This is a genomic window from Polynucleobacter yangtzensis, assembly GCF_001595965.1.
GTDB classification, from domain to species: Bacteria; Pseudomonadota; Gammaproteobacteria; order Burkholderiales; family Burkholderiaceae; genus Polynucleobacter; species Polynucleobacter yangtzensis.
Map to the genome: position 1 here is coordinate 1 of NZ_LOJI01000003.1, position 115,343 is coordinate 115,343.

A 115,343-nucleotide genomic window follows, 5' to 3' on the forward strand; every position below is an offset into this window, starting at 1 on the left:
CTTTGGTTTTGAAAACCAAAGGATTTTTATAGCAACCATTTCACACTTCGTTGTTCCAAAGTACTTTTTGAGGGATTAATAAGCGTTACTTTAAGTAACGCTTATTAGACTCAATTAAGAAAACTTTAAGCTTGGCTCAGTCCCAGTCTTTAGGGTTTGCTCTCCGTACTGAATAACATCACCGATCATTTCAGCGGTACACGCAGACAAGGTCCAACCCAAATGGCCATGGCCGGTGTTGTAATACACATTAGGCTTACTACCCCTACCAACTTTTGGCATCATAGTTGGCATCATCGGACGTAAGCCTGCCCATGGAACAACCGAGCGTGTACTGACTTCTGGGAAGCACTGATTAACCCAATCCACCAAGGGCTTGATACGATCAGAACGGATATCACGATTGATGCCATTGAACTCTGCCGTACCAGCAACGCGGAATCGATCTACACCAAGACGACTGGTAACTAGCTTGGTTTCATCATCTAAAAGGCTGACATTAGGAGCGCCCTCTTGGCTCGCTTTGTCGTTCAAATTGACAGTAATTGAATAGCCTTTAACTGGGTAGACATTAACGCGATCACCCAACTGAGAAGCAAGGTCACGACTACCAACACCAGCACAAACTACGACATTATCAAAAACGAGCTGGCTAGCTTGCCCATCCTTGCTTAGCGTTAAGTTCACACGATTTCCATCAGACTGAACAGAAAGAACTTCATGCTCATAAATGGTTTTAACACCCAAATTAGCTGCAGCTTCAGATAAGCCAAAAGTAAATTTATGAATATCTCCAGTCGAATCACTCTCTGTGTAGTAACCGCCGTAATATTTACCGGCTAGAGTAGGCTCGATTTCTTTCATCTCTTGAGGTGTAACGGCAGTACGCCCTAGCCCGCCTTCAGCAAGCATCTTAGAGACTTTGCCTGCATGCTCAAAGCCCGCCTGATCACGATAGATATGCAAGATACCTTCACGCTTTAAATCAAAATCAATACCCTCTTGCTTTGCCCAAGCAAATAGATGCTTTCTGGCTTCAATTGCCATATGCGAAGTTTTAACGGTATTACTCTTGTAATTCGGAATGGATGCAATGAACTCTGCAAACCATGAAAGCTTATGCCAGTCAGGCTTTAAGTTAATCAATAAAGGAGCATCCTTTTTAAATACCCACTTCATGCCCTTCATGATTGTTGACCAATGATTCCAGACCTCTGCATTTGATGCAGAAAGCTGACCACCATTGGCAAAGGATGTTTCCATTCCAGCATAACGATGACGCTCAATGAGAGTGACATCATAGCCACGCTTAGCCAAAACATAAGCAGTAGTCACACCAGTGATGCCGCCACCAATAATTACAAATGATTTCATATTGAGATCCAAAAAAACGTCAAGGGTTTCCCATTGCAAATGCACAAGGGGCCCCCTCTGTTCTGGACCTGAGAGATTCGTAGGCAGGACATGCTTACTTGCTCCTTCGGTGTTATTGGATGACGAATACCCAATATCTCTTCAGAGTTTAAAAAATCATTTCGGTTCTTTTGCCTGAGAGTTTCCGGGGCGGTTGCTCCTTCGGCGTTGCTGTAAAAGCAATCTCTCCCGAGAATGATTTAAATACTAGTACTACTATAACCCAAAAATAAAACCGCCAAAATATTCAAATAATTCATGCTAAAAAATGTATTTAGTTTCAATACTTGCACTGCTAAAGTCATAAACAACATTCAGAGAGTTTGTAGAATAGTGTCATGAAACCAAACATCAAAATTGACTTCGTATCGGATATTGCCTGCCCTTGGTGTGCTGTTGGACTAGGAAATCTACAAAAAGGACTGGACCAACTGAAAGAAAAGGCGAATTTTGAGCTCCACTTTCGTCCCTTTGAACTCAATCCCAATATGCCAAAAGGTGGTCAAGATACTATCGAGCACTTGACTCAAAAATATGGCATGAGTGAGGAGCAAGTTAAAGCTAATCAGGCGCAGATAAGAGCTAGAGCAATCGAGGCTGGCTTTAATTTTCATCCAGAAGGTCGCAAGCGAGTCTATAACACCTTTGACTGTCATCGACTTCTCGCCTGGGCTGCCAAGGAGTGTGGATTACCTAGTCAATTGGCGCTGAAGAGGGAATTACTTAAAACCTACTTTTGCCTAGCCGTTGATTTAGATGATCAAGACAACCTGATAGATGCGGTGATGCGTGCCGGACTAGACAAATATCGAGCTCAAGAGATACTCAAGGGAAAAGAGTTTGCTGACGAAGTGCGTGAAGAAGAATCTACCTATACGGCCGCTGGAATCAGTTCTGTTCCTTCGATCATTCTCAATAACCAATATCTTGTGCAGGGCGCACAACCCCCAGAGACTTTTGTTAGCAGCCTTGAACAGCTAATTCAGAAAAGCTAAACCTTCACTATTTCTGATGAGGGTCTGCTTTTCTGGTGAGGCCACTAGGACTTGAACCTGGAACCTGGAACCAAAGGATTCTGGTTTGTGTAGCTTTCACTACTCCTTGGACTATGCCTTCATCATATCGATCACTCGACTTAGATGGGTGCCGTTGGTTTTAGGAAGAAATCCATTGCCAACGCAACCACTGGCGGCTCGATGTGGTGCGGGCCTCTGAATTCCAAGGAGGTTACGTCATAACCTGCGGCCTTAAGTTTGGCTACGTGAGGACGCGCACTAGTTTCAATTGGCAGTTGCTCGTCTTCCAAACCGTGGGCGATGAAGATGCGGGGTGTACCATTTTGCTGAAGGACTGACATGAAACCTGCAGAAAATGCAATCACGTGGCTAACGACATCGCCATTGGTCACGCCTGCTGACAGCGCATAGCTGCCTCCGTCTGAAAACCCAGCAAATCCCAAGTGGGATGGATTGATAGAAAAACGCGACGCCACTTCGCGTAATGCTTTATCCAGCCGCTCTAGGTCTGGGCCGTTACCACCCACGACCAAGTCCCAAGTCGGAAACTGAGACTGCGGCAGCAGAAGCAAAAAGCCATGCTGACACGCATGATCGATCAAGAATGGCAGCACCTTGTCCGCGCTGCCACCAGCGCCATGAAACATCACGAGCAGAGGGGCTGGAACTCCAGACTGCAGGCCATCCGGCACGATCAATACAGCGTCGCGCTCGCTAGCAATACCCAGGTCGTGACGACCAGCGGGTAAGGCTTGCTTGTCGGGTATAGTGCCGGATCGAAAACTGAGCCGGCCCAGCAGCGAATCTCCCAGGAAAGACGTGTCAAACATTGCCATCCTCAAGGGGTTTACCGATGCTGCGGAAAGCCGCACACTGAGCAAAGGCTTCCTCGCTAAGCAACAAATTCCTACCCTTGCAAAACTTGAGCGTCAGCTTGAGTAACTCCTTGATATCGCGGCCGCTGGCAGCTGCGTAGCTTATTACCAAGCGCTCAACTAGGTCGTCGGGTAGTTCGGTGTTGAACTGCTGCGCTAGCGATTTCCATAGTTGTTTCGCCCGCTCTTGTGTCGGTGTCTCAAACTGGATGATGGCGATGCAGCGCGACAAGACAGCGTCATCAATGTCGGCTACGCGGTTGGTGGTCATAAACAGTAAGCCGTTGAAGTACTCGAGGGTACGCAGGAACTCAGCCACGATGGCGTTGTGCTGCAGATCGTTGTCGCGGCGGCGAATATAGACGTCGGCCTCGTCGAGCAAGAGCACCGAGTCCCAGCGCGCAGCGCGCCGCAGGATTTTCGAAAGGTTGGCTTCCACTGAGCTTGCCGTCACGCCGAGTTGACCAGAATGTACGCGGTATAGTGGTTTCTGGACGACCTCGGCATAGACCTCTGCTGTCAACGTCTTGCCTAGGCCAGGTGCGCCTTTGCACAGGATGGTTGTGCCGCCCGACTTACCCTCGACAATGTCCTCCATTAGGAAGTTACGATCAGCTGTCAAGATATCAATCAACTCGCGATGAGCATGCGGCAGAACCAGCTTGTCACGCAATTCTGGTTTGTAACGATACGACTCAACATTTTGCACATGTACCCATACGCTGCGGTGGTAATCCAAGTGGAATAGGTGTAGATAGCAATGCTGGGGAATCCGTTCAAAACCCTCGCTGATACCGCTTCCGCGCCAGAAGCTTGCATCGGCGGTCGTATCAAAGTGGCGTTCTAGCAGCTCTTCGTCATTGACGCAGCGGGCCGTTGTGCCTGCCTGCAGCCGCATGCATTCGAGTTGTGGACGAGGCCCTTCGCTGGACACCCAGACAGCGCCAGAAACAGTAAACTGCGCACCAAACTTCGGCTGCATCTGCATAAAACGCTTTAAGTGTGTCTCGTATTCGCTTTTGAATTCCGCACATTCTTTGAAGTAACCATAACCCGTCATCAATTCGGGAATCGTGCAATCCAGAATATCTTCGGCATAAAAGGTGATGCTGTAGGTCATGCCAGTACGCCTTAGCCTCGGATCGGTAACCGGCCCGCGTTCTGCAGCCTGCAAGGTATTAGCCAGAAGGCCGATGATGACGTAAGCTGCACTATCGACAGGCTGCACATAACGCATGGAATGGACCAGCCAGGGCAGCAACACACCATCCTTGCCGAGCTTATAGAGCCAGCCATCGATCATGTCACGCGACAACCAAGCGATCAGACCGGGGATCAGATGCTCCAAGCTGGGGATTTTTCGGGCAGCCGGTGCGGCGTGGATATTGTCCAGCGCCAACATTTGGAACATCAGCTCACGCTCGTTGGCCGTACGGCACAGGTCGTAAAGTGTGTTAAGTGAGGTGGCGTCGAAAAGGTGGCTGGGCACCACACGTTTGCCTCGGGAAAGGCCGTACTCGCTCAGCCGCTTAGCAAGCAGTGAATCTTCATTGATCATTCCAAGTAGCGCATTGGCCAGGGTTTCTGGTATTTCGAATTCCATGAGTTCCTTTTACTCTTTTACTCTTTTACTCTTTTACTCTTTTAATAAATCATAGAAACCTAGGTCTGAAACATGCTTGACTACAGTCAATGCGAGCCATAATAGGGTCCATTTTGGGCGTGGTGTGCGCCCAAAGATGGCTTACGGCGGCAACTCCGGCTAAAGTGCCATCCCGTTTTTGACCTTTTCTTTGGTGAGTTGACTTCCCTGCATACGTTTGAACTTACACAGCGTCATCTAGCAGCTCATATCGCTTCTCAACTCCGCTTGGCCCATGTTCGCTCTTCAAACTCCCTCTTATTAATGATGATCCTTTCATGACTCCCTTTGGATACTAATTCCGCGTCATCATAGGCTTCAACAGAGAAGATGAGCTTCTTGCCACGCACCTCAGTTAACTCAACCTTCGCCGTAACTTCTATACCGGGAGGAGTAGCTGCTTCATGCGTGACGCTAATAAAAGTACCAACTGCCTGCTCTTCGGGCCAATCTAGATGAGAAGCAATCGCCTTGACACAAGCCAACTCCAAAAACCCAACCAAAAAACCTGTGGCAAAAACTTTAGGCCTCACTGCTGCTTCTTTGGAACCTGGATACATAGCAGGAACAGTTTGCGCATCAGTCACCATGAACTTGTATTCGTATTTAATGCCAGGTTTTAGGGAAGTCTTCATTGCAAACCTAACTCTAACAATTTAATTCGATTCAATATCTTCATTTGAGGAGCGAAAATGCTCTCTATACTCCAGCGGAGTAATGCCCAACCTTCGGACAAATATTCTGCGAAGAGCCTCGGCGCTCTCTAAGCCACAACGCTGAGCTATATCCTTATATCCCATATCTGTTGACTCAAGATATCGCCGTGCAAAATCGATACGAGCATCATTTACATAGTTCATCGGAGTCATGCCGCATTCTTTCTTAAAAATACGAGTTAAATTTCTTGGACTCATATTTAAATGCTCGGAGATTGACTCTAAAGTATGACGAGCCTCGGGATTGCCAAGAATATAACTGTGGACAGATGCGACTACGGAATTTTCAGCAGCTTGAGATTCAAGCAATGGGCTAAATTGACTTTGCCCTCCAGATCTTCGCAAATACACAATCAAATATTTGGCTACATCAAGCGCCATCTTCTTATCAATATCTTCCTCAATAAAAAGGAGCGATAAATCTATACCAGCAGTTACCCCAGCAGTCGTATAGATATGGCCATCTTTTACGAAAATACGATCTGGCTCGATAAGAGCACGTTTAAACATACTGGCTAATCGCGGGACATCCATCCAGTGAGTGGTGACTGTCTTGCCATTAATCATTCCTGCGGCACCTAATGCGAAGACCCCATTGCAAATGGCGCTGATTCTTCTGCACTCATACCCTTGTTTGACAATCCAATCAATCACAGTAGAATCTTCAAGAAGATTAAAGATTCCAAGACCTCCAGGGATAATCAAAGTGTCAAAATGAGGGCATGGATCAAAAATCGTGCGATCAGGCGTTAAGGTAATTCCACTTGAAGACTGTACTGGACCCCTAGTTGTGCCAACAGTGAAAATTTCATACTCTGATTCTCCATTGCTCAGAACCTTAACCTCTCCAAAGGCATCGCAAGGACCAGCCAAATCAAGCAGTTGAAAGCGCGGAAATACGAGGATGCCAATAGTAATCTTACGCATAGGAATAACACTCTACACAGCAAGCTAATTAAGCGCCATGACGGAATTAAATGATGTCCACATATGAAAATATTGTGCCTTATTTACACTCTAATATGGCTTAAATTGTCTGAACGGTAAAAAATAGACATAAATGGTTGGCTCATAAGACAACCATTACTTAAAGTAACGCTCAAAAGACAAAACCCCCACCATTGCTGATGAGGGTTTGCTTTTCTGGTGGGCCCACCAGGACTTGAACCTGGGACCAAAGGATTCCGGTTTGTGTTAGTTTCCTAACTCCCTGGACTATGCCTTCATCATATCGATTGCTCGACTTAGATGGGTGCCGTCTAGTCTCTACACGTTCAAAGTATTTCTACTAAGCTTCGCTCGGCGTTAGCTTGTGCAGCTTTTGGCTACCTTTAGCTTTCTCCGAATTTGACACCATCCCATATACAGTTTCCACGTATATGGCACAACTTACGCCATGAGTCCTCTGCTCTAACCAACTGAGCTATGGGCCCTAAAACTACTCTTTTTAACCTGATAAAACTGGGCTAAAACTACTGCTTTACAACTTGCCTCGGTGTGTAAGCGGTGTGTAAGCAAACTTATCCACCCTTACCACGCTAAGACCCTTATGTTTACTAGGTTCTTAGCAAAATACAACGAGGTTATCTCTCTTATGAGTCCTCTGCTCTAACCAACTGAGCTATGGGCCCGTTAGTCTTGGATCAATCTTCTTCGAGGAAGGTCTTGAGTTTGTCGCTACGGCTTGGATGACGCATCTTTCTCAGAGCCTTAGCTTCAATCTGACGAATACGCTCACGAGTAACGTCAAACTGTTTGCCCACTTCTTCGAGAGTGTGGTCTGTGCTCATCTCAACACCAAAGCGCATACGCAATACTTTTGCTTCTCGAGGTGTTAATGAATCGAGAACGTCTTTCACAACATCGCGCATAGAGTCATGCAATGCAGCTTCAGCTGGAGCCAAAGTATTACCGTCTTCAATGAAGTCGCCTAAATGAGAATCTTCATCGTCACCAATTGGTGTCTCCATGGAGATAGGCTCTTTAGCAATCTTCATGATCTTGCGGATCTTGTCTTCAGGAATCTCCATCTTGAGCGCCAAGGTTGCAGCATCTGGCTCATGACCAGTTTCTTGCAAAATTTGACGGCTGATACGGTTCATCTTATTGATCGTCTCAATCATGTGAACTGGGATACGGATCGTACGTGCCTGGTCAGCAATCGAACGGGTAATCGCCTGACGAATCCACCATGTTGCATAAGTCGAGAACTTATAACCACGACGGTATTCAAACTTATCTACCGCCTTCATCAAGCCAATATTACCTTCTTGAATCAAATCCAAGAACTGCAAGCCACGGTTGGTGTATTTCTTAGCAATCGAGATTACCAAACGTAAGTTAGCTACAGTCATCTCACGTTTTGCTTCGCGGGCACGCTTCTCGCCAGCGATCATCTGCTTGTTAACTTCTTTTAATTCTGGCAACGGAATAACGACATTCTTCTGAATATCGATCAACTTCTGTTGTAGTTCTTGAATAGCTGGAACGTTACGTTGCAAGAGTGCGCTGTATGGCTTGTTCTCTTTGAGCAACTTCTCAGTCCAAGTCAAATTCATAGACATCTTAGGGAAGTCTTTTAATACTTCACCACGATTAACCCCCACTTTGTCTACCAACAGGCTCACAATACCGCGCTCAAGCTTCCATACTTGGTCTACTTGTGAACGCATGGTGTCGCATAACTTCTCAACACTCTTCGCTGTTAAGCGGAAACCAAGTAATTCAGCACGAATTGCATCTTGTGCCTTCACATATGCTGGACAGTTGTAACCATCTTTATCAAATGCACGGCGCATTTTGTCAGCTTGTGTACGAACGATTGCAAACTTCTCTAAAGAGATTTGCTTTAATTCTTCTAATTGCTTAGCGTTTGCTGTTGCAGCACCACCGCCGCCACCGCCAGCATCATCTTCTTCACCCTCTTCGCCTTCTTCGGCATCCGGATCAACTTCTGGCTCTTCAGGTCCGAGCTTAATATCTTCTGCATTTGGATCAACCAAACCATCCACAAACTGGTCGATCTCCATCTCGCCACTAGCGATCTTATCAACGTTGCTCAGAATCTCAGCAATCGTTACAGGGCAAGCAGCCAAAGCCATCACCATGTCTTTGAGACCAGCTTCGATCTTCTTCGCAATCACGATCTCGCCTTCGCGAGTCAACAAGTCAACCGTACCCATTTCACGCATATACATACGTACTGGATCGGTAGTGCGTCCGAATTCTGAATCAACAGTAGATAAAGCAGCTTCAGCTTCTTCTTCAGCCTCTTCTTCAGAAGCTGCAGCAGCTGTATTGTCAGAAAGGATTAATGTTTCTGCATCAGGGGCTTGTTCGTAAACAGAAATGCCGATGTCATTGAGCAAGCTGATCAAAGTTTCCAATGCATCCGCATCGGACAACTCATCAGACATCACGTCATTCATCTCGCCATGGGTTAAGTAACCCTTGGACATACCCATCTTGATCAAAGTCTTCAAGCGAGCACGGCGTAACTCTTGTTGTTCTTCAGTTCCTAACTGTTGTGCTGCAAATTCTTTTAAGAGTGCCTTCTCTTTCGCCTTACGCTCACGCGCTTTTTGACGATCCGTTAATACTGGTTCCACAGCTTCAGCAGGTGCATCCGCTTTCGCTTTGCGACCGCGCTTCTTCTCTTCTTCAACAACTACAGGCGCCTCTAGTTCTGCGGTCTTGGCTTTTTTGCCTTTGACTTCTTTTGCATCTTTAGTTTCTTTTGCTGCTTTTGTTTCTTTAACTGGCTCAACCTTAGGTGCTGCTACTGCTTTACCTTTTTTCGCTGGCTCAACCTTGACTTCTGCTTTGGCAGATTTCGCGGGAGCTTTTACAACTGGTTTTGCTGCAGCCTTTACTGGTTTTGCTGGTGCTTTTGCAACAGCCTTCACTGGTTTAGCAGGCGCCTTAGAAACTGCTTTTACTGGCTTAGCAGGAGCTTTTGCTTTTGGAGCTGGTTTAGCAGCAGCCCTTACTGGCTTAGCAGGTGTTTTTGCTTTTGGGGCCGGCTTAGCTGGTGCCTTTGCTTTGGCCACAGGTTTAGCCGCTGGTTTAGCAGCAGCCTTTACTGGCTTAGCAGGTGTTTTTGCTTTTGGAGCTGGCTTAGCTGGCGCCTTTGCTTTAGCAGCTGGTTTTGCGGCAGCCTTTACTGGCTTAGCTGGAGCTTTCGCTTTTGGAGCTGGTTTTTTGGTCTTGGTATTCGGCATTTATTAGCACTTACTCACATTACTGTTGTTGATATCGACTGATGAAACACAGCCCCCGTAGTAATTCATTTACTCACTTACCCACTTACCCCAAATTTCATCAAAATAAAGCGCAAGTGGCTGAATTAAATCGGTTTTTTCTTGGGAACAGAGGATTATAGTCGATTGCGACTTTTTGACCCCCTTCTTACCTAAAAATATGGGGTAATTTCAGGGGATTTCTAGGGGTGTTTTCAGAAATTCTTAGGAGAATTTCAGCTTTTCGCCCAATTCTCGATATCGGGCCCGATCTTGCTCGGTAGCAGTACTTCCGGCGATCTTTTGGGCAATTTCCGTCATTTCTTGCTTGAGGTGGGTTAATTCAAGTTTTTTGAATGCCCCATCCAGGTCGGCGGCAGCACCATCAAGCTCCAAATCAGAGCCCATCACACGATTCCTGAGAACTTCATACAAAGGAGCTAGCTCGCTTCGAGAAAGTTGATCTTGGAACATTGCGAATGCTCCAGCACCTGCGGTAGCCGGCTTATTACCTTCGCCTGGAATCAACTCAACCAAATCACACTGCGCTAAAAGATCTTTCATCAAAGCATGGGCTTTTTCAGATCTTTGTTCCGCAGCTTTCAATGCAAGCGCTCGCTTATTCTCATCTAGTGCTTTTCCTAAATGCGGAAACTGAATAATCACACGCAACATCTGTTCCGCCAAATCGGTTGGCGCTTTAGGTGGTTCAATGTTTTGACTCGCAACGCGTTTTGCAGAACCTTTAGATGCTTGCCAAGGTGCGCCTTGACGATTGCCATTACCTGAAAACGAATTCTGATTATTTTGATTGCCTTGAGTGCCTGGAGTTCTAGCTTGCATCGGCTGATAGGTGGTTTGACGCACAGGTGCAGGCGCCACTGTTAAACCACAAAATGCCTCAAGCTCGGCTGGAGTGGTATTTGTGCGAATAGCTAACTCACGCAAGATTTGTGTGCGTAGTGCTATTGGCGGCATGGAAAGCAGAAGGGGTTTAGCAGCATGATGCGTATGGGCTCTGCCTTCAGGGGTAGTTTGCTCATGCCCCTCACTAACAACCTTGAAGAAGAAGCTAGAGATAGACATAGCCTCTTTGATGACTTTTTCAAATGCCGGTGCGCCATAAGCACGTACATAACTATCTGGGTCATGCTCTGTCGGCAAAAATAAGAAACGAATTTCTTTATCGTCCGACATGAGAGGCAAACATGCTTCCAGCGCGCGCTGTGCAGCACGCTGTCCAGCAGAGTCGCCATCAAATGAGAACACCACCTTATCGGTTTGACGGAGCAGCATACGAACGTGGTTAGCAGTGCAGGCGGTACCTAAAGTAGCAACCGCATTTGGAAATCCCAATTGCGCTAATGCCACGACATCCATATAACCTTCGCAGACAAGAACATATTCTTGCGAACGAATCGCCTGCCTTGCTTCAAACAAACCGTAGAGCGTATTGCCCTTAGAAAAGAGTGGCGTCTCTGGAGAATTTAAATATTTAGGCTCGCCCTGATCCAAGATGCGCCCACCAAAGCCAATCGTTTGGCCTTTAGGATTGCGAATTGGGAACATGATGCGATCGCGGAAACGGTCATAGCGCTTTACATTTGCGCCTTCAGACTGCTCGCCCTGAATGAGTAGACCGCCCTCCAACAATGTCTTGGCAACCTCATCATTCGAATAAGTACCAAATACAGCCTCTAGACCTTGCCAACCATCAGGTGCATAGCCTAAGGCATAGCGCTTAGCGATCTCACCAGTAAGACCACGACCTTTGAGGTATTCGACAGCTCGGGTGCTGCCTTTGAGTTGCTGCCGATACCAATCTGCAGCAGAACTCATTACCTCACTCAGTGCCATAGCTTGCTGCTGACGCGCGACATCATTTGCTGTGCGCTCTTCACGAGGGACATCCAAACCAGCAGAGCGCGCTAAGTCTTCAATAGCATCAACATAACCAAGACCGGAATACTCCATTAAGAAGCTAATAGCAGATCCGTGCGCGCCACAACCAAAGCAGTGATAAAACTGTTTGGTGGGTGATACTGAAAACGAAGGAGACTTCTCCGAATGAAAGGGACACAAACCCTGAAAGTTCGCGCCCGCTTTTTTTAACTTTACGTGCTGCCCAACCACATCAACGATGTCTACCCGATTTAACAGATCGGCAATAAAGGATTGTGGGATGAGTGCCATAAGGCGAGTATGAAACTGTTTTGCTTATTTGAATACTTACTTGGCGAGTGCGGCTTTTACCAAACCAGAAACTTTGCCCATATCTGCTTTACCAGCCAATTGGCCTTTAAGAACGCCAATCACCTTACCCATATCCTGTGGGCCAGCAGCGCCAGTAGAAGCAACGGCAGCCGCTACAGCAGCCTCCACTTCAGCATCAGATAGCTGCACTGGCAAGTACGTTTGCAAGATCGCCATCTCGGCTGCTTCAATCGCAACCAAATCATCGCGCCCAGCTTTTTCAAATTGAGAGATGGAATCTTTGCGTTGCTTAATCATTTTTTCAACAGTAGCAATCACACCGGCATCATCGACTACGATGCGCTCATCAACTTCGCGTTGCTTAATCGCCGCCAACAAGAGACGAATAGTTCCTAAGCGCTCAGTTTCTTTTGCGCGCATAGCGTTTTTCATATCTTCAGTAATTTGATCTTTTAGACTCATGGCTTTATTCCTGATGTTGAATGTATCTAGCGATTAAAAAGCAAAAACCCGCTGCGTTTCACCGTCAGCGGGTTTCAAAGCTTCTCGGTGAAGAGAGCTTTTAAATTCTATTAGTAAAGCTTCTTAGGCAACATTTGGCTGCGAATGCGCTTGTAATGGCGCTTAGCAGCTGCAGCCTTCTTACGCTTACGCTCAGCCGTTGGCTTCTCGTAGAACTCGCGCGCACGCAAGTCTGTCAAAAGGCCATTCTTTTCAATGGTGCGCTTGAAACGGCGCAATGCCACTTCAAATGGTTCGTTTTCGCGGAGGCGGACTGTAGTCATACTTATTTAACTCGTATATGCTCGATAAATATCGAAAAATTAACTGAATTGCGATTCTAGCACGACCAAGCGAAAAAATGATTGTTTTAGGAATAGAAACTTCTTGTGACGAGACTGGGGTGGCTTTATACAACACCACTCCATGGGAAGAGGGTAAACCGGCCTTCCAGGGCATACTGGGCCAGGGTTTGCACTCTCAGATCGCCATGCACCGGGACTATGGGGGCGTTGTCCCGGAATTAGCCTCCCGAGACCATATTCGCCGTGTTTTACCCCTTTTAGACCAATCTTTAGCCCAATCTGGGCTCAAATTGACCGATATTGATGCCGTGGCCTTCACCCAAGGCCCAGGACTGGCTGGCGCCCTCCTGGTGGGCAGTGCTTTTGCCAAATCCCTTGCTCAAGGGCTTAATTTGCCCTCAATTGGGGTTCATCACCTAGAGGGACACCTACTTTCCCCGCTTTTGGGTCAAACAGCCCCCCAATTTCCGTTTATTGCCCTTCTGGTATCTGGCGGCCATACCCAACTGATGAAAGTCTCCGGCATTGGGCAATATGAGCTTCTGGGTGAAACCTTAGATGACGCAGCAGGCGAAGCTTTTGATAAGACCGCCAAATTACTTGGACTCGATTACCCAGGTGGCGCTGCAATTTCTAAATTAGCCGAGCAAGGACGCTCCGGTATTTTTGACTTACCAAAACCGATGCTGCATTCAGGTGATTTAGATTTTTCTTTTTCAGGATTAAAAACTGCCGTTCTCAATCAAGTTAAAAAGTTTGAGGATAAAAAAATTGTCGATACATCTGAAGTGGCGCAGTTTCATGCGGACCTCGCCAGATCGTTTGTCGATGCAATTGTTGCAGTGTTGGTGAGTAAATCTGAAAAAACACTCAAGCAAACAGGTTGCAAACATCTAGTGCTTGCTGGTGGGGTCGGCGCCAATTTGCAACTACGTAGCGCTTTAAATGAAAAGGCTGCACGAAATGGTTTTGAAGTGCACTACCCACCACTAGAACTATGCACCGATAACGGCGTGATGATTGCATTTGCTGGAGCACTACGAATGCTAGCCAAAAATAATGGCTCCACAACATCTGGAGCCTTTGATATCAAACCCCGCTGGGATTTGCAAAGCAATAACTTAATTTAAGAACTGCATTTAAGTATTTAACTTACTAGTTGGCCAATTATTTCTGATGGCTGATACGAGCAAATGCACTGTGGTTGTGAATAGACTCAAAGTTCTCCGCCTCAACTACAAACGACTGGATACGCTGATCCGCCTTGAGGTTGCCAGCCACATCACGCACTAAGTCTTCTACGAATTTAGGGTTGCTGTAAGAGCGCTCTGTTACCCACTTCTCGTCAGGGCGCTTGAGAAGACCCCACAACTCACTGGATGCTTCACTCTCTGCTGCGGTGACTAAATCCTCTACTGTCATTTTTGTTTCAGTGTCGAGTACTACAGACATCGTCACATGTGAGCGCTGATTATGGGCACCAAAATCAGAAATCTCTTTTGAACAAGGGCACAAACTCATAACTGGAACTTGCGCACGTAAACCTAATTCCACATCAGCATTGCCATTGGCATTTTGTTTAGCTGTAGCCATCCAGGTCACTTCGTAATCCATCAAGCTTTCCACACCAGACACTGGCGCTGCTTTTTTTACAAAGTGAGTGTATGTAAATTGCACATGGCCTTCTTTGGCATCAAGCAATGGCAACATCTCACGAACCATCGCCACTACAGAAGTGCTATCAACTGCGATATCTTGTTTTTGTAACAAAGCCATGAAGCGCGACATATGCGTGCCCTTCACATGCGCAGGCAGAGCAACATCCATTTCAAAAGTACCAACAGATGGAAAGTTACCAGTCTTGCTACGAATCGTCAGCGGGTGACGTACGCCACGAATTCCCACCTGCTCAATTGGCAAAGCGCGCTCATCCAAAGTGGATTGCACGTCAGGCATTGCGCTAGGCTTCAAAAAAGCGGGGTTCATGTCATTCATGGCTCTATTTTCAGGCAAAACAGGCTTATTTGCCTACAAGCACAGAATTTTGGGTCAATATCGCTGGAAAACGTTGTTTGATGGAGTTGGCAATACCCTCTACATCTAGGCCGCACTTGGTCATTAGCAAGCTGTAGTCGCCATGCTCAATAAATTCATCAGGAAGACCCAATTGCAAGAGGGGCTTATTTATTCCGAGATTTGATAGTGCTTCCAAACAAGCGCTACCAGCACCACCAGCAATTGCCCCATCTTCAATGGTCACAAAATAATCATGATCAGCTGCCAAGGATTGAATCAAATCCACGTCCAGCGGTTTCACAAAACGCATACTGGCAACAGTGGCATTAATACCCTCAGCAACTTCAAGCGCAGAGTAAAGCAAGGTGCCAAACGCCAAGATCGCTACACGCTGACCGGATGGAGCAGTCGATTTGCGACGAATCTCACCCTTACCTAATGGCAAGGTGCGCAATTCTTTTGAAGGCACTGTGCCAACACCTGCGCCACGCGGGTAGCGAACTGCACTTGGATGTGGCTGATGGAATGCAGTGGTTAATAAATCACGGCATTCAGCTTCATCTGCTGGAGTCAGAACCAGCATATTAGGAATGCAACGTAAGAATGGAATGTCGTATGCACCAGCATGGGTGGCGCCATCAGCACCTACCAAGCCTGCGCGATCAAGTGCGAATAGTACTGGTAAATCTTGCAATGCGACATCGTGAATGAGTTGATCGTAGGCGCGCTGCAGGAAAGTGGAATAAATTGCCACCACCGGCTTCATGCCTTCGCAAGCCATTCCGGCCGCAAAAGTCACCGCATGCTGCTCAGCAATACCAACGTCGTAGTAACGCTTGGGAAAATTCTTTTCAAATTCAACTAAGCCAGAGCCTTCGCGCATCGCTGGAGTAATACCAACCAGTAATGGGTCAGCATGCGCCATATCGCACAACCACTCACCGAATACTTGAGTAAAGGTTTTTTTGCTAGCGGCAGGTTTTTTAACACCCTCCTCAGGATTGAATTTGCTTGGGCCGTGATACAGCACTGGGTCCGCTTCAGCTAACTCGTAACCCTGACCTTTTTTAGTCACTACATGCAGGAACTGTGGGCCACGCCCTTCAAGCGCCAAACGACGTACGTTCTGCAGCATTGGAATCAAGGCATCTAAATCATGACCGTCAATCGGACCAAAGTAATTGAAGCCAAACTCTTGAAAGATGGTAGATGGAGACACCATGCCTTTGGCATGATCCTCAAGACGTTTAGCGAACTCACGCAAAGGTGGCGCAATAGATAAAACACTATCAATGCCTTTTTTAGTTGCCGAATAAATATTGCCACTCAGTAATCTAGCAAGATGGCGATTGAGCGCGCCCACTGCTGGAGAGATCGACATATCGTTGTCGTTCAAAATCACCACAAGCGGCAAGTCGTCATACACACCCGCATTGTTCATCGCTTCGAATGCCATGCCGCCAGTCATCGCGCTATCGCCAATTACAGCTACAGCAACATGTCGCTCGCCTTTAGTTTGAAATGCACGAGCCATACCCATTGCTGCTGAGATACTGGTGGATGAGTGACCAGTACCAAATGCATCAAACTCACTTTCAGCACGATGCGGGAATCCAGAAAGGCCTTTGTACTGACGCAAGGTATTCATGCGCTCACGACGGCCCGTCAAAATCTTGTGTGGATAACTTTGATGACCTACATCCCAAACAATGCGATCTGCAGGTGTATCGAAGACGTAATGCAAAGCGATCGATAACTCTACTGTTCCCAAATTGGAGGATAGATGCCCACCCGTTTTAGAAACAGAATCCAACACAAACTCACGCAACTCATCCGCCAAAGCAGGAAGCTCTTCGCGTGAGAGTTTTTTGAGATCGTCAGGTGAGTTAATGGAATGTAAAGTCATTGAATCTAAATAATCCGTACCAATGTATTTCTTTTGTTGCTCTCTTATTTACCGCGATTGACAACCAAGAGGGCTAAATCTTTTAATGCCTGCGCTGATGCGCCAAAACTATCTAAGCTAGCGATCGCTACCTCTTGTAGCTCTTTAGCCTGCTTCTGCGCATAGTCTAAACCCATCAAGGTCACATAGGTGGGCTTATTGGCAGCAGCGTCCTTGCCGGCAGTCTTGCCCAATGTTTGACTATCTGCGGTGGCATCCAACACATCATCCACAATCTGAAATGCCAATCCGAGGGCTTTTGCATAGCTTGCGAGATGAGCCATTTGCGCGGGGCTTAGGTATGCACAAATACCCCCCAATTCCACTGCACATGACAACAAAGCACCTGTCTTCATGGCATGCATTTGCTTTAAACCTAGAAGATCTAACTTTTTACCAACGCTCTCCAAATCAATTGCCTGGCCGCCAGCCATGCCGCGCGATCCTGAGGCAGCAGCCAAAGCAGCAATCATTTTTAGACGTACCTGCGCATCGCAGTTGGCATTAGCCAGAATTTCAAAAGCGCGGGTTTGTAATGCATCTCCAACTAATAGGGCGGTTGCCTCATCAAAAGCTTTGTGAACTGTTGGACGACCGCGACGCAAATCATCATCATCCATACAAGGCAAATCATCATGCACCAAGGAGTAAGCATGAATACATTCAATCGCAACAGCAGCCGCATCCAAAGACTCGGCCTGCGCTACATCCAACTGATTGCCCAGTTGACCTGCCGCATAAACCAGCAGTGGTCGTATACGCTTACCACCGCCCTGTGCTGCATAACGCATCGCCTCATGCAAACGATGAGGAATGGTTTGAGCAGAATCAAGCAAGCGATTTAAGGCCAACTCAGTTCGCTTAGATTGCGAACTAACCCACTCTTGAAATTGAAAAACAGTATTCATTAAGACTCGAATACACGAACCTGCTGCTCAACTTGAGCCAACATGCCCTGACAGTGTTTTAACAAAGCTGCCCCACGTTGATAGGCCAGCAGAGTTTCTTCTAAAGAAAATTTTCCAGATTCCATGTCAGAAATGAGCTTTTCCAGCTCTTTAACAGCTTGTTCGTAGCGCAAATCTGGGTCAATTTGAACCTCTAGACCGGATTTTGAACTCTCAGACTTCTTGGTTGCCATAAGCTAATTTCCTTCGTATTTCCCACACGGACAGCCCTACATATTAAAGCGAGAAGCCCTTTGGATGGGTATAATCCACCCCTTCCTTTCCAATATCGATCCGTCGATGGTTGGATTGGTTATTCCGCTTAGCTTCGGCTGACGTTTTCGGGGGTGGGGAGAATGACTAATCTGGCTACCGCGCAGCAGCTTGCGCCGTCCAATCTACAACTGCCGGTTTCGGCATATTTTGACGCTGACTTGTATCAGCGGGAAATTGAACTGCTTTTTAAGCAGGGTCCTGGCTATGTTGGCCACGAACTCATGGTGCCTGAAGTTGGCTCCTATCAAACTTTAAGCGCAGAAAACGAGGGTCGCATCCTCGTTCGCAATGAATCTGGTGTTGAGCTACTTTCCAATGTTTGTCGTCATCGCCAAGCACTCATGCTCAATGGTCGCGGCAAAGCAGACAATATTGTGTGTCCATTGCATCGCTGGACCTATGATTTAGGTGGCAATCTATTAGGTGCCCCACACTTTGAAGATAAGCCTTGTTTAAATCTTGGCAAATCTCCTTTAAAAAATTGGCAAGGCTTGCTGTTTGAAGGCCCACGTGATGTGCGTACTGATCTCGCTAAACTTGGTGTGGCTGATGATCTAAAGTTTGATGGTTATGTTTTAGATCATGTTGAAGTACATGAGTGCAATTACAACTGGAAAACATTCATCGAGGTGTATCTCGAGGACTATCACGTTGTGCCATTTCATCCAGGCTTAGGCAAGTTTGTTTCTTGTGAAGATCTGCATTGGGAATTTGGCGATTGGCATAGCATACAAACAGTTGGTATTCATAAAGATCTACAGACACCAGGCTCCCCAACCTATCGCAAATGGCATGAAGCAGTTCTGCGTCAATTTGACGGCAAAGCCCCGCGCCACGGTGCTATCTGGCTAACCTACTACCCTAATGTGATGGTTGAGTGGTATCCAGGAGTCCTCTGCGTGTCGACACTCCATCCAATGGGACCAGGTAAAACTCGCAACATTGTTGAGTTTTACTATCCCGAAGAAATTGCTCTTTTTGAGCGCGAGTTTGTTGAAGCAGAACGTGCCGCCTACATGGAAACATGCATCGAAGATGATGAAATCGCAGAGCGCATGGACCAAGGACGCGCAGCTCTTTTAGCTCGCGGTATTAATGAGGTAGGCCCATATCAAAGTCCAATGGAAGATGGCATGCAACATTTTCATGAATGGTATCGCCGTGTCATGAACTTTGAAGGCGCATAATCAAATAAGGTTTTATCGTTTTACCCAACAATCTCGTCACTAAATATAGGAAGCATCATGACTCCTCTGATCTCAGCTAACCAGTTAGAAGAAATCATTAACAGTGGCGAGAATGTCTTGCTCTGTGATTGCCGTTTTGATTTAGTCGATCCTTTGATGGGCAGAAAATCTTACGAAGAAAGTCACATTCCGGGCGCAATCTACGTCGACCTGGATAAAGATTTATCTGGCGCTAAAAATGGCGCCAACGGTCGCCACCCTCTTCCAAGCCCTGAAGCTTGGGCCAAAACAAAAGCTCGTCTGGGCATCAGTCCAAACACCCTGGTGGTTGCCTATGACAAACAAGGCTCCGTATACGCAAGCCGCCTATGGTGGATGCTTAAAGCAACCGGTCATGCCAATGTTCGCGTCTTAGATGGTGGCTTAGATGCCTGGAATGGCCCTATGGGGTCGATACCCAGAGCACCAACCCCTTGCAATCAACCTATTGCACCCATGCCCTATGCAGGGCTCGTTTTAGTCGATGAGGTTGTTGCCAATCTGGAGACTAAGAAAAACAAAATTATTGACGCAAGAGGTGAAGATCGCTTCCGCGGTCAGAACGAAACGCTAGATCCTGTAGGCGGACATATTCCAGGGGCGATGAATCGCTTCTTTAAAAACAACCTCAACGCTACTGCTTTTAAAACTCCAGAACAATTATTTAAGGAGTTTTCAGAAAGTCTTGGTACAACAAAGCCCTCTGAAGTGATTCACCAATGTGGATCCGGTGTGACTGCTTGCCATAATCTTCTGGCTATGGAGCTAGCTGGATTTAAAGGTTCACGCCTTTACGCAGGCAGCTGGAGTGAATGGTGTGCTGACCCCAAGAGGCCAGTTGAACTCTAGGCGTATTTTTCGTTAATGCAGTAGAGAGAGTAAGACGACAAACCCTACGCCGCAAGCAATCAAAATGGTTTGACGTAATGACTCAACCCAATGTGGGCGACGGTGCATTTGCGGAATCAGATCACTCACTGCAATATAAATAAAGCTGCTAGAAGCAATGACCAGTAAATACGGCATCGCGGCATGCGCTCGCTCCAAAAAGAAATATGCCAAAACCCCGCCAACAACCGCTGCTAAGCCGCAGATGAAGTTATAGAGCAAGGCGCGTGCGCGTGAGAATCCCGCATTGAGCAACACAATGAAATCGCCGATCTCTTGAGGAATCTCATGGGCAATGATCGCAATAGCAGTGAAGATGCCCACTTGATAATCCGCCATAAAAGCTGCAGCTATCAAGATGCCATCTACAAAGTTATGAATACCATCGCCAACCAAAATCATCCAGCCACTACGCCCAGCATTTTCTGCATCATGCCCATGGTGATGATGGTGACCATCACCTTCATGATGATGGTCATGACGAAGCAAGGCTATTTTTTCGAGTAGGAAGAAGCCCAATAATCCTGCAAGCAAGGTAGCAAAGAGAAGCTGAGGATTTACACCCTCCATGCTGAATGCCTCTGGCAACGAGTGCAGCAAAGCAGTCGCCAGCAAGATTCCGACCGACAAGCTCACCATATTGTTTACCATCTTTGAAAGCACGGCCAACGAGCAGCTTGCAGCAACCAGGGCGCTTGCAGTACCCGCTAGCGCGGTCACCAGAAGAATGGTTTGTAAAACTGACATACTAATTAAGCTACTCCGTTTTTCTTAAACCAAGCCAGGCACTTTTCCCAACCATCTTTTGCAGGACCCTCACGATAAGTGGCGCGGTAATCTGCATGGAAGGCATGCGGAGCATCTGGATACACCTCAATGATCGACGCTTTGGCAGCGGGATTTTTTGGGGCTGCTTGTGCCAATGCGGAGCGCATTTGCTCCACACTCTCCAAGGAGATTCCGGTATCTGCTGCGCCATATAAGCCAAGCACTGGCGCCTTTAAGTCGGCAGCAATATCTACGGGATGGCGCGGGTTACCCTCCGTCTTCTCACCAATGACGCGACCATACCAGGCTACGCCAGCGCGAACTTGCGGCAAGGTTGCAGATAACCAGGTGATACGGCCACCCCAACAGAAACCAGTCACGCCAACTTTTTTCAGATCGCCACCATTTTTGCCAGCCCAAACTAATGCAGCCTGCAAATCATTCAAAACCTGTGAGTCCGGAGTTTTTGCAACAATATTTTGCTGAATTTCAGCTACCGTTCCATAGGTATTAGGATCGCCAGCACGAGTAAAAAATTCTGGGGCTATTGCAAGGTAACCCAGTTTTGCAAAACGTCTTGTGACGTCAGCAATATATTCATGCACGCCAAAAATCTCACTCACCACGATCACGATAGGTAGAGCACCCTTTGCTTTTTCAGGACGAGATACATAGGCAGGCATTTGAAAGCTACCTACTGGAATCATCTGCTCGCCTACTTTAAGACCCTTGAAATCAGTTTCAATAGCTGCAGCCATAACTGGCTCAGATGCCGCTACAAATCCTACGCCAAGAGCGGTAGCGCCAATGGCTGATGTCTTCATAAAATTGCGTCGACTATTTTGAATTTCTTTACTCATTTTTTGTCTCCTCGCTTGAATGTTTATTACGATTCTTAATGCGCTTCTTCCCAATTATCGCCAATCCCGATACTAACCACCAAAGGCACCTTCAATTGAGCCACATGACACATTAAATCGGGTAACTTAGTCTGTAGCAGGTCAATCTCATCCAAAGGCACGTCAAATACCAATTCATCATGTACCTGAAGCAGCATTTTCGTTTTTAACTGCTCTTTTTCAAGCCAATCCTCTACAGCAATCATGGCTAACTTGATGAGGTCTGCAGCAGTGCCTTGCATTGGGGCATTAATAGCTGCGCGTTCAGCACCCTGGCGACGGGGTCCATTGGAGCCCTTAATCTCGGGCAGCCAAAGGCGGCGCCCAAAAACCGTTTCGACATAACCATTCTCTCTAGCTTCAAGACGGGTGCGCTCCATATATTGAGCAACCCCTGGATAGCGATCAAAGTATTTAGCAATGTAATTTTGCGCGGCTGATCGTTCAATACCCAAGTTACCCGCCAAACCAAATGCACTCATACCATAGATCAAACCAAAGTTAATCACCTTGGCGTATCGGCGTTGCTCAGAATTCACATCATCCAAAGGAACACCAAAGATCTCTGCAGCGGTGGCTTGGTGAACATCCTTGCCGTCTCTAAATGCAGCTAAGAGATTTTCATCCTCAGCAATGTGCGCCATGATGCGTAACTCAATTTGAGAATAATCGGCTGACAATAATTTACAACCTTCTGCCGGAATAAATGCCTCCCGTATACGCCTGCCCTCTTCGGTACGCACAGGAATGTTTTGTAAGTTTGGATCGCTCGAAGCTAGGCGGCCAGTAACGGCAGTAGCTTGAGAAAAATTAGTGTGCACACGACCCGTTTTAGGATCAGCCATGCGAGGCAGCTTCTCAATATAGGTCGACATCAGCTTTGCCAAACTCCGATAGTCCAAGATGCGTGCTGGCAGTGGGTAATCTTCTGCGAGCTTTTGCAAAACCTCTTCATCGGTAGATGGTGCGCCAGATGGGGTCTTTTTTATCACTGGCAACTCAAGCTGCCCAAACAAAATTTCAGCAATTTGCTTGGGCGACTGAATATTAAAAGGTTGGCCTGCGAGCTTGTGGATTTCTCCTTCAAGCTCCAAAAGACGTTTGCCGACCTGCTGACCTTGTTTTGCGAGTAATGCAGAATCAATTCGAATGCCATTGCGCTCCATGATGCCAAGTACACGCATGGCAGGCATTTCCACCTTCTCATAAATGTAGAGCAAGCCTTGGCTCTCCTGAATTTGAGGCCAGAGCTCTAGGTGGAGACGCAATGTAATGTCCGCATCTTCAGCCGCGTAATCGGTTGCAATCTTCAGATCCACCTGATCAAAGCCAATCTGATGAACGCCTTTGCCGCATACCTCTTCATAGCGAATAGTTTTCATACCCAGATGACGCTCAGCCAAGCTATCCATATTGTGTGGCAGATGGGACTCGAGTACATACGATTCGAGCAAGGTATCGAATGCAACACCTTTTAATGTGATGCCGTAATTAGCAAAGATATGAGCGTCGTACTTGAGGTTTTGCCCGACCTTTAAATGAGTCTCACTTTCTAACCAAGACTTCATACGCGCCAACACCAAATCACGATCTAGTTGTACCTCGCCATTGCGATGAGCAACCGGAATATAGCAAGCCTCCCCTGGCTTTACTGATAAAGAAATACCCACAAGCTCTGCTGCAAGCGCATCGAGACTAGTAGTTTCTGTATCCACTGCAGTCAATGCGGAAGACTCAATCTTTTTTAACCACTTCTCTAATCCAGCCTCATCGACCACACACTCATAGTTACGCTCTATAGCATCTTGAGAGTCACGAGTTTCTTGTGATAAATCTTTAGTTGGCGCGCTCGCAATCACACGAGTCTTTTTTTCTTCACCTGAAGCATTTTCGGAAGCGGTAATTGGGCTTCCCGCCAAATCAAATGCAGGTGCCTCACCCTTATCTGTTGGGCCTGTAAGCTGTTTTTCTACATCACGCAACCAAGTCTTAAATGCATAGCGCTCAAATAACTCCCGCAGCAAAGGGGCATCTTCTGACTTCGCATGCAAATCATCTAGCCCAGGCAGGTGAGGAGATAAATCGCAATCTGTTTTTACAGTAATCAGTTGACGAGCTTGCGGCAACCAATCGAGTGAGGCGCGAAGATTTTCGCCAACCACACCCTTAACTTGATCGGCATTAGCTATTAAGTTATCGAGATTGCCAAATTCTGCTAGCCATTTATTTGCTGTCTTCGGTCCTGCTTTAGGAACACCCGGTACGTTATCAACGGTATCGCCGATGATGGATAAATAATCGACAATCAATTCAGGAGGCACGCCAAACTTTTCTTTAACGCCAGCAATATCCAACTTTTCATTTGTCATCGTATTAATCAGAGTGACAGAAGGATTTACTAGTTGCGCTAAATCTTTATCTCCAGTGGAAATTATGGTTTCCCATCCAGCTTGAGTGGCTTGGCAAGCCAAAGTACCAATCACATCATCCGCCTCGACGCCGCTCACCATCAGTACAGGCCAACCTAATGCTTTGACCATGGCATGAATAGGTTCAATCTGCTTGACTAAGTCTTCCGGCATGGGGGAGCGATGAGCCTTGTACTCAGAGTACATTTCATCACGAAAGGTTTTGCCCTTGGCATCAAAAACACAGGCAATATGGTCGGCTTTGAGCTCAGAGCGGGCCCTGCGCATCATATTGACCATGCCGTAGATAGCCCCAGTAGGCTCTCCAGCCCCATTTCTGAGGTCTGGCATGGCGTGGAAGGCACGATAGAGGTAGCTAGAGCCGTCTACCAACAAGAGTCTATGTTTAGTCATACCGCAATCGTACAATCTAGTTGTGAATTGCCCGCAGGCCTGGTTAAGGAACCGACCGAGAGTGGGCTTAAAAAGGTGAAAAAATGCATTATTTAATGAACTTAATTAGTCACTCCATGAGCCAAACCCTGGCTATTGCTAGCTTTTTGGTGGTTTTTGGACTTTTGAGTGCAACTTCAGCTCACGCTCAGAATAACAGCCAGGCATTAAGCCCATCGGAATTAAACCGCATCAACAATCAACCGCTTGCCCCAACCGTAAGTCCGGCAGGCGCTATGAATACCCCTGAACAACGCAAACCCAACTTTCAGTACAAGGATAAAAACGGAACTACCGTTACCGAATACAAAGACGTAAATGCTCCAACACAGGTAGATGTCAAAACGCCTTACACCAGCTATGAAATGGCTCCACCTACATCAGTGATGCCAGGGCCTCCAAAAGAAACTGATCTGATTAGCGTTCCAAGCATCAGCATCCCTCTTAGATAAAAATCGTTTAATTCATTTAGTCAATTTAGTTTATGGCCGTATTTACTCCGATCGAACTTGAGGATATTGCTCAATGGATTGATCAAGACTTTAATATTGGTCATGCTAGTGAAATACGCGGTATTCATGGCGGTATTGAGAACTCGAATTTTTTCTTGGACACAGTCAAGGATGACAAGAAGCAGGAATATGTTTTAACCATCTTTGAAAGACTGACTGCACAGCAACTTCCTTTTTATTTGGAGCTGATGCGCCACCTTGCAAACAAAGGCGTTCCAGTTCCCAAGCCAATTGAAAATAAACAGGGTGACATTCTCTTCACCCTTAAGGGCAAGCCTGCAGCCATTGTTACCAAGCTTCCGGGTCTTTCTAGGTTACAACCTGAATCTAATCACTGCGCACTAGTTGGCGAGATGCTAGCAAAGATGCATTTAGCTGGAAAAGATTTTTCAAAGCACCAAGAGAATCTTCGCAGCCTTGATTGGTGGCAAAAAACGATTCCCTCAGTATTGCCGCACTTAAATACTTCGCAAAAAGAACTCATTACTCATGAGCTTAAAACTCAAGAAGAATTCTTTTCATCAGGCACGTATGATGGTTTGCCACAAGGCGCGAGCCATTGCGATTTATTTCGTGACAATGTCTTATTTGATCCAAAGGGTTCGGATGTATCTCAAGACCAATTGGGTGGCTTCTTTGACTTTTACTTTGCAGGCACCGATAAATGGTTGTTCGATATTGCTGTAACCGCTAACGATTGGTGTCTTGCCGACAACAAACAAGATCTAGATCCCGCACGCTTGGATGCATTTATGAAGGCTTACCAATCGGTTCGGCCGCTCACCAAAGAAGAGCAAGCTAGCTGGCCTTTAATGTTGCGTGCGGCTGCTTTGCGCTTCTGGGTTTCTAGATTATGGGATTTCTATTTACCCCGTGATGCACAAATGCTGACACCCCATGATCCCACGCACTTTGAACGCATACTCTTAAGCCGACGATCCCTATGAAACTCAATTACGTAGCTCCAAAAGAAGGCTATACCTGGATAAGACAGGGTATTTGGCTATTCAAACAGAATCCTTTGGGATTCTTAATGCTGGTCTTTATGTACGTATTTGCGGCCCAACTGGCAGTCATCATCCCAGTCATCGGTGTTTTTGCAGTACTACTCTTGACGCCTACCCTATCGGTAGGATTTATGACGGCTTGTCGTCAAGCAATTCAAAAAGAGCGCATTAAACCTTCAGTCTACATAGCAGCATTAAAGTCTAGCCCGATTGTTCGCAAAAGAATTTTGCAATTAGGCTTGGTATATGCCGCAATGATTGTATTGCTAAGCTTTATCTTAAGCCTCTTGGTTGACTTTGAGTTGCTCCTCCCCCTAATGACGAGTGACAAACCCATCACTCCGGAGGCTCTTCGCCAAGTTTATCTAGTGCTTTTCTTTGGCGCGATATTGTATGTGCCTGTGGCGATGTTGATGTGGTTTTCACCAGTGCTGGTTGCCTGGGAAGATATGTCAGTGCCTCAAGCCCTATTCTCAAGCGCCTTAGCGTGCTGGTCCAATAAAGCAGCATTCTTTTTGTATCTGTCCATTTGGAGTGCAATTCTGATTGCGATCCCCCTAACTATCGGCATGATCTTTGATGCCATTAATTTGGGGCAAGTAGCCTCTTACATCATTGCGCCCATCTCTATGGCTGGACTCACTGTGATGCACTGCTCTTTTTATGCGACCTGGAAAGCTTGCTTCACTGACAATGAAGTTGTGATGCCTGTCTAACTCAATTCTTCAGTCAATCGCAGCAAGCTTCGCAATACTCAACTGTAGCCATTTAATACCGTGACGCTTGAAATTTACTTGCGCTCTAGCGTCTGCATCAACACCCTCTAAACCAGTCACGCGCCCCTCACCAAACTTGGTGTGGAAAACATTTTGTCCGATAGTGAATGGGTAATTTCCACGTGGGGGTGAAGCCAGCCTCTTCACTTCCATAGAAGCAGAGCCAACTCGCTTAGCAGGCCTTTGACGATCAGAGCCTGAATCAAAAAAATCATTCGACTCGTATTCACGTTGACGGGTATAGCCGTCTTGCCAGGTAGATCCAGATCTTGTATTACCCCCACCCCAACGTGCATCTCTTGCTTTAGGCGTAAGCCACTTCAATGAATCAGAGGGCAGCTCTTCCAAGAAGCGGGAAGGCATGTTGTAGCGTACCTGACCATGCAACATACGTGATTGGGTATGCGATAAATAGAGTCGCTCTTTGGCGCGAGTAATCGCCACATACATTAAGCGACGTTCTTCCTCTAGCCCATTCTGTTCGTTCACACTGTTCTCATGAGGAAATAAACCCTCCTCAAGACCGGTAATAAAGACAGAGGTGAACTCTAAGCCCTTAGCTGAGTGGACGGTCATCAGCTGCACGGCATCTTGGCCAGCCTGAGCCTGGTTATCGCCAGCCTCTAGGGAAGCGTGTGACAGGAATGCAGCTAGAGGAGAAACTTCTACAACGCCGGGGGCATTCTCACCTGGCAACATAGCAGCCGCGGCATCTTGGCCATAACCCTCTTCGGCAATGAATGCGGTTGCTGCGTTAATCAATTCTTGCAAGTTCTCTACGCGATCTTGCCCCTCACGCTCAGAAAGATAGTGCTGGATCAAGCCGCTATGCTGAATTACAAACTCAACCGTTTCTGGCAACGTGTTATGACGAGTTGCCTCACGCATATGATCCACTAAGCGAACAAACCCACTCAAAGCTGCGCCCGCCTTACCTTCTAATGTGGAAGCTGCCAAATATAAAGAACATTGCTGTGCTCTTGCTGCATCTTGCAACGCTTCGATTGAGCGCGCCCCAATTCCGCGAGTTGGGAAATTCACCACTCGAGAAAAAGAAGTATCGTCATTTGGATTCTCAAGCAAACGTAAATACGCTAGCGCATGTTTGATTTCAGCACGCTCAAAGAAGCGTAAACCACCATACACACGATACGGAATGCCCGCAGAAAATAAAGCGTGCTCAATGATGCGTGACTGAGCGTTACTGCGATAGAGCAAAGCCACTTCAGTACGTTTAATGCCGCTATTTACTAAAGCTTTGATCTCATCTACCAACCAAGCAGCCTCTGCATGATCACTAGGAGCCTCATAAATTCGGACAGGCTCGCCATGACCAGCATCGGTGCGTAGGTTTTTACCAAGACGCTCTGAGTTGTTAGCAATCAGATGATTTGCGGTATCCAGAATATGGCCATGGGAACGATAGTTCTGCTCTAGCTTCACCATGAGCGGGTGATATTGCTTTTCGTAGAGGCGCATGTTTTCTACATCAGCACCACGGAATGCATAAATACTTTGGTCATCATCACCAACAGCAAAAACGGAACTGCTACCCATGCCACTCACATTGATGCGACTTGCATCATGGCCCGACAATAATTTGAGCCATGCATATTGCAAGGCATTCGTATCTTGAAACTCATCAATCAAAATATGACGGAAGCGCTCTTGGTAATGTGTACGAATTGCTTCGCTGTGTTTGAGCAATTCATAACTACGCAATAAGAGCTCAGCAAAATCTACTACGCCTTCACGTTGGCATTGCTCATCATAAGCAGCGTAGAGTTGTGCCATCTTGGCCTGAAAGTCATCGCCCACCGATAAATCTTTTGCACGCTGACCGCGCTCTTTGGCATGAGCAATAAAATATTGGAGCTGCTTAGCGGGATATTTCTCATCATCGACTTTTAATCCCTTTAAAAGACGCTTAATCGCAGAGAGTTGATCCTGGGTATCCAAAATCTGGAAAGTTGATGGCAAGCCCGCTTCTTTGTGGTGAGCCCTCAATAATCGGTTACATAAGCCGTGAAAGGTGCCAATCCACATGCCACGGGTATTAATCGGCAACATGGCGCTTAAGCGCAACATCATCTCTTTGGCAGCCTTATTGGTAAAGGTCACCGCTAGGACGCCAATAGGGGATACCTGGCCGGTCTGAATCAACCACGCTATACGGGTGGTGAGGACGCGGGTCTTGCCGCTCCCTGCCCCAGCCAAAATCAAGGCTGATTGGGCTTGGCCATTTTCATTTACGGGCGGGAGGGTCACTGCCTCGCGCTGTTCTGGATTGAGGTTCGCGAGCAAGTCTGAGTACATCAGCCCAATTATAATTTGCCTCTTATGCCAAATGCCTCAAATACCCCTAATTCACCAGCGGCCAGCTCTGCAGACGAGCTCGCCAAATCTTATGAACCTGCCCCGATAGAGGCCTACTGGGGTCCAGAGTGGGAGCGTCGTGGTATTGCCGATGCCACCATGGATGAGGGCAAGGGTGATTTTTCGATTCAGTTACCCCCGCCAAACGTTACCGGCACCCTGCACATGGGTCACGCTTTTAATCAAACCATCATGGATGGCTTGGTGCGCCACGCACGAATGTCTGGCAAAAACACCTTATGGGTACCGGGTACTGATCATGCAGGTATTGCTACTCAAATTGTTGTTGAACGCCAACTTGATGCACAAAAAGTATCTCGTCATGATTTAGGTCGTGAGAAGTTTTTAGAAAAGGTGTGGGAGTGGAAGGAAACTTCTGGCAATACGATTACTAGACAAATTCGTCGCTTAGGCGCATCGATTGATTGGGGCAAAGAATATTTCACAATGGACAGCAAGATGTCCAAAGCAGTAGTGGAAGTATTTGTGCGCTTACATGAACAAGGCTTGATCTATCGCGGCAAACGTTTAGTGAACTGGGATCCCGTTTTAGGTACCGCAGTCTCTGACTTAGAAGTAGTGAGTGAAGAAGAAGATGGCTCGATGTGGCACATTCGCTATCCATTGACTGACGGCTCTGGTCACCTCACAGTCGCGACTACCCGCCCTGAAACCTTACTGGGCGACGTTGCCGTGATGGTGAACCCAGAAGACGAACGTTATAAACACCTCATTGGCAAGTCCGTTAACTTGCCTTTGTGTGATCGTGAAATTCCGATCATTGCAGATGACTACGTTGATTTGAACTTTGGTACTGGCGTTGTAAAGGTGACTCCTGCACATGACTTTAATGACTATGCAGTAGGCCAACGTCATCAATTACCAATGATCAACATCCTCACTCTGGATGCAAAGATTAATGAGAACGCTCCTGCTGCCTATCAAGGCATGGAACGTTTTGCCGCACGCAAACAAGTTGTTGCTGATTTAGAGTCTGCTGGCTTATTAGAAAAAGTTCAGCCGCATAAGTTAATGGTGCCACGTGGTGATCGCACCCAAACCATCATTGAGCCAATGTTGACTGACCAGTGGTTTGTGGCAATGTCTAAATCAAGTCCGGACAACAAATATCAACCCGGCTCATCTATTGCTGGCGCTGCCTTAGATGCTGTCACTAAGGGTGACATCAAACTTGTTCCAGAAAATTGGATCAACACTTATACCCAGTGGTTAGAAAATATTCAGGACTGGTGTATCTCCCGCCAACTCTGGTGGGGCCATCAAATTCCTGCCTGGTATGGTGATGATGGGCAGATATTTGTAGGGCGCTCTGAAGAAGAGGCTAAAGCCAAAGCAGCAGCAGCGGGCTATACCGGCAAACTCAATCGCGATCCTGATGTTCTGGATACCTGGTTTAGCTCGGCTCTGGTGCCATTTAGCTCTTTAGGCTGGCCAGATGAAACGCCCGCTTTAAATCACTTCCTACCTTCGTCTGTTCTGGTTACTGGCTTTGACATCATCTTCTTCTGGGTTGCGCGTATGGTCATGATGACTTGCCACTTCACTGGAAAAGTGCCATTTCATACCGTCTACGTCCATGGACTAGTACGCGATGCCGAAGGTCAGAAAATGAGCAAGTCCAAAGGCAATACTTTGGATCCAATCGATTTGATTGACGGCATTCAGATTGAAGAGCTAGTCGGTAAGAGAACTACTGGTCTCATGAACCCCAAGCAAGCTGAGAGCATTAGCAAGAAAACCAAAAAAGAATTTCCGGATGGCATCCCAGCATTTGGTACAGATGCACTGCGTTTTACCTTTGCCTCTTTGGCGTCACTTGGTCGCAACATTAATTTTGATCAAAAGCGTTGCGAAGGCTATCGCAATTTCTGCAACAAACTTTGGAATGCCACACGCTTTGTACTAATGAACTGCTCTGGCAGCGATGAAGACAATGGTTTAGCGCCATGCGACAACCAATGTGGTCCTGACGGCTATTTAGACTTTTCGCCCGCTGACAAATGGATCGTCTCTCAACTTCAAAGAACTGAAGCTGATGTAGCGAAAGGTTTTGAGAACTATCGCTTTGACAACATTGCGAACAGTATCTACCAATTTGTTTGGGATGAGTACTGCGATTGGTATTTGGAGCTTGCTAAGGTACAGCTTCAAACTGGCACTCCTGCACAGCAACGCGCTACCCGTCGCACCCTGTTGCGCGTTCTAGAAACCATCTTGCGCATGGCGCATCCATTGATTCCATTCATTACCGAAACACTTTGGCAAACAGTTGGTCCGAAGTCCGGCAAAGAATTGGCCAAACAAACTAAGCAAACGATTGCACTCCAACCTTATCCCGTTGCTCAGCCCGAGAAGATCGATGAGCAAAGCGAAGCTTGGGTTGCGCAAATTAAAGCGATTGTTGATGCTTGCAGAAATTTACGTGGCGAGATGCAGGTTCCCCCGGGTCAAAAAGTACCGCTTTGGATTTATGGTCCAGAAGAATTCCTTGCAAAAGCCACACCTTATTTGATGGCACTTGCCAAACTCACCGAGGTTAAGATTTACAGCGATGAATCTGCCTTGGAAAAAGATGCTCCCGGCGCCCCTATTGCCCTAGTAGGAGACATCAAGCTGCTACTCAAGATTGAAGTGGATGTTGCTGCTGAACGCATTCGTCTTGGCAAAGAGATCGAGCGCTTGGCGAATGAAATCAACAAAGCTAAGGGAAAGCTAACCAACGAAAGCTTTGTGGCTCGCGCCCCAGCAGAAGTGGTTGCCCAAGAAAAACAGCGTCTTGCTGGTTTTGAGCAAAACCATGAGAAGCTTGTTGCACAATTAGAGCGTCTTAAATAATCTGCAGCCAAATAAAGCGATTGGAAGCCATATGCCGTTAAACACTAAAGCCGTCACCAAAGCAGTATTTCCTGTTGCAGGCTTGGGTACACGCTTTTTACCAGCAACGAAAGCTAGCCCAAAGGAAATGTTGAATGTGGTGGATAAGCCGCTCATTCAATATGCTGTTGAAGAAGCAATCGCCGCCGGCATTACTGAAATGATTTTTGTTACCGGTCGCAGTAAACGCGCTATTGAAGATCACTTTGACAAAGCATATGAGCTCGAGGCTGAATTAGAGGCCAAAAATAAACAGGCTCTTCTTGAAATTGTTCGCAGTGTTAAGCCTAGCCACGTAGATTGCGTATATGTACGCCAACCTGAAGCGCTTGGATTGGGTCATGCGGTTTTGTGCGCAGAGAAGTTGGTGCGTGATGAGCCATTTGCCATTATCTTGGCTGACGACTTATTGGATGGCCAGCCTCCGGTTCTCAAGCAAATGCTAAAAGTTTTTGATGAGCAAAATGGATCTGTAGTTGCGGTTGAAAAGATTGATCCTGCCAAGAGCAGCTCTTACGGAATTGTTTCTGGTGCCGAAGTCGCCAAAGGCATCTATCGCCTCAACGGCATTGTAGAAAAGCCACAACCAAAAGATGCGCCCTCTAATTTGGCGGTAGTAGGACGCTATGTTCTCTCATCCGATATCTTTACCCATATTCGCAATCTCAAGCCTGGTGCGGGTGGCGAGATTCAGTTGACTGATGCCATTGCCTCTTTACTCAAAGAAGAGCCTGTATTTGCTTATGAGTACGATGGTGTGCGTTATGACTGTGGCAGTAAGTTGGGCTACCTCAAGGCTTCAGTCGAGTTTGCCCTGCGCCACCCCGAAGTCTCTGCTGACTTTGCTGCTTACCTCAAGAGCCGCTCATTGACTTAATCATCCTCCACTAAAGCAAAAAAGGCAGAGAGATCTCTGCCTTTTTTATTGGGATTGAGAGCTACTACCTGCGCTTCATAAAAAACACCAGCACATCACCTTCAGTAGCACTGGCAATTAGCTCGTTTCCGGTTTGCTTAGCAAAAGCCGGAAAGTCATGAGCAGCACCAGCATCAGTAGCCTTAATCTTTAAGACCTCGCCTGACTGCATCGTTGCCAAAGCTTTTTTGGCGCGCAAAATTGGTAATGGGCAGTTCATACCAATGGCATCAACCTCTGCATTGAAGGGGATATTTAGAGCATCACTCATTTACTTGCCACCCAGTCTTTAACGCCTGCCAAAGCAGCCCCTAACATACTTGGATCTGTGCCGCCAGCCATCGCCATCTCAGGCTTGCCACCACCTTTGCCGCCCACTTGCTGGGCCACAAAATTCACGAGGTCGCCTGCTTTAACTTTGCCAATCGAATCAGCTGTTACACCGGCAATCAAGCTAACTTTATCGCCCTGAACTGATGCCAACACAATAGCTGCAGTTTTGAGCTTAGCTTTAAGGGCATCCATCGTTTCACGGAGGACACCAGCATCAGCACCATCCAAACGAGCAGCCAAAACCTTGATGCCATTGACATCAATTGCTTGACCAGCCAGTTCATCGCCTTGGCTCGCAGCCAATTTGGAATTCACTTTTTCTAAATCACGCTCTGCTTGACGCAGACTTTCTTGAAGTTGCGCAACGCGATTCACCAAATCACCAGGATGAGTTTTCAGAATTGCTGCAGCTTCATTAATCTTGTCTTCCAAGCCTTGCAAGAATTGCAAGGCGTTATTACCGGTCACGGCTTCAACACGGCGAATGCCAGCAGCAACGCCGCCTTCAGAAATAATCTTTAAGCTGCCAATGTCACCAGTGCGGGTTACGTGCGTGCCACCACAGAGCTCTTTAGAACTACCAATTTCGAGCACGCGTACTTCATCACCGTACTTCTCACCAAAGAGCATCATGGCGCCAGTCTTTTGCGCATCATCTAAAGACATCACCTTGCCCGAAGTCGCTGTATTTTCCAAAATCTCTTGGTTAACAATATCTTCGATGCGACGAATCTGTTCTGCGGTAATCGGTGCATTGTGTGTAAAGTCAAAGCGGGTCTTAGTAGCGTCTACCAAAGAACCTTTTTGCTGCACATGATCGCCCAGCACTTCACGCAATGCTTTATGCAGAATATGCGTTGCGCTATGGTTGCGCATTGTGTCAGCTCTTTGCTGGGTATCAACTAATGCATTAATTGAGTCGCCCACCTTGAGTTCGCCCTCAAGCACTTCTCCTTGATGCCCAAATACATCCGCTTGAATCTTGAAGGTATCTTCAACCGCAAAACGGATGCTCTCATTGCGCAGCTCACCTTTATCGCCAACCTGGCCACCGGATTCGGCATAAAACGGAGTGTTATCCAAAACAATCACGGCTGCATCACCCGCTTTCACGGATGGCACTGCTGAACCATCCACATAAAGAGCGGTTACTTTTGCGCCCTCATGCTTTAAGGTGTCATAGCCATGAAACTGGGTAGGCGCGCCCTTGTAGTCCAAGCCTTGAGCAACCTTGAACTTACCAGCCGCCCTAGCTTGATCGCGTTGCTTTTGCATCGCTACTTCAAAGCCCTCACCATCCACTGTCACACCACGCTCACGACAAACGTCGGCCGTTAAATCCAATGGGAAGCCAAAAGTGTCGTGCAGGCGGAAAGCAGTTTCACCATCAACCACTTTTGCACCACCTGCTAAAGCACCATCCAGAATTTCCATGCCGTTAGCAATAGTTTGGAAGAAGCGCTCTTCTTCTTGCTTAATAACTTCACTCACCTTATCTTGCGCAGCGCGCAACTCTGGATAGGCATCGCCCATCTCTTTAACAAGCGCAGGAACTAATTGATAGAAGAATGGTTTGCGTGCACCTAATTTATAGCCGTGACGGATTGCACGACGCGCAATACGACGTAAGACATAGCCGCGCCCCGCATTACCTGGAATCACACCGTCCACTACGATGAAACTACATGCACGAATATGATCGGCAATCACTTTGAGTGAAGGGCTATCTGCATCGCAATTTTCACCGCCAGCAGCATCTACCGCTTCCTTCGAAGCCTTGAGGAGATTGACGAAGAGGTCAATTTCATAATTGGAGTGAACATGCTGTAACACTGCAGCAATGCGCTCAAGACCCATACCGGTATCAACGCTCGGCTTAGGCAGTGGATGCATCACACCTGCTTCATCTCGGTTGAACTGCATGAAAACGTTATTCCAAATTTCGATATAACGATCGCCATCTTCATCCGGGCTTCCAGGAGGGCCGCCAGCAATGTGGTCACCGTGATCATAAAAAATCTCAGTGCATGGTCCGCATGGGCCTGTGTCACCCATCATCCAAAAGTTGTCTGATGCGTAGCGTGCGCCCTTGTTATCACCAATGCGAATGATTCGATCGGCTGGCACACCTATTTGTTTATTCCAAATCTCAAAAGCCTCATCATCTTCGGCATACACCGTTACCAAGAGCTTTTCTTTGGGCAACTTAAATGTCTGGGTCAATAAGTCCCAGGCAAACTGAATGGCATCTTTCTTGAAATAGTCCCCAAACGAGAAATTTCCCAGCATTTCAAAAAAGGTGTGGTGGCGGGCGGTATAGCCCACGTTATCCAAGTCATTATGTTTGCCGCCTGCCCGGATGCACTTTTGAGCAGTCGTAGCACGGTTATAAGGGCGCTTATCGAACCCTAGAAACACGTCCTTAAACTGGTTCATACCCGCATTGGTAAATAGCAAGGTTGGGTCATCCCCAGGAACCACAGGGCTGGACGGGACTATTTGGTGGCCTTTTTGGGCGAAGAAATCCAGGTAAGCCTGGCGAATTTGGGAGACTTTCATGCCGATAATTATCGCATTGGCACTAGCATAGGGCAAACGCTAGGCTATAAGCCCTAAACCTGCCTTACAATCCCACAACATCAATAAAAATCGGCAGTTAAGTCGACAACAAGGAGAGCAACTTGAAAATTCGCAATCAACGGGATTTTGGGGCCGGGATCATGTATATGGTCATTGGCCTCTTCTTCGCCATCATGGCCACAAATTATCCAATGGGAACTGCCGCCAAAATGGGTCCTGGCTATTTCCCGTTCTATTTGGGCATTTTAATGTTCCTATTGGGCGTTCTAGTAGCAGTTAAGGCCTTTGGTGCCAAAGCTGCAATTGAATCCATTCCTAAATTTAATTGGCGCATCATGGCGCAAATTACCGGCGCGGTGGTGCTCTACGGCTTGTTGCTTCCACGTCTTGGATTCTTGATTGCCGTAGTGGTTTTGGTTTTTGTTGCCGCTAGCGCCAGCAGAGAATTTACTTGGAAAGGTACTGCGATTAATGCAGCCTTCTTAGTGACATTTACTTATTCAGTGTTTGTAGTCGGTCTGAAACTTCAGTTCCCGCTCCTGCCTGCATTCCTACAACAATAACGAACCGGGACTCTGAAAAATGGATTTATTTACAAACCTAGCTCTCGGTTTCGATACCGCGTTCACATTACAAAACCTAATGTACTGCCTGATCGGCTGTATCTTGGGAACATTGATTGGCGTACTGCCAGGTCTTGGCCCTATCGCAACGATTGCGATGTTGTTGCCTGCTACCTATGCTCTGCCTCCAATTGCCGCTTTGATTATGTTGGCTGGTATTTATTACGGCTCACAGTACGGCGGATCTACCACAGCGATTTTGCTCAACATTCCGGGGGAGACGTCGTCGGTGGTGACCGCGATCGATGGCTACCAAATGGCTAGAAATGGTCGAGCTGGTGTTGCCTTGTTTACTGCTGGTATGGGTTCATTCTTCGCAGGTTGCGTTGCTACTTTGGTTTTAGCTGCATTTGCTGCACCACTTTCTCAACTCGCATTTAAGTTTGGCCCTGCTGAATACTTCTCATTAATGGTCTTAGGTTTGATCGGTGCTGTTGTTTTGGCATCTGGCTCATTGATAAAGGCGATTGGGATGATCATCTTAGGTCTTTTGATGGGCTTGATTGGTACTGATGTGAACTCTGGTGTGTCTCGGTATGCGTTCGATATTCCCGAATTAAGTGACGGTATCGGCTTTGTGGCTGTAGCGATGGGTGTATTCGGTTTTGCTGAGATCATGGGTAACCTTGAAAAGTCTGGCGATGATGAAGGCTTCCTCAACAAACTCACCAGTATGGTTCCTACCAAGAATGATGTGAAGCGCATGATTCCATCCATCTTGCGCGGCACAACGATTGGCTCAATCCTAGGCATCTTGCCAGGCGGCGGCGCAGCGCTTGCAGCTTTCGGCGCTTACTCTGTAGAGAAAAAATCCTCCAAGTACAGCCATGAGTTTGGCAAAGGTGCGATTGAGGGTGTTGCCGGTCCTGAGGCCGCAAATAACGCTGCTGCTCAAACCTCATTCATTCCATTGCTCACATTAGGCATCCCACCAAATGCTGTGATGGCTTTGATGGTTGGCGCAATGACTATTCATAACATTCAACCAGGTCCACAGGTAATGACCAGCAACCCAGCTTTGTTCTGGGGTCTGATTGCCTCTATGTGGATTGGTAACGTGATGTTGATTCTCTTGAACTTGCCTTTGATTGGTATCTGGGTAAAGCTCCTGAAGATTCCTTATCGCTTCCTCTACCCAGCAATTTTGGTGTTCTGCTGTATCGGCGTGTACACCGTAAATAACACCGTGTTTGATGTTTATGTAACTGCAGGTTTTGGCTTGATTGGTTACCTGTTCTTCAAACTGGGTTGCGAACCACCTCCATTGTTGTTGGGCTTCGTGCTCGGGCCAATGATGGAAGAGAACTTCCGTCGCGCCCTATTGTTATCTCGTGGTGACTTCTCCACTTTTGTAACCCGCCCACTTTCCTTAGGTCTACTCATTGCAGCAGCCCTTTTGGTAGTGATCGTGGCTCTGCCAGCGGTGAAGAAGACTCGCGAAGAGGCGTTTGTGGAAGATTAATTCCCGCCACCTCTCCAGAAACAAGCCCGCAGCAGTTTGCGGGCTTTTTTCTTTATGGGCCAAGGGTTTTCTCTACAATGTGGCTATGTCCCAAGATAGCAAACCCTCGAAAGCAAATGCCGGCGCTGTAGCCGAACCGTCTAACTTCTTACGTCAGATCATTGATCATGACTTGGCAAGCGGCGCTTTTTCACAGCGTACTAATTTAGCTGGCGAGACTATCCCATCAATCATCACCCGTTTTCCGCCTGAGCCGAATGGCTATTTACACATTGGTCACGCTAAAAGCATTTGTTTGAACTTTGGCTTAGCTGCTGATTACAACAATCAAGTAGGTGGCGCGCGCTGCAATATGCGCCTGGACGATACCAATCCAGTCAAAGAAGATGTTGAGTACGCCGATAGTATTTTGGATGCGGTTAAGTGGTTAGGCTTTGATTGGGGAACCCATCTTTATCATGCAAGCGATTACTTTGATCGCCTCTATGAGTTTGCTGAGATTTTGATTCAAAATGGCAAAGCGTATGTTGATAGCCAAAGTGCTGATGACATTCACACCAATCGCGGCAACTTTGGGCAAGCAGGTAAAAATAGTCCTTATCGCGATCGTAGCCCAGAAGAAAATCTCAAGCTATTCCGCGAGATGCGCGATGGCAAATTCAAAGATGGCGAACATGTTCTTCGCCTAAAGATTGATATGGCGCATCCGAATATCGTGATGCGTGACCCTGTGGTTTATCGCATCCGCCATACCGATCACCACCGGACCGGCAGCAAGTGGTGTATTTACCCGCTTTATGACTTCACACATTGCATCTCCGATGCGCTAGAGAACGTCTCCCATTCCATATGTACACTGGAGTTTGAGAACAACCGTCCGCTCTACGACTGGATTGTGAATTCTCTAAAAGAATTGGGCGTATTTAAAGATCCGGTACCGCATCAGCATGAATTCGCTCGCCTCAATCTGACCTACACGATCACCAGCAAACGCAAGTTATTGCAACTGGTAGAAGAGAAGCATGTTGAAGGCTGGGATGATCCACGTATGCCAACCATCGTAGGCATACGTCGTCGCGGCTACACCCCAGAAAGCATTCGTTTGTTCTGTGAACGCATTGGTGTTTCAAAGGCAGACAGTTGGATTGATATGAGCACTCTCGATCAGGCTCTACGCGATGATCTTGAAGTTAGGGCACCACGCGCTACCGCAGTACTAAAACCACTCAAGCTCGTAGTAGAAAACTTTGATGCTTCAGCAAAAGAGGCCTGTTCTGCACCACGTCACCCTAATCATCCAGAATGGGGTAATCGTGAGTTTAATTTCACCCGCGAACTATGGATTGAAGCAGATGACTTTATGCAAGAACCAATCAAAGGGTTCTTCAGACTGTATCCGCCAATTGGCGATCAACCCGGTAGTCGCGTTCGCTTACGCCATGGCTTTGTAGTCGAGTGCACCGGCTTTGAAACTGATGCGCACGGCAATGTCACGCAAGTTAATGTGACTCACTTCCCTGATAGCAAGAGCGGGACCCCAGGCTCCAATAACTACAAGGTCAAGGGCAATATTCATTGGATCAGCGCCGCTGAGGCTATTCCCACTGAAGTGCGTCTTTATGATCACCTCTTTAGCGACCCTCATCCAGACAGCGGTGATAAGAATTTCCTGGATGCAATCAACTCTAACTCCAAGCAAACCATTGCCGCTTATTTAGAGCCCTGCATGAAAGATGCTAAGCCTGAAGATCGCTTTCAGTTTGAACGCCATGGTTACTTTGTTGCTGACCAAAAAGATTGCCAGCCTGGCAAGCCAGTATTTAACCGTACTGTTGGGCTTAAGGATTCTTGGAAATAGTTTTAAGAAAATGTCCTACGCTTGGATAGCGCAGTGGTGTTTTAAGTTCATGTAAGCGCGCATTAGTCACTCTACGAGATTCGCGCATAAATGACCACAGCATCGGGCTGACAATTTTCTGCAACTCATTGCCAGGTAATCGAGCCGGTCTTTGTAGCCCAAAGGCATCAGCTACTTCATCAAAGTAATCGCCCATCTTCGTTTCACCACCATCGCAGGCATTAATGATGCGCTGAGGTTTGCCGTGATAGACCGCCGCACATACCAACCTTGCTAAATCATCACTTTGGATATGGTTAGAGTAGGCATCCTCTTCGGCGACTAGCGCTGGTGTTTTGGACTCTAGTCGCTCTATTGGTAAACGGTCGGTGGCGTAAATTCCAGGGACACGCAAAATGGTTACGGCCACGCCATTTGCAGGACCCCATAAACGCAGTACTCGCTCGGCATCCACCCTTCTTTTGGCGCGTTCACTTTGGGGGTTTACTGGAGTAATTTCACTCACTTTAGCACCCCGATGATCCCCATAGACACCTGTAGTGCTGATGTAGATTAGACGTCTGACAGCATTAGAGCCTTGGGCTAAAATTCGAATTAGGTTGCGGGTTCGGCAATCACGATTTCCACTATTTTGAGGTGGTGCCAAATGAATCACGGTTTGAGCTAAACCGGCCAGGCGCCATAAAGACTCTGGTTGATCCAGGTTGCCCAAAATGGGAGTCGCGCCAACCTCCCTCAATTCCTGAAAGCGACTCTGCTGAGAAGTAAGTGCAAAAACACGATGACTTCGCGAGAGCTGCTTGGCCACCCGAAGACCAATATCTCCGCAGCCAATAATCAGGATTGAAGGTTTACCAAAAGATTGCATAAGTGACATCGTAACGATTTATTGAAAGGAATGAGAGTGTCTTATCAAGTCACGCTCAAAACGAGCGGCAAACAATTTACCGTCAATCCAGATGAAAATGTCCTGGAGGCCGCGCTACGTCAAGGAATCAATCTCCCTTATGGCTGCAAAAATGGTGCTTGTGGCTCCTGCAAAGGCAAAGTCGTAGAAGGTCAAGTGACCCACGGACAGCATAGTGAAAGTGCTCTTTCTAAGGCGGATGAAACTGCTGGCGGTATTTTATTTTGCTGCTCCCACCCTCAATCAGACCTCCTCATTGAAGCGCGTGAAGTCCAAGGCGCCGGTGATATTGCGATTCGCAAGGTGCCTTGCCGTGTAAATGCCATTATCAAACCAAGCAGTGACGTTGTCATTCTGAAGCTGCAGTTGCCCGCGGCTGAACGCTTTCAGTTCTTAGCCGGCCAGTACTTAGAGTTTCTTCTGAAGGACGGTCAACGTCGTGCCTACTCGATTGCTAACGCACCAGAGCAAGAAGGTCCTCTTGAGTTACATATTCGCCATTTGCCTGGCGGTTTGTTTACCGATTTTGTATTTGGTGCTGCTACACCAGCGCTGAAAGAAAAAGATATCTTGCGCTTTGAAGGCCCGCTAGGCAGCTTTTTCTTAAGAGAAGATTCTAAGAAACCGATTATCTTTGTTGCCGCCGGCACGGGCTTTGCTCCCATCAAATCCATCATCGAACAAATGCAGGCCAAAAAGATTCAACGACCAATTCATCTTTACTGGGGCGGTCGTCGCCCTGGCGATTTGTACTTGAATGACCTGTGCCAAGCTTGGGAAAAAGAAATTTCTGACTTCAAGTACATCCCGGTGATCTCAGATGCACTGGCAGAAGATGGCTGGCAGGGTCGCACAGGCTTTGTGCACCAAGCTGTGATGGCAGACCATCCTGACATGCAAGACTTTCAAGTCTATGCCTGTGGCGCCCCAGTCATGGTCAATGCAGCCAGAAATGACTTCTCAGGCAAATGCCAGCTACCCGAGGAAGAATTCTTTGCCGATTCCTTTACCAGCGCTGCGGATTTAGCGACAGCCTAGTAACCGCGAAATCAAATCAGCGGGATAATAGAAGCCTTATTTGCCCTTATTAACTTATCAACCCATACCAGCATGAATAAGCCACTCCAGACTATTGACACCCATTCAGTCATGTTTATTACTCCGCGTCCAGAAGTAGTGATGGTTGAAGGCAAGGGCTCATGGCTAACAGATAACAACGGCAAGCGCTATTTAGACTTTCTACAAGGTTGGGCAGTGAATTGCTTAGGTCACGGCAACCCAGGGATGATTGAAGCGCTCAATGCGCAAGCAAAGAAGTTGATCAATCCAAGTCCTGCGTTCTACAACGAACCGATGATTGGTTTATCCAATCTGCTTACAGAAAACAGCTGCTTTAACAAAGTGTTCTTTGCGAACAGTGGCGCCGAGGCTAATGAAGGTGCTATTAAGTTGGCACGCAAATGGGGTCAGCTCAATAAATCTGGCGCCTTTGAAATCATCACCTTTGATCACAGTTTTCACGGTCGCACATTGGCAACGATGAGCGCCTCCGGAAAGCCGAACTGGGACACTATGTTTGCTCCACAGGTTGCAGGCTTTCCCAAGGCAGATTTAAATGATTTGGAGTCTGTCAAAAAACTGGTGACTGATAAAACAGTTGCAGTAATGCTCGAGCCAGTTCAAGGTGAAGGCGGCGTGATTCCAGCAACCCCTGAATTTATGCGTGAACTACGCAAGTTCACAAAAGAAAACAATATTCTTTTGATTGCTGATGAAGTGCAAGCAGGCTGCGGACGTACTGGTGCCCTCTTTGCCTACCAAAACTATGGCATTGAGCCAGACATCATGACTTTGGGTAAAGGCATTGGTGGTGGCGTTCCATTGGCAGCCTTATTGGCTACCGATGCAGTGGCTTGCTTTGTGCCTGGCGATCAGGGCGGAACATACAACGGCAATCCTTTGATGACTGCAGTAGGTATTAGCGTGATTGAGCAGCTCTTGGCACCAGGATTTTTAGATAGCGTTAAAGCCAAAGGCGCACTTCTCAAATCAGAATTGCTCAAGCTTTGCGCTGAATTTAATCTTGAAGGCGAGCGCGGCGAAGGCTTGCTGCGCGCTTTAATGCTCGGAAAAGATATTGGCCCAAAATTGGTTGAGCTGGCGCGTGATCGTAGCCCCGAGGGTTTGTTGATTAATTCACCAAGACCAAACCTGCTGCGCTTTATGCCTGCTTTGAATGTCTCTGATGATGAAATTCGTCAGATGTGTAATATGCTGCGTGAGTTACTCAAGGATATAGCGTAAGACTTACCGCAGCTAACTGCCTACTTATTCACCGAGATAGGCAGCTCTCACTCTTGAGTCTTCCAGCAAATCTTTGCCAGAGCCACTGAGAGTAATTAAGCCACTCTCCATCACATAAGCGCGATCTGCCATCTGCAAAGCTAGTCGTGCGTTCTGCTCTACGAGCAAAATAGTCATCCCGCTCGAGGACAAACTGCGAACAACATCAAAAATGGTCTCGACCATGATGGGGGATAGGCCCATTGAGGGCTCATCTAACAGCAATAACTTAGGCTCAGCCATCATCGCCCTGCCCATTGCCACCATCTGCTGCTCACCGCCAGACAGCGTGCCCGCCAGCTGAGATAAGCGCTCTTTTAGTCTTGGGAAATACGAATACACCTCTTCAAGCTTACGCTCGATATCTTTGGGACTGGTTTTTAAGTAAGCACCCATTTGGAGGTTCTCTAAAATCGTCATGCGCTTAAATACACCGCGCCCTTCAGGCACCATGCCCAGACCTAGGCGCACCAATTCATATGCAGGCAACTTCCTAGTTTCCTGATTTGTAAAATGAATCTCGCCAGCTGAAGGTGTCAGCAAACCAGCAATAGCTTTCATGCTAGAACTTTTGCCAGCGCCATTCGCACCAATCAAAGCAACAAGCTCGCCTTGATTGACATGCAAATCTATTCCTTTGACAGCGTTAATGCCGCCATAGGAGACCTTGAGATCTTTTACATGAAGTAAGGCGCTCATCATGCAGCCCCTTGTCCGAGATAGGCTCTGATGACCTCTGGATGCGTACGTACATCTGCAGGCTTCCCGGAGGCAATCACCTTGCCGTAATCAAGCACAGTTAGGCTATCGCAAATACCCATCACCAAGCTCACATCATGCTCAATTAACAAAATCGTTTTACCGTCAGCACGAATACGCAACAATAACTCGCGAAGCTCCAGCTTCTCAGTAGCATTCATGCCGGCAGCTGGCTCATCTAGTGCCAAGAGCTTAGGCTCAGTCGCTAATGCTCTCGCAATTTCTAGGCGGCGCTGATGTCCATACGAAAGATTGCGCGCCTGCATATTGGCGAACTCACCAAGACCAACATAAGCTAAGAGCTGCTGGGCCTTTTCTCTGATGGCGCGCTCTTCGCGCTTAGCAGATGGAAAGCGAAAGATTGCGCCGAGTAATCCGGCTTTTGTGCGGCAGTGACAACCTACCATCACATTTTCCAACACAGACATTTCACCAAAGAGCCTGATATTTTGAAATGTTCTAGCAAGGCCAGATTTAGTTACCTCAGATACAGACTCTGGAAAATAAGATTGACCATCAAATAAAAAGATCCCGGAGTCAGCTGGATATAAACCAGTGATGACATTAAAGAAGGTGGTCTTACCAGCGCCATTGGGACCAATCAATCCAACGATTGAACTATGCGCCACTTGCAGACCAACAGAGTCTAGGGCCTGAACACCGCCAAAACGTTTTGAAACGTCAGTGACATCTAGAAGCAAGTGATCTGATCTTGTCATTACCTTGCCCCACTCTTTTGCCAAATACCGCCTGGACGATAGAGCATGATCAAAATTAAAGCCAAGCCATAAATCAACTGACGAATGATTTCCACGTCAACAATGACATGACCAAACAGAAACTGTTGAACTGGCTGCGCAATGCCGCGCAATACTTCCGGAAATAACGCCAAAAGTACGGCGCCCAAAATCACTCCTGGAATGTGCCCTATGCCGCCTAGAACCACCATAGCCAAGACTACGATGGACTCCCATAGGGTGAATGACTCCGGAGAAACAAAGCCCTGGAAAGCGGAGAACAGCACCCCTGCTACTCCAGCAAAAGAGGCGCCAATAGCAAAGGCCAGTAATTTCATATTACGAGTATTGATACCCATCGCTTTAGCAGCAATCTCGTCCTCACGAATCGCGATCCAAGCACGTCCAATGCGCGAGTCTTGTAAATGCAGACAAACGATTGCTACTGCGATTGCCAGCAGAAGGAATAAATAGAAAATCAAATACAAACCTGGTATTTGCACAAAACCTAAATCCAAAGGCTTCGTAAAGGAGATACCAAATAACTGAATGGGATCTATTCCGGAGATTCCCTTGGGGCCATTAGTGAGGTTGAGAGGGCGATCCAGGTTATTCATAAAGATGCGAATAATTTCACCGAAACCCAAAGTCACTATCGCTAGATAATCCCCGCGCAATTGCAAGGTAGGCAAACCCAAGATCAATCCAAAAAGAGCCGCCAAGATGATCGAAAATACTGCAACCATCCAGGGCGAAAAGTGCATACCCTCCGGAAAGGTCGCTGCAATGCTTTCAAACTGAGTTGGTAAATGAGGGGAAGCCATTAAGGCAAAGCTATAGGCGCCTAGCGCATAAAAAGCGATGTAACCCAAATCCAAAAGACCCGCAAAGCCAACAACCACGTTTAAGCCTAAAGCGAGCACGATATAGAGCAAGGCAAAATCAAGCACTCGCACCCAATAATTACCACCACCAGCCCCTACCACCCAAGGTAGCAGCACTAAAGCAATAGCTCCAAGCCATAAGTAGGCAGAGCGGCTCAAACGATTGGTAAAAAGGTCTTTAAGCACGATCAGAAACCTTCTCGCCCAATAAACCGGTGGGACGCAATACCAAGACTAAGATCAATACCAAGAAAGCAAAAATATCCTGATAGTTAGACCCAAAGACTCCACCGGTGAGCTCACCGATATATCCGGCGCCCAAAGATTCAATCAAGCCCAATAGCAAACCACCCAACATCGCGCCCTGCAGATTTCCAATTCCGCCAAGAACAGCCGCGGTAAATGCTTTCAGACCAGGAATGAAGCCCATATAAAAATGAACGTTGCCATAGTTGCTAGCAATCATGACGCCGGCAAGACCTGCCAATGCGCCGCCCAACATAAACGTAATTGAGATGACACGATTTGGATTAACGCCCATCAATGCAGCAATTTGAGTTTGCTCAGCAGTAGCGCGCATTGCTCTGCCTAGCTTTGTTTTTTCAACCAAAAATAATAAGCCAGCCATCACTACCAAGGCTACTATGATGATCACGATTTCTTTGCCGGTAATCGTCGCACCACTACCCCATAAATCAATTGGAGTTGAAGGTAGTAATTGTGGGTAGGTCATTGGATTACGTGACCAAATCATCATGGCGATGGTTTGCAGCAAAATGGACATACCAATAGCGGATATCAGTGGTGCCAAACGAGGCGCATTGCGAAGAGGGCGATAAGCAATCCGCTCAATCCAGTAACTCAATCCCGCACAGACTGCCATCGTAACCGGTAAGACAATCAGAAGGGTGAGCCAACCAGGTAAGTCACTTGTTAAGCTCAAGATCAAGCGCAGTAATGAGAGTGAAACCATTGCGCCAATCATCAGGACTTCGCCGTGTGCAAAATTGATGATCCCCAGCACGCCATACACCATGGTGTAACCCAGTGCGATCAAGGCATAGATGCTACCTAGCACTAAGCCATTAATGATCTGCTGAAGAAGAATATCCATGGAGTTTTGGGATTTATTTAGTCTTGATAAAAAAATAGCACCGCAGTAGCGGCGCCATTTTTTATTGAAGTGTCATTACATCTTAATGACATCAAGCACTGTTTTCTTTTTATCTTTGAAGTCATACAAAGTAATTACACCTTCTTTCATATCGCCTTTGTTATCAAAAGCAATATTACCTACTAAACCTTGTATTTTTGTGTCAGGCATAGCAGCCAAAATCTTTGCAGGATCGGTTGAGTTTGAACGCTTCATAGAATCTACTAAAACATAAACAGCGTCATAAGTGAAAGGCGCATAAATTTGCACATCTGTATTAAAGCGTTCTTTGTAACGCTTCTGGAAGTCCGCACCTTGCGCCATCTTTGATAAAGCCATACCAGCCTCAGAGCAAGTTACATTAACCACTGCCTCGCCAGCCAATTCAGCAAGCTTCTCGGTACACATACCGTCACCACCGACCACTTTCGCTTTAATACCAAGCTCAGCTGCCTGTTTAGTTAATGGACCACCGGTGGCGTCCATGCCGCCGTACATGATGACATCTGGCTTGCTGCCTTTAATCTTCGTCAAGATAGCCTTGAAATCCGTAGCTTTGTTATTGCTCGCTTCGCGAGTAACTACTTTTACTCCAGCCGCTTTGATCGTTTTCTCAAACTCATCAGCTAAGCCTTTGCCGTACTGAGTGGAGTCATCGATGATGGCTACCGTTTTTGCCTTCAAGGTATTAGCAACATAGTTAGCCAAGGCTGGACCTTGTTGTGCATCAGTTGCCACCAAACGATAAGTCGTTTTAAAACCTTGCTTGGTGTAATCAGGATTAGTAGCAGATGGTGATACTTGTGTAATGCCTGCATCACTATAAATACGTGAGGCTGGAATACTTGTTCCAGAATTTAAGTGCCCCACTACGCCAACTACTTTGGCATCTACTAACTTTTGAGCTACTTGCGTGGCTGTCTTTGGATCTTCTGCATCATCCTCTGGCACCAAAGTCAGTACTACCTTTTTTCCATCAATGGTTAAGCCTGCTTTATTGATCTCTTCGAGCGCTAAGCGTGCGCCATTTTCATTGTCTTTACCCAAGTGGGCAATGGGGCCTGTGAGTGGAGCAACGTGGCCAATTTTTACTTCAACAGCATCCGATGGAACTGCAGCAGATTTATCGCCACCCTTGCCACAGGCTGCTAGTAGTAAAGCTGAAGCTGCTAAAGCAAGAGCACTTTTTGTTATGTGTGATTTGTTCATGTACAGCTCCTCTGTTATGGATTTATGTATCGATACTTCAATCAACTAAATTTTTTGGTAAAGAAAAGGTGACATCTTCTACAACACCATCTAGTGCGCGCACATGTCGTGGGCCAAACTCCTGAATGCGACTGACGATAGACTGGGCCAAACTTTCCGGAGCAGAAGCCCCTGCAGTTAAGCCAACTCGCTTTTTGCCAGCAAACCATTCCGGCTTTAATTGCTCTGGTGCATCGACCATGTAAGCAGGTACACCAAGCTTTTCAGCAAGTTCGCGCAAGCGATTAGAGTTAGAGCTCGTAGCACTTCCCACCACAATAACCACCTGAACTTGAGGGGCCATAAATTTCACAGCATCCTGGCGATTCTGAGTGGCATAACAAATATCTTGTTTACGAGGCTGAACAATATTGGGGAACTTTTGGGTTAACGCTTCAACAATTTCTTTCGTCTCATCTACTGAGAGTGTTGTTTGCGTAACAAATGCAATCTTCTCTTCGGCTGAGAACGGCAAAGCACTTACATCGCCGAGCTTCTCAATTAAGAACACACCCTCTTTAACCTGGCCCATGGTCCCTTCAACCTCGGGATGGCCCGCATGACCAATCATCAATACTGTGAAACCCTCTTTGCACATTTTGACGACCTCAAGATGAACCTTGGTAACCAAAGGACATGTAGCGTCATACACCTGCAAACCTCTTGCTTCAGCGTCTTTACGCACTTCTTGAGAAACCCCGTGAGCACTAAATACAACAATGCCACCCTTAGGGACTTCATGCAATTCATCCACAAACACTGCGCCCTTATCGCGCAGTTCATTCACCACATATGCGTTATGCACAATTTCATGGCGCACATAGATCGGCGCACCAAAGCGATTCAGCGCTTCATTCACGATATTGATTGCACGATCAACGCCCGCACAAAAACCACGCGGTTGCGCCATCAAAATTTCTGCGTTATTGGAATCACTCATTATTTACAGAATCGCCACAATCTCTGCTTCAAAAGTTACTGGTCTACCTGCAAGAGGGTGATTGAAATCAAACCATGCGCCCTCTTCATTAATCGATTGCAAAACACCCGCATACTGGGCACCGCCTGGAGCATTGAACTCGATCACATCTCCAGGATTAAATTCCACATCGTCATCTCTGCCTTCTTTCAAAGCTTTAAGAGATACCCATTGCACCAAATCTTCTTTACGCTCACCAAAACTTTCTTCGGGAGCAAGCAGTGCACTTTTTTTCTCACCAACACCTAAACCCAGCAAGACCTTTTCAAAGCAAGGAGCAAATTGTCCAGACCCCATCAAAACCGTCGCAGGACGATCGATAAAAGTATTGATGTAATCCTCCCCATTAGGCAAAGTGAGCCGATAGTTGAGAGTCAAATAGGAATTAGGCAAAACGGTAAGCTTAGTCATAAGGTGATTGTATCTAGGCCAGCGCTTGCTGTGCATTCTCCAATCACAGATTGGCCCAAAAATGAGCAACCCAGAGAGAAGCTGCGTACAAAAGGAGCTGCAGCACTTTCCGACGCAGAATTGCTGGCTATTTTTCTGAGAGTGGGAGTCAAAGGGAAAAGCGCTGTGGCTCTAGCCAAGGATCTACTGCATCACTTTGGAAGCCTCCCACGACTGCTAGCCTGCAGCCCCCAAGAATTAACCCAGATTCACGGCATGGGCCTATCTAAGTGGGCGCAAATTCAAGCGGCCTATGAGCTGGTGAAACGAAGCTTGGAGGATGGCCTTACGCAGGACCCTATCTTTTCATCACCTAACCATGTCAGGGAGTTCTTGCAGGCCAAAATTGGCCGCCTTCCCCATGAGGTCTTCCTTTGCCTTTACTTGGACTCCAGGCTGCACTTAATTGAATGTGAGGAGCTTTTTAGAGGCTCCATCACACAGACGACTATTTACCCCCGGGAGATCCTCAAAGAGGCTCTAGCGAAAAATGCCAGCGCTCTCATCGTCGCGCATAACCATCCCAGCGGCAATCCACTTCCCAGCGATGCAGACCAGGAGCTGACAAAGGTGCTCCTAAATGCACTCCAATTGGTAGATATTCAACTACTGGACCATTGCATTGTGAGTGGCAGCGGTTTTTTCTCTTTTTCTGACGCAGGCCTTATGAAAAATGGCAATTAATGATAGTAAACACTAACTTATAGGGTGATTTTAGGTGTGAGGCCCCTTTTTAAGACCAATTCCCCCAAACTAAACACAATTAGGGCTAGCCCAAAATAGGCTGGGACTGATACAATCTTCTTTTTTCGCAATTAATGGAGTTATGTCATGGCAAAAGTTTGCCAAGTCACTGGGAAGAAGCCGATGGTTGGCAACAATGTATCCCATGCAAACAATAAAACGAAGCGTCGCTTTTTGCCGAATTTGCAAAACCGTCGTTTCTGGGTTGAATCTGAAAACCGTTGGATTAGCTTGCGCTTAACCAATGCTGGTTTGCGCGTTATCGACAAGAACGGCATCGATGCTGTGTTGTCTGATCTCCGTGCACGTGGCGAAATTTAAGGAGCGCACAAATGGCTAAAGGCGGCAGAGAAAAAATCAAGTTAGAGTCATCAGCAGGTACTGGTCACTTCTACACAACTTCAAAAAACAAGCGTACAAAGCCTGAGAAAATGGAGATCATGAAGTTTGATCCAACCATTCGCAAGCACGTTGCTTACAAAGAAACAAAGCTGAAGTAATTACTTCTTTCAGCAAATAAAAAACCCGCTAAATCAGCGGGTTTTTTATTGTCTAGAAATTTATTTAAGCGTAACGACGCAATCTCAAAGAGAACTCACGCAAGCTAGTTAAGCCGCTCTCTTCTGCGTGCTGACACCAAGCGTGCAACTGCGATAGTAATTGTTCTTTGGTGGCTGAAGAACGACTCCAGATTGCTTGTAACTCACGACGCATTTCAATCATCTTTCGCAACTGAGCATTGCTTGCCATCAACTCTTCAAGCTTTAACTTCTCTTGTTCAGTCAAGCGTGACTCGTCCTTGGCTAACCAAGTGCGAGCATCACCCAGATGCGCAGCTAAGACCTGCATGTGCTGCACCTCATTACTAAAGAAGCTACGCAATGTCTTGCTATACCGGGCCATGATTTCATAGCGATTTGCAATGATGGCTTCTAAAGTATTTTGATCTGCAGGACGCAAGTGACTCAGCACTGGTTTAGGAGGTGTTTTTTTCACAGTTGCTAAACCAACAGCGCTCATGATCTGGATATACATCCAACCGATATCGAACTCGTACCATTTATTCGATAGCTTCGCACTTGTTGCAAAAGTGTGATGATTGTTATGCAGCTCTTCACCGCCAATCAAAATTCCCCAAGGCACAATATTTCTGGAAGCATCTTCACAATCAAAATTGCGATAGCCCCAAAAGTGGCCAATACCGTTAATCACGCCAGCAGCTGTAATTGGGATCCATAACATTTGTACTGCCCAAACCGTTAAGCCAATCGCACCAAATAAAAACAAATCAATGATGAGCATGATGGCAACGCCCTGCCAAGAAAACTTGGAGTAAATGTTGTGCTCAACCCAATCATCGGGAGTGCCATGGCCAAACTTATCGAGAGTCTCTTGGTTAGCCGCTTCTTTTTTATAAAGCTCAGCGCCGCGAGAAAGCACAGTATTAATTCCTAAAACTTGCGGGCTATGTGGATCATCTACAGTCTCGCACTTAGCGTGGTGCTTACGATGAATGGCAGCCCACTCCTTGGTCACCATGCCTGTAGTTAACCAAAGCCAAAAACGGAAGAAATGCGAAACAATTGGATGCAGATCTAAAGCACGGTGCGCCTGGCAACGGTGCAAGAAGATAGTGACTGCGGCAATCGTGATGTGGGTGGCTACCAGGGTAAAAACGGTAATCTGCCACCAAGACCAATCTAAATATCCATTGGCAAGCCAGTGGAGAAACAAATTAAAACCTGAAGCTGTATTCAAAAGGGATTCCCTAAAGAGATCTAAACCTCTATTTTAGTTCTTTAGGGGCCTTCTTGTTTTTGACCTTAGTCTCTTTTTGATCGTCTTTTTCAGATTCAGGGGCTGGGGCGGCTGTCTTCTTTTGGAAAACTGCTCCAAAGAAACCGTCCGTTCCATGAATATGAGGCCATAACTGCCACCAAGGAGTGTCAGGACTGCATCCTAAAGGTAATTTTTCCTTTGGAAACAATGGCTTAAGAACTTCGGCAGCTGGAACAACCTCAAATTGGGGGTGTTTTGCCAGAAAATCCTCGGCAATCGCCTGATTTTCTTGAGGCAATAGGCTGCAGGTCGCATAAACCAGGCGACCACCTGGCTTTAATAGCCGTGCAGCCGAGTGCAGGATGTTCATTTGCTTCTGGTTTAACTCCAAAACCCCCTCTGGGGTCTGGCGCCACTTCAAGTCAGGATTGCGTCGCAAAGTACCCATGCCGCTACAAGGGGCATCTACCAGCACTCGATCAATCTTGCCGGCAAGGCGTTTGATCTTGGCATCGTTCTCACTATCAATCCATACAGGATGTACGTTAGAAAGGCCGCTACGGGCTTGTCTTGGCTTCAAATTCGCTAAGCGACGCTCTGATGTATCCAAGGCATATAGACGCCCCGTGGAGCGCATGATGGCTCCTATCGCTAGAGTCTTGCCGCCAGCACCAGCGCAAAAGTCCACGACCATTTCACCGCGCTTTGGTGCAAGAAGATAAGCCAAGAGCTGACTACCTTCATCCTGCACTTCAAACATGCCTGCTTTAAAGCCTGGCGTATTTTGTAATGCTGGTTTACCCATAATGCGCACACCATCAGGTGCATATGGAGTTGGGATTGCTTGATAGCGACCACCTAATGCATTCATCTGCGCGAGCAATTCTTCGCGATTGGTTTTCATGGTGTTCGCACGCAAATCTAATAATGCTGGATGCATTAAAGATTTAGCCAGCTCTTCACGAGATTCTTCACCAGGATATTTACCAAATGCATCCCACAACCACTCAGGCAAATTATTACGAACGAGAGGATTTAAGGCAGCAGGATCAACTGTTGCAAAACGTTGCAACCATTCATATTCACCAGCTTTTAATACATGGGCTAAGTCAGCAATCGCGCTCTCCGCACGATTAGCAGAACCCAATCCTCCCTCAGACAAAGCGGACAGCAAACCCAATAGGGCTAAGCGTCTGGCTTGAGAGCCCTCACCGCTAGAAGCAAATTGTGAGAACTCATTTTTACGACGCAAGATCGCAAATGCACTTTCTGCAATCAAAGCGCGGTCACGATTTCCAAGTTGCTTCTCTTCTCTGAAATAACGACTGACTACTCGGTCTGCTGGTTGCTCAAAACTGAGCAACTCTGGAAGCAAGCGCTCGAGATGAATTGCATGCTGTGGCAATGCTTTTGCATTAGAAAAATTCTTTTGACCTTCAGGCGCGATGAGATTACCGCTGGCATTGCGACGCTCAGGTCGACGCAATGGATCTTTCGATTTCGCTGCGTAACTTTTGTGGGGGGCTAATCTGCTGCCAGATTTGCGGGGTGGACGTTCTGCACTCATAATTTAAAAAATTGCGACTCCGGGGGTTGTAACTTCACTTGATTACCTTCTATTCGCAATCGTCCATCGAGGAACCATTTTACGGCCCGCGGGTAAATTTGATGCTCAGCCGTCAAAACACGGGCCGCCAAGGTATCCGCATCATCCCCCTCTAACACCGGAACTGAGGCCTGACAAATAATTGGCCCCTCATCCACACCCTCATTCACAAAATGGACTGTAGCGCCATGCTCTTTGACTCCAGCCTCTAAAGCCCGCTCATGGGTATGTAAACCAGGGAAGGCGGGCAATAACGCTGGGTGGATATTGATTAAACGGCCCTCGAAATGACGAATAAATCCTGGGGTCAAAATTCTCATAAATCCAGCAAGAACCACTAAATCAGCCCCTAAAGCGTCTATCTGATGAATTAAGGCGGCGTCAAAGGACTCTCGGTTGGGATGCTCTTTATGCTCAATTGCAAAAGCCGGAATACCCTGCGAGCGAGCAAAATCAAGGCCCTTAGCCGCTGAGTGATTCGCTATCACCCCTGCAAATGTGACTGGCCATTGCTCTTTTTGGGCTGTTTTGTATATGGCCTCGAAATTAGATCCGCGGCCTGAGATTAAGGTGACGATAGAAGGCATGCCCACAATATAATTGATGGCTACCCTGAAAGCGATTTTGTGAACGTATTCCGTGGCCCCACCCAGTTTTCTGCAGGACCAGCTTGTGCCCTAACCATCGGTAATTTCGATGGCGTGCACAGGGGTCATCGCGCCCTACTCAAGGAACTTGTCGATGGCGCCAAGAATCGAGGCTTGGTCAGCTGCGTCATGACCTTTGAGCCACATCCAAAAGAATTCTTCTCCCCAGAACAAGCGCCGCCCCGCATTCTGAATTTGCGTGACAAATTAGCAGCGCTTGCCGATCTCGGAATTGACCGTGTAGTTGTGGAGCATTTCAACTCCGCTTTTGCAAAACTCACCCCAGAACAATTTGTTTATGAAATTATCGTCAAGCGATTAAATGCTAAATGGATTTTGATTGGCGATGATTTTTGCTACGGTGCTAAACGCGCAGGTAACTTTGCTAGCTTAAAAGCTGCTGGCGAAAAATATGGTTTTGAGGTGTCAAGTATTCAAACGATCCAAGAAGGCGGCGAACGCATTTCAAGCTCTGCGCTGCGCACAGCACTTGCAAGTGGCGATATGCAGTTAGCTGAAAAATTATTAGGTCGTCCTTACGGAATTTCTGGGCACGTTATCCATGGTCAACAGCTCGGTCGTCAATTAGGTTTTCCTACTTTGAACTTGGCGGTTGCCAATCACTTACATCATCGCAAACCAGCGACTACCGGAATCTTCACCGCACAAGTTTTAGGTCTGAGTGATAAGCCGCTGCCAGCAGTGGCCAGCCTGGGCGTCAGACCCACAGTGGAAGATGAAGGCAGAGTATTGCTAGAGACCCATATCTTTGATTACAACGCGGATGTATACGGGAAAATTATCACCGTAGAACTCTTAGAAAAAATCCGTGATGAGGCGAAGTACCCAGACCTCGAAACCCTTACACAAGCGATTGCATCTGATGCAGCGCATGCCAGAAATTATTTCCAGAAAAAAGCTTATGTCTGAAAAAGAAAACTCTTATCCCGTTAATTTGCTTGATACCTCCTTTCCGATGCGAGGTGATTTAGCCAAACGCGAACCACAGTGGGTTGCTAGCTGGCAAAAAAATAAGCTCTACGAAAAAATTCGTGCCGCACATGCTAACCAACCAAAGTTCATCTTGCATGATGGCCCTCCATATGCAAACGGCGATATTCATATTGGGCATGCAGTCAATAAGATTTTGAAAGACATGATTGTGAAGTCCCGCTGGCTCATGGGTTTTGATTCTGCATATGTGCCAGGCTGGGATTGCCATGGCATGCCAATTGAAATTCAGATTGAAAAAGAGTTTGGTAAAAATTTACCAACTGCTGAGGTTCAATCTAAAGCACGCGCCTACGCGCATGTCCAGGTTGAGAAACAGAAAAAAGATTTTGAGCGCTTGGGCGTTCTGGGGGATTGGAATAACCCCTATCTCACCATGAACTTCCGTAATGAAGCTGATGAAATCCGTGCTCTGGGCAAGATCTGGGAAAAAGGCTATGTCTTCCGCGGCTTAAAGCCTGTGAACTGGTGTTTTGATTGTGGCTCTGCACTTGCAGAAGCTGAAGTGGAGTATCAAGATAAAACCGATCCAACAGTTGATGTCGGTTTTGCATTTGACGATGCTCAGCGTCCACAGCTAGCAAAAGTATTTGGACTTTCTGAGTTGCCCAATAAGCCAGGTCAAATTGTGATCTGGACAACAACGCCTTGGACTATTCCTGCCAACCAAGCGATGAACGTTCATCCAGAGCTTACTTATGCACTGGTAGATGTTGGCGATAAATTATTAATCCTCGCAAAAGATCGCGTTGAAACTTGTTTGCAGGACTATGGTCTTGAGGGCAAAGTGATTGCGACTTGCCAAGGTGCACAGTTGGCAAATATTTCTTTCTGGCATCCATTGGCGCCATTACACGAAGGCTACAAACGCCTCTCACCAATTTATCCGGCTGAATATGTCACGCTCGATACAGGTACAGGCATTGTTCACTCAGCACCCGCTTATGGTGAGGAAGACTTTAAATCCTGCAAAGCCAACAAACTTGCTGACAAAGACATTCTCAATCCAGTCATGGGCAACGGCGTGTACGCATCTTGGTTACCACTCTTCGCCAATGAATATATCTGGAAAGCAAACCCCAAGATTGTTGAAGCAATTCGTGAAGCGGGCAGCCTCTTACGCGATAAAACCTATACACACTCATACATGCATTGCTGGCGCCATAAGTCGCCGATTATTTACCGCGCTACCTCACAATGGTTTGCGAGCATGGATAAGAAGCCATCCGATGGCAAAGCTAGCTTGCGTGAGACTGCTCTAGCCGGCATTGAGAGCACTGAGTTCTTCCCTGCCTGGGGTAAGCAACGCTTAAACAGCATGATTGCCAATCGTCCTGACTGGACTTTGTCACGTCAGCGCCAATGGGGCGTGCCTATGGCTTTCTTTGTCCATAAAGAAAGTGGTGAGCCACACCCACGCACTGTTGAACTCCTTGAAGAAATCGCCAAGCGCGTAGAAAAAGAAGGTATTGAAGCCTGGCAAAAATTAGAAGTTACCGAACTGCTGGGCGAAGAAGCCGCCCAATACGAAAAGAACAAAGACACCCTAGACGTTTGGTTTGACTCCGGCACAACGCACTGGCACGTTATTCGTGGCTCACACCGCGATGAGTTGTTAACTGCTGATGCAGAAACACTAAATGGTCGCTTGGCTGATTTATACCTTGAGGGCTCAGACCAGCATCGCGGCTGGTTCCACTCTTCTCTACTGACTGGCGCCATGCTTGATGGCAAGCCACCATATAAGGCACTCTTGACTCACGGCTTCACCGTGGATGGTCAAGGACGCAAGATGAGTAAGTCAGTGGGCAATGTGATTGCCCCTCAACAAGTAGCAGACAAGCTTGGTGCAGAAATTATTCGCCTCTGGGTGGCTTCTACTGACTACTCAGGCGAAATGACGATCTCGGATGAGATTCTCAAGCGCGTGACAGAGAGCTATCGCCGTATTCGCAATACCTTGCGCTTCTTGCTGGCCAACCTGTCAGATTTTGATCCTAGCAAGCACACCATGCCTGCAGACCAGTGGCTTGAGATTGATCGCTATGCTGTTGCGCTTGCCAATGCATTACAGAATGACGTGGAAGCACACTACAAAGCTTATGAATTCCAACCTGCAGTCGCGCGCATGTTGACTTTCTGCTCTGAAGATTTAGGCGGCTTCTACCTCGATATTCTGAAGGATCGCCTCTACACCAGCGCACCTGACTCCCCTGATCGCCGTGCAGCGCAGAACGCTCTATTCCACATCACTCGCAATCTCTTGAAATGGTTATCTCCATTCCTCTCCTTCACTGCAGAAGAAGCATGGAAAGACTTCCCACATGGTTCAGGAAGCAAGCCTGCTGAATCCATCTTTATGGAAGAGTTTGGCCAGTTCCCAGAAATTGCTCATGCCGATGAATTACTCGCCAAATGGAGTCGCATTCGTGAAATTCGCTCTGAAGTTACCAAGGCAATTGAAGTCGAGCGCGAGGCCGGCAATGTGGGCTCATCTTTACAAGCAGAACTGACAATCAAAGTGGGTGATATCGACTTTGCGATTTTGCATTCGCTTGAAGATGACTTACGCTTTGTCACTATCACCTCTAGTGCCAATATTGAGTTGAGCAATGCAGGCTTAGAAGTATTGGTAAGTGGCAGCCAATATAAAAAGTGTGGTCGCTGCTGGCATCACACCAAAGATGTGGGCGGCAATACTGATCACCCAGAATTATGTGGACGCTGTATCAGCAACTTATTTGGCGATGGCGACCACCGCCTGTTTGCCTGAGATACCTTTATATGAAAAGTCTCACTCTGCTTCGTTACCTCGCAATTGCGATCATCGTGCTCTTGCTAGATCAACTTAGCAAGTGGTCAGCGCTGAGTAATTTGCAAATGGGTGTACCTGTGCCGGTATTACCTTTTATGAACTGGTTACTCCTCTTTAATCCAGGCGCAGCATTTTCATTTTTAGCAGAGGGTTCTGGTTGGCAGCGCTGGTTCTTTACCATCCTTGGTCTAGGAGCGTCGATTTATATTATTTGGCTGCTGTATAAAAGCCAAAGCGACAAACTACTCTGCATAGCCCTGAGTCTTATCTTGGGTGGAGCCCTGGGCAATGTCCTGGATCGAGTCATGTATGGTGCTGTAGTCGACTTTATCGACCTGTATTACGCTAATTGGCATTGGCCGGCATTCAATATCGCCGATAGCGCCATCTGTATTGGCGCCGCCCTCATCATTTGGGGTGAATTACGCAAGTCATTTGGCAAATCTGCCCAATCCCATTAAGCTGGCGCCATGCAATCACTCTTAAATAAGAAGATCGTTCTCGGCATCTCTGGCGGCATTGCAGCCTATAAAGCTCCAGAACTTGCACGCCAGTTAATGCAAGAAGGCGCTTCGGTACAAGTAGTCATGACTGAAGCCGCGCAGCAATTTGTAACGCCAGTAACTATGCAAGCCCTCACAGGTAACCCTGTTTACTTAAGCCAATGGGATAGCAGCATTCCAAACAATATGGCGCACATTGAGCTATCTCGTTCAGCAGACGCGATTTTGATTGCGCCCGCAAGTGCAGATTTGATGGCCAAACTTTCATTGGGATTAGCTGACGACCTGTTGACTACGCTTTGCCTAGCAAGAGATTGCCCACTTCTGCTGACTCCAGCAATGAATAAACAAATGTGGGAGCACGTTGCTACACAGAGAAGTGCGCAAAGACTGACAGCAGATGGCGTTACCCTACTAGGGCCTGCGAGCGGCTTCCAGGCATGTGGTGAAGTCGGTATGGGCCGCATGCTCGAACCTGCTGAAATTACCGAGCAAGTGATTGCCTTCTTCCAGAAAAAATCCTTAGCTGGCAAAAAAGTACTAATTACTGCCGGACCTACTTTTGAAGCAATCGATCCAGTGCGGGGCATTACGAACCACAGCTCAGGCAAGATGGGTTTTGCAATCGCAAGGGCCGCTGTTGAAGCCGGCGCTCAAGTCCATCTCGTTGCTGGCCCCTGCGATCTTGACACACCACTGTTGGCAACAGGCCAAATTACTCGCACTAATGTAGTTAGCGCCAAAGAAATGCACGCAGCCACACTCAGCGCAGCCGACAGCGATGTTTTTTTCGCTGTTGCTGCTGTTGCTGACTGGGGAATCGCGAAGCCAGCCAAAGAGAAATTAAAGCGCCAAGGCAATCAAGCGCCAAACCTGGATTTTGTCGCCAACCCAGATATCTTGTTAGATATTGCCAAGTCCGTGAAGACCAAGGGTGGCAAGCCTTACCCTTACTGCGTTGGTTTTGCGGCTGAATCAAATGACCTAGAGAAGCATGCCGACGAAAAGCGTAAGCGCAAAGGCATTCCAATGATTGTCGGTAACATCGGCCCAGATACTTTTGGTAGCGACCTCAATCAATTGATTGTTATTGACGCTAGTGGGAGCAAGAAAATTGCTAAGGCAGAAAAACTGCAATTAGCACGTCAACTCATTCAATTAGTTGCCAAGAAAATTTAAGTAGCGCCCCACTTTTTTACTTTCATTCCCCGTTTTAGGAAATTCCATGCAATCTCTCCAAGTCAAAATTCTCGATGAACGTATGCGCGACCAATTGCCAACCTATGGCACACCTGGTAGTGCTGGACTCGATCTGCGCGCTTGCATTGATGAGGCGATCGAAATTGCCCCAGGTCAAACCGTTCTTGTGCCTACTGGCTTGGCAATATATGTGGAAGATCCAGGCTATGCAGCCTTCATTCTCCCGCGCTCAGGCTTAGGTCATAAGCACGGCATCGTACTGGGCAACCTAGTGGGCCTAATCGATTCCGACTACCAAGGCCAGCTGATGGTGAGCACCTGGAATCGTGGCTCAACCCCATTCAAACTGGAGCCGATGGAGCGCTTGGCCCAATTGGTGGTGATGCCCGTGCAACAGGTGGAACTTAAAGTAGTAGAAGAGTTCACCGAAAGCAGTCGTGGTGCAGGTGGTTTTGGCAGTACAGGCAGAGCTTAAGCCATACCCATTTTTTAACGCCCGTATCGTTGAAACAAAAAAGCCACCCGTAGGTGGCTTTTCTTTTGAGCACAAATTGCTTATTTACGAATATGCGCTTTGCGAGCAGCATCTTGTGACATGCCAGCACCAGCACCTTCACGAGACTCTTTTTCAGCAGTAATTTCTTTGCGGCGCTCTTTGCAAGAACCAGCAATCTCTTGCAACGCTTTACGAGCACGAGCAGCAGAAGCTTTAATGCCTTTGCCTTGAAACTTTTCATTTTCAGCTTTGTAGGTTTCAAAAGCTTCGAGTAATTTATCGTGATGGGACATATTTTCCTTTTTTGGTTTGTATTTATTTAAATAAATGGGTTCATTAAATTTCTTCGGCTGGTGCCACATCAGCCTTAGCACGCTTTCCTGGCAATACCGGTGCATCAAAGTTCAAGAGCACTTTGCCATCCGCATCAATATCAACATCCACATGACCGCCTTGGGCTAGCTTACCAAATAAAAGCTCGTCAGCCAGCGCTTTGCGCACAGTGTCCTGAATGATGCGTTGCATTGGGCGAGCACCCATTAAAGGATCAAAGCCATGCTTAGCAAGGTGTGCACGCAATGCAGCACTGAAAGTAGCATCTACTTTCTTCTCATGTAATTGCTCTTCGAGCTGCATCAAGAACTTGTCAACAACGCGCATGATGATGGACTCATCGAGCGCCTTGAAGGAAACGATGGCATCCAAACGATTACGGAACTCTGGCGTAAAGAACTTCTTGATATCAGCCATTTCATCGCCTGACTCACGGGCATTGGTAAAGCCGATGGTAGATTTCTGCATCGCTTCTGCACCAGCATTGGTAGTCATGATGATGATCACGTTACGGAAGTCAGTCTTACGACCATTGTTATCCGTCAGGGTTCCATGATCCATTACCTGCAAGAGAATATTGAAGATATCTGGATGCGCCTTCTCAATCTCATCAAGCAAGAGTACGCAATGTGGCTTCTTATTGACTGCCTCAGTCAGTAAGCCGCCTTGATCAAAGCCAACATAACCTGGAGGCGCGCCAATTAAACGACTCACTGCATGACGCTCCATGTACTCAGACATATCAAATCGCAACAACTCAATACCAAGGATGTAAGCGAGCTGTTTAGCTACCTCAGTCTTACCAACACCAGTTGGACCGGAGAACAAGAAAGAGCCAATCGGACGGTCAATCTTGCCAAGACCGGCGCGAGTCATCTTAATGGCGCTAGCCAATGCTTCAATTGCAGGATCTTGACCAAACACTACGCTCTTAATGTCGCGATCCAAAGTCTGCAACTTGCTGCGATCATCCACGGTAACGGACTGTGGCGGTATACGCGCAATCTTTGCAACGATCTCTTCGATTTCTGGACGACCAATGGTTTTCTTCTGCTTAGACTTAGGCAGGATGCGTTGTGCAGCACCGGCCTCATCGATGACGTCAATCGCCTTATCAGGCAAGTGACGGTCATTAATGTAGCGAGCTGAAAGCTCTGCAGCTGCAACCAAAGCGCCGGCCGCATATTTGACACTGTGATGCTCTTCAAAACGAGACTTCAACCCACGCAGAATTTGTACTGTTTGATCCACTGTTGGCTCTACTACATCTACTTTTTGGAAGCGACGAGATAGGGCGGCATCTTTTTCAAAAATGCCGCGGTACTCTGTAAAGGTGGTTGCGCCGATACATTTAAGCTGACCATTAGACAGTGCAGGCTTTAACAAATTACTTGCATCTAATGTTCCGCCTGATGCTGCACCAGCGCCAATCAATGTGTGAATCTCATCAATAAACAAAACACCATGGGCATGATCTTTAAGGGACTTGAGAACACTCTTCAAGCGCTGCTCAAAATCACCGCGATATTTAGTGCCCGCTAAGAGCGCACCCATATCTAATGAGTAAACCGTAGCATTGGCCAAAATATCAGGAACATCGCCTTTGACAATTCTCCAGGCTAAGCCCTCGGCAATCGCTGTTTTACCTACGCCAGCCTCACCAACCAACAATGGGTTGTTCTTACGGCGGCGGCACAAGACTTGAATAACACGCTCTACCTCGCTCTCGCGCCCAATCAATGGGTCAATCTTGCCTTGACGGGCCATCACGTTAAGGTTCTGCGTGTACTGCTCAAGAGGACTCTCTTTACCAGAAGAACCGGCCTCCTCAGTCTCTTGAGTAGGCTCAGCAGGCTTCACATGCTCAGACTGATCTTTGCGAACGCCATGACTAATGAAGTTCACTACATCTAATCGTGTAACGCCTTGCTGTTGCAAGAAATACACTGCGTGTGAATCTTTTTCACCAAAGATGGCAACCAATACATTTGCGCCAGTCACTTCTTTCTTACCATTCGATGTAGATTGCACATGCATGATGGCGCGCTGAATAACACGCTGAAAACCTAATGTCGGTTGTGTATCGACTTCATCATTACCGGGCACTACGGGCGTGTTGTCATTAATAAAGTTTTTGAGCTGGGCGCGCAGCTCTGCAATATTGACGGCGCAGGCTTTTAAAACCTCGACAGCGGTAGCGTTATCAAGCAAGGCCGCAAGCAAATGCTCGACCGTAATGAACTCATGTCGCGATGCCCTTGCGTCAACAAACGCCATGTGCAAACTCACTTCTAATTCTTGGGCAATCATGCTTCCTCCATAGTGCACTGTAGTGGATGACCCGCTTCACGGGAGAGTTCTATAACTTGATGCACTTTTGTGGCAGCAACATCGCGAGTAAAAATTCCGCAAACGCCCTTACCTACCAAATGCACTTGCAACATGATGCGTGTAGCTGTTTCATGATCTTTATTAAAATACTCCTGAATCACCATCACCACAAATTCCATTGGTGTGTAATCGTCATTTAATAGTAAAACTTTATACATCGAAGGCGCCTTAACTTGCTCGACCTGCTTTTCGAGAAGAATGGTGTCTTCAATATATGGATTACCGGGGTTGCCAGTAGTGGGATTTTTTGGTGCGCGACTCATGAGAAACATTCTAAACACAGATATTGAAACTTTAATTTCATAGGGTCTTGTTGCGAAAACCACGCAAAAACCCCTCTTAAACCCATATTGGGGCATTTTTCGATAAAAAAAGGGGTATTTACTAGGGGGTAGGTGCATATAACTCCTTGACACCCCTCCAAAAAGGGCAAACAATCAGGGGGTAGGCTTCAAGAGAGGTTCTATTTAGGCGTGTTGTGGATTGAGACTGATTAAAAAGTATTTACCCTCATCACGGTTGTTTTAAGTTTATGTAATGGAGTTCGCATGGCGACCGGAATTGTTAAGTGGTTCAATGATGCAAAAGGTTTTGGCTTTATCAAACCTGATGATGGTGAAGAAGAGTTGTTCGCGCATTTCAGCGCAATTACTATGCCTGGGTTCAAAACCCTCAAGGAAAACCAAAAGGTAACGTTTGACATTACCCAAGGTCCTAAAGGCAAGCAAGCTACCAATATCCAAGCGGCTTAATAGTCCTTAGATCATTATTAAAAACCCAGGATTCGTTCCTGGGTTTTTTTTCGTCTGCAATTTGCCTCACTTAAAATGCACAACATGCTTATTTCAAAAAACAACTTCATCAAACTATTTGCACGCCTTTTTCTCCTTGGCTCCAGCCTTGCGCAAGCTCAAGTCAATACAGGCCTACCCACCATTGAACTCAAAGCGGGCATCTACCGTATTCAGGCTGAGCTAGCGGATACACCCAAAGCAAGAGAAGTTGGCCTCATGAACCGCACAAGCATGCCAACCAATTCTGGAATGTTGTTTGTGTTCGAACAAAAGGCGGGTCATTGCTTCTGGATGAACAACACCAAGATCCCGCTATCCATTGCATTCATTGCGGATGACGGCAAGATAGTGAACATCGAAGAGATGCAGGCAGACACAACCAATAATCACTGCCCTAAAGCTGCCGTGCGTTATGCGTTAGAAATGAACAAACGATGGTTCTCAGAAAGAGTGATCGTTCCAGGCACTGTGGTCACTGGTCTACCGAAGAGGTAAGAAATTAAAAGGTAATAAAAAACGCAGACCTCGGTCTGCGTTTTGCTTTATAGAAATGCTTATTTACTCAAAATGGCAAACATAGTGAACAGGTTGCTCGGCGCGAATAATGAAATAACCGCCCTTTTCCACTTCCCAGCTTTGGCCCGCTTTGAATTCTTGCTCAGGAGCGCCATTGATGCTGACAAAAGCAGTGCCATCAACCACTTCCATAACTTCTCTAGTGCTTAAGTCAAAGCGTAAGGTGCTTGGCAATACAACACCAACTGACTTACGTTCGCCATTTGGCAATGTCACGGTATGAGAAACACATTTACCATCGAAAAATACATTAGCTTTTTTACCTACGGAAACTTGATCAAATTGCATGCTGACTCTTTCTATTCTATTTAGTTCTAATCGTTTATTTGAATTTGCTTTTCGTTATTTCTTAGCGCGCTTGCGCTTTGCTGTTTCAGCAATACGCATACGCAAGGCATTGAGTTTGATAAATCCGCCAGCATCTGCCTGGTTATAAGCACCGCCATCATCATCAAAGGTCGCAATATTCTGATCAAACAAAGTATTAGCTGAATCACGTGAAATCACAGATACAGAACCTTTGTAGAGCTTCAAACGGACTACGCCATTGACAGCTTGCTGAGTGTGATCAATCAATGTTTGCAAAGCTAAGCGCTCTGGCGCCCACCACAAGCCGTTGTAGATCAAGCTTGCATAGCGTGGCATCAAATCATCTTTCAAGTGGGCTACTTCGCGATCCAGAGTAATACTTTCGATACCGCGGTGAGCCTTGAGCAGGATGGTGCCGCCAGGGGTTTCATAGCAACCACGGCTCTTCATGCCAACAAAACGGTTCTCTACCAAATCCAAACGACCGATGCCGTGCATGCCGCCAATACGGTTTAATTCAGCAAGCAATTCATGTGGCTTATACGCTTTGCCATTAATTGCAACAGGATCACCCGCTTTAAATTCAATTTCGATAATCTCTGGAGCATCTGGAGCCTTCTCAGGGGAAACAGTCCAACGCCACATAGACTCTTCAGCTTCAGCATTTGGGTTTTCCAAATGACGGCCTTCATAACTAATATGCAATAAGTTGGCGTCCATGGAATAAGGCGAACCACCTTGCTTATGCTTCATCTCAACTGGAATGCCATGCTTTTCTGCGTAGGCCATCAACTTCTCACGTGACAGCAGATCCCATTCACGCCAAGGAGCAATCACTTTGATTCCTGGCTCTAATGCGTAGTAACCCAACTCAAAACGCACCTGGTCATTACCTTTACCAGTGGCACCATGAGATACAGCATCAGCACCAGTTAAACGAGCGATTTCAATTTGACGCTTAGCAATTAAAGGGCGGGCAATAGATGTGCCTAACAAGTATTCACCTTCGTAAATCGTATTCGCACGGAACATCGGAAACACGAAATCGCGCACGAACTCTTCGCGCAAGTCATCGATGAAAATGTTTTCTGGTTTGATACCAAATTGCAAAGCCTTGGCGCGTGCTGGCTCGAGCTCTTCGCCTTGACCCAAATCCGCAGTAAAGGTAACGATCTCACAGCCATAGGTATCTTGAAGCCACTTCAAGATCACGCTTGTATCGAGACCACCGGAATACGCTAAGACTGCTTTTTTAATATCGGACATTTTTTATTCAATCAAAAATAAATTAAAACGAATTACAAAAATTTTTACTCAATTAATCCAAGCGGCCACAAAGCAAATACTCCATCAAGGCCTTTTGGACATGCAAACGATTTTCCGCCTCTTCCCAAACAATACTTTGCGGGCCATCAATCACTCCAGCTGAAACTTCTTCGCCACGATGGGCTGGCAAGCAATGCATAAATAAAGCGTCTGGTTTGGCCACAGCCATTAATTCTTCATCCACCATCCAGTCTTGGAAGGCATTCATGCGTGAAGTATTTTCATCTTCATAGCCCATACTGGTCCAAACATCGGTGGTCACCAGGTCAGCGCCTTTACAGGCATCTTTAGGATCGCCGCAAATCGTCAAATGCTTTGCCGCATTAGGCGTCAAACGCGCTGGATCCAGTTGATAACCTTCTGGTGCAGAGAAGCGCAACTGAAAATCTAAGCATTCAGCAGCTTGTAGCCAGGTGTAGGCCATATTGTTTGCATCACCTACCCAGGCGACGGTCTTGCCTTGAATTGGGCCACGCGCCTCAACAAAAGTGAAGATATCAGCCAGAACTTGGCAAGGATGAAATTCATTGGTCAGGCCATTTATTACTGGAACGCGGGAATTAGACGCAAAGCGCTCAATAATTTCCTGACCAAAGGTGCGGATCATGATGATGTCAGTCATCCTTGAAATCACCTGCGCAGCGTCCTCTACAGGCTCACCACGGCCTAACTGAGTATCGCGGGTGTTCAGATATACGGCATGTCCACCAAGCTGGTGAATGCCCGCCTCGAACGACAAACGCGTACGAGTGGAATGCTTCTCAAAAATCATCGCCAAAGTTCGGTCATGCAGCGGATGCCAAGTTTCATAACTCTTGAACTTAGCCTTTAGCCATGCAGAGCGCTTGAGTAAATAGTCATATTCCTCGCGAGCGAGGTCAGAAAACTGCAGATAGTGCTTTACCTGACCGGGCACTTGCGGCTTTGCCAAGGATGTCATAGTTGAGCTTTCTACTAAAGTTTTGGCTTGCATTTTTTTCTTCAAACATTCGGCTGCACGAAAATGGACCCTAAAGTCATCTTACGGCCAACCCAGGCTGTTAAGCTAGAGGGCTTAGTAATACTATTTTCTACAACCATCATTACGCGAACTTGAACCACAAAAAGCTTTTCATTCAAGGCATTACCACTTCTGGCAAACCATTTCGGCCCAGCGATTGGGCGGAGCGTCTGTGCGGGGTGATGGCTACTTTTCGCCCACCCGGTGACTCCGGGGACCCTCGCTTCACTTATTCGCCCTACGTCAGACCCGTACTAATTGCAAAAGTGAAATGCGTTGTTATTGATACTAGACTAGGGGACCTAGATCCTAGAGCGCTAGACTTTGTCATGAACTTTGCCAAAGACAACAGCCTACCAATCGAAGAGGCATGTGAGTTCAACCCAGCAGCCCCAACCCAGCCTTAAAAACAAAAACCCGCTCTGATGAGGAGCGGGCTTAGATCGAAACTACTTCGACCAGCCTAAAACTAAAAACGTATTACGCTGCCATCGCCTTGATAGCTGCGGACAAACGTGACTTCTGACGAGCAGCAGTATTTTTGTGAGCAATCTTTTTGTCAGCAATCTTGTCGATTGTTGCTTGAGTCGCTGCGAATACTTTTGCAGCAGCTGCTTTGTCACCAGTTTCAATCGCTTTACGAACTGCCTTGATGGAAGTGCGGAGCTTTGAACGCAAACTGGAGTTATGTTCGTTTTGTTTTACTGCTTGGCGTGCACGCTTGCGCGCTTGTGCTGTATTGGCCATCTTTAAACCTTGCCTCTATAAATTGCAAAATGCGATTAGTTAAAAATCTTGCGGACTTGCCAGATTCATAAGCAAGCTCGCCAAAACCCAAGATTTTACCTTAAAGGGGCAAAAAAGCCCAGCCGACCGATAAATAGGTGAAAATCGGCTCATGAATCTGCTTTCTGCCGCCGCCAAGGTCAGCTCCCTGACCATGCTGTCCCGTATTACGGGCCTGCTCCGGGAGACCCTGATCGCCCGTAGTTTCGGGGCTTCGGAGTGGACAGATGCCTTTAATGTGGCTTTTAGGCTACCCAATTTGCTGCGCCGGTTGTTTGCCGAAGGGGCCTTTTCCCAGGGTTTTGTGCCGATTTTGGGGGAAATCTCCAGCAATGGTGACCAAAAACAGGCCCAAATCCTCGTAAATGCGGTCGCCACCCTCTTATTTTGGGCTTTGCTGCTCACGGTATTGGTGGGCGTCATTGGCGCCCCAGTACTCATTTTGGCTATCGCTACCGGATTTAAGGGTGGTCCGGCTTATGAGGCCAGCGTGGTCATGACCAGGATCATGTTCCCCTACATTGGCCTTATTTCCCTAGTTTCACTCTCAGCAGGGATTCTCAATACATTCCAGCGTTTTGCCATTCCCGCCTTTACCCCTGTTTTACTGAATTTAGCCCTGATCGGTAGCGCCCTATTTTTGGCGCCCCACTTAGAGCAACCAATTTACGCCCTGAGCATTGGCGTTTTACTGGGCGGCGTTTTGCAATTAGCTATTCAGGTACCAGCGCTCTCTCGTCTCGGTCTTTTGCCTCGCATTGGCTTATTGCCAGGAGCAATTAAAGCGGCCGTCTCCAATCCTGATGCAAGACGCGTACTCAAGCTGATGGGGCCCGCAGTATTTGCTGTATCGGTTGCACAAATCTCTCTCATTATTAACACCAATATCGCTTCACGCTTGCAGGCTGGCAGCGTGTCATGGCTATCGTATGCAGACCGCTTAATGGAGTTTCCAACCGCACTTCTTGGGGTTGCCCTTGGCACCGTTCTCTTACCTAGCCTGAGCAAAGCGAATGCAAAAAAAGATTTAGTTCACGCCGGTGAACTACTCATCTGGGGTTTGCAACTAACATTCTTACTGGCTGCACCATGTGCCCTTGCGCTCTTTATTTTTGGAGAACCTCTCGCAGCTGTGCTGTATCACTACGGAAAATTCAATGCACTGGATGTGATGATGACCCAACGTGCACTAGCAGCTTACGGTGTTGGCCTCATTGGATTAATTCTCGTAAAAATCCTAGCGCCCGGCTTTTACTCTCGCCAAGATATCCGCACCCCAGTAAAAATTGGTTTACTTGTTTTGGTGGCAACCCAACTGGCCAACCTAGTTTTTGTTCCCTGGCTTGGTCATGCTGGCCTTGCCCTCTCTGTAGGGGCGGGTGCCTGCCTGAACGCCGCCCTCCTTTGGGTAGGCCTACATCGCCGCGGAGCCTTACCTAGCTCTGCCTGGGTCAAATACTTGGGGCAGCTACTGTTTGCCCTCATCCCCTTCGCAGCAGTACTTTTTTACGCCGCCTGCGCACATAATTGGATCGCCTTACAAGCCGAACCATGGTTGCGAGTTGGCTTACTAGCCGCCTGGTTAGCTGTTGCAGCAATTGTTTACTTTGCATCCCTAGGCTTAGTTGGAATTCGCTGGCAAAAATTCTTGCGTCATGCAAAATAGCCCTTATGCCAACACAACAACTCGACTACTTCACCTCCTTAGTTGCTGAAGACGAACACTTCCCTTTAACTGAAGCTGCGATCGCTGTCGCACAACATGCCTATCCGGATTTAGACGTCCAGGGCGTGCTTGATAAGCTTGATCAATTGGGCAATAAATTAAAGTCGCGCGTAACGCCAGATACATCACCGGTTCAGCGCCTGCAAATTCTGAAGCATTTCTTTTATACAGAGTTGGGCTTTGGCCCCAACCAGAATGATTTTTATGCTCCAGAAAATTCATACTTACATTACGTTCTAGAGAATCGCAGAGGCATACCAATCTCATTGGCAATTTTGATGATTGAACTAGGCAATCAAATTGGTTTAAAAATTCGCGGCGTTTCGTTTCCCAATCACTTCATGATGCGCATCTCCTTGCAACAAGGCGAAGTGATCATGGATCCTTTAACTGGCGAATCACTCTCCAAGACGCAGCTACAAGAAATGCTCGACCCTTATTTGGATGCCAAAGGCTATCGAGGTGAGCTCAGTCTGCCACTCAACATCTTCCTACGTGCCTCAAGCTCACGGGAAATCCTGTCGCGCTTCCTTAGAAACCTCAAAATGATTTATTCAGAGCATGAGCGCTGGGAACGTTTATTGGGCATTCAGGAACGCTTGGTGATTCTACTGCCCGACTCCATTGAAGAGGTCAGAGACCGTGGCCTGATCTTTGCGCAGCTTGAGTATTTGCGTCCCGCCCTAGAAGACATGCATCGCTACCTAAGCGAAATGCCAGAAGCTGAAGATGCCGGTGATATTCGCGAGCATATTGCTACACTCGAAAGTCAAACTAAGCTGCACTAAAGCCAATCTAGATTTGGCTTTAGCTTAAGTTTTTTCGTATTCTTTTAAATTTTCTTGCGCTGGAAAATTTTATAGAGCGCCGCCAGCACTACTGGTATCGCTGCTGCGCCAATACCAATCAATACGATTACATTGAGGTTTTGACGTATCACTGGAATATTGCCAAAGAAATAACCTGCAATAACTAAACTGAAAACCCAGAGCAGAGCACCAGTGACATTGAATAACTGAAAGCGCGAGAAGTTCATTTCTGAAACGCCAGCAACAAACGGTGCAAAAGTTCTAATGATGGGCAAGAAGCGCGCAACAATAATGGTCTTGCCGCCATGCTTTTCATAAAAGGCATGGGTTTTTAATAATGCGCCTTGATCAATCCAGCGGGACTTACTACTAAAGACTCTTTTACCAATCCAGCGACCAATGAAATAGTTCACCGTATTGCCTGCAATTGCCGCAACCAATAAACCGATACATAAAGTCCAGATATTGAAATGCTCGGTAGCGCAATAAGCGCCTGCAATAAATAAGAGTGAGTCACCGGGCAGAAATGGTGCAACAACTAAACCCGTTTCCGCAAAAACAATTGCAAATAAGAGGCCATAAGCCCAAGGGCCGTATTGCTGAATCACTACATCGAGATGTTTATCAATATGCAGTAATAAATCGCCTAATTGCAAAAGGGTATCCATTCGCTCGCTCTCTAATTTATGGGTTGTTGCGGATATTAACAGGCTCTTATAATCGGGTATGCCAACTGAACCCTACATTCAGCCTATGCATGCTCTAAATGAAGCCCCCATTCTTTGTATTGTTGGGCCTACTGGTGCAGGCAAAACCCACCTCGCCATGTCCTTGGCTGAGTATGCAAAATCCATTGGTTTAGCGATTGAACTCATCAGCATGGATTCTGCGCTGGTTTATCGCGGTTTAGATATTGGCAGCGCCAAACCTACCAAGGCTGAACAAGCGGCGGTCATTCATCACCTAATTGACATCATCGATCCAACTGAAGTGTATTCAGCGGCTCGCTTTGCCAAGGATGCAAAACGTCTCTGCACTGAGATTCGTGAGCGTGGAAATATTCCAGTAGTTGTTGGTGGAACAATGTTGTATTGGCGTGCCTGGGCACATGGCCTATCTTCTCTGCCACCAGCTAATCCAGAAATTCGCGCCCGCCTGGATGAAGAGGGTAAAAATATTGGCTGGCCAGCTATGCATGACAAACTGGCCAAAGTAGACCCTGATACGGCTGCTCGCTTGAAGCCCAATGACTCTCAACGAGTACAGCGTGCTCTGGAAGTTTTTGAAATTACCGGCAAACCAATGTCAGTGTTGCTGGCTGATTCGCCAAGTGAAGATGGCAGAGAAGGTTCTGCCATTCCATCATGGATTGATTTAGTTTCACTTGAACCCAGCGATCGCAAACGCTTACATCTCAACTTAGAAAAGCGCTTTGATGAAATGCTTGCGGCAGGATTCATGGACGAAGTGAGGGCATTACGCGCTAACACCGAATTACATGCTGACTTACCGGCAATTCGCTCAGTTGGCTATCGTCAAGCCTGGGAATTTCTCAATGGGGAAATTGATGCCGAAGAAATGCGCTACAAAGCATTGGCAGCAACCAGACAGCTTGGCAAGCGTCAGCTCACATGGCTGCGTGCAATAGATGGAAGAAAAACATTTGATCCCTTCAACCCCAAAGAGTTGAAGGCTGCACTGGAATACTGCAAAAGTAACTTAAAAAAATAAGTTGGTAGATACCAGCTTAAATAACGATAGTTTGTGGCGCATCTTTTGGACGCTCAACCACTTCGCCGACCGTCCAAGCCTTCAGACCTTGCGCTGTCAATGACTTAATCGCAGTGTCTGCTTGATCTGGCGAGACAATGACAACCATGCCAATACCGCAGTTAAATACGCGTACCATTTCTGCGTCAGCTACGCCACCCTTCATTTGCAACCAACGGAAGAGCTCTGGCATTTGCCAACTGTCACGATGCAAAACAGCTTGAGTATTTTCTGGAAGTACGCGTGGCACGTTATCCACTAAACCACCGCCAGTAATGTGTGCCATCCCTTTTACATTGATTTCAGAAATCAATTTGAGAAGTGGCTTCACATAAATTTCTGTTGGTGCCATAACCACATCACCCAATGGGCGACCGCCTAAATCATCGCTTGGCTTTGCGCCAGCGCGTTCAATAATTTTTCGTACCAATGAGTAACCGTTGGAGTGAGCACCACTAGATCCAATTGCTAACACAACGTCACCTGGAACAATCGTCGCACCAGTAATGATTTTGGATTTTTCAACTGCGCCCACTGCAAATCCAGCGAGGTCATATTCACCAGGTGGATACATGCCAGGCATTTCTGCAGTCTCACCACCAATCAATGCGCAACCAGATAGCTCACAGCCTTTGGCAATACCACCCACAACCGTTGCTGCAGTATCAACAGTCAACTTGCCGCAAGCAAAGTAATCCAAGAAAAAGAGGGGTTCAGCGCCTTGCACCAGAATGTCGTTCACACTCATGGCTACCAAGTCTTGACCGATGGTTTCGTGACGATTCCACTCAAAAGCCAACCTGAGCTTAGTTCCTACTCCATCCGTACCAGACACCAATACTGGCTCTTTATAGCGCTTAGGCACCTCAAAAAGGGCTCCAAAACCGCCAATTCCAGCCAAAACGCCCTCACGCATGGTCTTTTTGGCAAGCGGCTTAATGCGATCAACCAAGGCGTCTCCGGCGTCAATATCGACACCAGCGTCACGGTAGGAAAGGCCATTTGAGGAGGAATTAGAAGATGAAGTCATATTGGAGCCGGAATATTAGTAAAAAATGCTACTTCGTCAGTAGAATCATTGAATTCTAGAGGATTGAAGCAAGATGGCCGAAATTTTTACCCCTTTTCTCACCGCATTCATTCTGGCGTATGCCCTACGCCCTGTTTGCCTGTGGCTTGAGCAGCATCGCCTACCTCGAGCGCTAGCCGCTTTGGTCAGCATGTTGATAGGGCTATGCCTCGTTTTCTTCATCCTGAGCCTGCTCGTAAGCCTCCTCAAGTATGAAATCCCCCTAATTAAGGCCCAATTGCCTGATTGGATCGCCAATACTCAAGCCTGGCTTGGCCCAAAGCTCAGCGAACTGCACATCAACCTCGACTGGGGAACCCTTAGGGAAAGCGCCACTCAAAAAATTACTGAGCATATTAATGACAACGCGGACAGCTTAATGACCTCCACTTTCAACACTGTGTTGATGTCTGGAAGCTCAGTCATTGCAGGATTTGTAAATGCAGTGCTCATCATTTTTGTGATGTTTTATTTGTTAATGGACTGGAATCATTTTTTTGGACTTGTAAAAGGTCTGGTTCCGGTTCGCGCGCAAGAAACTGTTCATCACCTCGCCATGCATACCGATGGATTGCTTTCGCAATACTTGCGCGGCATGTTGATCGTCATCTCGATCATGGCGATTTATTACAGCGCAGGCTTAAGTTTCATTGGCGTCAAGGGTGCGGCAGCGCTTGGCGTGTTTACCGCACTCATGATTGTGATCCCGTATATCGGCATCACTATAGGTCTAACACTTGCAGTGTTATCAGCGCTTCTTCAATTTGGTCCAGGCACTGAAATTGTTGGCGTACTGATCTTGTTTGGCATTGGGCAATTCTTAGAAGGCTTCTTCCTAACGCCCCGCTTGGTTGGCGAGCGCATTGGCTTGCATCCAGTAGCAGTATTGTTTGCTTTACTTTTATTCGGCAAGTTATTTGGCTTCTTTGGCGTCCTACTGGCATTGCCTATCAGCGCTGTCAGCCTGGTCCTAGTTAAGTACCTTTGGTCTATCTATACGCAAAGCGCTTGGTATCAAAAATAAATTTGGCAGTAATGAACACACCTCCGCTTCCAAAACAATTTGCGTTAGATATTAGCCACTCACCCAAAGCGAGCCTAGAAAACTATCTCCCAGGAAAAGATCTCGCACTGATATCTGCTTTACAAAATATCGAAAGCTCATGGAAGGGTTCTTCAAATGAAGGCTCCGACAACCCATTAAATCAGCGCTGGATTTATTGGTGGGGACCGGAAGGATCTGGACGCACACATTTACTAAATGCGATTGGCAATGCGGCAGAGCACGCAGACTTAGAACACATTGCCCTGACAGCATCAGAACCAGCATCCTGGGTTCGGTTAGAAGAAAACATTAGTGCGCTTGCGCAAACTAACACTCCATCAGTCATTACCGTGGATGATGTAGACCAATTGGATGATCGTCTGGTGGGGTCCTTATTTCGGATTCTGAATGCCGTACAAGCTAGCAAAGCAATCCATATTTTTATGGCTGGCGCAGCTGCCCCAGCAAATTTGAAGCTTCGTGAAGACTTACGAACAAGGCTGGGCTGGGGTTTGGTGTTTCAAACCCAGCTTTTGGATGATGATGAGAAAATACAGGCATTAGGCGAGGCAGCCAAAGCCCGTGGGCTAGTTTTGTCGCCCGATGTGTTGCCTTGGTTATTAAGCCGCTTCTATCGAGATATGCCCAGCTTAATGGCCTTGATCGATGCTTTAGATGCTTATTCTTTAGAAACAAAACGTGCTGTAACCTTGCCGCTTGTACGCGAGCTCTTGCAGCCCAAATAATTAATTAGATATTCATTCGTGACTCAGTTAGCCCTTTTTGATTTAGACCACACCCTGTTGCCCTGCGATAGCGATTATGAATGGGGCCAATTTTTGGCTCGCATTGGCGTTGTTGATAGCGAATACTACGCAAGGCAGAATGAACGTTTTTACCAAGACTACAAAGAAGGCAAGCTCGACATTCATGAGTTTCTTCGCTTTGCTCTAAAGCCGCTTTCTGAGCACTCCCGTGCTCAACTCAAAGAATGGCATGACGCCTTCATGAAAGAAGTGATTAACGGACAACTCCGACAAGAAGCACTAGATCTAGTTAAACGTCACCAAGATGCAGGTGATCTTTGCTGTGTGATTACGGCGACCAATAGTTTTGTAACGCGTCCTATCGTAGAAAGCTTTGGCATTGAGCATCTGATTGCAACGGAGCCAGCTACCAAGGACAACCAGCCTTTGGCTAATTACACTGGCGAAGTCAGCGGCATCCCTAATTTTCGGGAAGGCAAGATTCAGAACCTGCATGATTGGCTAACTTCTCAAAAGCTGTCACTGGACACCTTGCCTTACAGTTATTTTTATTCTGACTCGATGAATGATCTACCCTTACTTGAAAAGGTCAGCCATCCTGTCGCCACCAATCCAGACGATCGCCTTCGCAACGAAGCCAAACAGCGTAACTGGCCTATTCTTGAATTGTTTGCATGATCACTAAATTTATCAAACGTATTTTGCGGCGTGACCCGATGGTCAAGCATACACACGCAAGCAATACTGGAGCGCCAAAACGTATACCTAAAAAATCACATCGCATTGACCCTCACTTACTTTCCAAGAATGCAGTTAAGGTAACCCATACTTTGCAGCAAGCAGGTTACGAGGCATTTATTGTTGGCGGTGCTGTACGTGATCTTGCTCTTGGAATTAGCCCTAAAGATTTTGACGTTGCTACTAATGCGACGCCAGACCAAGTTCAAAGATTATTTCGCAAAGCTCGTCTTATTGGGCGCCGTTTTCAGATTGTTCACGTGACCTTTTTTGGTAAGGGCCATCCTGAAATCATTGAAGTATCAACCTTCAGGGCTTTACTGGATAACGCTGGAGACCATGTCGCAGAGAGCGGTCGCATTCTGCGTGATAACGTCTGGGGATCGCAGGGCGAAGATGCTGCGAGACGTGATTTCACTATTAATGCCATGTATTACGACCCATCCTCCGAGACTGTGCTCGACTATCACGGCGGTATGGCAGATATGCAAAAGAAAACTTTGCGCATGATTGGTGACCCAGCCAAACGTTATCGCGAAGATCCCGTACGCATGCTCAGAGCAGTTCGATTTGCTGCCAAAACTGGTTTTGAATTGGATAGCGCTACGCGCGCACCAATTGCAAAACTCGGTAAATTACTAAACGATGTTCCTTCGGCCAGACTGTTTGATGAAATTCTCAAGCTTTTGATGTCAGGCTACTCCTGGCGAGCAATTCAAGGCTTGAAAGAAGCAGGATTGCATCATGGACTGCTACCGCTGCTCGATCACATTCTGGATGATGGTGAGGACTCCAAAGGCGCCAATGATTTTGTAAAGCTTGCTTTGGCGAATACGGATGAGCGCATTCAATCAGGAAAAAGTGTTTCAGCTGGCTTTTTATTCGCCACATTGCTTTGGCCTGATCTATTGAAGAACTGGAAAGCCAACTCCAGCAAAGGCATGGCCAATATCCCTGCTCTTCATGATGCTATGGATGACACGATCGCCACCCAAAGTAGCGGTATGACCATTCAAAGACGCTTTGAAAGCGATATGCGTGAGATTTGGTCAATGCAGCCGCGCTTTGAGAGACGCGTAGGCCGCTATCCCTTCCGCCTCATCGAATCCCCACGTTTTCGTGCGGGTTATGACTTTATGCTGCTTCGCTGCGCTACTGGGGAGCTAAATCCAGCAATTGGTCAATGGTGGACAGACTTCATTGCGGCAGATCCAGCCGGGCAAGAGGAGCTCATGGCTAGCGCTAAAAATGAATCCGGAAATACTGCCAGCCCAGCCAAAAGACGACGTCGTAGAAAGCCAAAATCTGCCATCCCTCCAGAGGGTGCAGCGAGCTAAGCAGACTTAGAGAAATTTCAGTAAAGTAGTTCCATCTCTAGTTTGGAACTCTATGGCACGGGCATATATCGGATTTGGCGGCAATATTGGCGATACGCGTCAGCTCATTACTGATGCCATTGTTTGCTTAGCATTACGTTCTGAACTCCAAATTCTGGCAAAAAGCTGCTTTTATCAAAGTGCGCCCGTTGAAGCTACTGGCGGCGATTACATCAACGCCGTTATTGAAGTTGAAACCGAACTGTCTCCTTACGGCCTGCTGCATGTTTGCCAAACGATTGAACAAGAGTTCGGTCGTGAGCGCCCTTATGCAAATGCTCCTCGTACCCTTGATCTCGATATCCTCTCATTTGAAGGGGTGACTCAAAATGAGACGGAGCTCATGCTTCCTCATCCCAAAATCATTGAGCGTTCATTTGTACTCCTCCCCCTCCTGGAAATAGCCCCCGAAATCTTCTTGCCACAATGGGGTGAGCTCAAAGCCTATTTACCGAATGTTGCCCACCAAAGAATTGAAAAACTCCCCTGCAGGAACTGCAATTGCGGGGAAAAAGACGTTTATAGCCAATCGGCGCATTAATTCATTAAACTCTCGCCATGGGTTACTTACAAGGCGATAAGCCAATCACAATCACCAAGCTCCTCGCAATGCATGCTGAGGGTGAAAAAATTTCTATGCTCACAGCATATGATTCAACCATGTCCGCGCTACTGAATCGCTGTGGGGTTGAAACAATTTTGGTTGGTGACTCTCTTGGTAATGTGATTCAAGGTCATTCCAGCACAACGCCGGTGACCGTAGAGCAAGTCGCGTACCACACCGAGTGCGTAGCCCGCGCCAATACACATGCTTTTTTGATTGCCGATCTTCCTTTCGCAAGCTATGGAGATCCAGTTCAAGCATTAGAGTCATCCACTCAACTGATGCGAGCTGGTGCAGACATGGTCAAACTTGAGGGTGGTGGCGATTGGCAAGTAGATATCATTCGTCACTTGGTAGAGCGCAGTGTTCCCGTATGCGCACACTTGGGCCTACTGCCACAATCAGTTCACGTCCTGGGTGGTTACAAGGTACAAGGCAAATCTAAAGATGCGGCTAGCGTCATGCTCGAACAAGCACTTGCTTGTCAGGAAGCTGGCGCGCAAATGGTTGTGCTCGAAGCCATCCCCTCATCACTAGGCGAAAGAATTACTGCCGAGCTACATATCCCAACGATTGGTATTGGTGCTGGCCCAGATTGCTCTGGTCAGGTATTAGTGCTTCAGGATATGCTGGGCATTAGCCCAGGTAAGCCACCTAAGTTTGTCAAAAACTTTATGGATGGTCACCACTCTGTAGAGGCGGCTATTAAGGCTTACGTGCGAGAGGTGAAGTCTGGGAAATTCCCAGGGCCAGAGCACGGCTTTGCTGGCTAATTGCCAGCTAGCCGACTCAACAATTTCTAGCTAAAGAAACTCTTCACACCATCAAACCAGCCCTTTTGCTGGGGGCTATGTTTATCGCCACCAGATTTGAGACTGTCATCAAACTTCTGCAGCAATTTCTTCTGCTCATCAGTCAGTTTGACCGGGGTCTCCACCAATACGTGAACAAAAAGATCACCCACCAGTGTTGAACGCAATCCTTTAATACCTTTGTTGCGCAAACGGAATGTCTTACCAGTCTGCGTACCTTCTGGAATCGGAAACTCAACGCGGCCAGAGAGTGTTGGCACTTCAATTTCACCACCGATCGTTGCGGTTGCAAAAGAGATTGGCATTTGCACATGCAAATCACTGCCATCACGCTCAAATACTTTGTGCGGCTTTACGCGAACCTCAACATAGAGATCGCCAGATGGGCCGCCGTTAATACCGGGCTCGCCGTTACCAACAGAACGCACGCGCATGCCATCATCTATACCTGCTGGTATTTTGATTTCGAGTGTTTTTTGTTCTTTATGCTTTCCAGTACCGTGACAAGTTTTGCAGGGCTTTGGAATGTATTCGCCAGTGCCGCGGCACTTAGGGCAAGTTTGCTGCATGGAGAAAAAGCCTTGCTGTACACGCACCTGACCATGACCATTACAAGTGGTACAGGTCTCAGCCTTGGACCCCGGTTCTGCACCAGTGCCATGGCAGGGCTTGCAATTACTCCAACTTGGTACGCGAATTTGAGTTGTATACCCCTCAGCAGCTTGCTCCAGCGTAATGTCCATGTTGTAGCGCAAGTCTGCACCTTTATAGACCTGTGGGCCGGACTGGCGACCACCGCCTTGACCAAAAATATCACCAAAAATGTCACCGAATGCATCGGCAAATCCACCGCCACCGAAACCGCCACCACCAAATCCACCACCCATCGACGGATCAACGCCAGCATGGCCGTACTGGTCGTAGGCAGCTCGCTTATTAGGGTCAGTCAAGGTTTCGTAGGCTTCCTTAACTTCTTTAAACTGAGCTTCAGCCGTTTTACTATCCGGATTGCGATCTGGATGATGTTTCATCGCCATCTTGCGATAAGCCTTTTTTAGCTCTTCGTCGCTGGCGCCTTTTGATACACCCAGCACTTCATAAAAATCGCGTTTACTTTTAGGCACGGCCTATTCCTCTCAACAACCTGAATGACACAAGTCGGCACGAGGCCGACTTGTTATTTAAGTACATCAAAACTACATCAATGAATGTCTGATTTCAGAATTACTTCTTGTCATCAACCTCTTTGAAATCAGCGTCAACAACGTCTGCATCAGGGGCTTGGCCAGGAGCTGCGCCGCCTGGAGCTGCACCAGCAGCAGCGCCACCAGCTTTAGCTTGCTCAGCAGCCATGACTTTTTCGCCCAGCTTCTGACTTGCCTTACCCAATGCTTCTGTTTTTGCTTCAATCGCTTCTTTGTCGCTACCTTTAATAGCTTCATCCAAGTCCTTGAGGGCTGCTTCAATCGCTTCTTTTTCAGAGGCTTCTAAGCTAGCACCATGCTCTTCCAAAGCCTTCTTGGTTGAGTGAGCCAAAGCATCAGCAGTATTGCGGGCAGTAACCAGCTCTAATGCTTTCTTATCTTCAGCAGCATTCGCCTCAGCATCCTTAACCATGCGTTGAATTTCTTCTTCAGTCAGGCCAGAGTTTGCCTTGATGGTGATCTTGTTTTCTTTACCAGTCGTTTTATCTTTTGCAGTTACGTGCAAGATACCGTTGGCATCAATGTCAAAGGTCACTTCAATTTGTGGCATACCGCGCTGTGCAGGAGCAATGCCTTCGAGGTTAAATTCACCAAGCAATTTGTTAGCTGCGGCCATCTCGCGCTCACCTTGGAAGCACTTAATAGTTACAGCAGGCTGGTTGTCTTCCGCAGTGGAGTAAACCTGTGAATGCTTAGTAGGAATCGTTGTGTTCTTAGGAATCATCTTGGTCATTACGCCGCCAAGAGTTTCGATACCCAATGACAATGGGGTAACGTCCAAGAGCAATACGTCTTTACGGTCACCAGACAATACAGAACCTTGAATCGCAGCACCAACAGCAACTGCTTCATCTGGGTTAACGTCTTTACGTGGCTCTTTACCAAAGATTTCTTTTACTTTGTCTTGAACCGCAGGCATACGTGTTTGACCACCGACCAAAATGACGTCGTCGATATCTGCTACGTTTACGCCAGCGTCTTTAATGGCAGTTAAGCAAGGACCAGCGGTACGCTTGATCAACTCTTCTACCAAAGACTCCAACTTGGCACGAGTCAACTTCAAATTCAAATGCTTAGGACCGCTAGCGTCAGCTGTCACGTATGGCAAATTGATTTCTGTTTGTTGAGCGGATGACAATTCAATCTTGGCTTTTTCAGCAGCATCTTTTAAGCGTTGCAATGCCAATACGTCTTTGCTCAAATCAACGCCTTGTTCTTTCTTGAACTCAGCAATGATCCAGTCAATGATGCGTTGGTCAAAGTCTTCACCACCTAAGAATGTGTCACCGTTAGTTGAAAGCACTTCAAACTGCTTCTCACCATCAACGTTAGCAATCTCAATGATAGAAACGTCGAATGTACCGCCACCCAAGTCATACACGGCGATCTTGCGATCAGCTTTGTCTTGCTTGTCCAGACCAAATGCCAAAGCAGCTGCGGTTGGTTCGTTAATGATGCGCTTTACATCCAAGCCAGCAATACGGCCAGCATCTTTAGTTGCTTGACGTTGGCTGTCATTGAAGTATGCAGGAACAGTAATAACCGCTTCTGTCACTTCTTCTCCGAGATAGTCTTCGGCAGTTTTTTTCATCTTACGCAAAATTTCAGCGGACACTTGTTGTGGCGCCATTTTCTTGTCGCGTGCTTCAACCCAAGCATCACCGTTATCAGCGGCAATAATTGAATAAGGCATCAAGCCAATATCTTTTTGCACTTCAGGATCTGTAAATTTACGACCCATCAAACGCTTCACTGCGTAGATGGTGTTTTTAGGATTCGTCACTGATTGACGTTTTGCAGGCGCGCCAACCAATACTTCGCCATCTTCAACGTAAGCGATGATGGATGGAGTTGTGCGAGCGCCTTCGGCATTCTCGACAACTTTAGGTGCATTGTTTTCAACGACTGAAACACATGAATTCGTGGTTCCTAAGTCGATACCGATAATCTTTCCCATAATTGCTCCAAAAAATTAAATTGTTTGTTGTACTAATGAATATTTCGATACCCAGTAAATGGGGTCTAAAAAAGGGATTTCAAGGGGTTAAATAGCAAAAAAGGCAGAAATCTGCCTTTTTTATCCCTTTTTTGGGGTTTTACCCCGATTTTCTCTTTATTTGGGGGCGCTAACCGTTACCAAAGCAGGTCTGAGGACCCGATCTGCCACGGTATAGCCACGCTGCAGCACTGAAACCACGGTATTAGGTTCTTGCTCTGATGGCACCGAAGCGATCGCCTGATGATGATGGGGGTCAAATTTATCCCCAACCGCAGGGTTAATTTCCGTCATGCGACCCTTCTCAAATGCGGAGAGCAATTGCTTGAGGGTAATTTCTAATCCCTCTTTAAATGCTTTGGCATCCACCGCATCAGTACTCAATGCTGCATAGAGACTATCTGTCACTGGCACCAAATGCTCGGCAAAACTTTCAATCGCAAATTTATGCGCCTTAGCAATATCTTCAACAGCACGGCGGCGAATGTTTTCACCCTCAGCTTTTGCGCGTAAAAAATTATCTTGTAACTCGCCAATCTTTTGATTGAGTTCAGCAATTTCTTGTTCTGGGGTTTTTACAGCTGGCGTTTCTGCTGCAGCTTCAGTGGCCGGATCTGCCGCAAGATTCTCTTGCTCTGGGGATGGGTTTTGATTTTCTTGTGTCATAGACGCTATTTTACTTTTCTCTAAAGATGGCTATTACTTTGTAATATGGGGGCAATTAATTCAATTTCAAGTCTTCGCTTTTTCAGCCAACTCAGCTCTTTCAGCGCGCTTAGCTAATTCAGCCTCAGACTCCGTCCCCAAAGACCAGCCCTGTAAATGATGATGAGCAATATCGCTCAGAGCCTCAATCCACTTAGGGTTGCTGTTAAGGCATGGAATATAACGATAGTCTTTGCCACCATGCTCCAAGAAGGTTTCGCGAGCCTCCATGGCAATTTCTTCCAGCGTTTCTAAGCAGTCGGCCGGAAATCCTGGACAAAAAATATCAATCCGCTGACAACCTTCTTTAGCCAGCTTTTCAATCGTTGGGGCTGTATATGGCTTTAACCACTCTGCTTTACCAAAGCGTGATTGGAATGTAACAAGGTATTGACCCGGCTCCAAACCAAGAGACTCACCAAGCAAACGTCCTGTTTTTAAACACTCGCAGTGGTAGGGATCACCCTTCATCAAGTTGCGTTTTGGCAATCCATGAAACGACATCACAAAGCGGTCACCCTTAGCAAAGTCTGGTCGCCCATCTTTATCCCAGCTACTTAAAACTTGATCGCGAAGTGCAGCAATATAAGCAGGGTTATCGTGATAGTGCTTTACCAAGCGCAATTCAGGCTGATCGCGCCAAGTACTCAAAACACGAAAGACTTCATCAAAGCTGGATGCTGTAGTGGTGGCAGAGTACTGAGGATACAAAGGCAGTACCAATAAACGCTCCATGCCTTGTGCCTTCAGGCCCTCGAGGGCAGACTGGGTAGAGGGTTGTCCATAACGCATCGCCAAATCCACCAACACTGTATGGCCCTCATTCGCAAATTTATCACCGAGCTCTTTCGCCTGAAGACGTGAGTAGTGCATTAAAGGAGAGCCTAATTTTGGCAACCAGATAGAGGCATATTTTTTTGCAGAGGCACTACTGCGAATTGGCAAAATGATGCCATTCAAAATGCACCACCAAATAATGCGTGGAATTTCTACGACTCGCGGATCAGAAAGAAATTCTTTTAAATAAGCACGCACTGCTTTTGATGTTGGCGCTGAGGGCGTGCCCAAGTTCAGTACTAAGACTGCTGTTTTGGAGGCACGTAGATGCGGGTTCGGATTCAAGATAGTTTGTCTCTTGTTAATTAATAGGTATAGATCGAGGATTAGGAACTCAGCGCCCCGGACAATAATTTTGAGGTGATATCGACAATTGGAATCACTCTGTCATAAGCCATACGAGTTGGCCCAATGACGCCAAGCGTACCAACTATCTGCCCATCAACGCTATATGGGGCGCTGATTACAGCCAGATCTTCATAAGGCAATAAGTCACTCTCACCGCCAATAAAAATCTGAATGCCATCAGCGTGGCTCGATACATCAAGCAATTGCATTAGGACTGATTTTTGTTCCAACATATCAAACATCTTGCGCAACTTATCTAAGTTAGAACTTAAATCGCCAACATTCAGCAAGCGACGTTCACCAGATAAAACCATGTCGCCACGACTCATGTCGTAATCGGCAACACCGCTTTGCAAAGCCAAAGCCATCAACCCAGAAATATCTGTCCGTAAATTGTCTAAGTCGGATTTCAGATGTAGGCGCACTTGATCAAAACTTTTACCCGCAAAATGGGTATTGATAAAGTTGCCTGCCTCAATGAGTTGACTTGGCGTGTAATCTTGAGTAGTCGGCAAGATGCGGTTTTGCACATCCCCTTCTGGGGTCACCATAATTAATAAGATCTTGCCTTCGCCTAAGCGCAAAAACTCAATGTGCTTAAAAACCTGGGCGCGCTTCGGCGTCATCACCACCCCAGCGAAATGAGTCAAGTTCGACAAAATCTGAGCGGCAGAGGTCAAAACGCGTTGCGGGGAGTCCGGCAAAAGGCCTTTTTCCACCTCTCGAGCTGCTATCTCCTCCAAAGGACGGACTGTCACCATGGTGTCAACGAACAAGCGATAGCCTCGTGGGGTAGGGATGCGGCCAGCAGAGGTGTGGGGACTAGTCACTAAACCCATATCCTCCAAGTCCGCCATGACATTGCGGATGGTGGCTGCCGACAGGTCTAAACCCGAGTATCTAGACAGAGTGCGGGAGCCAATAGGCTGACCCTCCTCGATATAGCGCTCGATGAGGGTTTTGAGTAGGGCGCGGGAACGTTCATCCATGGTGGAAGGGATTTTATGCCTATGGTTTAATCGTTATATGTTAAGCCCATCCCCAAATTCCACCAAGAAGGCATTTAGCCGGGTTGCGCTTGTCGGCAAATTCCATGCTGACGGCATTGATGAGCACCTGAAGGACCTGGCTAAGTTGGTCAAGAGCCTGGGTTGCGAGGTCTTTTTAGAGGCAGCCACAGCCCAACATTTGGGTTTAAAAGAATTCCCCGCCAAGACCGCAGAAGACTTTGCCGGCGCAATTGATTTGGTCGTAGTCCTCGGGGGCGACGGCACAATGCTAGGAATTGGTCGTCAACTGGCAGGAAGCAATGTGCCGCTAGTAGGCATCAATATGGGACGCCTGGGTTATATGACTGATATCCCCATTCAGTCGGTGCAGGATACCCTTCCAAAAATCATTGCTGGCGAATACGAAGCCGATACTCGTACATTACTTGATGCCGTTGTGTTGCGCAAGGGCAAAGAAATCAATCGCGCATTAGCGCTAAATGATGTGGTCGTAAATCGCTCTGGAATTTCTGGGATGGTGGAATTGGCGGTTCATGTTAATGGTTCATTCATGTACAACCAACGATCTGATGGTTTGATCGTGTCGACCCCAACTGGCTCAACGGCTTACGCCCTCTCAGCAGGTGGACCCATCTTGCATCCCCGTGTAGCCGGCATCTTGCTAGCGCCAATTGCGCCTCACTCACTTTCGAATCGTCCAATCGTGCTGCCAGAAGATTCTGTCACCATTATTGAAGTTGTTGATGGTCGAGAAGTCATTGTCAACTTCGATATGCAATCACAAACTGATTTGCAAACAGGTGACAAGATTGAAGTTCGTCAGTCTGACAAAACAATTACCCTGTTGCACCCACGCAGTCATAGTGACTACAAAACCTTGCGTGAGAAGCTGCACTGGAATGAGTACCCATCGACATTCTGATGTCGAGTTTTTTGCTACGCTAATACATGCTTCAAACCATCTCACTTCGTGACTTTGTCATTGTTGATCAACTAGAGTTAGATCTCACTAGCGGATTTACCGTTCTGACAGGTGAGACTGGTGCTGGCAAATCCATACTCCTTGATGCTCTTGGCCTGGCCTTGGGGGAACGTGCTGATAGCAGTCAAATTCGTGAAGGCTGTAACCGAGCAGAAATCTCCGCCCTCTTTCGCATTGAGCCAAATCAGTCTAAAGAGTTGAGTAAATGGCTTGATGAGCAAGGCTTTCCTCTGGAGGATGACGGACAAAGCTTGGTACTCAAAAGAACGGTGGAGGCCAATGGTCGCAGCCGTGCTTTTATTAATGGCAGCGTTGCCACCTTAACGCAATTGCGTGAAGCAGGCGATCAATTAGTAGATATTCATGGTCAACATGCGCACCAACTTTTGCTAAAGGGAGGCGCTCAACGAGAGCTCCTCGATAGTCATGCTGGATTACTTCCGCTTGCCAGTGAAGTAGCAACAGCATTCAAAACACTTGCAGATTCACGTCGTCGCCTTGAACAAGCAGAAAACGCTGGTCAAGATGTGGAGCGTGAACGCGAGCGCCTTCAGTGGCAGTTAGATGAACTCACCGACCTTTCCCCACAGGAAGGAGAATGGGCGAACATTCAAAGTGAACATGCTCGTTTAGCCAATGGCGCAAAGCTGATTGGCGGCTGCCAAGAGGCAGTTGATATTTTGAGTGACGCTGATAATTCACTGGAATCCACCCTGTCTAAAGTATGCGTAAATATCAGTGCGCTTGCTGAGCATGACCCCAGCCTTAGCGACATTAGTCAATCGCTAGAGTCAGCAAGCATTCAGCTGGACGAAGCGATTCATGGACTCAATCGCTACTTACAAAAAATAGATTTGGACCCAGCTCGTCTTGCGCAAGTTGAAAAACGTATGCAAGCATTGCATAGTGCCGCTCGTAAATATCGCGCTGAAACTGATGAGCTGCCAAAGCTTCTGCTCGAGACAGCAGAGCGACTAGATGCCCTAACAGCCTCACAAAATATTGAAGCGCTTCGCGAGCAGGTTAAGCAGGAAGAGGCCACCTACTTAAAGCTAGCAAAACAACTCACACAAAAACGTAGTAAGGCTGCAAAAGAACTGGGTGAATTAGTGACTAGCGCTATGCAAGATTTATCTATGGCAGGCGGTCGCCTGGAGATTGCTCTGGTGCCGCTAAACGAAGGTGGATCGCACGGCTTGGAGCAAATTGAATTCCTAGTAGCTGGTCATGCCGGCAGCACCCCTCGCTCACTCGCAAAAGTTGCCTCCGGCGGTGAATTAGCGCGCATCAGCCTAGCTATCAGCGTCATTACCAGCAAAGCCTCATTCACGCCGACCCTCATATTTGACGAGGTCGATGCTGGCATTGGCGGAGCTGTCGCTGAAACCGTAGGTAAGCTATTGCATCAATTAGGCCAGTCCCATCAGATCTTATGCGTAACCCATTTACCTCAGGTAGCTGCGCAAGGTAATCATCACTTTAAGATTAGCAAATCGCAAAGTGGTGAGAAGACCGTTTCGCATGTGCAAGTCCTTGGCAGAACTGAGCGAGTCGAAGAAGTAGCCAGAATGCTTGGCGGCGCCACCATTACTGATACCACTCGTCGCCATGCTCGCGAATTACTAGAGCAAAACTAAAGTAACGATCTTAAGCAACAAGGTGCTCTAGTTCAAACTAGAGGGCGCTTTAAATATTTCTAGCCAAAGTGCTTGAACTGCATCCCTAGCAGCAATGAACTCAGGCTCTTGGTCTAAATCGACCCGAGTTTTTTCAGCTCCGTCTAAACGTAATCGATGTTGGCGCGCCCTTAATAAGCGATAAGCATCGCCAACGGATTGCGCCGCCTCAGCAGCAATCAAACCAATCTCACCAGCAATCTGTAACAAAGCAATATTACCGAGATTGCCGATCAATTTTGGATGCTGATGAGCATAAGCAAGCACCAAGAATTGGACTATGAACTCAATATCTACCATGCCGCCAGCATCGTGCTTTAAGTCAAATTCTGGGTTGGCGTTAGGGTGACCTGCATGGACTTTACGACGCATCTCTAAAATTTCAGAGCGGAGTTGCTCAATGTTTCTTTGTTGGCTTAACACTTCAGAACGAACCGAATCAAAGAATGAGCCCACCAGCGAATTACCCGCTGAGAAGCGCGCACGCGTGAGAGCCTGATGCTCCCAAACCCAAGCGGCATTGTCACCCTCACGAAGCTGATACTTCCTAAAAGCCTCCGCATTGGTCACCAAGAATCCAGCTGATCCATTGGGACGCAAACGAGTATCAATTTCAAATAGACTGCCGGTAGAAGTAAATGCTGTAAGCCAGTTAATCATTCTCTTTGCTAACAGGGCATAAATTTCTTGGGCAGCGTAATCAGCCTCATCTGCCTGATATAAAAAGATAATGTCTAAATCAGATGCGTAGCCCAACTCTTTACCACCCAACTTGCCATAAGAAATAACAGCAAAAGGTGGATTTGTATCGGCAGGTAACTCAAACTTCTTAAGCACGCTTGGCCATACTCGCTCAAAGGTAGTTTGCAGAATCAAGTCTGCCAGCGCAGATAAATGATCGCTTACCTGCTCTACCGGCAACGCTTGTTGCACGCCAATTCCGAGATCCGTCAATAGCGTAATGAACGTTTCATTGTGATGAGTCACTCGCAAAATATCCATTGCCTGCTCAGAGCCATCACCATCAGACATCACATCATCAAGCTGCATATTGAGATTAGATCTCACATCACCCCAATATTTTTCCGGATCCTCAATTAATGCTCTTTCAGCCTGAGAATTCAATAAGTAATCGAGTAAATGGGGGTGGCGCGTTAAATATTGAGCTCCCCATTGAGAGGCCTTGAGCAAATCCAATACATTTGACAGTGCTCTGGGATACTCGGCCAAAATAGAAAGATATGCACTGCGCCTAGCAATCGCCTCAAGCAAGTCAAAAAAACGTAATAGTGTTTGATCTGCATGAGCTGAATTAGAGCCATCATTTTGCAAACTTTCTGCGGCTTTACACATTAAGTTATCAAAAATTAAACGGCTTTTTTCAGGTAATAACTTTTGCTTTGGGCTATCTACCCAAGCCTGCCAGCGCGCACAAGAGCCAGGGAAGAATGCTTGATCAGGAACCCAGCCAATAGCTAAGGGGGCTATTTCAAGGCGCGCACCATCGTCCAACAAGAAGGCTTTTTCGAATAAGTGAGCAACATGATTTTGGTGTTGTTCCAATTCAGCCATAAGATCACCCGCCTGGGCATCTTGACCTTGCATCGAAATCGCCAAGCGTGCACGCGCACTTTCATCATCTGGCAGGTAATGCGTTTGCTGATCATCCCAAACCTGTATGCGATGCTCTAAACGTCTTAGGAAAATATAAGCAGCTTGTAATGACTCCACTTCATGAGCGGGTAGGATATTGCAATGCTTAATGAGCTCTAACACTTCTAAGCTAGGGCGCACTCTAAAGCGAGGATCCGTGCCCCCCCTCATCAACTGGAACATTTGCGCTAAAAACTCAATCTCTCGTATGCCGCCGCGACCCAACTTAATATCACGTGAACGCCCTTGATGACCCGAGGATCTTTTTTCAGCTTCGGCCTGTATTTGTGCATGCAGATCACGAATAGAGGCAATAACGCCGTAATCCAAATGCCTGCGATATACAAAGGGGCGGATCAGCTGATCAAGTTCTTTTTGGCAATGAGCAAAGTCTGGAGACCCTGGTAGTGGCGCAATCAACCTACCTTTAATCCAGGCATAGCGCTCCCACTCTCTACCCTGCACCAAAAGGTATTCCTCTAACATGTCTAAACTACATACCAAAGGCCCTGAATCGCCATTAGGACGAAGGCGCATATCTACACGGAATACAAAACCGTTGGCATCGTGCTCAGCAAGTAACTTGATTAAGCGCTTACCCATTCGAGAAAACCACTCGTGATTAGACAAGCTCTTAGGGCCACCAGCAGTCTCACCCTCATGCTCATACAAAAATATGAGATCGATATCTGAAGAGAGATTTAACTCAAGACCACCCAATTTACCCATACCAACAACCATGAGAGGCATTTCAGATTGGGTCGTATTACTCCAAGGCAAACCAAAACGATTTTTGAGATCTTCTCGAATAAATGCAATCGAAGCGGAAACCGCTAATTCGGCAAAATGACTTAGTGCGTGGGTGACCTCATCCAAATCAGCCAAACCATTTAGATCCCGAAATGCCACCCATAATATTAAGCGCTGCCTTGCCAAGCGCAAATTGGCCATCCACTCAGCCTCATCCTGCTCGTTTGATGCAGAAATTGCCTGGCACTCATCCAGTAAATTCCTAATACCTTGCAAATCAACCTTTTTTTGCCCCTGAATGGCAAGCCACTCAACCCATTCGGGGCGCGCACTTAGCCAACGTCGCGCATAAGTTGAATGCCGCTGCAAAAAATCGATTTGTTGGGAAAAATCATCCATCCCCCCATCTTAATCCGACCTTGAATTCCCCTGCCATAAGCTTGGCGATGAAGCTAAGGCTGACGGATAATAGGGGTCATGCTGCAAAACATTATTCCGCCTCGCCTTAAGAGCGCGCTTGCTAAACGTCCTCAAGGTTCGAGTCGAACTTGGCGTAAGCGTGCCTTGATTTTGGGGGGCGTAATTCTGGCCCTTTCTGTACTGGTGCATATGGGGGTACGTTTTATTCTTTGGCCGCAAATCGAGAAGTCCAAGGCCTCAGTTGAAAAACTCATCAGCGCGCGAATTGGCGCTGATGTATCGATGGACTCACTGCATGTTTCATGGACGGGAATTAGGCCTGATTTTGAAATCGAAGGCTTGCGCTTTAACGCCCCAGAAAAAACAAAACCTCTTTTATTTATACAAAAGATAAACGGACAGTTAAGTTGGGCTTCCTTTTATCATCTCGCACCATTTTTTCAAGAACTCACTTTTGAAGGCGCTGAAATTTATGCACAACGGAATAGCAAGGGCGCTATTAGTGTTGCAGGCATCTCGATTGATGGCAAGACGAATGATTACTCTGCAGAGAATTGGCTTTTTTCTCAAAACGAAATTCGAGTAAAGGATGTCAAATTATTTTGGGAGGACCAACTCAAAAAGAAGCCGTCTACTGCGATAGAGATACAAAGTCTTACTCTCAGTAACGGCATTCGCAGCCACATAGGCTCAATCAGCGCAACAACTCCCTGGACCAAGGGCCCCCTCCTACTGGATATTGATTTAGTCCATCACATAGGCGGCCAAGCAGGCAATTGGCGCGATTGGATTGGAACCATCTCCTGGAATTTAAATACCCTTCAGCTCGGTCAGATTGCGAATGAATTTTCCCTCCCACTAAATACTCTAGAGGGCGCACTCAGCTCAAAGGGGAAATTAAAAATTGATAACGGCAAGCCTGATGGTGGAGAAATTTATCTTGCAGCCGATGATTTAACAATTCAACTATCTAAGAATGAGGATGCAATTGCTCTTGGGCGATTAGAAACAAACCTGACTCAGGAAACTGATAACGGAATGATCTCTATCACTACCAAGACATTTGCATGGCGTGATACCGAAAGCCCAAAATCAACTTCCTTAGAGAATTTAAGCCCCATGACTTTCCGATGGAGACCGCCGGCAGGCGATGAAGAAATTAAAGAGTTTGGCTTTTCATCCCCCAAGATTTCCGTTGAGGATATTGCTTTATTTGCCCTTAATCTTCCACTCTCTAAAAAAGTCCAGCAATGGATTAAAGCCTCTAAAGCTGATGGAGAGCTGCAAGATTTAGATATCTCTTGGTCTGAGAGCAAATCGCCTTTATCAGCGCTGAATATTCCCGGTGGCTGGTTTAAATCAAGCAAACTAGGCTTTAATGTGAGCGCAAAACTGATCGATGTTAGTTTTATCGGCATCAACAAATCTATGCCCTCTGTATCAAATCTGTCAGGATTTCTGGCTGCAGACCAAACCAAAGGAAGCTTCACCATCCAATCCAATAATTTAGGAGTGGAGATAAATGATCTATTGGTGGATCCAAAAATAAAACTAGATAAAGCTAATGGTCAAATTTCCTGGTCAAAACAAAAAGGTAACTGGGTTATTAAAACAAAGCAGTTAGCACTGAGTAATCCTGAGATTTCGACAACACTCAATCTGAACTACATCATTGGCGAAGTTAATAAGCCAGACTTCATGACACTGGATATGGACTTTGCACAAGCAAATCTACAGACTGCCTATAGATATTTGCCAGTTAGCATGGGAAGCGAAGTCAAAACCTATTTAAGAAAAGCCTTTGATGCAGGAGTAATTAAAAAGGGGAATCTCCATATTAAAGGTGACCCTAATGAGGTGCCTTTCCCAAAAGCAGGCTCCGGAGAATTCACGCTCAATCTACCTATCGTTGGCGCAACCTTTAGCCCGGTGCCCTCCACATCACCTGCACAAGGTTTATGGCCCGCCTTTAATAACGTGAATGGCGTTATTAATATGCAGAATGCCAACTTTACGGTAGACATTGATCAGGCAAGCTACAAACAGGTTGCCCTAAGCAAATTCCATGCTGAGATACCAAGTGTTAGTGCAAAGCAATTAATCCTGACAGTAAATGGCGAAGCACAGGGCGATGCGCCGCAACTCCTGGATTATTTATTTACCTCACCTGTCGGCAAGAAACAGGCTGAGCTTGAGAAAAATTTAAAGATTACAGGGCCTACTAACTTAAATCTTGGCTTAAAAATCCCACTATCCGGCACTGGTGATACCAATACGGATATTCAAATTAACTTCCCTGGCAATAGAGTTCAGTGGGCCAACATACCTCCTTTTGAAAATCTCAAAGGCAAAATTCGCATTACCGAAGTCAATCCAGAATTCGAAGATATTACAGCTGAGTTTCTTGGTGGCTCCATTAAAATTTCGAGCACAACACCTAACCAAAGCAGCCAAAGCTACAGCATCACAGGAAATATTTCTGCGAACTTCATCAAGGATTACTTTGCAAAGGATGCTGCAGTACAGGCATCCCCTATTTTGCAATCCCTTAGTGGTGTGGCTAGGTATGACGGCATTATTAATTTCAACAAGGGTAATAGCGAAACTAGCCTAAAAATCGACATGCGTGACTGGGGTAGTACTGCGCCCGCACCCCTGAAAAAACAGGCGGGTACCTTGATGTCTGGTCAGCTGAACCTTAAAACCTTCGCCAAAACAAAAAGTAATTCCAGCCGCCTCACTTGGGATGGAAAGATTGGGGACTCCTACTTTATTCAAGGCGAAATTGCTGGTGATGACCTGCTTCGTCAAGCTGTAGGCATTGGCGCGCCCGCCATCCTTCCTCAAGAGGGCCTTGCGCTAAATATTGTTAGCAATGAGTTGAACGCAGATGCTTGGCAAGAATTTTTGAGTAATCAAAACAGAAAAAAATCTGGGGTGAGCGCTAACCCAAACACTACAAGTAATGTCCAAGTTTCAGCACAAGTAAAACAATTAACTTTGTTTGACCGCGTCTGGCAGGATATTAATTTGGCTGCAAGCAATAAAGGTGCTACCTGGCAACTGCGCATGAGAGGATCCCCTCAAGTTGCCGGCAATATCCAATATCAACCAGCTACAACATCTGACGGTAGCGACTTAATTAGCGGACGTCTTGTGCGCTTAAAGATTCCCGAAGAGCTTGTTAGCGCAGCAATCCCTACAAAGCAAACTTCAAAAACTCCGCCAACTAAAAATAAATTTGGCCCCGGATCGATGCCTAGTATTGAATTAACCATTGATGATTTTGATTGGAACAAAGCACGGCTTGGTCAGGTAAAAATTAAAACTAAGACCATAGGCAATACTGTCAATTTCGAATCTGTTCAATTCAACAATCCACAAGGTAGCTCAACTACAACTGGTCGTTGGGTTGGGGCTACGCAAACTACCCCCGCACACACCAACTTAAATATTGATTTGGATATTAAGGATGCGGGCCAGATTATTGGTCACTGGACTAATCAAAAGTCAGTAGAGGGCGGGCAAGGCAAGTTGACAATCAATGCAGATTGGGACGGCTCCCCATTCAACCCTCAATATGAGACCCTGTCAGGCAAGGCAAATTTAAATTTAGAAAAAGGTCGCCTCTTAGAAGTTAATACCAGTGGAGCAAAGCTACTAGATGTTCTGAGTTTGCAAAGTTTATTTAGGTTTGCCACGTTAGACCTAAAAGGTAGTCTAGGAAATATTGTTACCAAAGGAACGCCATTCAATACGATTGATGCCTCGTTTGATTTGAATGCAGGTGTAGCTCAAACCAAGCAATTCACAATGGGCTTAGATCAGGCGCGCGTTGCTATGACCGGACAAATCAACATCCCCAAGCAAACGCAAGATTTACGTGTCACCATTTTTCCAACAATTGATGCAACTGCAGGCTCTTTAGCCGCATTTGCCATCAACCCAATCATAGGTCTTGGCGCTCTTGTTGGGCAATACCTCATTACCAGCCAAATTAATCGCAACCTACAGTCTGATTATTTAGTGCAAGGATCATGGGATAACCCGGAAGTCATTCCACTTGATCAAAAAGGTCAGCCAATTGATACAAAAACATTAGATACGATTCGTAGCAAGGACTTGCTTAAAGAGCAAAGCAAACCGGACAATACTACGGGGCCACAAACCAACCCAAACAATTCAAGCGCTCCAAATAAAACTGCAAACTAGATTGCTATGAGCACACCTGTAAATTCCTCAAATCTCAAGGTCGCATCTATTCAGATGGTCTCCACTCCCAGTCTGCAAGAGAACCTTTCTACAGCAAGTAGGCTCATCTCATCAGCGGCGGCGGATGGCGCGCAGTTAGCCGTTCTACCAGAATACTTTTGCTTAATGGGTCTTAAGGACACAGATAAAGTCTCTGCACGCGAAAGCTTTGGTAGCGGCCCCATCCAAGAGCAGCTCTCCCAGATTGCCAAACAGAACAAGCTGCACTTGGTTGCTGGCACTATTCCGCTTGAGGCAAGAGATCCAAATAAAGTACTCAATACAACTCTTGTATTTGATCCCGCAGGCCAACAAATCACTCGCTACGACAAAATTCATTTATTTGGCTTTCAAACAGCAACCGAGCGCTACCAAGAATCGGAAACGATTGAGGCTGGAAATGAGCCAGGGATCTTAAAGATTTCTGTTGATGGCAACAATTGGACTTTTGGCTTAAGTATTTGTTATGACCTGCGTTTTCCAGAACTCTATCGCGCGCTAGGTCAGGTAGATTGCCATATCATTCCGGCCGCATTTACCTACACCACCGGAAAAGACCATTGGGAAATTCTGTTGCGCGCCCGAGCCATTGAAAACCAAAGTTATGTATTAGCTTCAGCCCAAGGTGGTAAACACCAAAACCAGCGTCGCACTTGGGGTAATAGCATGTTGATTGACCCTTGGGGCGAGATCTTAGCCAATCTCCCTGAAGGAGAAGGCTTTATTTCTGGTGTCTTGTGCAAAGATAAATTAAACGAGGTACGCTCTAAGTTACCTGCACTTGCACATCGCAAGATTTAAAGAAAGATCCGCCCAATCACATGAATGCACCAGAAGCACTATTTCCTGCAAATTGGACTAAAGCCAAAAAGCAAGCAGACCTTATTAAATTAGCCAAATCTATTCTGCTTGAGCCAACAGGATTATCAGAACAAGATTTGCATCACACCTTTGGCCATCTATTTACCCATCGTCTTGATGATGCGGACCTTTACTTTCAACATACTCGCAGCGAGAGCTGGAGTCTTGAAGAGGGCATCGTTAAATCTGGCAGCTTCAATATTGATCAAGGTGTTGGGGTCCGCGCCATCTATGGTGATAAGACCGCCTTTGCCTATTCAGATGAAATTAATTTAGAAGCTTTAAGCAAGGCAGCAAAAGCAACTCGAGTAATCGGACCAGCAGGCGGCAAGCAAGCGGTTGCAAGTAAATCATTTAACCCCGTATCAAATAAACTGTACTCAGATATCAACCCTCTTGACTCACTACAGCCAAAGGAAAAAATCGCGTTACTAGAAAGCATTGAGCGCAGAGCTAAGGCGCGTGATCCACGCATTATTCAGGTGATGGCAAGTCTTGCTGGGGAGTTTGATGTAGTTTTAGTGGTTAGGGCTGATGGTTTATTGGCTGCCGATGTCCGCCCCCTGGTGCGCGTTTCGGTCCATGTCATTGCAGAACAAAATGGTCGCCGAGAATCTGGATCTTCCGGTGGTGGCGCGCGCCATGACTACCTGTACTTCGATCAAGAACTCATCAATCGCTATGTTGATGAAGCGGTTGATGGCGCTTTAGTGAACCTAGAATCTCGTCCTGCCCCAGCAGGCCCAATGACTGTGGTGATGGGGCCAGGATGGCCTGGTGTCCTTTTGCATGAAGCAGTTGGTCATGGTCTTGAGGGTGACTTTAATCGCAAGGGATCTTCTGCATTTGCCGGTCGAATTGGGCAACGTGTTGCCGCAAAAGGTGTCACTGTAGTGGATGATGGCACCCTATCTGGACGTAGAGGCTCTTTAAACATTGATGATGAAGGTACGCCTACGCAATGCACCACATTAATTGAGGATGGCATTTTGAAGGGTTACATTCAGGACAGCCTCAATGCACGCTTAATGAATATGCCCCTCACCGGAAATGGTCGACGCGAAAGCTTTGCCTCGCTTCCAATGCCGCGTATGACAAATACTTACATGCTGGCTGGCAAAGATGATCCCCAAGAAATCGTGGCCAGTATTAAACGTGGTTTGTATGCGGTCAATTTTGGCGGTGGCCAAGTGGATATCACCAGCGGCAAATTTGTTTTCTCCGCTTCAGAAGCCTACTGGGTTGAAAACGGCAAAATCCAATACCCCGTTAAAGGTGCCACCATTATTGGCAGCGGTCCAGAGTCCCTAAAACAGGTCTCCATGATCGGAAATGACCTCAAACTCGATGGCGGGGTTGGGGTTTGCGGCAAGGAAGGGCAAAGCGTTCCGGTTGGAGTTGGGCAACCTACTCTCCGAATTGACAGCCTTACCGTGGGCGGGACTGCCTGATATTGGCAAATTACGGCTTAAAATAGCCGGATGAGCCAACAAAATACAAATCCCGCTAATTGGTACTCCGCGGTCGACAAGACCTCCGATACCGACGATCAACGCATCGACAAGATTTCTGTTCTGCCTCCGCCAGAGCATTTAATCCGTTTCTTTCCAATTTCTGGAACACCAACAGAAGCGTTGATCAGCAAAACTCGCAAAAAGATTCGCGACATTATTCACGGTAAAGATGACCGCTTACTCGTCATTATTGGACCATGCTCTATTCATGATCCACGTGCAGCACTCGAATACTGTCAACGCCTTTTAAGTGAGCGCGAACGTTTTGCTGGCGAACTAGAAATTGTGATGCGTGTGTATTTTGAAAAGCCACGCACTACTGTTGGCTGGAAAGGTTTGATCAATGACCCGTACCTTGATGAAAGCTATCGCATCGAAGAGGGACTACGTCTTGCCCGCCAAGTGCTAATGGAAATTAATCGACTCGGCATGCCAGCAGGTAGCGAATTCCTAGATGTCATCTCTCCTCAATATATTGCTGATCTGATTTCATGGGGAGCAATCGGTGCACGTACCACTGAAAGCCAAGTTCATCGCGAACTCGCATCAGGACTCTCTGCACCTATTGGCTTTAAAAATGGTACCGATGGAAACATCAAGATTGCTACCGATGCTATTCAAGCAGCAGGTCGGCCACATCACTTCTTGTCTGTGCATAAGAATGGTCAAGTATCTGTTGTTGAAACCAAAGGTAATAAAGATTGCCACGTCATTTTGCGTGGTGGTAAAGAGCCGAACTACGAAGCCAAGTTTGTACAAGCTGCCTGCTCTGAGCTAGAAGCAGCCAAGCTTCCAGCTAGTTTGATGGTTGACTTGTCTCATGCTAATTCAAGCAAGAAACATGAGCGTCAAATCGTGGTTGCTGATGATGTTGCACAGCAAATTGAATCTGGCTCACATCAGATTTTTGGTGTGATGGTAGAAAGTCATTTAAATGATGGTGCTCAGAAATTTACACCAGGCAAAGATGACCCAAGTAAATTAGAGTACGGTCGCAGTATTACTGATGCGTGTATTAACTGGGATGATTCGGTGCAAGTATTAGAGCGTCTTGCTGCTGCCGTCAAAAAACGCAGAAGTAAGAAAAAATAATGCAGAATTAATTTTGCAAGAAGCAAAACTAAAGAGACTAATTTACTTAGTCTCTTTTTTTTCGTGCTTCCAAAGCACATCAGACCCGCCGGCTGCACGATTTAAGATGCGTGCCAGCACAAATAGCAAATCTGATAAACGATTCACATATTGCCTGGGGGAATCATACAAAGGCTCTTCCCAGCCTAAGCGGACAATCGAACGCTCTGCTCTACGGCAAACCGTACGGCACACATGCGCCTGTGCAGCAGCTCTAGTACCGCCTGGCAAAATGAATTCGGTCAAAGGCGGCAGCTGTTGATTGTATTTTTCAAGCCAAACATCTAACTGAGCTACATGCTCAGGATTGAGTAGCTTGTAGTTGGGGATGCAAAGCTCACCCCCCAAATCAAATAAATCATGTTGCACCTGCAGGAAAAGCTCATGCAATTCAGCAGAAATGCCTTCAGGAATCTGCTCAGTCATCAAAACCCCGATTTCTGAGTTCAATTCATCGATATCACCCATAGCGCAGATACGCAGATGATCCTTCTCCACGCGACTGCCGTCACCCAAGCCAGTCATCCCGGCGTCACCTGTTCTGGTGGCGATTTTTGATAGTCGATTTCCCATAAGCTTAATTATAGGTAAATGGCTAAAATGATTCTTATGAATATGGTGACCCCACCCCCCGAATTAGCCGCTATTAGCGCCCTTCAGTCCAAATTGGTTTCGGCTTTGCGCCCAATCCTTCCGGAACATGCCCTTCTATGGGAGCCAGAAGACACTATTCCCTATGAATGTGACGGCCTGGCCGCTTATAGAAGAATGCCTTTGGCAGTAGCTTTGCCAGAAACCGAGGAGCAAGTAGCCCAGATTTTGAAGATTTGCTATGCAATGCAAATTCCTGTTGTGCCTCGTGGATCTGGAACTGGCCTCTCGGGAGGTGCAATGCCCCTTTCGCAAGGATTAGTGCTGTCATTGGCCAAGCTTAAGAAAATTATCAGCATTGATCCATTTACTCGCACTGCAGTTGTTCAGCCTGGTGTTCGCAATCTTGCCATTTCTGAAGCAGTTGCACATCTTGGTTTGTATTACGCACCAGACCCTTCTTCGCAAATTGCCTGCTCTATTGGCGGCAACGTGAATGAAAACTCCGGTGGTGTGCACTGTCTCAAATACGGCCTCACCTTACATAACGTTCTACGCGTCCGTGGAATATTAATGAATGGTGAGATCGTAGAATTTGGCGGCTTAGCCCCAGATGCACCCGGCCTTGATTTGCTAGCAATCATGATGGGCAGCGAAGGCATGCTCGCAGTTGTTACTGAAGTGACAGTCAAACTAGTTGCCAAACCAAAGTTGGCTCGCGTGATCATGGCAAGTTTTGATGACATCGAAAAAGGTGGCAATGCAGTTGCTGCCATCATTGCTGCCGGCATTATTCCTGCTGGCTTGGAAATGATGGATAAAGCCACCACTCGCGCTGTAGAGGAATTTGTCCACGCTGGCTATGACTTAGATGCGGCAGCTATTTTGTTATGCGAATCCGATGGCACTCCAGAAGAAGTTGCTGAAGAAATTGAGCGCATGACTAAAGTGCTCGAACAAGCAGGCGCAAGCGGCATTCAGATCTCCAAAGATGAAAGTGAGCGCTTGAAATTTTGGAGTGGTCGCAAGAATGCATTCCCGGCTGCAGGCCGCTTGGCCCCTGATTACTACTGTATGGATGGCACTATTCCCCGCCGTCATATCGCCACCCTACTTAAACGTATTCAGGGCATGGAAGAAAAATACGGACTTGGTTGCTTAAACGTTTTTCATGCTGGCGATGGCAATATGCACCCTCTGATTTTGTTTAATGGTGCCGATCAGGAAGAGTGGCATCGTGCGGAAGAATTTGGTACTGAAATTTTAGAAGCTTGCGTTGAGCTTGGCGGCACTATTACTGGTGAGCACGGTGTTGGCATTGAAAAAATTAATTCAATGTGCGTGCAGTTTGGTGAAGGTGAGCGTGAATCGTTCTGGGGCGTGAAGAGCGCCTTCGATCCAGAGAAACTTCTCAATCCAGATAAAGCAATTCCGACGCTCAACCGCTGCGCTGAATATGGCCGTATGCGTATTAGTGGTGGTCAGTTACCTCATCCAGAATTGGAGCGCTTCTAATGAGTCACTCCAATCTACAAGTGGATGCATTTCGCGAACAGATTCTGAATGCAGCCAAGAATAAAACCTCTCTCTCCATTGAAGGTGGGGGCACAAAATCCTGGTACGGCAATACCAATAACTATGCCAAGCTAGATACTCGCTCTTACTCGGGCATTTTGGAGTACCAACCAGAAGAGCTAGTGATTACTGCTTGTGCAGGCACGCCACTAAAAGAAATTGAAGCAGCCCTCAAAGAAAAAAATCAGGTGCTTGCGTTTGAGCCTCCACACTTTGGTGAGAATGCAACCTTTGGTGGTGCCATTGCCGCTGGTCTAGCTGGACCTGGCCGCATCACCGTTGGCAATTTCCGCGACTTCGTATTGGGTGCTCGCATCCTAGATGGCAAGGGACAAGATCTTTCCTTTGGCGGCAAGGTCATGAAGAACGTTGCAGGCTATGACGTATCTCGCTTACTACCAGGCTCCTTGGGCACCCTATCCCTCTTATTAGAGGCTTCAGTAAAAGTATTGCCAAAGCCTGCTGCGACTGCAACCCTACGCTGCCAACTCTCTCAAGATAAAGCACTAAAAGCATTAAATGAATGGGCAGGCCAGCCACTACCACTTTCTGCTAGCTGCTGGATTGGGTCAGCCAAAGGTGGAGATGGAGAGCTCACCTTCCGTCTCGCGGGCGCAGCAGCTGCAGTTAAGGCTGCGATCCCACTTATGGGTTCTTTGGTTAATGCGACTGAACTCAATGAAGGAGTTGCCGAAGACTTTTGGAATAATTTGCGCGAGCAAAAAATTTCTGCTTTTGACAACCTTGGTGCAGATCAAACTTTGTATCGTCTAGCGCTGCCTGCAGCTTGTGGACCAATTGCAATTTCTGGCGCTAATGATGAAATTATTTTTGAGTGGCATGGACAGCAACGCTGGATAAAAGCACCTGGTGATGAAGCTACCTTTGCAGCCATCAAAGCTATTGCCAATTCTCATGGTGGTCATGCAACTCGCTTTAGACAGGGCGCAAACGTAGACCCTTCCTATCAGCGCTTTACCTTACTCACAGAGCAAGCTCATTCCAAAGCCCTTGAAGCCGTACAAGAGCGCTTGAGATCCGCCTTTGATCCTGCTGGCGTATTTGCCACTAAACGTCTTCCATAAGTATTTCTATGCAAACTCAACTCGCCCCTCAATTTGCCAACACACCGGAAGGTATCGAGGCAGCCCGTATTCTGGGCAAATGCGTTCACTGCGGATTTTGTACCGCTACCTGTCCAACCTATCAAATCCTTGGCGATGAATTAGATGGTCCGCGCGGACGTATCTACCTCATCAAACAAATCGCTGAGGGCCAAGTACCAACAGAAAAGACACGCCTGCATTTGGATCGCTGCTTAACCTGTCGTAATTGCGAAAGCACTTGCCCAAGTGGTGTGCAATACGGCAACTTAGTTGATATTGGCCGCAAATGGGCAGAAGAAAATACGCCTGAGCGTCCAATTGCTCAGCGCCTAACTCGTTGGGCCCTAAAAGAAGGTTTGACCAAGCCAGCTTTATTCAATACTGCAATGACCTTGGGTCGCTTGGTACGCCCATTAATGCCTAGCGGTATTCAACGCAAGATCCCATTGACCCTCAATAAGGCATTGGCGAGCTCGACTGATCCATACGCAAGACCTGCAACTACGCATCAACGCAAAATGGTTTTGCTAGAAGGCTGCGTTCAGCCAGGCATGTTGCCAAATATCAATTCAGCAACAGCACGTGTACTGAATGCATTGAAGATCCAATTGATTAGTGCGCCAAGCGCTACTTGTTGTGGAGCTTTGCGCTATCACCTCAATGATCAAGCTGGCGGTCTCGATAATGCCAAGCAAAATATTGATGCTTGGTGGCCTTTAGTAGAGGGTGGCGTAGAAGCGATTGTGATGACAGCATCCGGTTGCGGCGTGATGGTGAGAGACTATGGACATCTGTTTGCGAATGATCCCATTTACGCTGCCAAAGCTAAAAAGATCTCTGATTTGACTAAGGATATTTCTGAGATTCTTACTGCGTTACAAAATGAGCTTGTGCAACTGGTAGGCACCGATCCCAAATCTGGCGTGGTTTATCACCCACCCTGCACCTTGCAACACGGCCAACAAATACGTGGCAAGGTTGAGGGACTACTTTCAAGCATTGGCATCGGTGTGCGTTTATGTACGGATAGTCATCTTTGCTGTGGATCTGCAGGCACCTACTCCGTGACCCAGCCAGAACTTTCTGAACAGCTACGTAAAAACAAGCTCACCCATCTCAATGCTGCATGCGAAGAGTCTGGAGCAGAGGTGATTGTTTCAGGAAATATTGGCTGCATTACCCATCTCCAGCAAGATGACACTCCGGTGCTGCATTGGATTGAGATTGTCGATCAACTGGTTGCTAAATCCTCTAAGGCCTCATGAATTCCATTGTTGTTAATTTGATGCAAGTCAGAGAGCGGATTGAACTTGCCGCTCTAGCAGCAAACCGTGAGCCCGAAGAAATTGAACTCTTAGCTGTTAGCAAAACATTTCCGGCTTCAGCAGTAGAAGAAGCAATGCATGCTGGTCAATCTGCCTTTGGAGAAAACTATGTTCAAGAGGCTGTTGAAAAAATCCAGAAGCTTGCCAAATTACGCCCTTGGTTGGTCTGGCACTTCATTGGGCCACTACAGAGCAACAAAACCCGAGAGGTTGCGGAGCATTTTGATTGGGTTCACAGTGTTGATCGCCTCAAAATTGCAGAACGTCTCTCCGCTCAAAGAGGTGAATTCCCTGATCTAGCCCCATTACAAGTTTGCGCACAAATCAATGTAAGCGAAGAAGACAGTAAAAGTGGCGTCTCACTGGCGGAAGTTGAAGCACTTTGTAATGCCATCACTTCGCTACCTAATTTAGTTCTCAGGGGCTTAATGGCCATTCCTGCACCTAGCCCAAACATAGAGCAGCAACGTCAAGCGTTTGCCGCTTTACGTGAGTGCTTTCTACAGATTCAGGCAGCCCACGCTGGTGAACTGGGATACCAGTTTTTTGACACCCTCTCTATGGGCATGTCCGATGATTTAGAAGCGGCAATCCTAGAGGGAAGTACGATGGTTCGTGTTGGCACAGCCATTTTTGGGAAGCGCGATAAGATTAACAAATGAGCACAAATAAAACCGCACAAAACAATAGCAACGCCCACATCACATTTATTGGTGGCGGCAATATGGGGCGCGCCTTGATTAGCGGCCTCCTTGCGAACGGATTTGAGCCAAATCAAATTTCCGTTGTTGAAGCGAACGCCGTAACGGCGTTAAAGTTGTACGAAGACTATGGTGTTCAGGGTATTGGCGCTTTAGAGCAAATTGCTTTTGACTTCTCCAAAAATAATGTCGTTGTTATGGCAATCAAGCCGCAAGACTTTAATGTTGTTGCAAAGGGGTTGGCTGCAAAACTGAAGCATGCAAGCGCACCTGGCCCACTGATCCTTAGCATCGCTGCAGGCATTCGCCTAAAAGATATGAGTCGTTGGCTGGATCACACACGCTGTGTTCGTGCCATGCCTAATACCCCTGCATTAATTGGCAAAGGCATCACTGGACTCTTTGCAGATGCAGCAGTTGATCAAGCTGATCGTGCTTTAGCAGAAACCATTTGCAATGCGGTAGGCCAAGCGGTATGGGTGTCCGAAGAAAAGCTGATGGATGCAGTCACCGCCGTATCCGGAAGTGGCCCTGCTTATGTTTTTGCCTTTTTAGAAGCGATGCAATCTGCTGGTGAGAAGCTCGGTCTTGATACAGCAACTGCACGCAAACTTGCCTATGCAACCCTTGAGGGCGCTACACAGTTGGCTCATAACTCTGATGAACATGCTGGCGTTTTGCGCGAGAGAGTTACTTCTAAGGGTGGCACCACTGCAGCAGCCTTAGATGTGATGAAGCAACAAGGCTGGCACGAGATTTTGGAAAAAGCAATTGATGCAGCAAGTCAACGTGGCAAAGCTATGGGTGACGAGTTGGGTCAGAGCTAGTTAATAGCCAAACCCAGCACAATTCCAAGAAATAAAAACCCGCCAAGCCAGTTGTTATGGCGGAATGCCTTAAAACAATCTTCTCTATTGCGAGTAGAAACCAGCTTTAGGTGATAGATTGCACAAGCCAAGGCCGCGAACCAGCCTAATAAAAAATAATTACTAAGGTTGGCTAATTGCGCTACCCACACTTGGCTGATAAATAGCACTCCATAGCTCATAGCAATGGCGATAACATCGTAGCGACCAAAAGTGATAGCTGAAGTTCTTAAACCCAGACGCAAATCATCGTCGCGATCGACCATGGCATAGGCTGTGTCATAAGCAATTGCCCAGAAAATATTCCCTACAAACAAGATCCAAGCCTCTAGCGGAACGAAATCCAGAATCGCTGCGTATGCCATTGGGATACCAAACCCAAAAGCTATTCCCAAGACTGCTTGAGGCATCGCAAAGAAGCGCTTAGTGAAGGGATAAATAAAGGCAACCAGTAGCGCAAGAACTGACAGTTGCTTTGTAAATACATTCAGAGGCTGGATCAGTAAAAAAGCGATGAAAGCCAGCGCACCTGCTACAGCCACCGCCTCTTTCCCAGAAATTTTTCCACTTGTGACAGGGCGTCCCTGGGTTCTTTTAACGTGACGATCAAAGTTACGATCAGCGTAGTCGTTAATAGCACAACCCGCGCTACGCATGAGAAACGTACCTAGAGTAAAAATCAACAAGATAGATAAATCAGGAATACCGCTACTGGCTAACCAGAGAGCCCAGAGCGTAGGCCACAACAGCAATAGCGTACCAATAGGTTTGTCTAACCTAATTAAATACCCATAAGAAATGAAACGCTCTTTTAAGCTCATGAAGTAATTATCAAGCTTTTAGAAACTCTGCACGAGATCCAAGCCAGCGCTCTAGGTGTCGCTCCACCAGATCGGCGTGCTCGGCAAGTAATCGGTCAGCCGCCTGCTGCGCAAGCTCAATTAACCAGGCATCGCGTTGGAGGTCTACAAAGCGCAACATGGCATCGCCTGACTGCTTGGCACCGAGCAACTCGCCGGGGCCGCGTAGCGATAAATCACGTTCGGCAATCACAAATCCATCTGATGTCTCACGCAAAGTTTGTAAACGTTCTTTGGCGGCCATTGAAAGTGGCTCTGCATACATCAAGATGCAGACTGAATCCACGGCCCCCCTACCAACGCGCCCACGTAATTGATGAATCTGGGCATAACCAAAACGCTCCGCATGCTCAATCACCATTAATGCAGCGTTAGGCACATCAACCCCAACCTCAATCACCGTAGTGGCGACCAGAAGTTGAATTTCATTTGCTTTGAAGGCAGCCATCACTGCCGCTTTTTCTTCTGCTTTTAATCTGCCATGCACCAAGCCTACTTTAAAGTCAGGCAAGGCTTGCGTCAGCTGCTCAAAGCTTTCTGTTGCTGTTTGTAATTGCAGCGCTTCAGACTCTTCGATGAGCGGACAAACCCAATAGGCCTGAAGCCCTTTTGATAACCAACTTTGTAGTCCGCCAATCACTTCATCACGGCGACTAGCTTTGACTACTTTGGTGGCAATTGGTTTGCGCCCTGGAGGTAATTCATCAATGACAGAAACATCCAGGTCGGCGTAATACGTCATTGCTAATGTTCTAGGTATGGGAGTTGCAGACATCATTAACTGATGACAATAAAACAATTCTGATCCAACACGTTGCTGAATCTCTAAACGCTGCCTTACCCCAAAGCGATGTTGCTCATCAATGACTGCTAAGCCAAGTTTGGCAAAGCTCACGCTTTCTTGAATAAGCGCATGTGTACCAATAATGAGCTGAGCTTGCCCATTCTCAATCACCTCTTGCGCCAGTCGTTTCTCTTTAGCTTTTAAGCTGCCGGATAACCAAGCGATTTTTACCCCCAAAGGCTCAAACCATTCCTTCATCTTTAGATAATGTTGCTCAGCCAAAATCTCTGTAGGCGCCATGATGGCGGCTTGATAGCCGTGATCCATGACCCGCGCTGCAGACAAGGCAGCCACTACCGTCTTACCACTACCGACATCGCCTTGGAGTAGGCGATTCATAGGAAACGACTTGGAGAGATCCCTGCTAATTTCTGACCAAACGCGATCTTGCGCATTCGTTAATTTAAAAGGCAATACTTTCAGCAAGCTCTCCTCAAAAGATTGCTCTCTAGTTTTATCTTTACCTTCTTCCTGAACTTTTGCAAAGCTTGGTGCATTTCGTTCACGACGAATCGCGTGCGCTCGCTTTAAAGAAATTTGCTGAGCCAGCAACTCTTCAAATTGCACCCTGCGCCAGGCGGGATGCGTACGCTCTAACAATGATTGAGTATTGGCATCAGCGGGAGGCTGATGCAAATAGGTAATTGCAGACTGCAAACTGGGCCAATCATTACTGGGCAATAGCTCTGCCATCAGTTTTTTAGGTAAGAACTCTGCCAAGCTCTCTTGCAAACTAGGGTCACGCAAAGCTTGTGTAACTGCTTTACGAATAACAGTCTGTGAAACGCCAACGCTTGCTGGATAGACTGGAGTAAGGCTATTTGGTAACGGCGCATCTGGAGCTACAGCGCGTACATTCGGGTGAACCATCTCCGAGCCTTGGAAACCATCTCGCACCTCGCCACGCACTCGAACATGGACGCCGACCGCCATCTGTTTTTGCTGGCTGGGGTAGAAATTGAGAAAGCGCAGATTCAGAGTCTCGGTCTCATCCTCAATAGTGACAATCATCTGTCTTCTGGGCCGAAATAAGACTTGGTTACGAATCACGACACCCTGGGTCTGGGCCGAGGCAAACCTACCCTGGGCAATGGCTTCTTCAATAGTGAGCAACTCTGTCTCATCCTCATAACGGGATGGCAAGTGCAAAGCAAGGGCCATAGGGCTGTCTAAACCCATTTTTTGGAGTGTGCTTGGCGCTTGTTTAGTAGTCATCGTTAAAATCTAATACCTGATGGTAATGCTATGCAACTTTCCGACTTCAATTACGAACTTCCTGCCGAACTAATCGCCCAACATCCCTTGGCGAATAGAACCGATAGCCGCCTCTTAGAGGTCAGGGCTGATGGACCAAATCACGTTCAATTGGTAGATCGACAGTTTAAGGACATTCTTAGCCTTGTTCAGCCTGGGGACTTATTAGTCTTCAATGACACTAAGGTCATTCCGGCTCGATTGCATGGCAAAAAGGAGACTGGTGGCAATGTTGAGCTCCTGATTGAACGCATTAGCGGCGAAATGCAGGCTTGGGTACAAATTAGAGCTTCTAAGGTGCCAAAGACTGGCAGCATTGTTCATATTCACAATAAAGCTGGTGAAACATTTCCAGTAGAGATGATTGGATATGACGGGCGTTTCTATGAAGTCCGCTTTCCTGAGAATGTCTTCTCTTTACTTGAGCGCTTTGGCGAGCTTCCTCTGCCCCCTTACATCGAACATCAACCAGATGGTGAGGATGCGCAACGCTATCAAACAGTAGTAGCCAAAAATCCAGGTGCAGTTGCAGCTCCAACAGCGGGCCTGCATTTTGATGAAGCTATTTTGCAAAAGATCAAAGATTTGGGTGTAAATCAAGCAACCGTTACATTGCATGTTGGTGCAGGAACATTTACTCCGGTGCGCGAAGAAGATCTCTCAAAACACAAGATGCACTATGAGTGGTACTCCATTCCAAAGGAAACTTTAGAGGCAATTGAGACCACCAAGAACAATGGTGGCCGAGTGATCGCTGTAGGCACCACTAGCCTTCGAGCCCTAGAGAGTCAAGCAGCAAGCGGACAAAGCAGCGGGGAGACCAATCTCTTTATTACCCCAGGCTATCAATTTAAAACAGTGGATTGTTTGCTAACCAACTTTCATCTGCCAAAATCTACTTTATTAATGTTAGTTAGTGCTTTAGCGGGAGTGAATAACATTCGTGCCGCCTATCAACATGCTATTTCACAGAAGTATCGCTTCTTCAGTTATGGAGATGCGATGTTTCTTTGCCGACTCGAGAATACAAAAATATGACCAAACCAGTTCACTTCAATATCTTGGCGCGCGACTCTCAGAGCCCAGCGCGACTTGGTCAGCTGGATCTTCCGCACGGTAGCGTGCAAACGCCGATCTTCATGCCCGTTGGTACGTACGGCACTGTAAAGGCCATGACGCCTCGCGATTTGAATGAAGCTAAAGCACAAATCATTTTGGGAAATACTTTTCACCTTTGGTTGAGACCGGGATTAGATGTCATCAAAAAACATGGCGGCCTTCATCGCTTCATGGGATGGGATAAACCAATCCTGACTGACTCTGGTGGCTTTCAGGTATTTAGCTTGGGTGCATTACGCAAGATCTCTGAAGAGGGTGTTACATTTGCCTCGCCGATTAATGGTGACAAATTATTTATGTCCCCAGAAGTATCGATGGAAATTCAAGCGGTGCTAAATAGCGATATCGCTATGCAGTTTGATGAATGCACTCCTTATGAGATTAAGGACCAACCTACTTCTGAAAAAACTGCACGCGCCTCACTAGAAATGTCACTTCGTTGGGGTGACCGCTCGCTCAAACGCTTTCGCGAACTAGAGACTGGCAACGGCCTCTTTGGCATTGTCCAAGGTGGCATGTTTGAGAATCTGCGTGAATTTTCTCTGGACGCCGTTAGCCAGCAAGGGTTTGATGGTATTGCGATTGGCGGACTCTCCGTTGGCGAACCCAAACCCGAGTTTGAGCGCATTCTCAATTTCACCGCTCCCAAACTGCCAGAACATATGCCGCACTATTTGATGGGTGTAGGCACTCCAGAAGACCTGATTTTGGGTGTCAGCCTGGGCATTGATATGTTCGATTGCGTGATGCCTACCCGTAATGCTCGTAATGGCTGGCTTTTCACCCGCTTTGGAGACCTAAAACTACGTAATTCTGGGTACAAGGACGATGATCGCCCTGTAGACCCAACCTGTGCCTGCTATACCTGCCAAAACTTCACCAGATCCTACTTAAATCACCTCCAAAAAGCGAATGAGATCCTGGGGTCCCAACTCAATACCATTCACAACCTGTCCTACTACCTGCAGCTTATGACTGAGGTCCGTGAGGCACTCAGCAAGGACCGCTTTAGCGCCTATCGCGAGGAATTTCACAGTAATCGCCAGCGCGGCGTAGAGCCTGGACAGGATTAATAGCCCTACAGGGGGCTCAACCCCCTTCAAATCACCTCCAAAGCCCCACACAGTTTAGAATTGCGGGTTACGGCCCAAGGTTCAAAGGTCGAAAAACTCAGCAGTTTTTAATTGGTAATTAATGGAGGTTTTGTATGTGGATTAGTAACGCTTTTGCCCAAGCTCCTGCAGCGGGCGCAGATTCCGGTGGCTTGATGAGCTTCCTCCCTTTGATTTTGATGTTTGCAGTTTTGTACTTCATCATGATTCGCCCACAAATGAAGCGTCAAAAAGAAACTAAAGCAATGCTTGAGTCATTAGGCGTTGGCGATGAAGTAGTTACTGTTGGCGGCATTATGGGCAAAGTAACAGCACTCAAGGACCAAGTAGTGACCGTTGAAATTTCTGCTGGTACTGAAGTACAAATGCAAAAAGGTGCCATCACTACAGTATTGCCAAAAGGCACACTGAAGTCTGCTTAATGCATCCGCTTAATTTGTTTGTTTAAAAGTATCTCAATATGAATCGCTATCCTCTCTGGAAATATCTAGTTATCGCCATTGCATTACTGATTGGCGGACTATATTCATTACCCAATTTCTATGGTGAGGCTCCAGCGGTTCAAGTCTCGTCTGCCAAACCAACCATCAAGGTTGATTTGGCAACACAGGCTCGGGTTGAAAAAATCCTGACTGAAGCGAACATTGGCAACACTGGCATCTTCTTTGAAGTTGCTGGCAATGTAGGCTCAATCAAGGTTCGCTTTAATAACACCGATATTCAATTGCGTGCACGCGATCTCTTGCAACAAAAATTGAATAATGATCAAAATGATCCCAACTACACCGTTGCATTAAATTTACTTTCCAATACACCAGGATGGCTTAATGCAATCAATGCATTGCCAATGCCTTTAGGACTTGACTTACGTGGTGGCGTGTACTTCCTTCTACAGGTAGACATGAAAGGCGCCGTTCAGAAGAAGGTTACTTCTTTAGCAACGGATATTCGCAGTCAATTACGCGACAAAAATATTCGTCATCAAGGCATTGAGCGTGGCGCTGACTTCATTTCCATTAGCTTTGGCAGCACTGCTGATGCTGAGGCAGCTCGCTCTGTATTAATGACAGCGCAACCGGAATTAGTTTGGCAGGTTAAGCCTGCCGGGCTTTCACCAAAAGTAATCGGTGAATTTAAGCCCACTGCATTAAAAGAAATTCAAGATAACGCTGTTAAGCAAAACATTATCACATTGAATAAACGCGTAAATGAACTCGCGGTTAAAGAGCCCGTCATTCAGCAACAAGGTGCTGAGCGTATTGTGGTGCAACTACCAGGCGTACAAGATACAGCGCGTGCTAAAGACATTATTGGCCGTACAGCCACACTCGAATCACGCTTAGCTGATCCACTCGTATCCACTATCGCTCTAGGCGAAACTCCTCCTCCAGGTATGGATACTTTCCGCTTCGGTGAAAACCGTTTGGGTGTATTCAAAAAATCAGTGATCTTTAGCGGTGATCGCATTACCGATGCAAGCGCTGGCTTTGATCAAAATCAACGCCCTGCTGTCAATATCTCCTTAGATGCGGCTGGTGGTCGCGTGATGCAAGAAGTGACTCGTGAAAACATTGGCAAACCAATGGGCATGATCTTGTTTGAAAAAGGCAAAGGTGAAGTGCTCACGATAGCTACCATTCAAAGTGAATTTGGTTCTAAGTTCCAGATCACTGGTCAACCTACTACCGAGAGCGCCAATGACTTAGCCCTCTTGTTACGCGCAGGCTCATTAGCAGCGCCAATGGAAATCATTGAAGAACGCACTATCGGACCAAGCTTGGGTGCTGAAAACATTGAGAAAGGCTTTAAGTCTCTCTTAATTGGTTTTGGTGCTATTGCTATCTTTATGATGGCTTACTACCTCTTATTTGGAACATTCTCAGTTGTGGCGTTAGCAGTCAATCTGCTCTTGCTCATTTCGGTACTTTCCATGTTGCAAGCCACGCTCACCTTGCCTGGTATTGCAGCGATGGCTTTAGCGCTTGGTATGGCGATTGACTCTAACGTGTTGATCAACGAACGTATTCGCGAAGAGTTGCGTAATGGCGCAGCTCCACAAACAGCCATTGCTGTAGGCTTCGACAAAGCCTGGGCAACCATTCTAGACTCAAACGTCACCACTTTAATTGCTGGTCTAGCCTTGTTAGCATTTGGCTCTGGTCCTATTAAAGGATTCGCAGTAGTTCACTGCTTAGGTATTCTGACTTCAATGTTCTCGGCTGTCTTCTTTTCACGTGGCCTTGTTAATCTTTGGTACGGCAGACACAAGAAGATTCAAAAACTCGCTATCGGCCAAGTTTGGCGCCCACAGGAGAAATAAGCCATGGAATTTTTCCGGATCAAAAAAGATATTCCCTTCATGCGCCATGCATTGGTGCTCAATGCGATTTCTTTAATTACTTTTTTAGCGGCTGTCTTTTTCCTCTGGCATAACGGCCTGCACCTCTCCATCGAATTTACTGGTGGCACGGTTATGGAAGTTAGCTATCCACAAACTGCGCCACTAGACTCCATTCGCTCAAAAGTTGAGAAGCTTGGTTACGCAGATACCCAAATTCAAAACTTTGGTAGCTCACGCGACGTGATGATTCGCCTGCCTTTACAAAAAGATGCTGAAGGCAAACTCATCTCCTCCGCTGATCAAAGTACAGCAGTAATGCAAGCGCTAGATCCAGCAGCAACTGGTGTAAAGCTCCAGCGTGTTGAATTTGTTGGTCCACAAGTTGGTCGTGAGCTAGCAATAGATGGATTAATGGCATTGCTATTTGTGATTATTGGCATTGTGGTTTACCTCTCATTCCGCTTTGAGTGGAAATTTGCGGTTGCCGGCATCATCGCGAACTTACATGACATTGTCATCATCTTGGGTTTCTTTGCCTTCTTCCAATGGGAGTTCTCACTCTCAGTTTTGGCAGCGGTGCTCGCGGTTCTAGGCTACTCAGTAAACGAATCCGTGGTGATCTTTGACCGTATTCGCGAAAACTTCCGCAAATACCGCAAGATGAATACCCGTGAAATCATCGATAACGCAATCACCAGCACTATCAGTCGCACTGTTATTACTCACGGCAGTACAGAGATGATGGTTTTGGCTATGCTTATCTTCGGCGGCCCAACGCTCTTCTACTTTGCTTTGGCGCTGACCATTGGTATTTTGTTTGGTATTTACTCTTCAGTCTTCGTTGCTGCAGCGCTAGCTATGTGGCTTGGTGTTACACGAGAAGATTTGGTGAAGGGCGATAAAAAGCCTGATGACGAAGCACGCAAAGATGACCCTAACTACGGGGCGCGGGTTTAAGTCAGTAATTTAGTTTGTTTGATGAAGGGCGGCTAAGATTCTATTAGTCGCACCTTGATGTTTCACTGAGTAGGCCTTCGCTGCCTCGCTCATTTTCTTCAGCTCAGCAGTATTTAAGAGCAATTCTTTTAAAGACTCCATCAAAGCAATTGGCTCTGTTAATAGGAGTTCTCCCTTAATTCTTTTGGCTGCGCCACTGTCAATCGCATCTAAGGCGGCCTGCTGAAAGTTATAAGTGTGCTTACCCAATAAAACAGGACACCCAGCCGCACAGGCTTCAATAAGGTTTTGACCTCCAAAAGGAAGTAGGCTTCCACCCATCAACACCAAGTCAGAAGCGCTGTAATACATTGGCATCTCACCCATGGAGTCGCCTAGAACAACATCCACACCATCACACTCGCTCGGAATACCTGTCCACTCGCTACGTTTACGGAACTTTAAGCCAGCGCTATTAATCCGATCGGCTACTTCAGTAAAGCGTTCCGGATGGCGGGGCACCAAACATAACAAGGGAGTTGTAGCAAGAGTGTTACTTAAAAGCAAATCATTCCAGGCTTTGAGAATGATGGCCTCCTCGCCATCACGGGTACTTGCAGCGCACACCATTAAGCGATTGCCTGCGTGTATGTCCTGTTGCCAAACCTTACCTTGCTCTACGAGACCAGGATCCAATGGAACATCAAACTTGAGATTACCCACAATCTTCACATTTTGAACGCCCAAACTGCGATAACGCTGTGCATCAAATTCAGTTTGAGCCAAGATGCCTGCGAATGCTTGAAACAACGCGCGCCCCGCTTTGCCAAAACGATTAACACGACGCGCACTACGTTCTGATAAACGAGCATTAACTAGAAATAGAGGTAAACCAATTTCTTTGCAGCGAAAGACAACGGTTGGCCAGGCTTCAGTTTCCATAAATAGGCCAAGCTTTGGCTTAAAGGTCTTCAAGAAATGTTCTACAGCCCAACAAATGTCATATGGCAAATAGACTTGTCGGATTTGTCCAGAGGTAATCTCTTTCGTAAATAACTGCTTACCAGTGCGGCGTCCATTCAACGTCATGTGGGTAAGGAGAATTGATTCACCTCTAGACAAATAAGCATCAATCAATGGTTGAGCAGCACGAGTCTCTCCAACCGATACCGCATGAATCCAAATAGACTTTTGAGTGATGGGCTTGCTGTAGCCAAAACCCAGACGCTCTGGGATGTGATGCAGATAAGAAAAAGCATGACGTGCGCGCCAAGCCAATCGAACAAATGCTAATGGCAATAAGAGATGCCAAAGCAATTGATAAACAGCAAACCAGATCCGGGGACGTGCCCCGTATTCTGAATTGGTAGTCAAACTCACTTTTTCAGACGTTCGGTCAGCTCGACCGCCTTACCTAGATAAGAGGATGGAGTCATCTCTAATAGACGCGCTTTTGCATCCTCAGGAATCTTCAAGCCACGAATAAAGGTTTGCAAATCGGCTTGATTAATACCTTTGCCGCGAGTCAATTCTTTTAACTGCTCGTAGGGATTCTCGATACCATAACGGCGCATGACAGTTTGTACTGGCTCAGCCAACACTTCCCAACATGCATCTAAGTCAGCGGCAATTGCTGCAAGATTGACCTCCAGCTTACCAAGTCCACGCAGGGCGCTGTCATAAGCTAATACGCTATGACCAAAGGCTGGGCCCAAATTACGCAATACGGTGGAATCAGTAAGGTCACGCTGCCAACGAGAGATTGGTAATTTTTCTGCGAGGTGGCGGAGCAATGCATTAGCAACACCCAAGTTACCTTCAGAATTTTCAAAGTCGATTGGGTTTACTTTGTGCGGCATAGTGGATGAGCCAATCTCACCAGCTTTAGTGCGCTGCTTGAAATACCCAACAGAGATATATGCCCAGAAGTCACGATCCATATCCAAGAGAATCGTATTAGCACGAGCAATCGCATCAAATAGTTGCGCCATACCATCGTGTGGCTCAATTTGAATGGTGTATGGATTAAAGGTCAACCCTAAACGCTTCTCCACTACATTCTTGGAGAAATTTTCCCAATCAAAATCAGGGTAAGCAGATAAGTGGGCGTTGTAGTTACCAACTGCGCCATTCATCTTGCCTAGCAAAAGCACTGCTGCAATAGCATCGATCGCACGTTCTAAACGTTTAGCAATATTTGCAATTTCTTTTCCAAGAGTACTTGGTGAAGCAGGTTGACCGTGGGTACGTGAAAGAAGCGGAACCTTGGCGTGCTCAAGGGCTAAGTCAGTCAAAACAGAAAGTACCTTGCGAAGTTGCGGCAAAAGCACTTCATCGCGTGCGCCACGCAACATCAAACCATGTGAGGTGTTATTGATATCTTCAGAGGTGCAAGCAAAATGAATGAACTCACTTGCTTTAAGCAAATCAGGACGACCAGCAACTTTTTCTTTTAAGAAATACTCAACCGCTTTGACATCATGATTAGTAACCGCTTCAATATCTTTAATGCGCTGAGCATCCGCATCGGAGAAATTCTCAGGAAGAGATAGCAAGAAAGCTTCGTCAGCAGCATTAATTTTTGGCACATCAGGCAAACCAGCTGCAGCCAAAGCCAAAAGCCAATGAATTTCCACAAACACACGCTGGCGCATAAAAGCCGCCTCAGAAAGCCAAGGACGCAAAGCATCTAGTTTTCCGGCATAACGACCGTCTAAAGGGGAAAGAGCATTAAGGGTAGAAAGCGGCTGACTCACGAATATTGCCTTTGCATTGAAGATGTCAATAAAAGCTAATTT

General features: G+C 46.9%; 100 protein-coding genes and 1 riboswitch. Of the genes, 50 read left to right on the forward strand and 50 right to left on the reverse strand.

Translation table 11 applies throughout. From position 1 onward, the window contains the following. Positions 1-114: 114 nt before the first annotated feature. A complete protein-coding gene (locus tag JaK3_RS03335) occupies positions 115-1,374 on the reverse strand; it encodes a D-amino acid dehydrogenase (protein WP_068320747.1) in 1,260 nt (419 codons plus the stop codon). A 152-nt stretch (positions 1,375-1,526) separates the two neighbouring features. Beyond that, a riboswitch (glycine riboswitch) is annotated at positions 1,527-1,615 on the reverse strand. A gap of 136 nt (positions 1,616-1,751) precedes the next feature. Between JaK3_RS03335 and JaK3_RS03340 the strand changes: the two genes are divergently transcribed. Then, a complete protein-coding gene (locus tag JaK3_RS03340; RefSeq protein ID WP_015421776.1) occupies positions 1,752-2,408 on the forward strand; it encodes a DsbA family oxidoreductase in 657 nt (218 codons plus the stop codon). 140 nt (positions 2,409-2,548) lie between these two features. On the opposite strand, the gene JaK3_RS03345 is transcribed toward JaK3_RS03340, so the two are convergent. The 8 genes from JaK3_RS03345 to rpsU form a co-directional block, all read right to left on the reverse strand. Beyond that, on the reverse strand, positions 2,549-3,259 hold the full coding sequence (locus JaK3_RS03345) for an alpha/beta hydrolase (RefSeq protein ID WP_068320748.1): 711 nt from the start codon (positions 3,257-3,259) through the stop codon (positions 2,549-2,551). Further along, positions 3,252-4,907 (reverse strand): AAA family ATPase, encoded by a 1,656-nt coding sequence (locus JaK3_RS03350; RefSeq protein ID WP_068320749.1) that lies wholly within the window; start codon positions 4,905-4,907, stop codon positions 3,252-3,254. The genes JaK3_RS03345 and JaK3_RS03350 overlap by 8 nt, the downstream gene beginning before the upstream one ends. A gap of 257 nt (positions 4,908-5,164) precedes the next feature. Continuing rightward, on the reverse strand, positions 5,165-5,581 hold the full coding sequence (locus JaK3_RS03355; RefSeq protein WP_062310629.1) for a thioesterase family protein: 417 nt from the start codon (positions 5,579-5,581) through the stop codon (positions 5,165-5,167). Between the two features lie 21 nt (positions 5,582-5,602). Further along, entirely contained in the window at positions 5,603-6,589 is a 987-nt protein-coding gene (locus tag JaK3_RS03360) for a GlxA family transcriptional regulator (protein WP_015421780.1), read from the reverse strand. A 716-nt stretch (positions 6,590-7,305) separates the two neighbouring features. After that, positions 7,306-9,882 carry an RNA polymerase sigma factor RpoD gene (gene rpoD / locus JaK3_RS03365; protein WP_068320751.1) on the reverse strand — a complete coding sequence of 859 codons (2,577 nt, stop codon included), beginning with the start codon at positions 9,880-9,882 and terminating at the stop codon, positions 7,306-7,308. A gap of 243 nt (positions 9,883-10,125) precedes the next feature. Then, the gene (gene dnaG, locus JaK3_RS03370) at positions 10,126-12,093 is read right to left on the reverse strand and encodes a DNA primase (RefSeq protein ID WP_068320754.1); all 1,968 of its coding nucleotides are present in this window, start codon (positions 12,091-12,093) and stop codon (positions 10,126-10,128) included. Positions 12,094-12,129: 36 nt separating this feature from the next. Next, on the reverse strand, positions 12,130-12,576 hold the full coding sequence (locus JaK3_RS03375; RefSeq protein ID WP_068320755.1) for a GatB/YqeY domain-containing protein: 447 nt from the start codon (positions 12,574-12,576) through the stop codon (positions 12,130-12,132). Between the two features lie 110 nt (positions 12,577-12,686). Beyond that, positions 12,687-12,899 (reverse strand): 30S ribosomal protein S21, encoded by a 213-nt coding sequence (rpsU, locus tag JaK3_RS03380; protein ID WP_011903537.1) that lies wholly within the window; start codon positions 12,897-12,899, stop codon positions 12,687-12,689. 77 nt (positions 12,900-12,976) lie between these two features. Here rpsU and tsaD point away from each other — a divergent pair, with 77 nt between their 5' ends. Further along, positions 12,977-14,050, forward strand: coding sequence for a tRNA (adenosine(37)-N6)-threonylcarbamoyltransferase complex transferase subunit TsaD (gene tsaD, locus JaK3_RS03385; protein ID WP_068320756.1), 1,074 nt, complete (start codon positions 12,977-12,979; stop codon positions 14,048-14,050). Positions 14,051-14,087: 37 nt separating this feature from the next. Here tsaD and folE2 read toward each other — a convergent pair whose 3' ends face one another. Genes folE2 through xseB form a run of 4 tightly spaced genes read right to left on the reverse strand, consistent with a single transcriptional unit; the run spans position 14,088 to position 18,022 of the window. Further along, positions 14,088-14,915, reverse strand: a complete 828-nt coding sequence (folE2, locus tag JaK3_RS03390) for a GTP cyclohydrolase FolE2 (protein WP_068320757.1) — start codon at positions 14,913-14,915, stop codon at positions 14,088-14,090. Between the two features lie 25 nt (positions 14,916-14,940). Further along, a complete protein-coding gene (gene dxs, locus JaK3_RS03395; RefSeq protein WP_068320763.1) occupies positions 14,941-16,842 on the reverse strand; it encodes a 1-deoxy-D-xylulose-5-phosphate synthase in 1,902 nt (633 codons plus the stop codon). Between the two features lie 44 nt (positions 16,843-16,886). After that, entirely contained in the window at positions 16,887-17,789 is a 903-nt protein-coding gene (locus tag JaK3_RS03400) for a polyprenyl synthetase family protein (protein ID WP_068320765.1), read from the reverse strand. Then, positions 17,789-18,022, reverse strand: a complete 234-nt coding sequence (xseB, locus tag JaK3_RS03405) for an exodeoxyribonuclease VII small subunit (RefSeq protein ID WP_068320767.1) — start codon at positions 18,020-18,022, stop codon at positions 17,789-17,791. Before xseB ends, JaK3_RS03400 begins: the two co-directional genes overlap by 1 nt. 162 nt (positions 18,023-18,184) lie before the next feature. Here xseB and JaK3_RS03410 point away from each other — a divergent pair, with 162 nt between their 5' ends. Continuing rightward, entirely contained in the window at positions 18,185-19,291 is a 1,107-nt protein-coding gene (locus JaK3_RS03410) for an aromatic ring-hydroxylating oxygenase subunit alpha (RefSeq protein ID WP_068320771.1), read from the forward strand. A gap of 57 nt (positions 19,292-19,348) precedes the next feature. After that, positions 19,349-20,179 carry a sulfurtransferase gene (locus JaK3_RS03415; RefSeq protein WP_068320773.1) on the forward strand — a complete coding sequence of 277 codons (831 nt, stop codon included), beginning with the start codon at positions 19,349-19,351 and terminating at the stop codon, positions 20,177-20,179. Between the two features lie 12 nt (positions 20,180-20,191). On the opposite strand, the gene JaK3_RS03420 is transcribed toward JaK3_RS03415, so the two are convergent. From JaK3_RS03420 to polA, 3 genes are read right to left on the reverse strand one after another with little or no spacing between them, the layout of a single operon-like run. Beyond that, a complete protein-coding gene (locus JaK3_RS03420; RefSeq protein ID WP_068320774.1) occupies positions 20,192-20,965 on the reverse strand; it encodes a ZIP family metal transporter in 774 nt (257 codons plus the stop codon). Between the two features lie 5 nt (positions 20,966-20,970). After that, the gene (locus JaK3_RS03425; protein ID WP_068320777.1) at positions 20,971-21,846 is read right to left on the reverse strand and encodes a dienelactone hydrolase family protein; all 876 of its coding nucleotides are present in this window, start codon (positions 21,844-21,846) and stop codon (positions 20,971-20,973) included. A 35-nt stretch (positions 21,847-21,881) separates the two neighbouring features. Further along, a complete protein-coding gene (gene polA, locus JaK3_RS03430; protein ID WP_068320779.1) occupies positions 21,882-24,707 on the reverse strand; it encodes a DNA polymerase I in 2,826 nt (941 codons plus the stop codon). A gap of 116 nt (positions 24,708-24,823) precedes the next feature. Between polA and JaK3_RS03435 the strand changes: the two genes are divergently transcribed. Genes JaK3_RS03435 through JaK3_RS03445 form a run of 3 tightly spaced genes read left to right on the forward strand, consistent with a single transcriptional unit; the run spans position 24,824 to position 26,981 of the window. Beyond that, the gene (locus JaK3_RS03435; protein WP_240480872.1) at positions 24,824-25,198 is read left to right on the forward strand and encodes a hypothetical protein; all 375 of its coding nucleotides are present in this window, start codon (positions 24,824-24,826) and stop codon (positions 25,196-25,198) included. Positions 25,199-25,230: 32 nt separating this feature from the next. After that, on the forward strand, positions 25,231-26,205 hold the full coding sequence (locus tag JaK3_RS03440) for a homoserine kinase (RefSeq protein WP_068320783.1): 975 nt from the start codon (positions 25,231-25,233) through the stop codon (positions 26,203-26,205). After that, a complete protein-coding gene (locus JaK3_RS03445; RefSeq protein WP_068320785.1) occupies positions 26,202-26,981 on the forward strand; it encodes a BPSS1780 family membrane protein in 780 nt (259 codons plus the stop codon). Before JaK3_RS03440 ends, JaK3_RS03445 begins: the two co-directional genes overlap by 4 nt. A gap of 9 nt (positions 26,982-26,990) precedes the next feature. Here JaK3_RS03445 and JaK3_RS03450 read toward each other — a convergent pair whose 3' ends face one another. Further along, positions 26,991-29,357, reverse strand: a complete 2,367-nt coding sequence (locus tag JaK3_RS03450) for a UvrD-helicase domain-containing protein (RefSeq protein WP_068320787.1) — start codon at positions 29,355-29,357, stop codon at positions 26,991-26,993. Between the two features lie 24 nt (positions 29,358-29,381). On the opposite strand from JaK3_RS03450, the gene JaK3_RS03455 reads away from it, so the two are divergent. Both JaK3_RS03455 and galU read left to right on the forward strand, forming a co-directional pair. Continuing rightward, the gene (locus tag JaK3_RS03455) at positions 29,382-32,273 is read left to right on the forward strand and encodes a valine--tRNA ligase (protein WP_068320789.1); all 2,892 of its coding nucleotides are present in this window, start codon (positions 29,382-29,384) and stop codon (positions 32,271-32,273) included. 31 nt (positions 32,274-32,304) lie between these two features. Next, positions 32,305-33,189, forward strand: coding sequence for a UTP--glucose-1-phosphate uridylyltransferase GalU (galU, locus tag JaK3_RS03460; protein ID WP_068320791.1), 885 nt, complete (start codon positions 32,305-32,307; stop codon positions 33,187-33,189). A 64-nt stretch (positions 33,190-33,253) separates the two neighbouring features. On the opposite strand, the gene JaK3_RS03465 is transcribed toward galU, so the two are convergent. Next, positions 33,254-33,499, reverse strand: coding sequence for a sulfurtransferase TusA family protein (locus JaK3_RS03465; RefSeq protein ID WP_420865683.1), 246 nt, complete (start codon positions 33,497-33,499; stop codon positions 33,254-33,256). After that, positions 33,496-36,120 carry an alanine--tRNA ligase gene (alaS, locus tag JaK3_RS03470; RefSeq protein ID WP_068320793.1) on the reverse strand — a complete coding sequence of 875 codons (2,625 nt, stop codon included), beginning with the start codon at positions 36,118-36,120 and terminating at the stop codon, positions 33,496-33,498. Before alaS ends, JaK3_RS03465 begins: the two co-directional genes overlap by 4 nt. 122 nt (positions 36,121-36,242) lie before the next feature. Here alaS and JaK3_RS03475 point away from each other — a divergent pair, with 122 nt between their 5' ends. The 3 genes from JaK3_RS03475 (at position 36,243) to JaK3_RS03485 (ending at position 40,084) form a co-directional block, all read left to right on the forward strand. Continuing rightward, positions 36,243-36,704: a tripartite tricarboxylate transporter TctB family protein gene (locus JaK3_RS03475; RefSeq protein ID WP_068320795.1), complete on the forward strand. Its 462-nt coding sequence runs from the start codon at positions 36,243-36,245 to the stop codon at positions 36,702-36,704. Positions 36,705-36,723: 19 nt separating this feature from the next. Beyond that, positions 36,724-38,226, forward strand: a complete 1,503-nt coding sequence (locus JaK3_RS03480) for a tripartite tricarboxylate transporter permease (RefSeq protein WP_068320796.1) — start codon at positions 36,724-36,726, stop codon at positions 38,224-38,226. Between the two features lie 85 nt (positions 38,227-38,311). Continuing rightward, positions 38,312-40,084, forward strand: coding sequence for a glutamine--tRNA ligase/YqeY domain fusion protein (locus tag JaK3_RS03485; protein ID WP_068320798.1), 1,773 nt, complete (start codon positions 38,312-38,314; stop codon positions 40,082-40,084). On the opposite strand, the gene JaK3_RS03490 is transcribed toward JaK3_RS03485, so the two are convergent. After that, on the reverse strand, positions 40,065-40,961 hold the full coding sequence (locus JaK3_RS03490) for an SDR family oxidoreductase (RefSeq protein WP_240480873.1): 897 nt from the start codon (positions 40,959-40,961) through the stop codon (positions 40,065-40,067). The two genes, JaK3_RS03485 and JaK3_RS03490, sit on opposite strands and share 20 nt — an antisense overlap. 27 nt (positions 40,962-40,988) lie before the next feature. Here JaK3_RS03490 and JaK3_RS03495 point away from each other — a divergent pair, with 27 nt between their 5' ends. Beyond that, a complete protein-coding gene (locus JaK3_RS03495; RefSeq protein WP_068320948.1) occupies positions 40,989-42,029 on the forward strand; it encodes a CDP-6-deoxy-delta-3,4-glucoseen reductase in 1,041 nt (346 codons plus the stop codon). Positions 42,030-42,101: 72 nt separating this feature from the next. Next, entirely contained in the window at positions 42,102-43,295 is a 1,194-nt protein-coding gene (locus JaK3_RS03500) for an acetylornithine transaminase (protein ID WP_068320800.1), read from the forward strand. Between the two features lie 24 nt (positions 43,296-43,319). Here JaK3_RS03500 and JaK3_RS03505 read toward each other — a convergent pair whose 3' ends face one another. From JaK3_RS03505 to JaK3_RS03535, 7 genes are all read right to left on the reverse strand, one after another. Continuing rightward, positions 43,320-44,036 (reverse strand): ABC transporter ATP-binding protein, encoded by a 717-nt coding sequence (locus JaK3_RS03505; RefSeq protein ID WP_068320802.1) that lies wholly within the window; start codon positions 44,034-44,036, stop codon positions 43,320-43,322. Continuing rightward, complete coding sequence (locus tag JaK3_RS03510; protein WP_068320804.1) at positions 44,033-44,812, reverse strand: ABC transporter ATP-binding protein; 780 nt, start codon at positions 44,810-44,812, stop codon at positions 44,033-44,035. The genes JaK3_RS03505 and JaK3_RS03510 overlap by 4 nt, the downstream gene beginning before the upstream one ends. Continuing rightward, positions 44,812-45,900, reverse strand: a complete 1,089-nt coding sequence (locus JaK3_RS03515; RefSeq protein WP_068320806.1) for a branched-chain amino acid ABC transporter permease — start codon at positions 45,898-45,900, stop codon at positions 44,812-44,814. Before JaK3_RS03515 ends, JaK3_RS03510 begins: the two co-directional genes overlap by 1 nt. Then, entirely contained in the window at positions 45,893-46,828 is a 936-nt protein-coding gene (locus JaK3_RS03520; RefSeq protein WP_068320808.1) for a branched-chain amino acid ABC transporter permease, read from the reverse strand. The genes JaK3_RS03515 and JaK3_RS03520 overlap by 8 nt, the downstream gene beginning before the upstream one ends. 75 nt (positions 46,829-46,903) lie before the next feature. Further along, positions 46,904-48,076: a branched-chain amino acid ABC transporter substrate-binding protein gene (locus JaK3_RS03525; protein WP_068320812.1), complete on the reverse strand. Its 1,173-nt coding sequence runs from the start codon at positions 48,074-48,076 to the stop codon at positions 46,904-46,906. A gap of 37 nt (positions 48,077-48,113) precedes the next feature. Then, positions 48,114-49,055: a 4-hydroxy-3-methylbut-2-enyl diphosphate reductase gene (gene ispH, locus JaK3_RS03530; protein ID WP_068320814.1), complete on the reverse strand. Its 942-nt coding sequence runs from the start codon at positions 49,053-49,055 to the stop codon at positions 48,114-48,116. Positions 49,056-49,058: 3 nt separating this feature from the next. After that, complete coding sequence (locus JaK3_RS03535; protein WP_068320950.1) at positions 49,059-49,505, reverse strand: FKBP-type peptidyl-prolyl cis-trans isomerase; 447 nt, start codon at positions 49,503-49,505, stop codon at positions 49,059-49,061. Positions 49,506-49,535: 30 nt separating this feature from the next. Between JaK3_RS03535 and radC the strand changes: the two genes are divergently transcribed. The 3 genes from radC (at position 49,536) to rpmG (ending at position 50,788) form a co-directional block, all read left to right on the forward strand. Then, complete coding sequence (gene radC / locus JaK3_RS03540) at positions 49,536-50,228, forward strand: RadC family protein (RefSeq protein WP_240480874.1); 693 nt, start codon at positions 49,536-49,538, stop codon at positions 50,226-50,228. Positions 50,229-50,375: 147 nt separating this feature from the next. Next, entirely contained in the window at positions 50,376-50,609 is a 234-nt protein-coding gene (gene rpmB / locus JaK3_RS03545) for a 50S ribosomal protein L28 (protein ID WP_011903570.1), read from the forward strand. Between the two features lie 11 nt (positions 50,610-50,620). Further along, positions 50,621-50,788: a 50S ribosomal protein L33 gene (gene rpmG, locus JaK3_RS03550; protein ID WP_015421876.1), complete on the forward strand. Its 168-nt coding sequence runs from the start codon at positions 50,621-50,623 to the stop codon at positions 50,786-50,788. A 64-nt stretch (positions 50,789-50,852) separates the two neighbouring features. On the opposite strand, the gene JaK3_RS03555 is transcribed toward rpmG, so the two are convergent. Genes JaK3_RS03555 through purN form a run of 3 tightly spaced genes read right to left on the reverse strand, consistent with a single transcriptional unit; the run spans position 50,853 to position 54,260 of the window. After that, a complete protein-coding gene (locus JaK3_RS03555) occupies positions 50,853-52,046 on the reverse strand; it encodes a DesA family fatty acid desaturase (RefSeq protein WP_068320816.1) in 1,194 nt (397 codons plus the stop codon). 28 nt (positions 52,047-52,074) lie between these two features. Then, positions 52,075-53,634 carry an RsmB/NOP family class I SAM-dependent RNA methyltransferase gene (locus JaK3_RS03560; RefSeq protein ID WP_068320821.1) on the reverse strand — a complete coding sequence of 520 codons (1,560 nt, stop codon included), beginning with the start codon at positions 53,632-53,634 and terminating at the stop codon, positions 52,075-52,077. Beyond that, positions 53,631-54,260, reverse strand: coding sequence for a phosphoribosylglycinamide formyltransferase (purN, locus tag JaK3_RS03565; RefSeq protein WP_068320823.1), 630 nt, complete (start codon positions 54,258-54,260; stop codon positions 53,631-53,633). The genes JaK3_RS03560 and purN overlap by 4 nt, the downstream gene beginning before the upstream one ends. 39 nt (positions 54,261-54,299) lie before the next feature. Between purN and JaK3_RS03570 the strand changes: the two genes are divergently transcribed. The 5 genes from JaK3_RS03570 to dut are packed head-to-tail and all read left to right on the forward strand — an operon-like array spanning position 54,300 to position 60,324. Then, positions 54,300-55,250, forward strand: a complete 951-nt coding sequence (locus tag JaK3_RS03570; RefSeq protein ID WP_068320825.1) for a bifunctional riboflavin kinase/FAD synthetase — start codon at positions 54,300-54,302, stop codon at positions 55,248-55,250. Continuing rightward, positions 55,225-58,104 carry an isoleucine--tRNA ligase gene (ileS, locus tag JaK3_RS03575; RefSeq protein WP_420865684.1) on the forward strand — a complete coding sequence of 960 codons (2,880 nt, stop codon included), beginning with the start codon at positions 55,225-55,227 and terminating at the stop codon, positions 58,102-58,104. The genes JaK3_RS03570 and ileS overlap by 26 nt, the downstream gene beginning before the upstream one ends. Before the next feature lie 11 nt (positions 58,105-58,115). Then, on the forward strand, positions 58,116-58,607 hold the full coding sequence (gene lspA, locus JaK3_RS03580; RefSeq protein WP_068320828.1) for a signal peptidase II: 492 nt from the start codon (positions 58,116-58,118) through the stop codon (positions 58,605-58,607). A gap of 9 nt (positions 58,608-58,616) precedes the next feature. Then, entirely contained in the window at positions 58,617-59,828 is a 1,212-nt protein-coding gene (gene coaBC / locus JaK3_RS03585; RefSeq protein WP_068320830.1) for a bifunctional phosphopantothenoylcysteine decarboxylase/phosphopantothenate--cysteine ligase CoaBC, read from the forward strand. A gap of 46 nt (positions 59,829-59,874) precedes the next feature. Next, positions 59,875-60,324 (forward strand): dUTP diphosphatase, encoded by a 450-nt coding sequence (dut, locus tag JaK3_RS03590; RefSeq protein ID WP_068320832.1) that lies wholly within the window; start codon positions 59,875-59,877, stop codon positions 60,322-60,324. An 80-nt stretch (positions 60,325-60,404) separates the two neighbouring features. On the opposite strand, the gene JaK3_RS03595 is transcribed toward dut, so the two are convergent. Genes JaK3_RS03595 through clpS form a run of 3 tightly spaced genes read right to left on the reverse strand, consistent with a single transcriptional unit; the run spans position 60,405 to position 63,341 of the window. Beyond that, entirely contained in the window at positions 60,405-60,638 is a 234-nt protein-coding gene (locus JaK3_RS03595) for a hypothetical protein (protein ID WP_068320954.1), read from the reverse strand. 43 nt (positions 60,639-60,681) lie between these two features. Continuing rightward, positions 60,682-62,988 (reverse strand): ATP-dependent Clp protease ATP-binding subunit ClpA, encoded by a 2,307-nt coding sequence (gene clpA, locus JaK3_RS03600; RefSeq protein ID WP_068320834.1) that lies wholly within the window; start codon positions 62,986-62,988, stop codon positions 60,682-60,684. Then, entirely contained in the window at positions 62,985-63,341 is a 357-nt protein-coding gene (gene clpS, locus JaK3_RS03605; RefSeq protein WP_068320835.1) for an ATP-dependent Clp protease adapter ClpS, read from the reverse strand. The genes clpA and clpS overlap by 4 nt, the downstream gene beginning before the upstream one ends. 276 nt (positions 63,342-63,617) lie before the next feature. On the opposite strand from clpS, the gene JaK3_RS03610 reads away from it, so the two are divergent. Together JaK3_RS03610 and JaK3_RS03615 are read left to right on the forward strand one after the other, a co-directional pair. Further along, the gene (locus JaK3_RS03610; protein WP_011903586.1) at positions 63,618-63,821 is read left to right on the forward strand and encodes a cold-shock protein; all 204 of its coding nucleotides are present in this window, start codon (positions 63,618-63,620) and stop codon (positions 63,819-63,821) included. Positions 63,822-63,905: 84 nt separating this feature from the next. Next, positions 63,906-64,358: a DUF192 domain-containing protein gene (locus tag JaK3_RS03615; protein WP_082786362.1), complete on the forward strand. Its 453-nt coding sequence runs from the start codon at positions 63,906-63,908 to the stop codon at positions 64,356-64,358. A gap of 63 nt (positions 64,359-64,421) precedes the next feature. On the opposite strand, the gene ppnP is transcribed toward JaK3_RS03615, so the two are convergent. From ppnP to argF, 3 genes are read right to left on the reverse strand one after another with little or no spacing between them, the layout of a single operon-like run. Beyond that, positions 64,422-64,727, reverse strand: coding sequence for a pyrimidine/purine nucleoside phosphorylase (ppnP, locus tag JaK3_RS03620; protein ID WP_068320837.1), 306 nt, complete (start codon positions 64,725-64,727; stop codon positions 64,422-64,424). 54 nt (positions 64,728-64,781) lie between these two features. Beyond that, a complete protein-coding gene (locus tag JaK3_RS03625) occupies positions 64,782-66,014 on the reverse strand; it encodes an argininosuccinate synthase (protein ID WP_068320838.1) in 1,233 nt (410 codons plus the stop codon). A 52-nt stretch (positions 66,015-66,066) separates the two neighbouring features. Then, positions 66,067-67,014, reverse strand: a complete 948-nt coding sequence (gene argF, locus JaK3_RS03630; protein WP_205627491.1) for an ornithine carbamoyltransferase — start codon at positions 67,012-67,014, stop codon at positions 66,067-66,069. A 152-nt stretch (positions 67,015-67,166) separates the two neighbouring features. Here argF and JaK3_RS03635 point away from each other — a divergent pair, with 152 nt between their 5' ends. Next, a complete protein-coding gene (locus JaK3_RS03635) occupies positions 67,167-67,481 on the forward strand; it encodes a DUF3579 domain-containing protein (protein ID WP_068320842.1) in 315 nt (104 codons plus the stop codon). A 73-nt stretch (positions 67,482-67,554) separates the two neighbouring features. Here JaK3_RS03635 and rpsT read toward each other — a convergent pair whose 3' ends face one another. Next, positions 67,555-67,821 (reverse strand): 30S ribosomal protein S20, encoded by a 267-nt coding sequence (rpsT, locus tag JaK3_RS03640; RefSeq protein ID WP_068320845.1) that lies wholly within the window; start codon positions 67,819-67,821, stop codon positions 67,555-67,557. Between the two features lie 151 nt (positions 67,822-67,972). Between rpsT and murJ the strand changes: the two genes are divergently transcribed. After that, positions 67,973-69,526, forward strand: a complete 1,554-nt coding sequence (gene murJ / locus JaK3_RS03645; protein WP_068320846.1) for a murein biosynthesis integral membrane protein MurJ — start codon at positions 67,973-67,975, stop codon at positions 69,524-69,526. 5 nt (positions 69,527-69,531) lie between these two features. Continuing rightward, positions 69,532-70,374, forward strand: coding sequence for a SirB1 family protein (locus tag JaK3_RS03650; RefSeq protein WP_068320847.1), 843 nt, complete (start codon positions 69,532-69,534; stop codon positions 70,372-70,374). A gap of 44 nt (positions 70,375-70,418) precedes the next feature. Here JaK3_RS03650 and JaK3_RS03655 read toward each other — a convergent pair whose 3' ends face one another. Next, positions 70,419-71,063: a VTT domain-containing protein gene (locus JaK3_RS03655; RefSeq protein ID WP_068320849.1), complete on the reverse strand. Its 645-nt coding sequence runs from the start codon at positions 71,061-71,063 to the stop codon at positions 70,419-70,421. 58 nt (positions 71,064-71,121) lie between these two features. Between JaK3_RS03655 and miaA the strand changes: the two genes are divergently transcribed. After that, positions 71,122-72,126 carry a tRNA (adenosine(37)-N6)-dimethylallyltransferase MiaA gene (gene miaA / locus JaK3_RS03660; RefSeq protein WP_068320852.1) on the forward strand — a complete coding sequence of 335 codons (1,005 nt, stop codon included), beginning with the start codon at positions 71,122-71,124 and terminating at the stop codon, positions 72,124-72,126. Positions 72,127-72,142: 16 nt separating this feature from the next. Here the strand turns inward: miaA and purM are convergent, their stop codons facing one another. Next, positions 72,143-73,195, reverse strand: a complete 1,053-nt coding sequence (gene purM / locus JaK3_RS03665; RefSeq protein WP_068320854.1) for a phosphoribosylformylglycinamidine cyclo-ligase — start codon at positions 73,193-73,195, stop codon at positions 72,143-72,145. Positions 73,196-73,268: 73 nt separating this feature from the next. Between purM and JaK3_RS03670 the strand changes: the two genes are divergently transcribed. Genes JaK3_RS03670 through panB form a run of 6 tightly spaced genes read left to right on the forward strand, consistent with a single transcriptional unit; the run spans position 73,269 to position 78,537 of the window. Further along, a complete protein-coding gene (locus JaK3_RS03670; protein ID WP_068320856.1) occupies positions 73,269-74,258 on the forward strand; it encodes an AI-2E family transporter in 990 nt (329 codons plus the stop codon). Positions 74,259-74,269: 11 nt separating this feature from the next. Further along, the gene (gene hda / locus JaK3_RS03675) at positions 74,270-75,025 is read left to right on the forward strand and encodes a DnaA regulatory inactivator Hda (protein ID WP_068320858.1); all 756 of its coding nucleotides are present in this window, start codon (positions 74,270-74,272) and stop codon (positions 75,023-75,025) included. Positions 75,026-75,043: 18 nt separating this feature from the next. Further along, positions 75,044-75,724 (forward strand): histidinol-phosphatase, encoded by a 681-nt coding sequence (locus JaK3_RS03680; protein ID WP_068320860.1) that lies wholly within the window; start codon positions 75,044-75,046, stop codon positions 75,722-75,724. Next, positions 75,721-77,121, forward strand: coding sequence for a polynucleotide adenylyltransferase PcnB (gene pcnB, locus JaK3_RS03685; RefSeq protein ID WP_068320864.1), 1,401 nt, complete (start codon positions 75,721-75,723; stop codon positions 77,119-77,121). The genes JaK3_RS03680 and pcnB overlap by 4 nt, the downstream gene beginning before the upstream one ends. Positions 77,122-77,173: 52 nt before the next feature. Then, the gene (gene folK / locus JaK3_RS03690; protein ID WP_068320865.1) at positions 77,174-77,701 is read left to right on the forward strand and encodes a 2-amino-4-hydroxy-6-hydroxymethyldihydropteridine diphosphokinase; all 528 of its coding nucleotides are present in this window, start codon (positions 77,174-77,176) and stop codon (positions 77,699-77,701) included. Between the two features lie 17 nt (positions 77,702-77,718). Beyond that, the gene (gene panB, locus JaK3_RS03695) at positions 77,719-78,537 is read left to right on the forward strand and encodes a 3-methyl-2-oxobutanoate hydroxymethyltransferase (RefSeq protein WP_068320867.1); all 819 of its coding nucleotides are present in this window, start codon (positions 77,719-77,721) and stop codon (positions 78,535-78,537) included. A gap of 26 nt (positions 78,538-78,563) precedes the next feature. Here panB and dnaJ read toward each other — a convergent pair whose 3' ends face one another. The 5 genes from dnaJ to hrcA all read right to left on the reverse strand — a co-directional run bounded on the left by dnaJ (position 78,564) and on the right by hrcA (position 84,656). Next, positions 78,564-79,700: a molecular chaperone DnaJ gene (gene dnaJ, locus JaK3_RS03700; RefSeq protein WP_068320871.1), complete on the reverse strand. Its 1,137-nt coding sequence runs from the start codon at positions 79,698-79,700 to the stop codon at positions 78,564-78,566. Positions 79,701-79,800: 100 nt separating this feature from the next. After that, positions 79,801-81,738: a molecular chaperone DnaK gene (gene dnaK, locus JaK3_RS03705; RefSeq protein WP_068320872.1), complete on the reverse strand. Its 1,938-nt coding sequence runs from the start codon at positions 81,736-81,738 to the stop codon at positions 79,801-79,803. A gap of 156 nt (positions 81,739-81,894) precedes the next feature. Beyond that, positions 81,895-82,443 (reverse strand): nucleotide exchange factor GrpE, encoded by a 549-nt coding sequence (gene grpE / locus JaK3_RS03710; protein ID WP_068320874.1) that lies wholly within the window; start codon positions 82,441-82,443, stop codon positions 81,895-81,897. A 66-nt stretch (positions 82,444-82,509) separates the two neighbouring features. Continuing rightward, entirely contained in the window at positions 82,510-83,604 is a 1,095-nt protein-coding gene (hemH, locus tag JaK3_RS03715) for a ferrochelatase (protein WP_068320875.1), read from the reverse strand. A gap of 41 nt (positions 83,605-83,645) precedes the next feature. Further along, complete coding sequence (gene hrcA / locus JaK3_RS03720; protein WP_068320877.1) at positions 83,646-84,656, reverse strand: heat-inducible transcriptional repressor HrcA; 1,011 nt, start codon at positions 84,654-84,656, stop codon at positions 83,646-83,648. 37 nt (positions 84,657-84,693) lie between these two features. Here hrcA and JaK3_RS03725 point away from each other — a divergent pair, with 37 nt between their 5' ends. Both JaK3_RS03725 and recN read left to right on the forward strand, forming a co-directional pair. Further along, positions 84,694-85,599, forward strand: a complete 906-nt coding sequence (locus JaK3_RS03725) for an NAD kinase (RefSeq protein ID WP_068320955.1) — start codon at positions 84,694-84,696, stop codon at positions 85,597-85,599. Between the two features lie 26 nt (positions 85,600-85,625). Next, complete coding sequence (gene recN, locus JaK3_RS03730) at positions 85,626-87,296, forward strand: DNA repair protein RecN (protein WP_068320880.1); 1,671 nt, start codon at positions 85,626-85,628, stop codon at positions 87,294-87,296. A gap of 27 nt (positions 87,297-87,323) precedes the next feature. On the opposite strand, the gene glnE is transcribed toward recN, so the two are convergent. Further along, on the reverse strand, positions 87,324-90,137 hold the full coding sequence (gene glnE / locus JaK3_RS03735) for a bifunctional [glutamate--ammonia ligase]-adenylyl-L-tyrosine phosphorylase/[glutamate--ammonia-ligase] adenylyltransferase (protein WP_068320882.1): 2,814 nt from the start codon (positions 90,135-90,137) through the stop codon (positions 87,324-87,326). A 78-nt stretch (positions 90,138-90,215) separates the two neighbouring features. On the opposite strand from glnE, the gene JaK3_RS03740 reads away from it, so the two are divergent. The 4 genes from JaK3_RS03740 to JaK3_RS03755 are packed head-to-tail and all read left to right on the forward strand — an operon-like array spanning position 90,216 to position 97,876. Next, positions 90,216-94,370 (forward strand): YhdP family protein, encoded by a 4,155-nt coding sequence (locus JaK3_RS03740; protein WP_240480875.1) that lies wholly within the window; start codon positions 90,216-90,218, stop codon positions 94,368-94,370. 6 nt (positions 94,371-94,376) lie between these two features. Next, positions 94,377-95,210, forward strand: a complete 834-nt coding sequence (locus tag JaK3_RS03745; protein WP_068320884.1) for a carbon-nitrogen hydrolase family protein — start codon at positions 94,377-94,379, stop codon at positions 95,208-95,210. Positions 95,211-95,230: 20 nt separating this feature from the next. Continuing rightward, positions 95,231-96,721 carry a metalloprotease TldD gene (gene tldD / locus JaK3_RS03750; RefSeq protein WP_068320886.1) on the forward strand — a complete coding sequence of 497 codons (1,491 nt, stop codon included), beginning with the start codon at positions 95,231-95,233 and terminating at the stop codon, positions 96,719-96,721. Between the two features lie 30 nt (positions 96,722-96,751). Next, the gene (locus JaK3_RS03755) at positions 96,752-97,876 is read left to right on the forward strand and encodes a 3-deoxy-7-phosphoheptulonate synthase (RefSeq protein WP_068320887.1); all 1,125 of its coding nucleotides are present in this window, start codon (positions 96,752-96,754) and stop codon (positions 97,874-97,876) included. A 42-nt stretch (positions 97,877-97,918) separates the two neighbouring features. Here the strand turns inward: JaK3_RS03755 and JaK3_RS03760 are convergent, their stop codons facing one another. Beyond that, entirely contained in the window at positions 97,919-98,488 is a 570-nt protein-coding gene (locus JaK3_RS03760) for a cob(I)yrinic acid a,c-diamide adenosyltransferase (RefSeq protein WP_068320888.1), read from the reverse strand. Positions 98,489-98,515: 27 nt separating this feature from the next. Here JaK3_RS03760 and JaK3_RS03765 point away from each other — a divergent pair, with 27 nt between their 5' ends. From JaK3_RS03765 to proC, 5 genes are read left to right on the forward strand one after another with little or no spacing between them, the layout of a single operon-like run. Beyond that, positions 98,516-100,021 (forward strand): FAD-linked oxidase C-terminal domain-containing protein, encoded by a 1,506-nt coding sequence (locus JaK3_RS03765; protein ID WP_240480877.1) that lies wholly within the window; start codon positions 98,516-98,518, stop codon positions 100,019-100,021. Then, positions 100,021-101,166 (forward strand): glycolate oxidase subunit GlcE, encoded by a 1,146-nt coding sequence (gene glcE, locus JaK3_RS03770; protein ID WP_068320890.1) that lies wholly within the window; start codon positions 100,021-100,023, stop codon positions 101,164-101,166. Before JaK3_RS03765 ends, glcE begins: the two co-directional genes overlap by 1 nt. Positions 101,167-101,174: 8 nt before the next feature. Beyond that, entirely contained in the window at positions 101,175-102,452 is a 1,278-nt protein-coding gene (gene glcF / locus JaK3_RS03775; protein WP_068320891.1) for a glycolate oxidase subunit GlcF, read from the forward strand. Continuing rightward, a complete protein-coding gene (locus JaK3_RS03780; RefSeq protein WP_068320894.1) occupies positions 102,449-103,174 on the forward strand; it encodes a YggS family pyridoxal phosphate-dependent enzyme in 726 nt (241 codons plus the stop codon). The genes glcF and JaK3_RS03780 overlap by 4 nt, the downstream gene beginning before the upstream one ends. Beyond that, positions 103,171-104,040 carry a pyrroline-5-carboxylate reductase gene (gene proC, locus JaK3_RS03785; RefSeq protein ID WP_068320896.1) on the forward strand — a complete coding sequence of 290 codons (870 nt, stop codon included), beginning with the start codon at positions 103,171-103,173 and terminating at the stop codon, positions 104,038-104,040. Before JaK3_RS03780 ends, proC begins: the two co-directional genes overlap by 4 nt. On the opposite strand, the gene ubiA is transcribed toward proC, so the two are convergent. Both ubiA and recG read right to left on the reverse strand, forming a co-directional pair. Continuing rightward, on the reverse strand, positions 104,037-104,900 hold the full coding sequence (ubiA, locus tag JaK3_RS03790; RefSeq protein WP_068320900.1) for a 4-hydroxybenzoate octaprenyltransferase: 864 nt from the start codon (positions 104,898-104,900) through the stop codon (positions 104,037-104,039). The two genes, proC and ubiA, sit on opposite strands and share 4 nt — an antisense overlap. A 10-nt stretch (positions 104,901-104,910) precedes the next feature. Beyond that, complete coding sequence (recG, locus tag JaK3_RS03795) at positions 104,911-106,998, reverse strand: ATP-dependent DNA helicase RecG (protein WP_068320901.1); 2,088 nt, start codon at positions 106,996-106,998, stop codon at positions 104,911-104,913. 30 nt (positions 106,999-107,028) lie between these two features. Between recG and queA the strand changes: the two genes are divergently transcribed. The 5 genes from queA to secF all read left to right on the forward strand — a co-directional run bounded on the left by queA (position 107,029) and on the right by secF (position 112,566). Further along, a complete protein-coding gene (gene queA / locus JaK3_RS03800) occupies positions 107,029-108,075 on the forward strand; it encodes a tRNA preQ1(34) S-adenosylmethionine ribosyltransferase-isomerase QueA (RefSeq protein ID WP_068320903.1) in 1,047 nt (348 codons plus the stop codon). Beyond that, a complete protein-coding gene (tgt, locus tag JaK3_RS03805; protein WP_068320904.1) occupies positions 108,072-109,229 on the forward strand; it encodes a tRNA guanosine(34) transglycosylase Tgt in 1,158 nt (385 codons plus the stop codon). Before queA ends, tgt begins: the two co-directional genes overlap by 4 nt. 134 nt (positions 109,230-109,363) lie before the next feature. After that, positions 109,364-109,690, forward strand: a complete 327-nt coding sequence (gene yajC, locus JaK3_RS03810; protein ID WP_068320905.1) for a preprotein translocase subunit YajC — start codon at positions 109,364-109,366, stop codon at positions 109,688-109,690. 38 nt (positions 109,691-109,728) lie between these two features. Continuing rightward, positions 109,729-111,588 (forward strand): protein translocase subunit SecD, encoded by a 1,860-nt coding sequence (gene secD, locus JaK3_RS03815; protein WP_068320911.1) that lies wholly within the window; start codon positions 109,729-109,731, stop codon positions 111,586-111,588. A gap of 3 nt (positions 111,589-111,591) precedes the next feature. Further along, positions 111,592-112,566 (forward strand): protein translocase subunit SecF, encoded by a 975-nt coding sequence (gene secF, locus JaK3_RS03820; RefSeq protein WP_068320913.1) that lies wholly within the window; start codon positions 111,592-111,594, stop codon positions 112,564-112,566. Between the two features lie 9 nt (positions 112,567-112,575). On the opposite strand, the gene JaK3_RS03825 is transcribed toward secF, so the two are convergent. Together JaK3_RS03825 and purB are read right to left on the reverse strand one after the other, a co-directional pair. Next, entirely contained in the window at positions 112,576-113,925 is a 1,350-nt protein-coding gene (locus JaK3_RS03825) for a 3-deoxy-D-manno-octulosonic acid transferase (protein WP_068320915.1), read from the reverse strand. Further along, positions 113,922-115,301, reverse strand: a complete 1,380-nt coding sequence (gene purB / locus JaK3_RS03830; protein ID WP_068320958.1) for an adenylosuccinate lyase — start codon at positions 115,299-115,301, stop codon at positions 113,922-113,924. The genes JaK3_RS03825 and purB overlap by 4 nt, the downstream gene beginning before the upstream one ends. Positions 115,302-115,343: the final 42 nt, after the last annotated feature.

Coding starts and splice junctions, on each gene's coding strand:
- JaK3_RS03335 (WP_068320747.1), bottom strand. CDS start 1,374: ATGAAATCATTTGTAATTATTGGTGGCGGCATCACTGGTGTGACTACT.
- JaK3_RS03340 (WP_015421776.1), top strand. CDS start 1,752: ATGAAACCAAACATCAAAATTGACTTCGTATCGGATATTGCCTGCCCT.
- JaK3_RS03345 (WP_068320748.1), bottom strand. CDS start 3,259: ATGTTTGACACGTCTTTCCTGGGAGATTCGCTGCTGGGCCGGCTCAGT.
- JaK3_RS03350 (WP_068320749.1), bottom strand. CDS start 4,907: ATGGAATTCGAAATACCAGAAACCCTGGCCAATGCGCTACTTGGAATG.
- JaK3_RS03355 (WP_062310629.1), bottom strand. CDS start 5,581: ATGAAGACTTCCCTAAAACCTGGCATTAAATACGAATACAAGTTCATG.
- JaK3_RS03360 (WP_015421780.1), bottom strand. CDS start 6,589: ATGCGTAAGATTACTATTGGCATCCTCGTATTTCCGCGCTTTCAACTG.
- rpoD (WP_068320751.1), bottom strand. CDS start 9,882: ATGCCGAATACCAAGACCAAAAAACCAGCTCCAAAAGCGAAAGCTCCA.
- dnaG (WP_068320754.1), bottom strand. CDS start 12,093: ATGGCACTCATCCCACAATCCTTTATTGCCGATCTGTTAAATCGGGTA.
- JaK3_RS03375 (WP_068320755.1), bottom strand. CDS start 12,576: ATGAGTCTAAAAGATCAAATTACTGAAGATATGAAAAACGCTATGCGC.
- rpsU (WP_011903537.1), bottom strand. CDS start 12,899: ATGACTACAGTCCGCCTCCGCGAAAACGAACCATTTGAAGTGGCATTG.
- tsaD (WP_068320756.1), top strand. CDS start 12,977: ATGATTGTTTTAGGAATAGAAACTTCTTGTGACGAGACTGGGGTGGCT.
- folE2 (WP_068320757.1), bottom strand. CDS start 14,915: ATGAATGACATGAACCCCGCTTTTTTGAAGCCTAGCGCAATGCCTGAC.
- dxs (WP_068320763.1), bottom strand. CDS start 16,842: ATGACTTTACATTCCATTAACTCACCTGACGATCTCAAAAAACTCTCA.
- JaK3_RS03400 (WP_068320765.1), bottom strand. CDS start 17,789: ATGAATACTGTTTTTCAATTTCAAGAGTGGGTTAGTTCGCAATCTAAG.
- xseB (WP_068320767.1), bottom strand. CDS start 18,022: ATGGCAACCAAGAAGTCTGAGAGTTCAAAATCCGGTCTAGAGGTTCAA.
- JaK3_RS03410 (WP_068320771.1), top strand. CDS start 18,185: ATGACTAATCTGGCTACCGCGCAGCAGCTTGCGCCGTCCAATCTACAA.
- JaK3_RS03415 (WP_068320773.1), top strand. CDS start 19,349: ATGACTCCTCTGATCTCAGCTAACCAGTTAGAAGAAATCATTAACAGT.
- JaK3_RS03420 (WP_068320774.1), bottom strand. CDS start 20,965: ATGTCAGTTTTACAAACCATTCTTCTGGTGACCGCGCTAGCGGGTACT.
- JaK3_RS03425 (WP_068320777.1), bottom strand. CDS start 21,846: ATGAGTAAAGAAATTCAAAATAGTCGACGCAATTTTATGAAGACATCA.
- polA (WP_068320779.1), bottom strand. CDS start 24,707: ATGACTAAACATAGACTCTTGTTGGTAGACGGCTCTAGCTACCTCTAT.
- JaK3_RS03435 (WP_240480872.1), top strand. CDS start 24,824: ATGAGCCAAACCCTGGCTATTGCTAGCTTTTTGGTGGTTTTTGGACTT.
- JaK3_RS03440 (WP_068320783.1), top strand. CDS start 25,231: ATGGCCGTATTTACTCCGATCGAACTTGAGGATATTGCTCAATGGATT.
- JaK3_RS03445 (WP_068320785.1), top strand. CDS start 26,202: ATGAAACTCAATTACGTAGCTCCAAAAGAAGGCTATACCTGGATAAGA.
- JaK3_RS03450 (WP_068320787.1), bottom strand. CDS start 29,357: ATGTACTCAGACTTGCTCGCGAACCTCAATCCAGAACAGCGCGAGGCA.
- JaK3_RS03455 (WP_068320789.1), top strand. CDS start 29,382: ATGCCAAATGCCTCAAATACCCCTAATTCACCAGCGGCCAGCTCTGCA.
- galU (WP_068320791.1), top strand. CDS start 32,305: ATGCCGTTAAACACTAAAGCCGTCACCAAAGCAGTATTTCCTGTTGCA.
- JaK3_RS03465 (WP_420865683.1), bottom strand. CDS start 33,499: ATGAGTGATGCTCTAAATATCCCCTTCAATGCAGAGGTTGATGCCATT.
- alaS (WP_068320793.1), bottom strand. CDS start 36,120: ATGAAAGTCTCCCAAATTCGCCAGGCTTACCTGGATTTCTTCGCCCAA.
- JaK3_RS03480 (WP_068320796.1), top strand. CDS start 36,724: ATGGATTTATTTACAAACCTAGCTCTCGGTTTCGATACCGCGTTCACA.
- JaK3_RS03485 (WP_068320798.1), top strand. CDS start 38,312: ATGTCCCAAGATAGCAAACCCTCGAAAGCAAATGCCGGCGCTGTAGCC.
- JaK3_RS03490 (WP_240480873.1), bottom strand. CDS start 40,961: ATGTCACTTATGCAATCTTTTGGTAAACCTTCAATCCTGATTATTGGC.
- JaK3_RS03500 (WP_068320800.1), top strand. CDS start 42,102: ATGAATAAGCCACTCCAGACTATTGACACCCATTCAGTCATGTTTATT.
- JaK3_RS03505 (WP_068320802.1), bottom strand. CDS start 44,036: ATGATGAGCGCCTTACTTCATGTAAAAGATCTCAAGGTCTCCTATGGC.
- JaK3_RS03510 (WP_068320804.1), bottom strand. CDS start 44,812: ATGACAAGATCAGATCACTTGCTTCTAGATGTCACTGACGTTTCAAAA.
- JaK3_RS03520 (WP_068320808.1), bottom strand. CDS start 46,828: ATGGATATTCTTCTTCAGCAGATCATTAATGGCTTAGTGCTAGGTAGC.
- JaK3_RS03525 (WP_068320812.1), bottom strand. CDS start 48,076: ATGAACAAATCACACATAACAAAAAGTGCTCTTGCTTTAGCAGCTTCA.
- ispH (WP_068320814.1), bottom strand. CDS start 49,055: ATGAGTGATTCCAATAACGCAGAAATTTTGATGGCGCAACCGCGTGGT.
- JaK3_RS03535 (WP_068320950.1), bottom strand. CDS start 49,505: ATGACTAAGCTTACCGTTTTGCCTAATTCCTATTTGACTCTCAACTAT.
- rpmB (WP_011903570.1), top strand. CDS start 50,376: ATGGCAAAAGTTTGCCAAGTCACTGGGAAGAAGCCGATGGTTGGCAAC.
- rpmG (WP_015421876.1), top strand. CDS start 50,621: ATGGCTAAAGGCGGCAGAGAAAAAATCAAGTTAGAGTCATCAGCAGGT.
- JaK3_RS03560 (WP_068320821.1), bottom strand. CDS start 53,634: ATGAGTGCAGAACGTCCACCCCGCAAATCTGGCAGCAGATTAGCCCCC.
- purN (WP_068320823.1), bottom strand. CDS start 54,260: ATGCCTTCTATCGTCACCTTAATCTCAGGCCGCGGATCTAATTTCGAG.
- lspA (WP_068320828.1), top strand. CDS start 58,116: ATGAAAAGTCTCACTCTGCTTCGTTACCTCGCAATTGCGATCATCGTG.
- coaBC (WP_068320830.1), top strand. CDS start 58,617: ATGCAATCACTCTTAAATAAGAAGATCGTTCTCGGCATCTCTGGCGGC.
- dut (WP_068320832.1), top strand. CDS start 59,875: ATGCAATCTCTCCAAGTCAAAATTCTCGATGAACGTATGCGCGACCAA.
- JaK3_RS03595 (WP_068320954.1), bottom strand. CDS start 60,638: ATGTCCCATCACGATAAATTACTCGAAGCTTTTGAAACCTACAAAGCT.
- clpA (WP_068320834.1), bottom strand. CDS start 62,988: ATGATTGCCCAAGAATTAGAAGTGAGTTTGCACATGGCGTTTGTTGAC.
- clpS (WP_068320835.1), bottom strand. CDS start 63,341: ATGTTTCTCATGAGTCGCGCACCAAAAAATCCCACTACTGGCAACCCC.
- JaK3_RS03610 (WP_011903586.1), top strand. CDS start 63,618: ATGGCGACCGGAATTGTTAAGTGGTTCAATGATGCAAAAGGTTTTGGC.
- JaK3_RS03615 (WP_082786362.1), top strand. CDS start 63,906: ATGCTTATTTCAAAAAACAACTTCATCAAACTATTTGCACGCCTTTTT.
- ppnP (WP_068320837.1), bottom strand. CDS start 64,727: ATGCAATTTGATCAAGTTTCCGTAGGTAAAAAAGCTAATGTATTTTTC.
- JaK3_RS03625 (WP_068320838.1), bottom strand. CDS start 66,014: ATGTCCGATATTAAAAAAGCAGTCTTAGCGTATTCCGGTGGTCTCGAT.
- argF (WP_205627491.1), bottom strand. CDS start 67,014: ATGACATCCTTGGCAAAGCCGCAAGTGCCCGGTCAGGTAAAGCACTAT.
- rpsT (WP_068320845.1), bottom strand. CDS start 67,821: ATGGCCAATACAGCACAAGCGCGCAAGCGTGCACGCCAAGCAGTAAAA.
- murJ (WP_068320846.1), top strand. CDS start 67,973: ATGAATCTGCTTTCTGCCGCCGCCAAGGTCAGCTCCCTGACCATGCTG.
- JaK3_RS03650 (WP_068320847.1), top strand. CDS start 69,532: ATGCCAACACAACAACTCGACTACTTCACCTCCTTAGTTGCTGAAGAC.
- JaK3_RS03655 (WP_068320849.1), bottom strand. CDS start 71,063: ATGGATACCCTTTTGCAATTAGGCGATTTATTACTGCATATTGATAAA.
- miaA (WP_068320852.1), top strand. CDS start 71,122: ATGCCAACTGAACCCTACATTCAGCCTATGCATGCTCTAAATGAAGCC.
- purM (WP_068320854.1), bottom strand. CDS start 73,195: ATGACTTCATCTTCTAATTCCTCCTCAAATGGCCTTTCCTACCGTGAC.
- JaK3_RS03670 (WP_068320856.1), top strand. CDS start 73,269: ATGGCCGAAATTTTTACCCCTTTTCTCACCGCATTCATTCTGGCGTAT.
- hda (WP_068320858.1), top strand. CDS start 74,270: ATGAACACACCTCCGCTTCCAAAACAATTTGCGTTAGATATTAGCCAC.
- pcnB (WP_068320864.1), top strand. CDS start 75,721: ATGATCACTAAATTTATCAAACGTATTTTGCGGCGTGACCCGATGGTC.
- folK (WP_068320865.1), top strand. CDS start 77,174: ATGGCACGGGCATATATCGGATTTGGCGGCAATATTGGCGATACGCGT.
- panB (WP_068320867.1), top strand. CDS start 77,719: ATGGGTTACTTACAAGGCGATAAGCCAATCACAATCACCAAGCTCCTC.
- dnaK (WP_068320872.1), bottom strand. CDS start 81,738: ATGGGAAAGATTATCGGTATCGACTTAGGAACCACGAATTCATGTGTT.
- grpE (WP_068320874.1), bottom strand. CDS start 82,443: ATGACACAAGAAAATCAAAACCCATCCCCAGAGCAAGAGAATCTTGCG.
- hrcA (WP_068320877.1), bottom strand. CDS start 84,656: ATGGATGAACGTTCCCGCGCCCTACTCAAAACCCTCATCGAGCGCTAT.
- JaK3_RS03725 (WP_068320955.1), top strand. CDS start 84,694: ATGTTAAGCCCATCCCCAAATTCCACCAAGAAGGCATTTAGCCGGGTT.
- recN (WP_068320880.1), top strand. CDS start 85,626: ATGCTTCAAACCATCTCACTTCGTGACTTTGTCATTGTTGATCAACTA.
- glnE (WP_068320882.1), bottom strand. CDS start 90,137: ATGGATGATTTTTCCCAACAAATCGATTTTTTGCAGCGGCATTCAACT.
- JaK3_RS03740 (WP_240480875.1), top strand. CDS start 90,216: ATGCTGCAAAACATTATTCCGCCTCGCCTTAAGAGCGCGCTTGCTAAA.
- JaK3_RS03745 (WP_068320884.1), top strand. CDS start 94,377: ATGAGCACACCTGTAAATTCCTCAAATCTCAAGGTCGCATCTATTCAG.
- tldD (WP_068320886.1), top strand. CDS start 95,231: ATGAATGCACCAGAAGCACTATTTCCTGCAAATTGGACTAAAGCCAAA.
- JaK3_RS03755 (WP_068320887.1), top strand. CDS start 96,752: ATGAGCCAACAAAATACAAATCCCGCTAATTGGTACTCCGCGGTCGAC.
- JaK3_RS03760 (WP_068320888.1), bottom strand. CDS start 98,488: ATGGGAAATCGACTATCAAAAATCGCCACCAGAACAGGTGACGCCGGG.
- JaK3_RS03765 (WP_240480877.1), top strand. CDS start 98,516: ATGATTCTTATGAATATGGTGACCCCACCCCCCGAATTAGCCGCTATT.
- glcE (WP_068320890.1), top strand. CDS start 100,021: ATGAGTCACTCCAATCTACAAGTGGATGCATTTCGCGAACAGATTCTG.
- glcF (WP_068320891.1), top strand. CDS start 101,175: ATGCAAACTCAACTCGCCCCTCAATTTGCCAACACACCGGAAGGTATC.
- JaK3_RS03780 (WP_068320894.1), top strand. CDS start 102,449: ATGAATTCCATTGTTGTTAATTTGATGCAAGTCAGAGAGCGGATTGAA.
- proC (WP_068320896.1), top strand. CDS start 103,171: ATGAGCACAAATAAAACCGCACAAAACAATAGCAACGCCCACATCACA.
- ubiA (WP_068320900.1), bottom strand. CDS start 104,900: ATGAGCTTAAAAGAGCGTTTCATTTCTTATGGGTATTTAATTAGGTTA.
- recG (WP_068320901.1), bottom strand. CDS start 106,998: ATGACTACTAAACAAGCGCCAAGCACACTCCAAAAAATGGGTTTAGAC.
- queA (WP_068320903.1), top strand. CDS start 107,029: ATGCAACTTTCCGACTTCAATTACGAACTTCCTGCCGAACTAATCGCC.
- tgt (WP_068320904.1), top strand. CDS start 108,072: ATGACCAAACCAGTTCACTTCAATATCTTGGCGCGCGACTCTCAGAGC.
- yajC (WP_068320905.1), top strand. CDS start 109,364: ATGTGGATTAGTAACGCTTTTGCCCAAGCTCCTGCAGCGGGCGCAGAT.
- secD (WP_068320911.1), top strand. CDS start 109,729: ATGAATCGCTATCCTCTCTGGAAATATCTAGTTATCGCCATTGCATTA.
- secF (WP_068320913.1), top strand. CDS start 111,592: ATGGAATTTTTCCGGATCAAAAAAGATATTCCCTTCATGCGCCATGCA.